Source organism: Klebsiella sp. RCJ4 (assembly GCF_009025755.1).
Lineage (GTDB): Bacteria > Pseudomonadota > Gammaproteobacteria > Enterobacterales > Enterobacteriaceae > Klebsiella > Klebsiella michiganensis.
In genome coordinates, this window is sequence record NZ_WCIN01000039.1 from 8,073 (window position 1) to 119,745 (window position 111,673).

The following is a 111,673-nucleotide window of genomic DNA, read 5'->3' on the forward strand; positions in this document are numbered from 1 at the left end:
TAAGGCGACAGCCGCCACCGGGGAATAAACCGCAGAATATCTTCCGGTCGGGCGCCATCCCGGGGGCGGCGCGCTGAGCCTGTCCCGCCTACCTGACCGCAGACGGCTGTGAACCTGTAGCCCGGGCAAGGCGCCTCAGGCGCCGCCCCCGGGAGAGATGTGGCAGCGGATTTCAGTGCGGAGAGATCGCCGCGCCTCAAAACAGCACCGGCAGCCCCAGGCCGCGTTTTACTTCATGCAGCGTCCGTTGCGTCAGTTCGTGCGCCCGTTCGCTTCCCCGGCGCAGCAGCGCCAGCAGCATGCCTTTATCCTGAATATAGGTCGCCCGGCGTTCGCGTATCGGCGCCAGCAGCTCCTGTAAGCAGGTCTCCAGCGCGTTTTTGCACTGCCTGTCTCCCAGCCCTCCGCGCCGATAGTGGGCTTTCATCTCGGCAACGAAGGTCTTATCAGCATGAAAGGCGTCGAGATAAGTAAAGACCACGTTGCCTTCTGTCTGACCCGGGTCGGCGACCCGTAGGTGATTCGGGTCGGTATACATGGCGCTGACCGCACGATGGATCTCCTCTTCGCTGGCCGAAAGGGTGAGCGTGTTCCCCAGCGATTTCGACATTTTGGCGTTGCCATCAATGCCCGGCAGGCGGCTGACGTCGCTGAGCAGCGCTTTGCAGTGCCGTAAGATCGGCGTCGTCGTCAGGCTATTCATTTTGTGCACGATCTCATTGGTCTGTTCAATCATCGGTAGCTGATCGTCGCCGACCGGCACCAGTTCGGCCTTAAAGGCGGTAATATCGGCGGCCTGGCTTATGGGATAGGCTAAAAATCCCACCGGCAGCGAGCGGGAAAATCCCTTCTGGGCGATTTCATTTTTCACCGTCGGATTGCGTTCAACCCGGGCGACGGTGACGATATTCATATACAGCGCGCTGAGTTCGGCCAGCGCCGGCAGGGCGGATTGCAGGCAAATGGTGGTCTTCTGCGGATCGATGCCGACGGCGAGATAATCGGCCATCACCTCAAGGATATTGCTGCTGATTTTTTGCGGGTTGCTGCCGTTGTCGGTCAGTCCCTGGAGATCCGCGACGAGGATAAACTGCTGGTGGTCGTGCTGGAGCAGCACGCGCTGGCGCAGGGAACCGACGTAGTGGCCGAGGTGCAGCTGGCCGGTAGGACGGTCGCCGGTCAGGATCGTTTGGCTGGTGTTCATAAGTGACTCCTTAGGATGCTATCAGGCCGAAGGGCGACACTCAGAAACAACAAAGCCGCCTTCCGGCGGCTTTGAATAGAGGAAACGTCAAATCTTGCCGCCTGTTATGCAGGCAGCCACCAACGGCGGAGGTGAGAGATGACAACGTTTCTGTTCATCTTTTTATCCTGCCACGAAAAGCCGCGGCAGTAAAAGCCCTTTTTTATTCAGCGATAAACTGGCAGCAGGTTAAAGCTGGATAAAATATGAATTATTGCGTTGGCGCCGCCGAAGCACAAAATCAGGATAATCATGGCATTGCCACCCCAGACCCGATAGTTCGGGCTGCCGAAACGCCTGCGCGAGGCGCGCGCCAGCAGGGCGGGGACGATAGCGGCCCAGACGGTGGCGGCGAGACCGGCGAAACCAATGGCGTAGATAAAACCGTCAGGCCACAGCAGCCCGCCGGCGATCGGCGGCAGAAAGGTCACCAGCGCGGTTTTAAACCGCCCCAGCCGGCTATCGTCAAACTTAAACAGATCCGCCAGATAATCAAACAGGCCAAGAGTCACGCCCAGGAACGAGCTGGCGACGGCGAAGTTGGAAAAGACCGTCAGCAGTAAGTCCAGGGTCGAACTGTTCAGCAGGCCGCTTAAGGTCTGCACCAGCACGTCGATGTTGCCGCCTTTTTCGGCGATAGCGATAAACGCCGGGCGCGGAATATTGCCCATTGTGCCGACCAGCCAGATGATATACAGCACCAGCGCCATCAGCGTGCCGAGCAGCAGGCAGCGGCGAATGATAAGCGGGTCTTTACCGTAGTACTTCATCAGGCTGGGGACGTTGCCGTGATAGCCAAAGGAGGCCAGGCAGAACGGCAGCGTCATCAGGACGTAGGGGAGATAGGACGCATTGACCTCCGCGCGGTTAAACAGAATCGCGGGCTCCACGTGCCACATCAGACCGCCGAAGGTCATAAAGAAGGTGAGGATTTTGGCACCCAGCACGATAGTCGTCATCCGGCTTACCGCTTTCGTACTTAGCCAGACGATAAAGGCGACCACCAGCGCGAACGCCAGCCCGCCCAGGCGTGCGGGAACCGCGAGGTTCATCTGCGCAAAAGTATGCTGAATAACTGAACCGCTGGCGGAAATATAGGCGTAGGTCAGGATATATAAAACAAAGGCGACGGTCAGGCCGTTAATAATATTCCAGCCGTTTCCCAGTAAATCCTTTGTAATCGTGTCGAAGCTGGCGCCAATATGATAATTGAGATTGGCTTCGAGGATCATTAACCCGGAATGCAGCATGCAAAACCAGGTAAAAATGAGCGCCAGCAGCGACCAGAAAAACCAGGCGCCGGACATCACCACCGGTAAAGAAAACATGCCTGCGCCAATAATCGTGCCGCCGATAATCATCGCTCCGCCAATCAGCGATGGCGTATTAGTTGAGACCGCTTTTGAGACTGATAGTGTAGCCATAAGGTGCATTCCTCACGTGGCTATATATTAAATAAGGGGCTGCGGGAAAACGGCTACCCGGCGCAACCCGAATAATTGAGCTTAAAGAGATGGAATTAAATTAATGGCGCTCTCATTGCGAGAGCGCCGTGATGCGGTTTATTTCACCGGTTTCAGTCTGGCGACGAAGTGGCGCAGTACCGGCGGTTCGTAGGTGAAGGTCAGGCCCTTAATCGTGGCGGCGCGCGCCTTAACGGCGATCAGCGCATCAGCGATATAGTCCATATGATCGTTGGTATAAACCCGGCGCGGAATGGTCAGGCGCAGCAGCTCCATCGGCGACGCCTTCTGTTTGCCGGTTTGCGGGTCGCGGCCCAGCAGCAGGGAGCCGATTTCCACGCTGCGGATTCCCGCTTCCAGATACAGCTCATTGTTTAGCGCGTGCGCCGGGAACTGCTCCGGTGGGATATGCGGCAGCAGCAGCTTAGCATCGACGAACACCGCATGGCCGCCGGTCGGATACTGAATCGGAATGCCGCCTTCGCGCAGGCGTTCACCGAGGTATTCCACCTGATTGATGCGATAAGCGAGGTAATCCTCGTTGGTCCCTTCTTCCAGGCCGATAGCCAGCGCCTCCATATCGCGTCCCGCCAGGCCGCCGTAGGTGACAAAGCCCTCCATCGGCACGCAGCGGATGCGCACTTCGTTGAACAGATCTTCGTCATCGCGGAAGCAGCACAGGCCGCCGATATTCACCATCGGGTCTTTCTTGGCGGACATGGTCAGCATATCGCCGTACTGGTACATCTCAAGAATAATCTCTTTCACCGATTTATCGGCGTAGCCCTCTTCGCGCTGTTTAATAAACCAGGCGTTTTCGCAGAAGCGGGCGGAGTCGATTACCACCGGAATATTGTTCTGGCGCGCAATTTGATACACCTCGCGCATATTCGCCAGCGATACCGGCTGGCCGCCGGAGCTGTTACAGGTGACGGTAGTAATAATCGCCGCCACGTTTTCCGCGCCGTGTTCGGCGATGGTCGCTTTCAGCAAATCAATATCAAAGTTGCCTTTCCAGTCGTACCACGAGGTGGTATCGAAGGCTTTCGGCGTCACCACGTTAATGGCTTTTGCGCCGTTGAGCTCCACGTGCGCGGCGGTGGTATCGAAGTGGAAGTTGGAAATAAACACCGGATGCGCCGACTTGCGGCGAGCAATCAGGCTCGGGAACAGAATCTGCTCCGCGCCGCGCCCCTGGTGGGTGGGAATGGTATACGGATAGCCGATAATCTCTTTGACCTTTTCACACAGATGCTGATAGTTACGCGACCCGGCGTAGGCTTCGTCGCCCATCATCAGCCCGGCCCATTGATGGTCGCTCATCGCGCCGGTGCCGGAGTCGGTCAGCAGGTCGATATACACGTCCTGGCTATTGAGCAAAAACGGGTTATAGCCCGCCTCTTCCAGCGCTTTGACGCGATCGTCAAAGGTGGTCATACGAATATTTTCGACCATTTTAATGCGGAACGGCTCGGGGATACGTTTCATTTATTTTCTCCATGGGGATGCTGTGCCGCGTTTGGCTATTTGGCGACAAATAAAAAGCGCAACAAATAGCGACTAAACGCAGTTTTGAATTAATTTTTAGGGAGTAAACAGCAGCGGAGAATTAACGAGGGAAGTCGTTGGAGATGCGGTGATCTAAATTATACCAGTCGTCCAGGCCGCCCTGGGCAATGAGGCGATAAATCGATTTTTGCGTCATGACATCGTCCTCTGTGGGTGAAGGGATGCCATAAAAATAAGGTAAAATGAGAAAATAACCACGATTAAAATCACAAAAAATTATTTATCGATAAGCGGAGTATAAAAATTTGACGCTCGTCGTCTTTTTAGCGTTATTGATTAGCAGGCGATGGTTTTTTGTTTTTTTATTACGCCAATAACGGCTTATTGAGTGAGGTTATTAGCGCCTTCACCGCAATCAATGAAGGCGCAGGCGGGACTTACATGCTGGAGAAGACGTTCATAATGATGCCGCCGGAGATGATCAGCACCATGGCGAGGATGGCCGGGATATCCGGTTTTTGCTTATAGAGGATCATTGAGCAAATCGTGACGCCGACGATACCAAAACCGCACCACAGCGAGTAGGCGACGCCGACCGGAATGGTGCTCATCGCGCGGGTGAGGGCGAAGTAGCACAGGCCGTAGGCGAAGACCACCAGCACCGACGGCGCCAGCTTGCTGAAGCCGTTGGTCTTTTTGATCATCGACGTGCCGGTGATTTCGGAGCCGATAGACAGCGCCAGCCATAAAAATCCGAGGTTAAACATAAGCGGTTCCTTTTCTGTTAGTTGGCGACTTTTTTGTCCAGAGATGCAGCGGCCGGCTGTGCGGGCGCTTCCTCGCTCTCTTCGCTACCCATTTTGGAAAACAGGTTCATGATCACGATCCCGCTGGCGATAACCGCCATACCGATAATGGCGGCGGTGTCCGGGTGCTGGCCGTAAAACGCCATTCCCAGGGTCGACACCACGAGGATGCCGGTACCGGACCAGGTGGCGTAGGCCAGACCGACGGGAATATCCTTCACCGCGCGGGACAGCGAGTAGTAGCAGGTGCAGTACAGCAGCACCAGCAGCCCGAGCAGCAGCATTTTGCTCATCCCTTCACTGCTGCCGAACATTTTGAGGGTGGAGGTGGCTGAGGTTTCGGAAACGATAACCAGCAGCATCCATAGCCAACACTTTGTTTTTGAAGACATAAGTTAAACTCCGGGTTTACTATTTAAGGTAAGGTTCTTTTTTTCTGTTTTTTAAAAAATCGATAGCGGCATCGGTCAACTGCGCTTCAGGGGCACAGGCCAGCGCCGGATTATTCACCACGTCTGTGACAGTGAGATAACGCCGCGGACCGCTCGCCGACGGCGCCGTCGCTCCGCGACCCGACGCCAGCTTCTCCAGCAATTCGTTCATGGTGCACAGCGCGATGCCGCATTCGGCCAGGCGGGCCAGCGTGGCCTGCATATGTCCGGCGTAAGCGCTATCAGGCTGCGCCCCGCGCAGCTGGTTAAGCTCGCTGGCGGGATCGCAGTGATAGCGCAGCGCCAGCACCGGCAGGCCGCTCAGCAGGGCATCGTGCACGCGGCGGGCAACGGGACCGTGCAGGGAACCCTTCACCAGATCCGCCGCCAGCGGGTAGTCGAGAAACGGCAGCAGCAGCGCCTTATACGAGGCCGAAGGCAGCCCCTGTTGCCAGTCGGCTGCCGGCAGCGTTTTACCGATAGCCCGCCACTGCTCGCCGTCGTCAATCCCGCTATCCAGCGCCAGGTGCAGGCTCTCGCCGCAGCCGGCCAGCCGCTGGCGAATAGCGTGCCGGTAGCCCGCCGCGGCGGTCACCATCACCAGTACAGGCGGCCGCAGACGCTGGATAATGCGTTCAACCAGGTCTTCCATCTGTTGGTCGGTCATGGCGAGCCTCCGTTAGCCGATGAGCGTGACCTGCGCGCCGTTTTTCAAGCCGGCGGCGTTGGCCTCTTCGGTATCAATATGAAACTCCAGCGCGAAGTCTTCGCGTACCCGCACCACCACTTCATCAAAGGTCAGCTGGCGTTCGCCGTCGCTGCGGACGCTAACCTTCTGGCCGTTGGCGACGTTCAGCTGGCGGGCATCCTGCGGCGACATATGGATATGCCGCCAGGCGCAGATCACCTGCGATCGCAGTTCAACGTGGCCTGCCGGGCCGATCAGCAGCGCGCTGCCCGCGTTCTCCAGCTGGCCGGATTCGCGAACCGGCGCTTTGATGCCGAGGGTAAAGCAGTCGGCGCGGGAGATTTCCAGCTGCGATACCGGGCGGGTTGGGCCGAGGACGCGCACCTGGGTGAGCGAGCCCTTCGGACCGACCACGGTGACGCACTCCTGGGCCGCGAACTGCCCCGGCTGGCGCAGCGGCTTAAAGGGCGTCAGGACGTAGCCCTTGCCAAACAGCGCTTCGACGTCCTGCTGCGCCAGATGGACGTGGCGGTTAGAGATGCCGACCGGGATAGCTGGAGCAACGTGGCTCAGGCGGGCGGCGATTTTTTCATGGAGCAGGGTGTCGATCATGCCTTCTTCCCTTTCCTCATCGCCGCGTTTTTATCTTCCGTCGGCGCAGGCGCGGCAGCGGGTTCAGTGGGTTCCCTTGTTTCTACAGCGGCGGGCGCGACGGCTTCAGCCTCAAGCGGCGCGGCAGCTTCCGCGCGCGGCGGACGGCCTTTCAGGGTGCTGAGGGCGTCCACGACGCTGCGCTCCGGACGGGCGATCGTCAGGGATTTGACCTGCGGGTCGATGAGCGCGGCGACGGCCACGCCGCGTTCGATAGCGGTGTGAATCGCGCTGATCTCCCCTTCAAAGCAGACGCTCACCAGCCCCGAACCGACTTTGCGGTAGCCAATGCAGGACACGCCTGCGCTTTTGCAGGCGGCATCCACGGCCTGAACGGCGGCAACTAACCCTCGCGTTTCAATTACGCCTAAACTTTTCATTGTCGGCTCCTGTTAATGGCGGACTAAGCGAATATCAAAATCAAACTGCGTGAAGAACGTTTCCAGCCGGTCTAACTCCTCGGCGGAATAAGTTGGGTCTCGGGTAATGGGGTAAGGCATATCGAGGCGCTCATATTTTTTGCGCCCGAGCTGGTGGTACGGCAGCATATCGATGCGGCGGATATTTCCTCGCTTCGCCAGCTTTTGTACGTAATCAATGGCCCCGGTAATGGCATCGAACGAGTCGTTATAGCCGCGAACCAGCGGCATGCGGATAATGACGTTAGCGCCGGAGTCCACCAGCCATTCCAGGTTGCGGCGAATGCCTTCGTTACCGATGCCAAATAACGCTTTATGGTGCTCGCTGTTAATTTGCTTAATATCGAATAAGAAGGTGTCGGTCACCGGCGCCAGCTTTTGATAATTGGCCAGCGGCGTGGTGCCCTGCGTTTCCACGGCGGTATTGAGCATCATCTTTTTGCATTCGCTAAAGAGCGCGACGGCAAAATCGGTCTGCAGGCTCATTTCCCCGCCGCCGATGGTGACGCCGCCGCCGGAGGAGATATAAAAGTCGTAGTCCTGCATGATGATCTCCATCAGTTCGCTGACGGTGACATCTTTGCCCATAATATCCAGCGCGTTCTGGGTGCAGATCTCTTCGCACTTGCGGCAGCCGATACAGTCTTTATTGCGGTTGACGAAATGCTTCATTTCGCCGTTTTCTTCCGCCCGATAATGAATTCCCGCCGGGCAGACGCTGACGCAGTCGCCGCAGTTAATGCATTTATCCTGTGAGAACATCACCTGAAACTGGCTATTCAGCCCTTCCGGGTTAGCGCACCACGGGCAGCGAATATTGCAGCCTTTGAAAAAAACCAGCGTGCGGATCCCATCGCCGTCATAGATCGAATATTTCTGAATATTGAATATTCGCCCGGTTAATTCTTGTTTTGCGCTCACACATACCTCCAGAAAAACGATCGGGACATCCGTGTCCAAAAACGTCCGTGTCTTTATCAGAACTTCTCGATGACCGTACGGCTGATAATCTCGTCCTGAACTTCTTTACACAGCTCAACGAAGTAGGCGCTGTAGCCCGCGACGCGGACGATCAGGTCGCGGTATTTTTCCGGCTCCTGCTGGGCTTTTTTCAGCACTTCGTTATCGACATAGCTGAACTGCATCTGGCCGTTGCCGAGAATCGACGCGGTGCGCAGCAGGGTAATCAGGCCGTGACGACCTTCCGGGGTATCCAGCAGCCCTTTGAGGAACTTGAAGTTGTGCACCATGCCGATGTTCATGGTTTCGACGTTCATCTTGCTCACCGACTTGATGATCGCCGTCGGACCCTGCTTATCCGCGCCCTGAGTCGGGCTGATGCCGTCGGAGAGCGGCATCCACGCCAGGCGACCGTTCGGCGTGGCGTTGGTCAGCTCGCCGATCGGCGTGTTGTTGGAGATGGACAGGGTGCCGTGGCTCAGGGTGGAGTAGAGCATCTTGTACTTACGGCACTCGCGCTCGGTCCACTCGGTGATATCCAGCGCATACCGATCGACGTAGTTATCGTCGTTGCCGTATTTCGGCGCGTTGAGGCAGTCGCGGCGCAGGCCTTCAAAGCCTTCGAAGTTCGCCAGCAGCGCGTCGCGCACCTGCTCGAGGGTGTATTTCTTCTCTTCAAACACCAGCTTACGAATCGCCGCCATGGAGTCGACGTAGGTCGCCAGACCGGAGAAGATCAGCCCCGGGCCGTGGTTGATCATCGCGCCGCCGGCGGCAACGTCTTTGCCTTTTTCCATGCAGCCTTCCACCAGCAGCGACATCAGCGGCTTCGGCGCCACGTCGCGGTGCACGCGCTGGCTGATGACCGTCCCGATCGCCGACAGGCGTACGATATGGGCGATCTGTTTTTTCACCGCCGCGTCGAAATCCTCGAAGGTGTGCAGATCGCGCAGGTCGCCGGTATCCAGCCCCTGATAGCTGTCAAACAGCACCATCCGGCCGCGGTTTAAAACGAACTCAATGGCGATGGGCCACTGGGTGTAGCCGGTGGAGGTCCACTGATAGATGCGGCCGGATTTCTGCGGCTCGACGCAGCCCATCAGGCAGTAGTCGCGGGCGTCTTCGAAATCGAAGCCTTTACGCAGCATCATTTTGATATGGGAGTCGTCGAAGTGGCAGGCCGGGAAGCCCATCCCCGCTTTGACGACGTCGACGATTTTTTCCATATACTTCTGCGGCGACTGGTTGTGAATACGGCAGGCCAGCGACGGCTGGTAAACCTTCACAAAGCGCACGGCGTCCATGATCAGGTAGGTCAGGTCGTTACAGGCATCGCCGCCGGAGCGCTTCTGACCGCCGACGGTCAGGTTGATAAACGGCTGATAGCCGGCGAAATATTTCGCCCCCAGCTCGCTGGACATCCACATCAGCTCGGCGCATTTGATGATAAACGCCTGCAGCAGCTCCAGCGCGGTGTCGTGAGTCAGACGGCCTTCGCGGATATCGGCTTCAAACATCGGGTAGCAGTACTGGTCTACGCGTCCCAGGGACAGTCCGGTCTGGTTCTCTTCAATTTCAAACAGCGACTCTACGGTCCAGATGCTCTGCAGCGCTTCCTGCAGGGTTTTCGGCGGATTCGCCGGCACGTTCTGGTTCACCTCGGCGATGGTCAGCAGCTCGGCGCGGCGCTGGGCGTTCTGCTCAATCGCGGCCAGTTCGCGGGCGCGGGCGGCGATGCGGTGCGCGTAGTTAATCACCCCTTCGCAGGTTTCAATGGCCGCTTTGTAGTAGTAGATGCGGTCGATATCTTCCGGGTTTTCCATGCTCAGGCTGGCGAGATGCGCCTCGGCGTCGGCTTTAATGCCGTTCATCCCTTTGGTAAACAGCAGCACATCGTAGCCCGGGCAGGTGTCGCCGCCGCCGTTGATCTGGTGGTAGGAGAGGTCGCTGACGAAGGTCTCGCCGCTGAACGCCCATACGCCCGCTTCGCGGTACTGGGCTTCGCAGATTTCATCCAGCGAGCGGCCTTCCCAGAACGGCACGATCTCTTCGCGGATGGTTTTTTTATCTGCTTCGCTGATCTCAAACGGATCCTGCGGACGGGTGCTCATGGTATCGAGTTCGTCGCGCACCCAGTGCCAGGCGATATCCGGCGAGAAGGCGCCCGCGCGCGGCTTGCCGCACGGATGACCGACGATCAGCTCATCGTCCTGAATCAGAATCGGCGCGGTTTCGCAGGCGTGACGGAAGGCTTTGGCGCGCAGCAGAATCGTCGGCATGCCGGGGTTGGCTTTGACCACTTCGGTAAAGGCCAGCGCGCGGTAGATAGAGACGCTCGGGCGCACGGTCAGGTAGTGGTTACGCAGGCGCTGCATGCGCGGGGTCAGCCCTTCTGCTGCCGGCGTCTCGCCGGCGGCGGCAAATGGGGCGGCGGAAACGTGCTGGACGCCCTTGAACAAACGCACCGGCAGATGCAGGGCGCTCAGGTTGTGCTGCGCGCTGAGGAACATGTCGGAGAGTTCGTTAATGCGCGCGTTCTCAAGGCTTGCGCCGTGGAGCAGGGCGTCGAACATCGGATAACCGTCGATCGCGCAGGCGGCGCGCACTTCGCACAGCTCCGCCAGCTTGAACCACAGCGATTCGACGATTTCATACGCCTGCTGCGGGGAGAGCGCGCCGTTGTTGATATCGTGCTGGTAGTAAGGCAGCAGGGCTTTGTCGGCGCCTTCCGGGTTGACGGCGTAGCTGCCGTTATCGAGCTGGAGCGCCAGCTGGAACAGATAAAAGGCCTGGCACGCCTCTTTGAAGCTGCGCGCCGGATGCGCCGGAACGTGGTGCAGAATGGCGGCGCTGTCCAGTAGTTCCGCCCGGCGGTAAGCGTTGGTTTCCGCGGCGGCCAGCTGTTCGGCGCTGTTGGCCAGGTTTTGCGCCAGCGCCAGCAGGGCATCGCAGGCGTAGATGGCCGCGCGGCAGCCGTTGACTTCATCCATGCCGCTGCGGCTGACGGCGCTGCCCAGCGCACGGGTTTTCTCTTCCAGCTGATGTTTTATCGCCAGCACGCCTTTTTCCATCACCAGCTTGTAATCCGGGGAGTCGAGATCGCTATTCAGGTTGAGGAACTGGAACGCGGACGGGCGACGGACGGCGCTCTCGTCGTGGAAAATCGCCCCGTGCGGTTTGCGGGTCTGGTTGCCGACGATCAGCTCGTCGGCGCTGATGCACAGCGGCAGCTGGCGCATCAGTTCATAGAAGCGGCGCGCCGGTTTGACGGCGGCGGGAACCCCGGCGATATCGCCATCAAGGGCGTTGAGCGTGGTGGCATGTTCGGTGCACAGGGTGCTTTTTTGTGAGAGTAAACGTTCTGCCAACACTTTGACGCGCGGCGTTAAGCTGTAGTGTGCCATAGGTAAGGTTCTCCAAATCTTGTTATCAGTGGCCCTGAACGGCGTTGCCGGTCCATGCCCGGCGATAGAGTTCGGTCAGTGCGTGAGCGTCCGGCGCGCGTGGGTTCGTCGGGGTACAGCTGTCGCGTAGCGCCTGGCCGACCATCTCCGCCAGCCGCTGTTCAAATTCGGCGGCAATGACGCCGGTATCACGAATGCCGGCCGGCATGCTCATTTCGTCTTTTAGCGCCTGAATGGCGACCAGCAGGCTGGCGACGCCCTGGCGGGTAGTGGCCGCGGGCAGATCCAGCAGATGGGCTAATCGGGCGTATTTGCGGGCGGCATCGGTATCGCACTGCCCGTGATAATCGGCGTTCCAGGCCACCACGTCCGCCATCAGCAGGGCGTTGGCGCGGCCGTGGGGGACGCGAAACACGCCGCCGAGCGCGTGGGCGAGGCTGTGGGTGATGCCCAGCGAGGCGTTGGTGAAAGCCATGCCCGCCATGCAGGAGGCGTTGTGCATCTTTTCCCGCGCCAGCAGGTCGCCACCGTTGCGCCAGCAGGTCGGCAGAAAGCGAAATACCTGCTGCACCACTTTCTCCGCCAGCGCATCGGAAAAGTCGCTGGCGGCGAGGGAGACATAGGCTTCCAGCGCGTGACACAGCACGTCCATTCCGGTATCGGCGGTGATCGCCGGCGGCACCGAGGCCACCAGCGCCGGGTCAAGAATGGCGATATCCGGCAGCAGCGACGGGTCCACCAGCACCAGCTTCTCGGCGTGGGCTTTCACCACAGAAAAGGCGGTGACCTCAGAGCCGGTGCCGCTGGTGGTGGGGATCGCCACAAAGCAGGGCGGCTCGCGGTGAGCGTCCGGACGGGTTTGCGCCAGGGCGAAAATAACCGCTTTGGCTGCATCAATCACCGAACCGCCGCCCAGCGCGATAACCAGATCCGGATAGCTGTTATCCATCCGCTTCATACCGCGCACTACGGTGGCGATATCCGGGTCGGCCACCACGTCGTCCCAGACCTGGAAAGCGATGCCGCGCGCATTGAGGATCTGCGTGACGCGATCGGCGAGGCCAAACTTAACCATCGCCTGGTCAGTGACCAGCAGTACGTTGCGGGCGGGCAGCTCGTTCAGGATGGCAAGCGCATCCTGACCAAAGCGAATCCGGGGTTTCAGCAAAAATTCACTCATTGGGTTATTGACTCCTTAAGCGTCCCGAAACACGTTCTCGACAATGGCGACCACCGACATGGCCTTGTAGCGCTCTTTGTTGAGCGCCAGGTACTCTTCGGCCAGCACGATGTCGTGCATACCGGCGCCGACGCTATCAACGGCAACCCAGGTCTGGTCTTTCATCGGCTGCTGGTCATCATCTAATTTGACGATCAGCAGCAGGTTGCTGCCCCTTAGCTCATCGCACTTCTGCGTGGCGACGACATGTCCGACTACCTTTGCGAGAATCATTGTTTTTATCGCCTTATATCAATGTGTTACTTACCAAGGCGTTCCAGCACCTGGCGGATGACGCGTTCCACGTTTTGCTCATTAATCTCGCTGTCCGCGCCGACGACGGCGGCAGCCGCAAAGCGATCGTCGGCGCTGGCCGGATGGGCTGCGGTGGCGGCGGTCGCCGGGGCGTTAAAACGTTCATCGTCGAAGATGCTGCGGTTCGGGCCGGACGCCGGGCTGACGATGGTCGGCTGCGGTTCCGGGCGGCTGCCCGGCGCGCGCAGTTCATCGATGGAGCGCACGCCGTAGCCCACTTTGCGGATGTTGAGCAGGTTCATCGGCCCGACGTTGTCTGAGCTGGAGCCGCCGCCGACCGCGCCGCAGCCGAGGGTCAGGGCCGGGGTGATATTGGTGGTCGCGCCGATGCCGCCCAGCGCCGCCGGGGTGTTGATCAGAATGCGGTTAACCGGTTTTTCCAGGCAGAACTGGCGGATGACGTCCTGGTTGCGGGTGTGGATCACCAGCGTGTGGCCGAGGCCTTCGTTGGTCAGCAGCTCCACGACGCGGTGGCAGGCAGCTTTCCAGTCCTCTTCGACGTACAGGCCGAGTACCGGGCACAGTTTTTCCCGCGAGTAGGGGTTGGAATGCGATACCGTGGCCTGCTCGGCAATCAGCACCCGGGTGCTGGCCGGGACGCAGAAGCCGGCCATCTGGCTCAGATAGAGCGCGGTTTTACCGACCACTTTAGGGTTGATGGTGCCGTTGGGGCGCAGCAGCAGGGCCGCCATTTTTGCCGCTTCGCTTTCGTTCATGAAGTACGCGCCCTGGGCTTCCAGTTCGCGGTGGACTTCGTCGTAGATACAGCGTTCGACGATAATCGACTGCTCGGAGGCGCAGATCACGCCGTTATCGAAGGTTTTACTGGTGATGATATCTTTCACCGCGTGGGGGATATCGGCGCTGCGTTCGATAAACGCCGGGCCGTTACCCGGGCCGCCGCTAATGGTCGGCGTGCCGGACGCGTAGGCGGCGCGCACCATGCCTTCGCCGCCGGTCGCCAGGATCAGCGACACGTCTTTGCTGTGCATTAGCTCTGAGGTGGCTTCGAGGGTCAGCTGGCTAATGGCGTCGACGCTACCGGCAGGTGCCCCTGCCGCTTCCGCCGCGCGCTTCACGATTTCAATCGCTTTCCAGCTGCACTGGCGGGCGCCGGGATGCGGGGAGAAGATAATCGCGTTGCCGGCCTTCAGGGCAATCAGCGTTTTGTAGATGACGGTGGAGGTCGGGTTGGTCGATGGCACCAGCGCACAAATCACCCCCAGCGGCACGCCCACGTCCATCACTTTTTGTAGCGGATCGTCATGAATGATGCCGACGGTCTTCATATCTTTGATGGCGTCGTAGACGCGCAGCGAGGCGAAGCGGTTCTTCAGCACTTTGTCCTGCCAGTTGCCAAAACCGGTTTCTTCCGCGGCCATTTTCGCCAGCGCTTCGGCATGATGCGCCGCTTCCTGGGCCACGTTCTTCACGATGGCGTCGATTTGCTGCTGCGAAAAGGTGGCCAGAATCGCCTGCGCCTTTTTGGCATTGCGCACCAGCTCCCGGGCGTTCTGCCGGGACTGCAAATCGTTATCCAGTTCAATCATGAGTCTATCCTTCATCAGACTAAAAGAGTGGAGACGGAGCGCGCCCTGTCAGGTCATGCTTTGTGCTGCGCCGCGATTTTTTCGATGTCGTTATGCGGACGCGCGATGACGCGAGAGGTGACGACTTCGCCGATGCGTTTTGCCGCTTCCACGCCGGAATCCACCGCGGCATTCACCGCGCCGACGTCGCCTTTCACCAGCGCGGTGACGAGGCCGGAGCCGACGTTTTCATAGCCAATCAGCTCCACGTTGGCGGCTTTACACATCGCATCCGCCGCTTCAATACAGGCCACCAGCCCTTTGGTTTCGATAAGCCCTAGCGCTTCTTTCATCAGGTTTTTCTCCGGTTAATCCATGATTTTGTAATGCGAGACGATTTTGTTGATGTCGTTATGCGGGCGGGCGATAACCAGCGAAGTCACCACTTCACCGATGCGCTGCGCGGATTCGACGCCGGAATCCACCGCCGCTTTCACCGCGCCGACGTCGCCTTTCACCATCGCGGTGACGAGGCCGGAGCCGACGTTTTCATAGCCAATCAGTTCCACGTTGGCGGCTTTACACATCGCATCCGCCGCTTCGATACAGGCCACCAGCCCTTTGGTTTCAATCAGACCTAATGCATCACCCATTTGCGTTCTCCTGGCCATCAGGCCTTGTGTTTAATGACGATTTTGTTGATGTCGTTATGCGGACGAGCGATAACCAGCGAGGTCACCACTTCACCGATGCGCTGCGCGGATTCGACGCCGGAATCCACCGCCGCTTTCACTGCGCCGACGTCGCCCTTCACCATCACGGTCACCAGCCCCGAGCCGATGTTTTCATAGCTAATCAGCTCGACGTTGGCGGCTTTACACATCGCATCCGCGGCTTCAATGCAGGCCACCAGACCTTTGGTTTCGATAAGCCCTAATGCATCACCCATGGTTTCTCCTCCAGAACAGTTTTGTGATTCGGAAAACCGACCGCGTAACGGCGTCAGGACGCGGATGCGGCGTTCGGGATTCACTATAGGGAATGGCGAGTGAAGTGAAATTTAAATCTGCTAGAGTGGTATTTTTAGTCTTTTGCTCTGTGATTTAGGTTGGTTAAGGCGCTGATTTATGCATTTGTGCTGCGATGGCGGGGCGAATTCAGTGACGATTGTGGCGCTTTTTTCACCATTTAACCGGAGGCGGATTGATGTTAATAAGTTGCTAATTTATTGCAGAACGGGGGTAATTTGACGATGTATGAAGTGTGGGGAGGATCGCGTTTTCTTCGGCAGGCTAAATGCAAAACGTGCGGTTTTACTCACGGGAAAGCGAGGAAGGAAAAGCGGGTGTGAGCTTAGTCAAGCTTGCTGCCGGACTTCAGCGTGCAGACGTAGAGCGGGGAGTTGATAGAACTGAGAAGAATGGCTTTCTCATTGAGCTTCTGCGCGTTGAGAAACAGGCCATCGTGGCTGTCGGACATCTCGCGCATAAAATAGTCGAAGATCACGTCCGGCGACTCATCGATGGACGAGGCGCTGGATTCCCACTTGCTGATGCGATAGTGGCGCTCGGTGGTGGAGATGCGTTTGCTGGTGTAGCTAAATTTGACGTAGCGCTGGAGATAAAGCCAGCCGGCGGCGGAATCGGTGTAGCCCTCGACGACCATCGACCCTTTGCCGTTGGCGGCAAAGTTGAAATGGATATTGCCGTTGACGTTCTCTTTCTCCATGTTCTCAAAGCGCATAATCGCTTTGGTCGAGCAGCTCATCACCCCGCCGTTCTCGACCGGCAGCAGCTTCCAGGCGCAGAACCCGGCGGCGGCAATAAATACCAGGCTGGAGAGGGCGAAAAAGGGGCGCGGGGCGAGTCTCATTGCGGCTTCCATGAATAGTAAAAATAGTTATCGCAGTAGCTGAACGGGTTATCTTCATGCATCGCGCAGTGGGCGAGGAATACCCGGCCCAGGCCGTTGGTTTCCAGCCGGTCGCCATAGAAGAAGACGAAGCGTTCGCCGGGCTTGCATTCCAGCTTCAGGCGCTGGCGCACGGCATCAAAATTCTTGCCGTAGGCGGTTCCGGCGACGGAGCGCAGCATCTCATCGCTGGCCAGCAGCTCGCACTGGCTGTGGCGCATTTGCGTCAGGGTGATGGGGTGCGATGTGCTGCCGCCGAGAAAACTGCAAACCACCAGCAGCAGGGCGATGGTGAGCAGGCAGCCGCCGGCGAGATACCAGCAGGTACCGCGCGCGTGGCGGCTGGAAACGGTCTTTTGTTCTTCCGGGACCGCGGCCGGGTCGGGCTCGGCTTCTGGCGCGGGCGGCGGCTCCGGCTCCGGGCTGGCGTCGAGCCTCTCGATGGTGAGATCCGGATTGAGCTGCAACAGTCCGCGCGACACGGTGACGATAATGTTGTCGATATCGTAGTGGCGAAAGGTTTTACGCAGCATGCTCAGGTACTGATTGAGATTGCTGTTGGATGAGGTTAACCCGTTGTCATCCCAGACTTTTTTAAGCACCTCATCGCGGCTGACCACCTCGGTGTGGCGCAGGAAGAACCACAGCAGCGCGTTGGCGGTGATGGACAGCTGGCTGTCCGCCTCATCGCTTCCCGGTAACGTTAGCGTGCCGTCCATTGCATCATAAATAAGACGGCCATGGATGTTATAGCGCATCGTGGCCTCAATCTATCACGTCATACTTCACGTTGCTGGTGCGTTGGCTGCGTTCGCTCACCTTGGTCACATAGTTATCTATGCTCCCAGGGATTCGCTCCCTTGCCGCCTTCCTGCAACGCGAATTATTTAGTGTATATATGCTTCACGCAGGAAGCGTCATCTTCGTCAGATCGCTGACCAGCGACTGCCGGTGCCCGGGGCTCATGGTGCGCCCCTCGGTTAATTCCGATAGCCAGATGCCGTCCGCCGCATAGCGCACCAGCGTGCCGGTATGGCTATTGTCCAGTTCATCGCCTTTCGCCAGATGGTCCAGCATCCAGTCGCGCCAGCATTTTCGCAGCACCGGTTCATCCGGCATGGCCAGCGACAGCACCATCAGCTGGCGGCTCTCCTGGGTATCCGTGAGTTCCGGCGCCGACAGATAGCGCAGATAGGCGCGGGTAAAGCGGCCATAAGAGACGTTATCCGCGGCCATAAGCTCTGCAATCGCCTCTTCCATAATCGCCAGCAGGCGGGCAAAGAGGGCGAAAATCAGCGCCTGCTTGTTGGGGAAATGGTGCAGTAAACCGCCTTTGCTGACGCCCGCTTCGCGCGCGACGGCGTTCAGCGACAGCGAGGCGATACCGTCCCGGCCGGCGATGGTGGCGGCGGATTCCAGCAGTTGCTTATGCAGGCGGACGGGATCTTTTTTACGATGTTGGGCTTCCATATTCATGGCCCGAATCATACCGACCAGACGGTATGATTATTCTTGATCGCTATCAATATGCGAAGGGGCGCAGCGGGACGGGATGACGTTATTGCGTGGAGGCTCACAGTTCACCTTATGAATTGTGGTGATATTCGCCGCGCCGCGAATATCACCCACCGAGATTCACACAGGCTTCACGTGGATAGCGAGGCCGTTTTCTCCCGGCGCCAGCTCCGGACGCAGGTTCAGAGAGGGGATCTGATAGTCGCCGTGATTCTGCCGACGGAAGGGAATGGGCGGCGTTTCGGAGAGGGTATCCAGCCGCCGGGCCAGCGCCTCGCGCAGCGTGGCGAAGCGCTGTGCATCGAGTTTGTCGGTGCGGTAGAACACCACCGGCGGCAGCACCTCAAAGCCGGGATAGAACAGCATCCCGTGCTGAATGGGGAACAGGATGTCGTCGATAGACCCGTTAATTCCGCGCGGCGCGTAGTGTTCCGCCCATCCGCCGGCGGTAACGACCAGCATCGCCCGTTTCCCCGCGAACGTGCCTTCGCCGTAGCGATCGCCCCAGTGGGTTTCGCTGTGCTCGCCGACGCCGTAGGCAAAGCCGTAAGCGTAGACCCGATCAATCCAGCCCTTCATGATGGCGGGCAGCGAAAACCACCACAGCGGGAACTGAAAAATCACCGTATCGGCCCACAGCAGCTTCTCCTGTTCGCCCGCGATATCCGCGCTTTGCGTGCCGTTAGCGAAGGCGTACTGCGAATCCCGCGTTGCCCGCCAGCTTTCACCGACCGGCGGGGCGCTGCTGTCATCGGCATCCAATCCCGCCTTCCAGCGCATGGCGTAGAGATCGGACACCTGTACGTCGTGGCCGGCGTTTTGCAGATGCTGCACGGTAAAATCTTTCAGCGCGCCGTTAAGCGAACGCGGTTCAGGATGGGCGTAAACCAGTAGTATTTTCATTGAAATCACCTCTGAGCAATGGAGAGCTGCAGAGTAGAGTCCGCGACGCTATAGTAGAAATGAATTACTTCAATGACAGGTATAGTGATGATTAATCTCCAGGGGCTGGATCTCAATTTGCTGCGCACGCTGAACGTTCTGCTCAGCGAAAATAACGTCACCCGCGCGGCGCAGCGCCTCAACCTGTCGCAGCCGTCGGTCAGCGTGCAGCTGGCGCGACTGCGGGAGATTTTCGCCGACCCGCTGCTGCTGCCGGGGCCGCGCGGTATGCAGCCCACCGCCCGCGCCGATGAACTACGCGGGCCGCTGCGCGATGCGCTGCTGGCGCTGGAGCTGGCGGTAGCGCCGGTTCAGCCTTTCGACCCGGCCACGGCGGCGCAGACCTGGCGGGTGGCGGCGACGGACTATATGGCGTCGGCGATTTTGCTGCCGGTGCTCAATACCCTGCGCATCGCCTCTCCGGCCAGCCGCCTGGCGCTGTTTGAGCTACAGCCCGCGCGGCTGGTACAGCAGGCGGATCGCGACGAAGTGGATCTGTTTTTTCACACGCGAGACGGCGCGCCGCCCGGGCTGCATCAGCGTTTGCTGTTCCGCGAACGCTACGTGCTGGCGGGCAGGGCCGGGCATCCGGCGCTGCGGTCGCCATTAAGCCTGGCGCAGTTCTGCCAGCTGGAGCAGGTGATTGTCTCCCCGGACGGCGGTGGATTCAGCGCCGCGACCGATAGCGCGCTGGCGAATCTCGGGCTGGCGCGGCGGGTTGTCCTTTCCGTGCCACATTTCCTGTTTATGCTGGAGACGCTGCGCAATAGCGAGCTGGTGGCGGTGCTGCCGGAGCGGCTGGTGCGTGGCGCTGGCGGCCTGACGGTGGTTGAACCGCCGCTGGCGGTCGCCGGGTTTGAGATGCTGATGCTGTGGCACGAGCGCTGGCACCGCGATCCGGCGCACCGGTGGCTGCGCCAGCAAATCGTAACGTCATTAGAGGAAAAGCCATGTTAAGCGGATTAAATCATCTGACCCTGGCGGTCAGCCAGCTGGCGCCGAGCGTGGCGTTTTATCAGCAGCTTCCGGGGATGACGCTGCGCGCGCGCTGGGATAACGGCGCATATTTTTCCTGCGGCGACCTCTGGCTGTGCCTGTCGCTGGACCCGCAGCGGCGCGTCATTTCGCCGGAGGAGAGCGACTACACCCACTACGCGTTCAGCATTGCGGAGGCGGATTTCGCGCTTTTTGCCGGGCGCCTGAATGCGGCTGGCGTCCCGGTATGGAAAACCAATAAAAGCGAAGGCGCGTCGCACTATTTTCTCGACCCGGACGGCCACAAGCTGGAGCTGCACGTTGGCAATCTCGCCCAGCGCCTGGCGGCGTGCCGGAAGCAGCCCTATAAAGGTATGGTGTTTTTTGGCGAGGACGAACAGGCGGCCGGGAACCCGTAGCCCGGTCAGCGCAGCGCCACCGGGAGAACAGTCTGAAGCTGCATTGCGCGCGGTTTCCCGGAGGCGGCGCTTGACGCGCCTTGTCCGGGCTACCGGCCCGCAGACGGCTGGGAACCTGTAGCCCGGCTAAGCGCAGCGTGAGCCGGGAACATCCTTTACAATTCCTGCTTTAAAAATGTGAAGTTTTTTCCAACGTTGAGAGTATTATCGCTGGATAATTGTCTATACTTTTTTGTATATACAATCAGGATGAATATGATGCCAATGGAGTTTGAATGGGATGCGAACAAGGCAAGAAGTAATCTAAGAAAACATGGAATCCGGTTTGAAGAAGCGGTGCTCGTCTTTGACGATCCCCGGCATCTTTCCCGACAGGATCGTTATGAGAATGGTGAATATCGCTGGCAAACTATCGGTCTCGTTCATGGGGTCATTGTTATCATGGTTGCGCATTCGGTCCGTTTTGAAAGTCGAACAGAGGTCATTCGTATTATCAGCGCCCGGAAGGCGGACAGCAAAGAGAGAAATCGTTATGAACATGGTTAAACATAAACGTGACAATCCGGATACGCTTACGGCTAAGCGAGACGATGAGCTTAAAGCGCTGGCCAACAAAACGGATGATGAAATCGATTATAGCGGTATTCCCGCCACAGACGACGCACAGTGGTCAGATGCCGTACGCGGTAAATTTTACCGACCGCTAAAAACTCAGGCTTCTGTCCGTATTGATGCCGATATTATGGAGTGGCTTAAACGTCCCGGGAAAGGTTATCAAACGCGACTGAATGCGATCTTAAGAGAAGCGATGATTCGCGATCTTAACAAGAAATAGCCTGCCTCATGATTACCCCGGAGGCGGCGCTTGACGCGCCTTCTCCGGGCTACCGGCCCGCAGACGGCTGGGAACCTGTAGCCCGGCTAAGCGCAGCGCGAGCCGGGGAGATAAATCGCGTTAGCCTTCCAGCTTCAGTTCCACATTGCGCTTGAGCACCAGGCGCATCAGCAGGTAATAGACCACGCCAACCGCCAGCCAGCTCAGCCCCAGCACCTTGGCCTGCGCGTCCATTTCATAAATAACAAAGCCGATAATGCACAGCCCCACCACCGGGAACAGCAGGTGTACCACCAGATTGCGCGATTTCTGACGAATGATGTAATGGTTTATCACGGCGATATGCAGCACCAGGAAGCCCATCAGCGCGCCGAAGTTCACCAGCCGGCTGAGGTTATCGATATCACCGTAGAACCAGAGGCCGGAAGCCAGCGAAATCAGCGCCACAAACAGGGTGCTGACGTAAGGCGTTTTCAGCCGCGGGTGCACTTTCGCCAGCAGCTGCGGCAGCTGCTTGTCGCGCGCCATCGCAAACAGAATGCGCGACACGGCGGCCTGCGCCACCAGGGCGTTAGCGATCCCCCAGGAGATCACCGTCGACCACATGGTGACATACTTCAGCCAGCCGCCGCCCGCCAGATTCGCGGTATCGTAGAAGGCGGTATCGAGGCTGCTGAACGTCATGCCCTGCGCCAGATCGGCGGCAATCCACGTCTGCAGGATAAACAGCGAACCGACCAGCATCAGCGCGCCCAGCGACGCCTTACCCACGGTATCTACGCCGCCTTTCGTTTCCTCCGACAGCGTGGAGATCCCGTCGAAGCCGAGGAACGAGAGCACGGCGATGGAGACCGCGCCCATCACCAGCGGCAGGCTGAACTTATCGGCGTTGTAGAGCGGGTCGAGGGTCAGATGGCCCGCCCCGGCGCCGGAGTAGAGCGCAATCAGCCCCAGCACGACGAACACTGACAGCACCACGATCTCCGCGATCAGAATCGTGTTATTGGCGCGTGCGGTAAAGGTAATGCCGCGCAGGTTAATCAGGCTGTTAATCGCGATAAAGCCGACAATCCACAGCCAGCCCGGCACGCCCGGCAGCATGGGCGCCAGCGCCGCCGCGCTGACGATATAGAGCAGCGACGGCACCAGAATATAGTCCAGCAGGATCAGCCAGCCGGCAAAAAAGCCGACAATGGGATGAATACCGCGCTGGGCATAGGCGTATACCGAGCCGGAAACCGGGAACGCGCGCGACATCGACCAGTAGCTCATGGCGGTAAAGAACATCGCCACCATACCGATAAGATAGGCCAGCGCCACCATGCCCTGCGCGCCGTCCCAGACGTAGCCAAAGACGCCAAACGGCGCGATGGGCACCATAAAAATCATGCCGTAGACCAGCAGGTCGCGGAACGTCAGCGCCCGGTGCAGCTCCTGCTTATAGCCAAACTGTTCGACGCTCATGCCTGCTCCCCTTCGATGCTCAGGGAGAGCTGTTCAGCCACTGATTTCGGTAAGGCATAACGACAGGTTTTCAGCGGGTCGACTACCTGACAGATTTGCAGGTCGCCGGCGATGCTCAGAATACTGATCGCTTCAGCCAGCGCCAGGGAGGTATTGTCGGCGATAAAGTGCGCCATATTGCGGGTGGCCAGGGCGGCGGCATCATCGAGGGTCAGCGCCGAGGCGAGGGTAAACAGGGTCTCGCTGTTTTCGAGCATCGGCAGCGGCAGCTTGCGGTTTTTGACCACCGTCAGTTCGACCAGCACTTCGCCGGGGATTTCCAGACCGCAGACCGAGACTTCACCATCGCCCATCGCGGCGTGTAAATCGCCAAGCCCGAACAGCGCACCGGGAACGTTGACCGGCAGCCATAGGGTGCTGCCGGCGGTAATCATTTTGCAGTCCATATTGCCGCCGTGGCTATCCGGCGTGCCGCAGGAGATGGCTTCCCCGGCAGGCGCGACGCCGATTACGCCGACCATCGGGTTGAGCGGCACGCGCACGTTGCCGGGCAGCACGGCATGGTCATTCTCAATGGGCACGATAGTGACCTTCGGGGCATCAAGCTCGTCGCCAATCACCCCCAGCTGCGGCGCGGTGACCATCACCGCCTGATTGCTGCTCAGGGTAATGCGTTTGATGGTGACCTTGAGCGCATCGCCCGGCTCGGCGCCCTCGACGTACACCGGCCCGGTCGCCGGGTTAATGCGCTGCCAGTCCAGTTCGTTAAACACGGCATCGGCGGAGGTGATTTGGTCGGAGAAGCAGTCGCAGGTTTCGAACAGCACTTCACTTCTGCTGCTGACGGTAGCGACAGGAGCGTTATCCCGTGACATGGCGTAAACCACCCGATCTTTGGTTATTTTCATGACATTCATCCCGGTTATATTGTTGTGTTTTTTATATTTAGAGTTTCCCGTATAGGGAATGAGTGAATGTATCGGGATTATTATGGGAAGGCAATCAGGTCAGTTTTTTCAAAAATAAATGGTATATATTTGCTGGTGAATCAGGCGGTTAGATATATTGGTGGGGTTTTCTTATATGCTGGTTATTTAGCAAAAAACTTTTTGTTATATTGTCTTTAGTTGTCATTCGCTAATTGTTTACTGTTATGGGGTTATTATCCAGCATATTACGCTGCAGCGTGCGGCAGTATGATTTTAAAATATGCGGTGATATAAGCGCATTATGGGGTTTTAGGTGCCGTGAGAAGAGAAATCCCGGAGGCGGCGCTTGACGCGCCTTGTCCGGGCTACCGGCCCGCAGACGGCCGGAACCCCGTAGCCCCGGTCAGCGCAGCGCCGCCGGGGAATTTAGCTTAGGCCAGCTTACGTTTCTGCCCGGCGATCGCGCCGATTAACGCTTGAACCTGTTTTTGCTTGCGCGCCGACAGCTTATGCAGCTGGCGCAGCGACTCTACCAGTTCCGGCTCCGGCTGCTTCGCGGTAATCACGATACAGCCTTCCATTACTTTGATATCGATTTTGGCACCGGTGGCAAAACCGGCAGCTTCCAGCCACTGGCCTTTCATGATAATCGCCGGGATATGCTGATGATCTTCAAAGCGGCTCGCGTAACTGACGGTGCCTTTACGGTTATTTTCCGGGGAGACTTCTGGATCGGTGAATTCTGCAATAGAATGCGGGGTAGTCATGGTCTCTATTCCTTTTCAATAGGGATTGTGATTAGCGATATGGCCGTGTTCCCGCACGGCTATATCGCGTTAAATACCTGTATATATCATCAGTAAATAAAGGAAAAGTCCAGCTGAAAATAGACTGTAATGGGAATGTACAGGAAAGGACAGGATATATTTTTGATGTTTATAGTTACGAAAAATAATATGCACAAAATCATTTTAACTGCATCAAGGCGGCAAAATAACGAGTCCCCTGGAGCGTATATAAGTACGTGACTGGGGTGAGCGAGCGCAGCTAACGCCGAGGCAACTTGAAGGATGAAGTGTATAAAAGCGCATCGGTCAGATGCGCTTAAAAATAACAGTTAGGCTTTTTTTCGCGTGGTTTTTTTACTGCCGCTGGCGGTGCGTTCGGCCTTGATTTTCTCCAGCAGGGCGGCGGCGCTGTTTTCACCGCTGATCAGATTAGGGTTTTCGGCACGCCACTGGGCGGTAAGCTCGCCGCGGAAGGCCTTCGCCAGGATCGACTGAGTAAGGCTGTTGACGCGGGTTAGGGCGCTGTTGACCTGCTTTTCAATGGTGTCGGCGTAGGCGAAGAGTTGTTCGACGCGGCGGACGATTTCGTGTTGTTCGTCTAATGGAGGAACTCTGATGGGATAATTTGCCAGTGCTTTTCCTGTGAGGTGCTTAATTGTAGTTCCTGTAAAAAGCTGAGATAAGCTAATGTTATTTGAATCATTTTTCAAATTATAAGCTAACCATTCTGGGATGATTTTTTCTTTTACACGAGCTCGATGTAATGCTTTTTGGAAAATAACAGGTGTATCCTGAGGTTCACTCCATATAGCACATCGACCAGGTTCACCACCTTCACATATTAGAACATCACCTGGCTCGAGTGATAATTCTCTTCGCTCTATATCTGAGATTAGTATATCTTGAAGGTTTTCTAAATTAAAACCAAACCAGCGAACATTTATATTCCCAAGATATTTTGTTGCAGAGCCAACATTTTTAGCTTTATCAAGCATTTTTCCTAGTCTACTATCAACAAGTTCAGAGTATTTGTGAACATCCCAGGTTGATGGTAAGTCTGCCCACTGCCATTCACTACACAATGGATGGTGTTTTCTTTTATTTGAATCAATCAGCAACCCACTTACGGCAGCAGAGAGCACCGCCTGACGAAAACGTTTCAGGATTTGTGGAATTTGCTCAAGACGTGCTTTGGTACTATCTACCTGTGCCAGCAGCGTATCGAGCTTTTCTGCGATGATTTTTTGTTCGGAGATCGGAGGGAGAGCCAATTGTATATTTTCTATATCTCCTTTCCTGATGGAAGGTACGGTAGTTGATCTAGCCTGTTCTGAAAGGTCTATAGTATTCATGAAATGGAATATAAATTTATCCATTTCATGTAGTACTGCACTGATAACCATTACATTGTTATCAGCTAAACCAGGTGATTGAATTATTGCCCGCCTATTTAATTTAACAGCCTCACCTATTTTTGCAAAAGCAGTGGAACCTAGACGGAATATTTTACCTTTAAGCTCTATGGCCTCTTCTTTAGATATAAAGTGCCCTGCGGTAATTAAATTTCCATTATTTTTAGTTACAGCCAATGATATATCACTTACTTTATATACAGGATAATCACCACTTTTTTTTCCTTGGAATTTTATCGGGAAACCTACTCCGCTATTAACATCAAGCACGTCTCCTAAACTAGAGCCAACCCACCCCTCCGGCAATTTCCCCTCACTCATGCCTTCACCTCACCAAACGCTTCACTCAGTAACTGGCGCTGTGCATCCGCTTCATCGCCCGCGCCCAGCTCGCGCATCAGCGCATCCAGCTCGCCCAGCGCCTGTACCAGCTCGCCCATCGCTTCTGCCGCCAGCACGTCCGGCTCCGGCAGGCTGTCGGTGTCGATGCTGTCCTTATCCTTCAGCCAGGAGATATCCAGCGAATCGGATTTCGCCGTGCGGATCCACTCGCGACTGAATGTGCGCCAGCGGCTGGTGGTCAGGTGCTGCTCGGTGTCCTGGTTCTCTGCGCTGTCGGCCACGTCAATCTCGCTGGCGTTAAAGCTCCACTCGCCTTCGCTGCGTGGACTATTGCCGTGAGGATCGTCGCCAAATACCTCTTCAAACGGCTTGAGATGCTGCTCGGTAAACGGCGTGCGCTTGCCGAAGCTCGGCATGTTGGTACGCAGATCATACACCCAGACATTTTCGGTACAGTTTTCTTCCTGGTATTTATCGGCGTCGGTGCCCTTGGTGAAAAACAGCACGTTAGTTTTCACGCCCTGCGCGTAGAAGATCCCGGTCGGCAAACGCAGAATAGTGTGCAGATTGCATTTGTTCATCAGGTCGCGACGCACGTCGGCACCGACCCCGGCTTCGAACAGCACGTTATCAGGCAGCACAACGGCGGCACGACCGCCCGGCTTCAGGTTGCGGTAAATATGCTGCAAAAAGGCCAGCTGTTTATTGCTGGTGTTATAGGTAAGGTCATCGCGGGTAATACTGGCTTCTCCGCCCTTGGAGGTACCAAACGGTGGGTTGGCTAAAATGATATCGGCTTTCGCCAGCGACTGTCCGGCCATGCCCAGCGCGTTGCCCTGATGCACCACGCCTTTTTCATCGCCTTCCATTCCGTGCAGCAAGCAGTTCATCAGCGCCAGACGGCGGGTAGATGGCACCAGCTCAACGCCGATAAAGGCTTTATTCTTCTGGAATACGCGCTCTTTGTCCGACAGATCGTACAGATCGTCGGTGTTGGCCTTGATGTACTGATCGGCGGCAATCAAAAAGCCCGCAGTACCGGCGGCAGGATCCTGAATCACTTCGCCCGGCCGCGGTTTGATGCAGCGCACCATGCTGTTGATCAGCGCACGCGGGGTAAAGTACTGCCCGGCACCGGACTTGGTTTCACCAGCGTTCTTTTCTAGCAGCCCTTCATACAGGTCGCCCAGACCGTCTTTCTGCGCGCTAAACCAGTCAATCTGATCCAGCGAGCGGATCAACTGCTCCAGGTGGCGCGGCTCGCGTAGGCGCGTTTGCGCGTCGGCATAAATTGCGGTGATCAGCGGGTCGGCGTGGACCAGTTTGCCTTCGGCGTCTTTACCGGTAGAGAGTTTCAGCAGAATTTGTTTGTAGTCGTTCAGCAGGTTAAGACCGGATTTGCTATTTAAATCGCTCCAGCGGCACCCTTCTGGCAGGATGTGTTTATCCAGCGTTTCCGCTTCGGTGTTCTCGTGCACCATCTTGATAAACAACAGTAATACCAGCTCGGTGACGTAATCACTGTAGTTGATGCCATCGTCACGCAGGACGTCACAAAGATTCCAGAGTTTCTGAACGATTTCGTTGTTACTCATAGCTATTCCGGTTGAGGCCGGTTACCCGGCCTGTCTGTCAAAAAATGATGGGGAAGGGTATCACGATCAGGCGGATTTTGGTGCCCACAATGCATCGCTCATCTGATCGAGAATGGTGTCCAGTTGGTTGTCCAGCAGGCTGTTGAGCTTCTTCGTTCCGCCGTCGGCGGAGAACAGATGATTTACGAAGTTTTTATCCAGCACCACTTCATGGACCAGCTGTTTTGCCAGCCGTTCCAGCCAGCGTTTCTGTAATTTACTCCAGCTATGCTGGGCATAGATTTTGTCCAGCGCTAGCTTCACGCGTTCCTCGAACGGAATAAGCGGTTCACCGAGCGCGGCCTGGCGGATATGCCCAATGATGGTGGCGGCGATATCCTGGCTGCTCTGGGTTCGCACCGCCGAGCGCAGGCTAGCCTCGCTGTAGCCCGCTTCATCCAGCAAAAGACGGATCTCTTTTAACTGCTCACGTGTCAGGTCGCGTGGACGGTTAATCACCACCGACAGCGCTGCGGATTGGTTGATTTGCGTGGAGATAAACTCATTAAAGCTTTGCAGGTAGTCGGCGGGTTTCTGGTAGCGCCCGTAGGTCTGCTCTTTACTGATGAGTTCATCATCATGGTCTGAAATCACCGGGCGGTACTCGCTGCCCAGCAGGGTACCGACATCGCTTAACTGACGAATCAGACTGCGATGCTGCTTGAGAAACGCCGAGGCTTGCTGCGGGCCAAGCTTATGCAGATGCTGATGCAATTGCTTTGGCTCCACGCCCCAGAGTTCCTCCAGTTCATTAAGCTTTTTGCGGACTTCCGGGCGTTTTTCGGCCTTTTTCTCCGCTTTACGCAGGACGCGCATAATTTTCTGGCTGAGCTGATTGAGCAAGCTATCCGCCTGCGTTTCCGTTGGGCTATCGCCCGGATTGTTCAGCGCCGTTTCCAGCACATCGTCATTCGATAGTTCTTCAACCAGTTGCTCGATGCTGACGCCCGCGTTTTTCACCAGCGGCTTCATGGTGTTCACATCCTGAAGCGTGGCGTAGATATCCACCGGATCGTGGATCCAGAAGACGGTTTTACCGATATCGTCGCAGCGCCGGGTGGCGCGGCCGATCATCTGCTCGTACAGAATGCGTGATTTTACCCGACGCAGGAACACCAGATGGGTGATCGCCGGAACGTCAATACCGGTGGTTAACAGATCCACGGTGATCCCAATGCTGGGGTAGCGTTCGTTTTTGAAACGCTTGATAAGCTTGCTGACCTGATCGCTCTTGCCGGTGATCTTCTCAATCGCGGCCTGATTAAAGTCTGGGTTGACCGCGCCCATGGCCTCATCGAGAAGGCGCTTAACCATATCGGCGTGGGCGTCCGTGGCGCAGAAAATCAGCGTTTTTTCATCGCCGGAAGGGTCTATCTCTTTCGCCAGCTCTTCGCAGATCACCCGGTTAAAATCTTCGGTGATGACTTTACGGTTGAAGGCATCGACGTCGAAATTCAGCTCGTCTTCCAGCTCGCTGGTATCGACTTCCCCCGTTTCTGCATCCACGGCACTGACGGTGTCGCCAATCTCAAAGTGAATACCGTATTTGCTGAGCTGGGTTTCATAGCGAACCGGGGGTTCGTGGTCAATCAGCCAGTCTTCCGCCACCGCTTCCCGGTAGGAATAAACATAAACGGGGTGACCAAAAATCTCGCTGGTGTGTTTGGCTGGGGTGGCGGTCAGACCGATTTTTACGGCGTCAAAATAGTCGAGCACCCGACGATAGCTGGAGAGATATTGGGCGTTATCGCGGATAGAGAGTTCGCCCTCGGTCATCTCCTGATCCAGCGTATAACCACGGTGCGCTTCGTCGATGATGATGCAGTCGTAGGTATCTACCGCAGGCGGCGTGCCGGAACGATAGATCCGGCTGACCATGGATTGCACTGTGGCGACCTGTACGCGGGTTTCTGCTTCTGCCGCCATATCACCCAGCTCGGCAACATTATAGATTTGTGAAAGCGTCTGGTTCTGTTCCAGCGAAGCCTCTTTAAAAGCATCCTGCGCCTGTTCACCGAGCGCAGAGCGGTCGACGAGAAAGAGTATCCGTTTAAAGCGTTCGGCCTTCAGAAAGCGGTAGATTAAGCCAATAATGGTACGTGTTTTGCCTGTCCCGGTCGCCATAGCCAGCAACACTTCACGCGAGCCCTGTTCCAGTGCGGACTCGACGGCCTTAACCGCGTTGACCTGGTAATCACGCAAGCCAAGATAGCTAAACGGCTCTTGATGCAATTTGGCTTCTGCTTCCACCCGGCTACGATGCAGGCGGTCCATCAGACCTTCTGGCGTGATAAAGCTTTCCAGTGGATAGCGGGTATTGTCAGGCGAGCGAACATCGCGGAACCACGTGCCGGAGTGTTCGGCGGACTGTTTGATATAAGGCCGACCGTTGCAAGAGAACACGAAAGGAATTTGATAAACGCTATTCACACCATCTTCCCAGCCTTTGATGCGCCCTTCTTCAGACCAGGCGGGGATCATGGATGCGTCAAACTGAAAACCTTTACTGTAGCGCTCGGCCTGGGGGATTTTCCCAGCCACATTTTCGTTTTTTCTTTTTGCTTCAACGGTTGCGACGGGGGTGAGCCCGCAGAAAAGAACGTAATCTGCTCTGCCATGTTCGTCATCGGCAAAGGTCGGCCATTCTGCAATGGCTTTGTTCACCCCTTTTTCAGGGCGGGAGCCTTTTTTCCAGGTGATTTCCTGAGTATCTGCCAGCCAGCCCCATTCATTTAGCTGCTGGTCAATCAGGATCCGCGTCAGCTCTTCGGTAATGATGTGCTTGCGGGCATAGCTGGACTTGCGGCCAAACTCTTTGCGCTGGGCCGTAATGGCTTGCTGTGTTTGCTGAGCAAGCTGCGCCTGCAAGGCGGTGAGCTTCGCTTCATAATTTTGCTGGAGCGTTTGCAGATCCTGCTGGCTCATTTCCAGCAATTGCTGTTGTTCTCTGGCCTCAATATCCATTTCGTGAGCCAGCTGCTCATATTCTTCTTTTTGCTGTTTAAGTAAATTCTGAAGCTGCTCGCTGGATTCTAGCTTTTGGTTCGCTGCCAATAAGGTTTGTTTGAGTTGTTCGATGGCAGATTGAGATTTATTGAGCTGTTCACTTGGGTCATGCGGCGGAACAAAAGGGCCCGGATTAAACTGACTACCGGCATCACCAAATGTCTGGTGGAACCAAATTGCCAGCGCACGGGCGACTTTCAGCGCATCCATCGCTTCACGGTGACGGGTCTGGAACTGATGCGTCGCTTTATTACCTTCAATTCTCAGCGTATGAAATAACTGACGGATGGCAGGATCAAACTGTAATTCTCTGTCCAACCTGTAGAGCAACTCTTGCTGGTTTGGATTATCTTCCCGGCTAATATTCAACCGGGCAGCAATATTTTGCGCCAGCGCTTCACCAAACTGGCGTAGCTTCATCAGCGTGGTATTGGGATCGCTGGAGAATAGCCGTTCTGCGGTGGCGGTGATTTGAACCAATAGCGGATCGTATTCTGCCAGGAAATCAAAGTTTGTTTGTTGAGTTGTCAAAGGTTGAACTCCTTGCAGCATTCACCCGCCGGATGTGGCTGGTGTAGCAGAGGATGAAAAGGTATTTTTGCGAGACGCCTTCCAAAATCATAACGCTGTACTTTTTTTTATCAAGCGTTATGACGAGAGGATGTAATGGCTAACACATTAAAAATACTCAAGAATGAGGTAAATAATGTGTTAATGATGGAATTACCATTTTCATCTTGCGATGCCTTATCACTCCGGCGCCCACTCCATCGCCACCTTCACCGCCATTCCCAGCTGCACCATCACCTCTTTATGTTTATCTGTCGGCGGCAGGGCGCAGTTGATCCTTAAGCAGTTGCGGTATTTCCCCGAAGCGGAGAACAGCGATCCCGGCGCGACCTGGATCTTCAGGCGGCACAGCTGCTTCGCGACGCAGACCATATCCACCTGCTCCGGCAGCTCGACCCACAGCATAAAGCCGCCTTTCGGGCGGGTAACGCAGATCCCGCAGGGGAAAAACTCCCGCAGCCAGCAGGTGTAAATCTCCATATTACGCTGGTAGATCTGCCGCATCCGCCGCACGTGGCGGTGATAGTGGCCTTCGCGAATAAAGTTACAGGCCGCCAGCTGGGTGGAGGGGACGTTGGTACCGCTGGCGGCATATTTCATCTGCAGCAGGCGATCGTAATAACGGCCGGGGGCAATCCAGCCGATGCGCAGGCCGGGAGCGATGGTTTTGGTAAACGAACTGCAGAGCATCACCCGGCCGTCGATATCCCAGGAATGGATGGTGCGCGGGCGCGGGTATTCGGTCGCCAGCTCGCCGTAGATATCATCCTCAAAGATAACGATATCGTGGCGCTGGGCGAGGCACAGCGCCGCCCGCTTGCGGGCATCCGGCATGATAAATCCCAGCGGATTATTGCAGTTGGGGACCAGGATCACCCCTTTGATCGGCCATTGATCGAGCGCCAGCTCTAACGCCTCGATGCTGATCCCGGTTTCCGGATCGGTGGGGATCTCGATGGTTTTTAGCCCTAATCCGCGCAGCATCTGCATGGTGCCGTAGTAGCAAGGGGATTCGACGGCGACGATATCGCCGGGCTGGCACACCGACAGCAGCGCCAGCGACAGCGCGCTGTGGCAGCCGCTGGTGAGCACCAGGTCGTTGGCGTTGACCACCGATCCGCCGTCGAGCATCAGGCGGGCGATCTGTTCACGCAGTTCGCGACGCCCGGCCAGCTCGTCGTAGTTCAGCACTTCGCTCAGGTTGTGCTGAATTGCCCGGCTCAGCTCGCGCCAGATAGGCTTCAGGCTCGGCTGAGTGACGTCCGGCGAGCCGCCGCCGAAGGGGATAATCGATTTATCGTGGCGGGCGTCGAGCATGGTCAGCACCTGATCCCACTGGGTGATCTCGACGGGACGCTGGACCGGACGCGACATCGGCGGTACCGGCGGCTGGGCTTTACGCGGGGCCACGAAATAGCCGGATCGCGGCTGCGGCACGATCAGCTGCTGCTGTTCCAGCGTCTGGTAGGCCTGCTGAACGGTGCTGATGCTGACGCCGTGTTCCTGGCTCAGGCTGCGTACCGACGGCAGCTTTTCGCCGGGACGATACAGCCCTTGTTCGATGCGTTCTGCCAGCAGGCTGGCGAGATGTTGATAGCGGGTCATGCTGTATCCTTGATCGTCGCCATACAGATCAATAAACCAGTACAGATTGGCGGTAAAAATGAGGTCTGCTGTACGTTTTAGCGAATCTGTATGTTAAAGAAAAGTATTTTGTGAATCTGTATTGTTTGGCCCCGGATCCGTGAAGATAAAGCCTCTGGCAAGGTGAGGAGGTAGAGGATGGAATTTCACGAGAATCGGGCAAGACAGCCGTTTATCGGCTTCGTATTTCTGGCGCGGATAATCAAAAAATGGTGGCTTCGCGAACAAACGCGCAGAACATTGCAGCGTATGAGCGACGAACAGCTAAAAGATGTCGGGCTGCGTCGGGATCAGATCAATTAAAAAGTGCGATTTGTTACCCGGCATTTCCCCGGAGGCGGCGCTTGCCGCGCCCGTCCGGGCTACCATACCGCGCAGAGCTGTAGCCCCGGTAAGCGTGAGCGCGACCGGGGATTTCCCCGGAGGCGGCGCTTGACGCGCCTGTCCGGGCTACCAGACCGTGCAGAGCCGTAGCCCCGGTAAGCGCAACCGGGGATTTCCCCGGAGGCGGCGCTTGACGCGCCTGTTCGGGCGACCAGACCGCGCAGAGCTGTAGCCCCGGTAAGCGTGAGCGCAACCGGGGATTTCCCCGGAGGCGGCGCTTGACGCACCTGGTCCGGGCGACCAGACCGCGCAGAACTGTAGCCCCGGTAAGCGTGAGCGCAACCGGGGATTTTCCCGGAGGCGGCGCTTGACGCGCCTGTCCGGGCGACCAGACCGCGCAGAGCCGTAGCCCAGGTAAGCGTGAGCGCGACCGGGGATAATACATTCACAGAATTTATCAATTCATGCTTATCCACTCTTCGTTTCTTGATACTTACCGTGATAAGTATTATTTTCCTCACCGTTAAGTGAGGAAAAAAAGATGACCGAAGACGACCTGTTTGCTCGCCGCCCGATGGGGATGCGCATGGCGATGGTGGTGCGCCAGTGGCGCGCGATTATTGATTCTGCCATTACCGACACCGGCCTGACCCAGTCAAGCTGGACGGTGCTGATGCAGCTGCACCAGCTGGGTGATAACGTCTCGGTCAGCGAGCTGGCGGAGGTGCAGGGCATTGAACTGCCGCCGCTGATGCGCACCCTCACGCAGCTGGAAAAGCAGGGCTATCTGCTGCGTTCTACATCGCCTTATGACAAACGCATACGCCTGCTGACGCTGACGGCGGAAGGCCGCGCTATTCTGGAGAAGCTGAACCGCGTGATTGAGACCTATCAACAGCGCGTCACCGAAACTATCCCTGAAGCGCAGCTCGCCGCCTTTAGCGCCACGTTAAATCAAATCGCCTGCAATCTGCGGACTATCCGCGAAGAAGATAACAAGATCTAAAACACTATGATGACCCCTGAACAGAAATTTGCCCGCTGGGTAAGGGTGAGTATTGCCGCCTTCCTGGCCATATTCGCCTGGTTTATCGTCGCCGATATCTGGATCCCGCTCACGCCGGACTCCACCGTGATGCGCGTGGTCACGCCGGTCTCGTCGCGCGTCTCCGGCTATGTCTCCCATGTCTATGTGCACAACAACAGCCAGGTGAAGAAGGGCGACCTGCTCTATGAACTGGATCCGACGCCGTTTATCAATAAAGTGGAAGCGGCGCAGATCGCTCTTGAACAGGCGAAGCTGAGCAACCAGCAGCTGGACGCGCAGATCGCCTCTGCCCGCGCCAACCTGCGCACCGCCCAGTACACCGCGCGCAACGATAAGGTGACCTTCGATCGCTACCAGCGCCTGAGCACCATGCAGAACGTCTCTCAGTCGGATCTGGATAAAGTGCGCACCACCTGGCAGACCAGCGAGCAGTCGGTCAGCGCGCTCAACGCCAGTATCCAGAATCTGCTGATTCAGCGCGGCGAGCGCGACGATGGGCGCAATGTCACGCTGCAGAAGTACCGCAACGCGCTGGAAGAGGCGCAGCTTAACCTCGGCTGGACGAAGGTCCGCGCGGAGACTGACGGGATGGTGAGCAACCTGCAGCTTAACCCCGGTCTGTACGCCACCGCCGCCACGCCGCTGCTGGCGCTGGTGAGCAACCAGACCGATATCGTCGCCGATTTCCGCGAGAAGAGCCTGCGCCACACCGGCGTCAACACCGATGCCGCGGTGGTGTTTGATGCGCTGCCGGGGAAAGTCTTCCCGGCGCACGTCACCAGCAGCGATGCCGGTATTCTGGCCGGGCAGGAAGAGGTCAATGGCCAGCTATCGCAGCCGGAGCAGTCCACCCGCTGGGTGCGCGACGCGCAGCGCATGCGCATTCACGTCGCCCTGGACGAGCCGCTGGATAAGCCGCTGCCCACCGGCGCCCGCGCGACGGTACAGCTTTATAACAGCGATGGCCCGTTCGCCCGCACCTTCGCCGGCGCGCAGATCCATCTGGTGAGCTTCCTGCACTATGTCTATTAATACCCTGGCGCGGGTCTTCACCCCGCACGGCAACATCGTCTACACGGCGAACGATTTTCGCCAGACGCTGCGCATCGCCGTGGCCGGCACTATCGCACTGAGCATTTCGACCTTCTACGACGTACAGTACGGCGTCTTTTTCGTGGTTTATCCGCTGATGCTGCTGTCGCTGGTGCCGGTATTTAACCGTCACGTGGCGCGGCAGTTTGTGTTCAGCGCAGCGGTGAACTGCGTCGAAATGGTGTTAATCGTCGGCTATCTGTCGCAGTGGCCGGTGATTATGACGCTGGTGGTGTTTGGCCTGTACGTGATGCGCTTTCGCTTTATGAGCCAGGGGCCGCTGTTTCTGCTGGGGTCGATGGGCGTGGTGTGTCAAAGCACGATGCTCAACTTTATGAGCTATCCCACCAGTAACTGGCACACCCTGATGTTCTCCAATATGGAGGCCTGCGTGATGGCGGTGGCGCTTAGCGCATTGCTTAATTACTTCATCCCGGACGTTGAACCGCGCAAGCCGCCGCCGCGCATTGAAAAAGATGCTGCCCGTATTCGCCACGAATCGCTGCTCTCCGGCAGCGTGGCGACAATGATCTTTGTGATCTTTCAGGTCTGCGACCTGAGCGACTCGCTGTCGGCGCTGATGGCGGGAATTTTAATTCTGTTCCCGATGCACTATCGCGGCGCGGTGATCAGCTCGATCTGGCGCGTGGTGGGGGTGGTGCTGGCCTGCCTTTATATCCTGGTGGTGCAGCTGATTATCTACGACTTCAGCAATCATATGGTGCTGATGATGCCGCTGATTGGTCTCGGCCTGGCGTTTAGCGCCCGCCTGCACGTGATGGAGAAGGTGGGGGCCGGCGTGGGCTTCGCCAGCATTACCACCATCGGCATCATGTTCGGCCAGAACCTGCATCCGGACCAGGACCTGGTGTTCAGCGATCTGTACCGCATCACTTCCGTCACCGTGGCGCTGATCGTTACGCTGACCATGGTCTTCCTTATGCATCGGCTGCTGAACTGCTTTGCGCCAACCCGATTCGTAGTGACCGAATAAGCTCAGGCCGCCAGCGCCCGCTGCGCGTCGCGAAAAGCGTTGTGCAGCAGCCGCCACATATGATGCGCCGCCGGGGAAAAGCGGCGGTCGGAGTTGCGTAGCAGGTGGCACTGGGCGCTGCTGGCGATGGGATGATCGATGGGGACCGCGGTCAGAATACCGTGGGCTATTGCTTCCCGGGCGGCGTATGCGGTCATAAAAGAGATCCCCAATCCCGCCTGGCTCAGGCTCATGGCGGTGGAAAAGAGGTTGCAGCGATAGGCCGGGTGAAACTGCCGTCCGGCGGTTTTAAACATGGCGTTCATATGGCGCTGCAGGCCAAAGCTGTCGGTGAGCGCGATCAGGCGATATTGCGTGAGCTCATCGATGGTGACGGCGGGCAGGGCAGCGATGGGATGCTGTGGCGAGACCACGGCGCAGATAGGGCCCCACTGAAAGCTGTGGCGTTTAAGCTCCGGGTTGCCGATGGGGCCGAAGGCGACCGCCATATCCGCTTCACCGCTGGCGATATCGTTGAGCATCTCCTGCATGCTGCCGACAATAATATCCACGAATACGTTAGGCCAGGACTGCGCAAAGGTGCTCATCACCGATTCAATAAAGGTGGTGACCAGCCCGCCGCCAATCCTCACCGAGATAGTCCCGCCGCGCATATGGCGTAAATCCTTCAGGTGACTTTCCAGCTTTTCCCGGCGCTGACGGCTTTCGAAGTAGTCCTCCGCCAGCAGACGTCCGGCTTCGGTCAGCACCACGTTTCGTCCCTGGCGTTCCAGCAGCGGCAGCTCCAGCGCCCGTTCCAGCTGCGCTATCTGGCGGCTGATGACTGACGGGTTGATGCCCAGCATATCGGCGGCCCGGCGAATGCCTCCCTGAATCCCGACTTCATACAGATAGCTCATCGGCCTCTCATGCAACATCGTTTCTCGCTCCTTTGTTGACCTGTGGTCAACAATAACACCCTTTCACAGGTATTTATCATCCCGGCAAGTTATAGATAATCGTAATTCGGACAAAAACTGACAGGGAGGAAAATTCTCATCGCTTATTCCCGGTGCGCTATTAAGGCGGCAAGGCTCGGGGAGTTGAAGAATAAGAAATGGTGATGATGCTGATTAAGGGAATATGGAAAAGCTTATCAGTGAAAATAATAAATTCGAATAACAATAAATTGACATAATTTCAAATTGCAAACAATCGCACTAACATTTCATTATGTGAGAGGACAGGGTATGAGTGAAAATAAAACGTTGGAATGTTCCTCCGACGAAACGACAAATGAGTGGAAAGTCGGGCCCGGAGCCTGGATTTCACTGATCGTCGTATTGTTAGTTTTCTCCGGGTTGCTGTTTAAGGTTGAAGGCATGGCCTGGCTGGGGGCGTTTGACTTTACCACCCTCGGCGGCGCGTTCGGCACCATGAAAACGCCGGAAACCAACACCTTTATCGGCAGCGGCGGCATCAGCGCCAAGGCCGGCTTCCTGTTTGCCCTGTCGCTGGTGCCGACGGTGATGCTGGCGCTGGGGCTGCTGGAGATATTTACCCACTACGGCGCGATCCGCGCGGCGCATAAGCTGCTGACCCCGCTGCTTCGCCCGCTGCTCGGGATCCCGGGTTATACCGGCCTGGCGCTGATTACCGACTTACAGAGTACCGATGCCGGCGCGGCGCTGACCAAAGAGCTATATGATAGCGACAAAATAAACCGTAAGGATCTGGTTATTATGGGGGCCTGGCAATATTCCGGCGCCGGTCTGATTAATAACTACTTCTCGATTGGCTCAGCGCTTTTCGCTTCGTTAACCATTCCTATCATTATTCCGCTGCTTTTAATGTTTGTGCTGAAATTTGTCGGCGCGGCAATCACGCGTCTGGTTCTGAATACCGCTTATAAAAGGGATTTTGAAAATGAATAATTCGGCAAAAGTCGGCAGTAACCCGTTCGATATTTTCGTTATCGGCGCGCGCAAAGGATTTAATATCGCCATCAACAATCTGATGCCGAATGTATTAATGGCCTACGTGATCGCTGAAATGCTGAATTTGCTCGGCGTGATGCAGATCATCGGCCACGTCTGCGCGCCGCTGATGGGCCTGTTTGGCCTGCCGGGTGAAGCCATTACCGTATTGCTGACCTCCTGGCTTTCCGCCTCTGCGGGAACCGGCGTGGCGGTGAGCCTGTTGAGCAAAGGCACCCTCAACGTGGCGGATATCACGATTCTCATCCCGGCGATTTTCCTCATGGGTTCGCAGCTTCAGTACATGGGGCGCCTGCTCGGCGTGGCGGATGTCCCGAAAAAATATTGGCCGCTGCTGATGGCGGTGAGCATTATCAATGCCGTTATCGCCATGCTGGTCATGCGCGTGATTGCATAATAGAAGGCAAGGAGTAAGACGTGTCGCGAACTTTAGAGCATTTCAACTATCTGCATCAAATCCCTGAACTGGGCTTTGAGGAGCACAAAACGTCGGCATACATCGGCGATGCATTAGAAGCCGCGGGGTTTCAGGTTCAGCGCAACGTCGGCGGCACCACCGGCATTGTTGCGCTGCTGGATAGCGGTAAGCCGGGGCCGGTCGTGGCGCTGCGGGCGGATATGGATGCGCTGGGCCATATCATCGATGGCCGCTTAGAGGCTCGCCATACCTGTGGTCATGACGGTCACTCTTCGGTGGTGTTGACCGCCGCGGAAGAGATCCTCGCCGAAGGGCTGGTGAAGCGCGGGAAGCTGAAAATACTCTTTCAGCCCGCCGAAGAGCTGGGCACCGGGGCGATCGCGCTGACGGACGCGGGCGTGCTGGACGACGTGGAGATGCTGTTCGGCTTCCACCTCAGGCCGCTGGAGGAGTGTCCGAAGGGTAAGGCGGTGCCGGCGATGTACTACTCCGCCTCGGCGACGGTGATGGTCGATTTCCACGGCAAAGCCGCGCATGCCGCCCGGCCTCACCTGGGCGTTAACGCGCTGGATGCCGCGTCGCACGCGGTGCAGGCGGTAAACGGGATTCATCTGGCGCCTTCGCTGACCTGGAGCGCTAAAGCGACGCGCTTTCTGTGCGATGCAGGGGTAACCAACTCGGTGCCGGCGAAAGCGCACGTGTGCTGGGATCTGCGCAGCGCGGAAAATGACGGCATGGCGACGCTGAAAGAGCGGGTGGTGCGGGCGATAGAGAGCAGCGCGGCGGCTTATGGCGCCACCGTCGATATCCAGATCGTCAAGGAGATGCCCGCCGCGATTATCGACGAACAGGCTACGGCTATCGTCAGCCAGGCGATTCGGGAAACGTTTGGCGAAGCCGGCTTAACGGCGGCGAAGAGTACGCCGGGCAGCGAGGACTTTTTTCACTACCTGCGCCTGCGTCCACAGGTGAAAGGCGGGTTCTGGGGGCTGGGCTGCGACCTGCTGCCGGGGCTGCATCATCCGGAGATGCGGTTCGACCGCGCCGCGCTGGCGGATGGCGTGCGGGTGTTTAAATCCTGCGTTCGCCAGCTGCTGGGCTGAGGGAACAAACCCGGATATTGTGCTCGCTGTACGCCGCCGGGCGATGATTCGCGCGCTGGTTACGCCTGCGGCGGAAACTGAGCCAGCAGCTGATAATCATCCCCGGCGACGCGAAACAGGGCTTCCGTTTGGCCGGGGAGAATCCACTTCTGTTCTTCGCCCGGCTCACAGCTCAGATAAATGCAAAGCCCGCAGCCGCCGCGCAGCTGGCGCGGAATGTCCTTCACCCGGAAGGACGCTCCCGCCGCCTGCAGGGCTTTGCGCATCCGCACTACCCCCACCGTTGAGTGAAATAAAAACAGATATTCCGTCACCGGCGGCTCCTCTGACGTAAGCCGATCAGCGCTGCGCCGATCGCCCCGGCAAACTGCGCGTCGGGATGCGTCTGCACCGCCATACCCACGTGCCCCTCCAGCCTCCGCGCGAAGGCCGCGCAGTGGCTGACGCCGCCGGTAAACAGCAGCGGCCCCTGCGCCGACAGACGGCCGATAAAATTGGCGCTGCGTCGGGCCATGGCGTTGATCACCCCGGCGAGGATCGCCTCCGGCGGCACCCCGGCCGAACGCAGGCTGATGACCTCGGATTCGGCGAATACCGTGCACATGCTGGTAATCGCATGGGGTTCAATACCGTCGGTGATGCTGTCGAGCTGCTCGACGCTGGCCCCCAGCGTACGCGAGATCACCTCCAGAAAGCGCCCGGTGCCCGCCGCGCATTTATCATTCATCAGAAAATCGGTGAGATTACCTGCCTCGTCCAGCTGGATAACCTTGCTGTCCTGGCCGCCGATATCGATGACCGTGCGGGTCTGCGGGGCCAGCAGGCGCGCGCCGAGCCCGTGGCACGAGATCTCGGTGACCTGCTTATCGGCGAAATCCACCAGTTGGCGACCGTAGCCGGTTAAGGTTAAAAAGGGGCGCTCGCTCAGGCCTGCGCGGAGCGTTTCCCACGCCTCAACGATGGCGTCGGCGGGGCGAAACGGCGTCGGGCAGAGAAAGCGGCGCTGAATCACGCCGTCTTCAAGCAGGATGCCTTTGGTGGCGGTCGATCCGGAATCAATCCCTACGGTAATGGTCACGCGCGCTCCTAAAGCATCTCGATAAAGGCCGCCACGCGGGTGCTGAGCTGGCCGATATCCGCCGTCGAATAGTCGGTCTCAATGGCGATATAGGGGATGTCGTGCTGCTGGCGCACGTGGCGTTTTATCGCCAGCGATTCCACCGCGTAGGTGTGGCAGGCCTGCAAAATGACATCCACCACGCCGTCCGCCTGATATTCACCCACCATCTGGCTGAGCAGGGACAGGCGCTGGTCGTTCGGCGAAATACAGGAGCAGCCGATGGCGAGATATTTATCGGTCAGGGCGTCGTAAACGTCACCCGTCTCCTCCACGCAGCGCTCGGTGGCTTTCGCGCCGGTGCAGTTTTCAAAACCGACCACCCAGCCGCCGTTGTCCTCAATGGCCTTCACCACTTTTTCCGCCGCGCCGCCGATCGGGCAGCCGGTGATCAGAATACGCGGCCGCGCCTCCAGCCGTTTGCCCTCTTGCCACTGCTGGCGTACCCGATCGGCCATGTCGTTGAGCTCATCGATCAGCGCCGCTTTATCGAAGCGGAAGGTCGCGCCGTAAACCACTTTTAAAATATCGCTGCCGCTGAGCGCGGGCGGGTTGAGCTGCCCGACGCGATAAAAGTTCGCCAGCGCCCGCCGTTCGCGGTTCTTGAGGATAATCGCCTCGCGCAGGGCGGCTTCGGTAATCGGCGTACCAAAGCGATCTTCCACCACCTTCTGCAGGCGCAAAATTTCCGCTTTCCACAGCGCTCGCGAGGCATCATCGCTGGCGCTGTTCGGCAGCTGCATCACGTGCACGGCTTTGAATTCGGCCATGTATTCGTACATTTTCTTTTTGCCGTCGCAGGTGGTTTCGCCCACCACGAGGTCGGAAAAGTAGAAGTAGGGGCATTTGTCGGTCTTGCCAAAACCGTAGCTGCTTTTTATCAGCGGACAGAGGTTGCGCGGCAGATCCTTTTCCGCCTCTTCAATCGTCTCGTCGGAGGTGGAGCACAGCGACACCACCACCGCGCCGGCGGCCAGCGGAATTTCCTGCGGCATAAAGGTGCAGTAGGTGCCAACCAGCGGTATGTTTTGCTCTTTAAGCTCCATGACCGTGAGGAAACCCTGCTGGCGGGCTGCGGAGAAGTGGTCAAAAATGGCGGGTAGATCGGTGATAAGCGGCATGGTTTTCCTTCCCCGTACACGGGAGATGATGAAAGAGGTCGCATTATAACCCTGTTTAATGTGGGTATTTATTGATCTTCCGCTAGTAGACTTTTTTCAGATCCATCTCTTCCTGAATCCGATCGCCCCACGCAAGGTGGGTGGCGATGGCCGCATCAATCCCGGCGTTATAAAACATTGGACCCAGCTCTTTCGCAATAAAGTCGACAAAGAATTCCGCGTCAAATTGCTCCAGTTCCAGCTCAAAATTCTCTTCGCAGTATTTAGACAGCTTCTCGCGCAGCAGATCGCGTTGCGGCGGGCTGAGATCGATATCGCTCATGGCGCTCCTTAATCAATATTGTTACGGTGGATCGGGGCTGCTGATTATATCCGATTGCGGAGAGTCAGTTGCGATATGGCGTGATGTTTTTGGCCGCAATAAAGGATATTGATGACCTCGCTCGGCGGAGAATTGTGACTGAGATCACAGTACTCCCGAGAAAACGAAGATAATAGGAGTTATTCTCGTAACTTTATGAATTTAAATGAGATAATATGATTTTTATGGTGTGAATAACATTTAGTCGCGCTCGCCTTTTTTCAGCATGTTCGGTATCTGGATGAATAATCTATGAACCTGATTTCAGGTTATCTGGCTTACGGAATTTTTCTATAAGTACATTCTGACGGCGATTCATTTATCAGGGGTGAAGGATGAAACGCGTAAAACTGAATATGAATGTTTTTGACGCTGCTCTGATGCGCCTGGATTGGGTATTTGATACTTTCGAGCAGGTCTGTTTATCTTTTTCGGGTGGTAAAGACTCGACGGTATTATTTCATCTGGCGGCAGCCGTTGCGCGTAAAAAAGGGAAAAAGTTTGCGGTATTGTTCGTGGACTGGGAAGCGCAGTATTTATTAACCATCCAGCACGTACAAAATATGAAAGAGCGCTATCAGGATGTGGTAAGCCGCTTTTACTGGGTGGCGCTGCCGATGACCACGGTGAGCGGCGTATCGCAGCATGAGCCGGAATGGGTCGCCTGGCGGGCCGGGGAAGAATGGGTGAGGCAACCGCCGGATGACGCCATCACCGATGCCGGTTTTTTCCCTTTTTATCAGCCGGAAATGACCTTTGAAGCGTTTATACCGGCCTTTTCCCACTGGCTGGCTGCGGGGCGCAGCCTCGCTTCGCTGATCGGCATCCGCACCGACGAGTCACTGCATCGCTATATGGCGCTCACCTCGCCGACCAAACTGCGCTTTGAGGAAGATAAACCCTGGACCACCGCCTCGCCGGAAGGGTTCAGCTATACCTGCTATCCCCTCTATGACTGGCGGACCCGCGATATCTGGATCTTTAATCATAAGTCGCGCCTCCCCTACAACCCGCTCTATGACCTGATGCACCGCGCCGGCGTACCGCTGAAAAATATGCGCGTCTGCGAGCCCTTCGGCCCCGAGCAGCGGCGCGGGCTGTGGCTCTATCACATTCTTGAGCCGGAGACCTGGGAGCGGATGTGCCGTCGGGTATGCGGCGCGCACAGCGGCGCGATTTACGCCAACGCCAGCGGCGACTACTTTGCGCTGAAGACCAAAATCCGCAAACCGGCGCATTTTAGCTGGCGCGAGTATGCGCTCTTTCTGCTCGACAGCATGCCGGAAAAAACCGCCGAGCATTACCGTAATAAAATCGCTATTTATCTGCACTGGTACCAGACCCGCGGTTTCCCTGTCGATATTCCCGACGAGCAGGAAAAAGATCTCGGCTATCGCGACGTTCCCTCATGGCGCCGCATCTGCAAGACGCTGCTGAAAAACGATTTCTGGTGCCGGATGCTGTCGTTCAGCCCGACGCAGCCAAAGCACTATGAGCGCTACTGTCGGCTGGTGAGTAACAAACGTAAAGAGTGGAGGACGCTTTGATGTCGCCGGATGTGGCTAAGACAGTGATTGAATATCTCGAATCGTTTGACGATGTTGACCTGAAAATCAAAGCGATTAACGAGCTGAAGAGCCTGATCCACCAGCACAGTCCCTTCTGCCGCGAGCCGGTGGACTGCGTGCTGTGGGTCGAGGCCAAAACGGTTGAGGCGAATGACTACAACCCCAACGTGATGGCGACGGTGGAAAAAAAGCTGCTGGAACGCTCTATCGAACTGGATGGTTTTACCCAACCGGTAGTGGTGGCTCGCCAGCAGCGACGGCACCTGGTCGTGGACGGTTTTCATCGCCACCTGATTGGTAAGAGTCGCCCGGAGCTGAACCGGCGCCTGCATGGTTATCTTCCGGTGACGCTCATCAATGCCGAACGCGAAGGGCAGAAAGAGCGCATCGCCGCCACCATTCGCCATAATCGCGCCAGGGGCAAACATCAGATCGCGGCGATGTCCGATATCGTCCGCGATTTACATCGCCAGGGCTGGGACGATCGGCGCATCGGCGAAGAGCTCGGTATGGATGCAGACGAGGTGCTGCGCCTGAAACAGATCAGCGGCCTGACGGAGCTGTTCGCCGACGAGAGCTTTAGTGAAGCCTGGACCGTGGAGTAGCGCCTTTCGCTACTCCTGCGCCAGCGCGGCTTCCGGCTGCTGGCGTATCCGGCTTAATAAACCCGCCAGACAGCACGCGGCCGCGATCCCCGCCGCCACCCCCAGCAGATGAAAAGGCAGCCTGCCGCCGTTAAACCACAGCCAGCGCGCCGCTTCGATAGAGAGCGCGCTGACGCTGAGGATCACGATATTCAGCGAAGCGGAAACGGTGCCCTTTGGCAGATCGTTTGAAAACAGGGTAAAGCGGAACAGCGTCGGGAAGATCAGCCCGATGCCGAAGGCGTAGAAGCAGGTGCCGAGCACCGACCACAGCCAGATGTGCGGCCACAGCAGGTTGCCGAGGATCAGGATCGCCAGCCCGGTCATCTGGATGGGCACCGCGCGCCAGATAAAGCGCGGACGCGTCGGGTCTTTTACCCAGCGCGCCACCGACAGGTTGGCAATAATCACCGCGCTGAAGACCGGCACCTGGGTCCAGGCGAACTCGGCGGTGGTCAGCCCGCCGTCGTCAATCAGGATAACCGGCGAGACCGCAACCCAGCTCATCAGTGGAATATAGCTGAGCGAGAGCGTGGCGGCGCCGAACAGAAAAACGCGGTTGCGGAAAACATCGCGGAAATCGCGCAGCACGCCGCTGGCGCTGAAGGGGACGTCGCCGCGCCGGACGGTCTCCGGCATGTTCAGCAGCAGCCCCAGCCAGGCGATAAACCCCATGACGGCAATAATCCCGAACAGCACTTTCCAGTGCACGAAGTGCATCAGCGCCGCGCCGGAGAGCGGGCCAATTATTGGCGCGATCAGCACGATCGAGGTAATAATCGCCATCAGCTTAATGGCTTTTGTCTGGCCGAACGCCTCCTGCACGGTGACGTAGCCGACCGTAGCGATAAAGCAGATGCTGGTGCCCTGAACAAAGCGCGCCGCGAGGAACTGCTCCATTGAGGTGGTGAACAGGGTCGCGAAGCAGGCCAGGGTAAAGATCAGCGCGCCGGTGAGCAGCACCGGACGGCGGCTGATACGATCGGAGAGCGGCCCGAGCAGCCACTGTAGCGCCATGCCGCCGGCCATATACAGGCTGACCGATGCGGGAGCCAGCGCCACGTCGGCGTCAAAGTCGCGCACCACGTGAATAATCCCCGGCTGGATAAGATCGGTGGTCAGATAGGCGGCAAAGTCATACAGGATCAGCGCCGCCGGGAAGAAAAGCGTGGCGGAATGGCGGGCGAAAAAACGGGTCATCCATTGCAACATCGGTGGGCTCCTTGTTGAGTCTCTACGCCATAAATAGCCGTTTATGCGCGCACTATTTCAGCACTTCACACTGCAATAAATTTAGGGTCAACCTAAATATCCATGTGTTTTTAACGGTTAATATGTATTCATGTAAGAAATACATTAAAAACAAAAAGTTGAATTAAATATGTAAATGCAACAGCGACGGAATCTGTGAAAACAGCCACAGCAGCAGACCGATAGTGCCGCCAACCAGCGTGCCGTTGATGCGGATAAACTGCAGATCCTTACCAATGTTCAGCTCTATTTGTCGCGACATATCGCGGGAGTCCCAGCTTTTGACCGTATCGCTGATATGGCGCGTCAGGAAGGCGGCAAACTCCGGGGCCACCCGGTGCGCCGCCTGCTCAAGATGTTCGTTCAGGGATTCGCGCAGCGCCTCATCGTGGAGCAGCGTTTCGCCAAACCACTGACCGGCTTCGGCAATGCGCTGCTTAATGCGTGAATCGTCGCTATTAACATCGTTTTTAACCCAGCCGCGCAGATCGGCCCATACCTCGCCCAGATAGCGGTTAAAGGTCTCATCGTTTTTCAGATACGCTTTGATATTGTCCGCTTTTTCCGCCATCAGCGGATCGGACTTCAGGTTGTCGATCAGCTTCAGCGCCGCGCGATCGAAGGCCTGGCGGATCTGATGGGCGCGATCCTGACTCACTTCGTCGAGCAGCGTGTTAACCGCATCGGTAACCATTTCAGCGCTGTGCTCGCCGAGCCATTCGGTAGGCAGCAGCCTGGCTTTAAGCGGATGCTCGGTCTCCAGCCAGTGCACGATACCGCGGGCAATAAACGCCCGCGAGCTGTCGCGCTGGAGCAGAGCGATAAGCTGGCTAATCAGCGAATCGAGCAGCTTCTGGTGGCGGTTATCGCGCGTTAACCCTTCCAGCATCATAGCGCTGGTTTGGGTTAGATCGACCTTATCAATCGCTTTATGTACTGCCCGACGCAGCAGGCGCTGAATGCGCGCATCGTCGGTTAGCTCCAGAAAGCCGCTCATCACCTGCAGCAGATGCTGGCCGACCCGACGCGCGTTTTCCGGCTGGCTGAACCAGTTACCGAGCATCAGGGCCGGTTCGTAGCGGCGGATCAGCGCGACCAGAGAGGGCGTATCGAGAAATTTTTCCTGCACGAAATAGCCGAGATTATCGGCAATTCGGTCCTTATTACGCGGAATAATCGCCGTATGCCGCGCAACGAACGGCAGCGGAATACGGCGAAACAGCGCCACGACCGCAAACCAGTCCGCCAGCGCGCCGACCATTGCCGCTTCGGAAATAGCCTTTAGCGCACCGACCCATGGCGTTGGCGGCAGCACGAGGGTAGTGATAAAAATGGCGGCTGCAATCAGCAGCAGCGAGAGCGCCAGCAGCTTGGCGCGTTTCAGTTCAGCGAGTTTTTCCATAAGCTTAAGCATATAGCCTGACGGCGAACTCGTGCAAAAACTGCCACACAATCCAACAACCAAAAGCCATCAATACGCCGCCGGCCGTGCGCTCGACTCGCCAGACGACGGCGGAAAGGCGGCGCTGCACCGACGGTAGCGCAATCAGCGTGATCAGCAACAGATCCCATATCAACACCACGCTGGTCATCCAGGCTCCGCTGACGGCCTGCTGCACCAGCGTGACGTTCGGGCCCAGCAGGGAGGTCATCAGCGCGAGGTAGAACAGCGCGTTTTTCGGATTGAGCAGCGAAGAACCCAGCCCGAGAAAAAGCTGTTTCACCAGCGGCGGGCGCGAAGCCGAGGCGCCGTGCAGCGCCAGCGTGGTCGGACGGCTTCTGAGCAGCAGGCTGCCAATCCACAGTAAATACGCCGCGCCCAGCAGCTCAATCACCGTAAACAGCAGCGGCGCCTGGCGCAGGATCCCCCAGCCGATAATGGCCAGAAGAATATACAGACCGTTTCCGGCGGCAATGCCGATACACAGGCCGACGCTGCCGCGCAGGCGATAGCGGATGGCGTAGCCCACCAGCAGAAAAAAATCCGGCCCGGGGCTCAGCAGGGCGACAAAATGGGAGAGCGCCAGTGCGGGGAAGGCGGAGGGAAAGAGCGTAGCGAGTATGTCCATAGCAACCTCAGTATTAATCTGAGGTCACCTTACGCCAGCGTAAACGCTAATTATTGTCTGTTATTGATCGGGACTGCGCATACTGGCGCGGCGTGGCGGCGGTATAGCTGACAAAGGTTTTATGAAAGTGGCTCTGGTCGGCAAACCCGGCCTGGTAGCCCACATCGGCGATATTATCCCCGGCCCGCAGGCGCGTTTTGGCGAACTCAATCCGCGCGATATTGATAAAGCTGGCGGGCGTCAGGCCGGTATCCTGCTTGAAGGCGCGGATCAGCGTCTCTTTGCGCAGCGCAAACTCATCGGCGAGGCTATCCAGCGTCGGCGGCGCCTGCAGATTGGTTGCCAGACGACTGAACAAACGTGCGCTGGTCTGGCTAAGCGCCACAGGCGCGAGCGGGCGCAGCGGCAGGTCGCGCAGGAACCGGGCGACGCTGACGGGTAACGCGGCGGTGTTTTGCTGAGTCATCAACGCCACGATCTGCAGATACCGGGCAAAGAGCCCGGCATCGCGAATCACCGGCCGGGAGGTTATCAGCCGCTCGTGATGCGCATCGTTTGCCAGCTGTCGCAAGCACCAGCTTAGCTCGAGATAGAGCATATGGTAGCTGCGCGGCTGGCCGTCGCGCGGATTGCAGCTGTGGGGCGCCTGGGCGGGGATAATAATCAGATCGCCCGGCCGCAGCAGATACTCCTGCCCGTTGCAGATACAGCGCGTTTCCCCCTCGATAATCGCCCCCACGGAGAGCTGCGGATGGCGGTGACGTTTATAGGCCTGACGGCTTTGCCAGGTGCTGCGCAGCTCCAGCCAGGGCAGCTGTTCGTCGCGCCAGAAGGTTTGCTGAATATCGCGCGTATGGCTCACGGTGGGCTCCTTAGCTGAGGGGGATAGCTGTTTATACCATGCCGTTTCCGCTGGTGGATATTACCGTCGTACCTGATGACGAAATTGTCCAGCATCGAAGAGTCGCCTTACTGGAGCTGATGCAAAAACATATTCGTCAGCGCGATTTGCTGGGCATTGTGGAACATCTGACGGCCATTTTGCTTAGCGGATACGCTAATGACAGGCAGCTAAAAACGCTGTTTAATTACCTGATTCACTCGGGCAAAGCGCTTCGGTTGGGGAAATTTATCCGCGAAGTGGCTCAGCGTGTTCCGCAGCATAAGGAGAAGCTCATGACTATCGCCGAAAGGTTACGTGAAGTGGGGCGCAGGCAGGGGAAGCGGGAAGGTCGCCAGGAAGGTCTCGAAAAGGGACGACTTGAGGGCGTTGAGGAGGGGCAGCGCGCCGAAGCGCAGCGTATTGCTCAAACGATGCTCGCCGAAGGTATGGCCCTGGAAACGGTGCTGAGAATTACCGGTTTGTCGGAGGCGGATATCCGGGCGGTTACTCACTAAGTTATTGATATTACGGTGTTGTTTATGGGCGATTTATGCCGATAGCGCGCTCCGTTCCATTTCGGGAAAATTCCGTATCTCTCTGAGTCTGGACGCATACTCAGCTATCTCGACTACCCTTAATATCCTGTGCGGTATTTATGACTGCGTTAACAGCGATAACAAGGAGACATGCGATATGGCTTATCAGACGGTGAATCCTGCAAACAATCAGCTTATCAAAGCGTACCCGGCACACAGCGACGCGGACGTGGAAGCGGCTCTGCAGAAGGCGGATGCGCTATATCATTCGTCGTGGTCGAAGGGCGATATAGCGCAGCGGCTATCGGTGCTGTACAAGCTGGCGGATCTGATCGACGGCCGGGTTGACGAGCTGGCGAAAATCGCCAGCCAGGAAATGGGCAAACTCATTGAGCAAAGCCGCGGTGAAGTGAAGCTGTGCGCGCAAATTGCCCGCTACTACGCCGATAACGCAAAACAGTTTTTGGCGCCGGTAAAGTATCCGTCCGAGTTGGGTGAAGCCTGGGTTGAACACCATCCCATCGGCGTACTGATGGCGGTAGAACCGTGGAACTTCCCTTATTATCAGCTTATGCGCGTGCTGGCACCGAACCTGGCGGCGGGGAACCCGGTTATCGCCAAACATGCCAGCATCGTCCCACACTGCGCGGAAACCTTCGCCCACCTGGTACGCGAAGCCGGTGCGCCGGAGGGGGCGTGGACAAACCTGTTTATTTCTCAGGATCAGGTGGCGAAGATTATCGCCGACGATCGCGTACAGGGTGCGGCCCTGACCGGCTCGGAAAAAGCCGGTAGCGTGGTGGCGGCGCAGGCGGCTAAACACATCAAGAAAGCGACGCTTGAACTGGGCGGCAACGATGTCTTTGTGGTCCTGGACGACGCCGATCTGGAGAAGGCGGTGAAGATCGGCGTGCAGGCGCGGCTCAACAACGCAGGCCAGGTGTGCACCGCGGCGAAACGTTTTATCCTGCATGAAAAAATTGCCGACGCTTTCCTCAGCCAGTTTACCCAAGCCTTCCGCGAGGTGAAAATTGGCGATCCGCTGGACGAAAGTACCACGCTGGGCCCGCTCTCCTCAAAAGACGCGCTGGAAACGTTGACCAAACAGGTTGACGAGGCGGTGAAAAACGGCGCGAAGCTGCATCTGGGCGGCAAACCCGCGCAGCGGGAAGGCAGCTTTTTCGAGCCCACCATACTCACCGGCATTACCCGCGATAACCCGGCCTACTTCGAAGAGTTCTTCGGCCCGGTCGCGCAAATCTACGTGGTGAAAGATGACGATGAGGCGGTGAAGCTGGCCAACGATTCGCACTATGGCCTCGGCGGAGCCGTATTCAGCCAGGATATCGAAAGGGCGAAACGCATGGCGTCGCGGATTGAAACCGGTATGGTCTATATCAACTGGCTAACCGATACCGCTCCGGAGCTGCCGTTTGGCGGCGTTAAGCGCTCCGGGTTCGGCCGCGAGCTTTCCGATCTCGGGATTAAAGAGTTTGTGAATCAGAAGCTGGTGGTCGTGCATAAATAACGGCGTGAAGACAAAAACCTGCCATCTGGCAGGTTTTTTTGGCGTTCACTGAACTTCAATCTTATCCCAGCCGCTCTTAAACATGCAGCTGTCGACGAGCGTATCCCTGCGCCCCTCATTGGCGTCCTCAACCGTATAGCTGGTGGAAATATCCTTTTTCTTGTTCTTTTTGTCCGTTTTTTCCGAGCTTGAACCGGTGACGACGTTATCCGGGGGGAGATCGATCAGCGCCTGCGCTTCGCACTCCGTGAGCTTTTTATTCATCTCCGTATCGCTGACTCCCGGCTTTACCCATTTGTACTGGACGCAGCCTGACAGCAGCACGGTGAAGCTCAGAACGCAAAGCGCGGCGAAGCGGCCGTTCATCAGAAGGTAACCCCGCCGCCGACATAGGCGCCGTCAATCAGCGTGTGGCCCGGACGGCCATCTTTGCCGTCGACGCTGACATGGCGATAGCCCACTTTCAGCGTGACCGGGGTGATTGGCGTCCAGCTTACGCCGCCGTTGGCTTCAACGTAGTTTTTGACGCTATTGTTCAGGCCCTCCGGTGCGGCATAGCCCTCACCATAGAGATGGATGCTGTCGGTCAGGGCCACGTTGACGCCGCCGCCGATGGGGAAGGCCACGCCGTTATCGCCTTTTTTAGGGCCGAGGTAGATGGCTTTCGCGCCGGCATTGAACATCACCGGGCCGAGTTCCAGGTTATAACCCGCGCCTACGCCGCCTGTCTGGGTACCGTCATCGGTATTTTTGAGCCAGTTGCTTTCCACATACAGGCCAGAAGAGGATTTCCCCATTTCCAGATTCAGGTTGGTGAAGTTCTTGCCCTGCTCAACGGTGCCGCCCATCGCGAGTGCGGATCCCGAGACGGCAGCCAACGCCGAGAGAAGAAGGATATTCAGCTTTTTCATGTTTTATGCCTCATCATTACATTACGCGGAGGGCACCTTAACAATCGATTTTTATGACTGCAAATCAGCGAGGGATGACTGTTTTATGCTAATTTTGTTATTAGATATATTTATTTGTGTTGTTTGTTAGTTGTTTTTACTGCGGAGTCAATGGGTAATCTTTAGCTGTTGAGCGTGAGTTGAATCTTTTGGCTAAATATTCGCTGAACAGGCGCGAAAAAGCGGTTGTGGACGCAATAATTGGCTTTCTAATTATTTTCAAAAACATTTCTGTTGTTACATATAAGAACAGAGTTTTACATTTAATCCGCGCATTCCCCCTCCAGAAGAGGGGGAATGCGACATGACTACTTGCGCAGGCTCGCAAATGCGGTGCGAATCTCATCTTCCGGAAGCTGTATCCCAATAAACACCAGGGTACTGTGCGGTTGCTCATCGCCCCACGGCCGGTCCCAGTCGGCGCTGTATAGCCGTTGAACGCCCTGGAACAGCAGGCGGTTGGGCTCGCCGTCGATCCACAGCATCCCTTTATAGCGCATCAGCTGTTCAGCAAAGGTGAGCAGCAGGTTTTCCATCACCCGCGACACGTCGCTAATATCCACCGGATAATCCAGCTCCACCACGATAGACGACACGTCGTTCTGCTTATCGGCCATAAAGTGGAAGCGCGGTTTGCTGCTGACCACGTTCTCTTCCAGCATAAAGCCGCTGGTGTTAAACAGCAGATTCAGGTCGATATCGCCGTGGGTGACGTTGTAAATCGGCGCGCGGGCGTTAATACGCATCAGCCGTTCGCGGAGCTTGTCGCTGTCGCCCGCCACGTCAGTTTTGGTGAGCAGGATACGATCGGCGTAGCCCACCTGCGACTGGGCAATGGTGAACTGATTCATCTGCTGGTCGGCATGCACCGCGTCAACCAGCGCAATCACGCCATCCAGCAGATAGCGTTCACACAGCACATCGTGAGAGAAAAAGGTCTGGATAATCGGGCCGGGGTCGGCCATGCCGGTACATTCGATCACCAGCCGGTCAAAATCAATTTCTCCGCGATCGCAGCTGTCAAGCAGATCGAGCAGGGCGTCTTCCAGTTCGTTGGAACGGGTACAGCAGATGCAGCCGTTGGTCAGGGTTTTAATCTGCGTGGCGCGATCGCCGATAAGCTGGTCATCGACGGCGACTTCGCCAAATTCGTTTTCTATAACGGCAATTTTAAAGCCGTGCCGTTCGTTCAGGATATGGCGCAGCAGGGTGGTTTTACCCGCGCCAAGAAAACCGGTGAGCAGGGTGACTGCAATCGGTGCCATGTTTGCCTCCATTAGCAGCAGCGTACGCCGCCTTTGCCGTCGCCGCCGTAGCGGGCCTGCTGGCGTTCGCGAAAGAATTCATCGTAGGTCATGTACGGCTTGTCCGGATGGTTAGTCTGCATATGCTCGACGTAATTATCGTAATCCGGAATGCCAATCAGCATTTTCGCTGCCTGACCGAGGTATTTTTTTGCCTGACCTAAGTTACCAAACATTGTGAGTCCCAGAGAACGAATAAAGCCGGATGGCGGCTAGCGCCTCATCCGGCCTACAAACATTCGTTTGTGTAGACCGGATAAGCGTAGCGCCATCCGGCATTAAGGTTTAGTGATGCGAAGAGGTCTTCACACCGCCTTCCGGTACCGGCACGTACGGGGTCTCTTTGTCGGTACGCACTTTATTGTTACGCACGTTGAGCCAGGTTTTGATGCCGTAGAAGATGATGCTGTAAACCACCACCAGGAACAGAATGCTCAGACCCGCGTTGGTGTAGTTGTTCACCACGATATGGTTCATGTTGGCAATCTGCTGCGCGGTCAGTTCGCCGCCGGCGGCGATCTTCTCTTTATACTGCTGCGCCATGAAGAAGAAGCCTTCCATCTGCGGGTTGGTGCTGAACAGTTTCAGGCCCAGCGCCCAGGTGGTGCACAGCAGCAGCCATGCGGCCGGGATCACGGTGACCCAGATATATTTGGTGCGCTGCATTTTGACCAGCACCACGGTGCCGAGCACCAGCGCTACGGCGGCCAGCATCTGGTTAGAGATACCGAACAGCGGCCACAGGCTCTTCACGCCGCCCAGCGGGTCGACCACGCCCTGATACAGCAGGTAGCCCCACAGGCCGACGCAGCCCGCGGTACCGATAACACCGGCCACCAGCGAGTCGGTTTTCTTGAGGAACGGTACGAAGTTGCCCAGCAGATCCTGCAGCATAAAGCGGCCTGCACGGGTACCGGCATCCAGCGCGGTGAGGATAAACAGCGCTTCAAACAGAATACCGAAGTGGTACCAGAAGCCCATATCCGCCATCGGGATGATTTTGTGGAACACGTGAGCGATACCCACGGCCAGCGTCGGCGCGCCGCCCGCGCGGTTCAGTACCGACGGTTCGCCGATATCTTTCGCGGTTTGCAGGATTTGCTCAGGTGAGATCACGAAGCCCCAGGAGCTGACGGTCGCCGCCGCGTGTGCGGTGACATCCCTCAGCTGGGCGGCAATCAGCGCGGCGTTTTCACCGCCCATTTCGTGCAGGTTCGGCATGGTGATGCCCAGACCCGCCGGCGGAGTGTTCATCGCGAAGTAGAGGCCCGGTTCGATAATTGAGGCCGCTACCAGCGCCATCACCGCCACGAAGGATTCCATCAGCATCGCGCCGTAGCCGATAAAGCGGGCGTCGGTTTCGTTAGCCAGCAGCTTCGGCGTGGTGCCGGAGGCGATCAGGGCGTGGAAGCCGGAGACCGCGCCGCAGGCGATAGTGATAAACAGGAACGGGAACAGCGCGCCTTTCCACAGCGGACCGGTACCGTCAATGTACTGGGTTACCGCCGGCATTTTCAGGTCCGGGTTGAGGATAACAATGCCCAGCGCCAGGCCGACGATAACGCCAATTTTCAGGAAGGTCGCCAGGTAGTCGCGCGGCGCCAGAATCAGCCAGACCGGCAGCAGCGCCGAGATAAACGCGTAGCCAATCAGGGTAAAGGTAATGGTGGTGTCTTTAAAGGTCAGCGCCGGGCCCCAGTACGGGTCGTGGGCAATCACGCCGCCGAAGTAAATCGACGCTACCAGCAGGACGATACCAATCACCGATACTTCGCCTACGCGGCCCGGGCGCAGGAAGCGCATGTAGATCCCCATAAACAGGGCGATCGGCACGGTCGAGCAGACGGTGAAGACGCCCCACGGGCTTTCCGCCAGCGCTTTCACCACGATTAACGCCAGCACCGCAAGGATGATGATCATTATCAGGAAGCAGCCAAACAGCGCGATGGAGCCCGGCACCGGACCCATCTCCTGCTTGATCATTTCCCCCAGCGAGGCACCGTTACGGCGCGAGGAGATAAACAGCACCATAAAGTCCTGCACCGCCCCTGCCAGCACGACGCCCGCCAGCAGCCACAGGGTACCCGGCAGGTAGCCCATCTGCGCGGCGAGCACCGGGCCCACCAGCGGACCGGCGCCGGCAATCGCGGCAAAGTGGTGGCCAAACAGCACGTAGCGGTTGGTCGGAACGTAGTTCAGGCCATCGTTATTAATCACCGCAGGCGTGGAGCGCGTAGGATCGAGCTTCATGACCTTTTGCGCGATATACAGGCTGTAATAACGGTAGGCGACGAGGTAGACGGAAACCGACGCCACCACGATCCACAGCGCACTGACGTGCTCGCCGCGGCGCAGAGCGACGACCGAGAGGCAAAATGCCCCGATGATTCCAAGAATCACCCAGGGTATGTGCTTGAATAACTTTTTAGTATCCATAGTAAAACCTGGCTTAATAAGATGAATAATGGGCCGAAGCCGTCTGGGTTTAGTTAGGGTTTGAGGAGGCATTGATTAGCTATGCTGGGGACCATCTTGCCAGAACGTCGCGCGCGTAAAGTTGGGTAAATCTGTGAGTGGTTATATCCGGGGTTAAGCGGTCACTTGCGAGGGTAAGCGGTTGGGCAGGAATCCCGGTAGGCTTAAATATGTGATTGAGATCACAGGGATATTCCCGCCGTGACGATGGGGGGAAGCGAGGTAATCCCCTCTCCCGCGAGAGAGGGGAAGGCAAAACTACGCCACGACGTCCATCTCCATCATCACCGGATGGAAGCGGCGCTTAAAGTAGATCAGCCCGTGGCCCTGCTGGCTCAGGGTTATATTCCTGATTTCCACCAGATAGACCAGGTGGCTACCGATGGTCTGCACCTGGCTAATCTCGCCCTCGAGGCTCGCCAGCGCGCCTTTCAGCACCGGCTGGCCCAGCGCGCCTTTTTGCCAGCCGATGAGGCCGAAACGGTCATCCATCGTCATCCCGGTCATGCCGGCGAAGTGGCGGGCCATCTCCTCTTGCTCGTGGTTCAGTACGTTGATGCACAGCTTGCCGTTGCCCTGGAACACCGGATTCATCGCGCTGTTAGCGTTGATGCAGACCATTACCGACGGCGGCGTATCGGTCACCGAACAGACCGCGGTGGCGGTGATACCGCAGCGGCCCGCCTCGCCTTCGGTGGTGATGACGTTAACGGCGGCCGACAGACTGGCCATGGCATCGCGAAAACGCAGACGTTGTTCATCTAATTGCATTGTGACCTCCCGCTGCCGGTTACTTCAGCAGCTTATCCAGCATGTTGATATCGGTATTGTTGTGCAGATGCGGCACCGTCCAGCCGTTCTGGTCGTACTCGGACAGGCAGCGATCCACCATCGCCATCATTTTGTCCATGTTGCCGGAGCTCTGCGCCTGACGCAGGCACTGCAGGCGAATCTCATCCTGGCTACCGGAGTAGTTGATTTCGTACAGCTCATGACGGCCGCCAAACTCGCTGCCGATGGCGTCCCACATCAGTTTGAGGATCTTGATGCGCTCGACGTGATCCATACCGTTCGATCCGCGCACGTATTTCGCCAGGTATTCGTTGATCTGCGGATTATTGAGATCGCGGGCGCTGGACGGCAGATAGATCAGGCCGCTGGTGACGTTGCGTTCAATAATGTTTTTGATTTTGGCGTAGGCCATCGGCGCCATCACGCGATAGGTTTGCAGCGCGGCATGATCCGGCAGATACGCGCCGTTAACCCACGGCGTGGCTTCGGCGCACATCGAATCGCTCAGCGCCCAGAACATATTGCGCCAGGCCACCACTTCGCCGAGATCCGCCTGCACGCCGCGGAATTCAAGGGTGCCGGTGCACTCCAGCGAGCGCTTGAGAAGGGCGGTGATAAAGTCGAGCTTCACGGCCAGACGCACGCAGGCCTGCAGCGGATACATGCGGGCGAAGCCGCCCTCCATCGTCCAGCGGCGGCAGCGATCGAAGTCGCGATAGATCAGCACGTTTTCCCATGGGATCAGCACATTATCCATCACCAGGATCGCATCGTTTTCGTCGAAGCGGCTGGAGAGCGGATAATCGTAGGGCGATCCGGTTGCTCCGGCGACCAGCTCATAGGAGGCGCGGGAGATAAGCTTGACCCCTTCGGCGTCCATCGGCGCGACGAACATCAGCGCGAAGTCCGGGTTTTCGCCCATCACCTGCGCCGAGCCGAAGCCAATCATGTTGTAGTGGGTGAGCGCCGAGTTGGTGGCTACCACTTTCGCGCCGCTGACGATGATCCCGGCATCGGTCTCTTTCTCCAGCTTGATATAGACATCTTTCACTTCGTCGGCCGGCTTATGGCGGTCGATGGGCGGGTTGACGATGGCGTGGTTAAAGTAGAGGCCTGTTTCCTGGATGCGGGTGTACCAGTTACGGGCGTTCTGTTCAAACTGACCATAAAACGCCGGGTTTGCGCCGAGCGCGCAGCCGAACGCGGCTTTGTAGTCCGGGGTACGTCCCATCCAGCCGTAGCTCAGGCGCGACCATTCGGCGATAGCGTCGCGCTGCTGACGCAGATCGTCGGCGCTTTTCGCGACGCGGAAGAACTTGTGGGTATAGCCGCCGCTGCCGGTATCGGTGCCCCAGCACAGGGTATCCTGCAGCTCGGGTTTATGCAGCGCGTCGTACATCTGGGCGACGGAGGCGGCGGCGTTGCGGAACGCCGGGTGGGTGGTCACGTCCTTAACGCGTTCGCCGTAGATATAGATTTCGCGGCCGTCCTGCAGGCTCTTCAGATACTCTTCACCGGTTAACGGGCGTTTAGCGTCGGCACGGAAATTTTCAGGTTTCATAGGTGACCTCTTCAGTATTAATCGGAATGCGATGTTAAATTTATGTTTTTTTTTTGTTGTTCAATTGAAGCGGTTAACGCGGCTTTCGTGAAGAGACTTTTAGGTCAACGGTCGGTACTTTTCAGGCGGGGTTGGGTTATGTGATCGGGGGTTGGTTTTTCTATTTTCCGGCCTGGCTCCCCGGTGATCCGACGACAAGCCAGGGTGGGTTTTGAATGTGTAGGCCGGACAGATGCGCAGCATCGCCTCCGGGAAATGCAGCGATTCTGCGCTCTGCTCCGGGGGGGCGGCGCTTGATGCGCCTTGCCCGGGATACCGCCTCTCAGACGGCTGCGAACTCGCCGCGCCGTCCCCGGGAAGCTCTTATGATACCGGTACTTTTTGCGTTCTGAACGCGCTCGGCGAGCAGCCGACTAAGCGGTTAAAAAAGCGGGCAAAATAGGCCGGATCCTTAAAGCCCAACTGCCAGGCTATCTCGTTGACCGCGCTGTCGGAAAAGAGCAGTAGCCTCTTGGCTTCGCGCAGCTGCCTGTCGAAAATCAGCCGTTTGGGCGGCCGGTTGGCGAAGCGGCGGCAGATATCGGTTAACCGGGATTCGGTCAGATGCAGCTCGCTGGCGTAATCCGGCACCGTCCAGTGCTGATGGTAGTGGCCGTCGATCAGCTGGTTAAACCGCTGGAACAGCTTGAGCTCGCCGCGTATCCCGCTGGCCGCGTGATCGTCAAGCTTCGCGTTGCGCAGCAACAGGGTGAACACCGCCTGCGCCAGCAGCGTCAGGGTATGTTCCCGCCCCGGCAGCTGCGACGTCGATTCCCGTTCAATCAGCCGCCAGTAGTGCGCCAGCGCCGCCAGCTCCTCGGGCCTGTCGGCCAGCGACAGGCAGATGCCCGGCAGACCGAAAGCCTCCCGCGTGCCGGGATAGAGCACCTCCAGCAGCGGCCAGACCAGATCCTCGCGCACCGTCAGCACGTGACCGTCGCTATCGGACTCGGTGATAAAAGCGTGCGGCACCGAGGGCGGCGTCAGGACAAACAGCGGCGCCTGCACCGAATAGCGATGATCGTCGAGCTGCAGCTCAATCTGCCCGGTATCGAGAAAGTGCATCTGAAAATACTGGTCGTGACGGTGCGCCTGCATATCGCGGCCAAAGAACTCCGCCATCCTGGCAAACGATTGATAATGCACATCTTCCGTCCCCAGGCTCTCATCGTACTCTTTATTAATATCGATATTGGCTATCGGGCTCTGGCACATGGCGGCTCCTTACGGCGTCGCGCGCGGACGCGTTCCTTTCATCGGAATCACCCAGATAATCATCGCGCCGATGACCAGCAGGGCGGCGACGAACCACAGGCCGCTGCTGAAGCTGCCGGTAATATCCTTCAGCCAGCCGATCATAAAGGGGCTGAGCGCCGATCCGATATTACCCGTCGCGTTGATCACCGCGATACCGATCGCTCTGGCGCGCAGGCTGATCGACTGATCCGGCGTGGTCCAGAAAATGGCCATTGCGCTAAACGATCCGGTGGAGGCCATCACGATCCCGAGCAGCTGGATCAGGTTGTGATCGGTGGCCGACGCCAGCAGCCAGCCCGCGGCGGCGAACAGGAACGGCAGGGCGGTGTGGTGCTTACGCTCCTGATGTTTATCGGAGTGGCGGCTCCAGTAGATCATCCCCAGAATGGTACAAATCTGCGGGATCGCCGCCAGCAGGCCGATGGTGATATTGCTGCTGCTTTCGTTAAAGCTTTTGAGGATCTGCGGCGTCCAGATGCTGATCGCGCTGAGCGTATTGGTCAGGCAGAAGTAGGCCAGGGTGTACATCAGCACGATCGGCGTGAACACTTCCCGCCACAGGCTGCGCTGCTGCATGGCGTGATGGCTGATCGCCCCTTCCGGCTGGACCAGCGTCAGGCGGTCGTTATCCATCATCTCCTGCAGGCATTTTTTATCGTCCGCGGTCAGCCATTTCTCCTTCGACGGCGAATCATCAAGCCAGAACCAGACCATAATACCGAGCAGCACCGACGGGAAGCCTTCCAGCAGGAACAGCCACTGCCAGCCGTGCAGGTTCAGCAGGCCGTCCATCGACAGGATATAGCCGGAGACGATCGACCCCAGCGCGGTGGTCACCGGCATCGCGATCATAAACAGCGCGTTGGCGCGGGCGCGGAAAAAGGCCGGGAACCAGTAGGTCAGATAGAGCAGAATGCCGGGCAGAAAACCGGCCTCGGTGATGCCCACCAGCATGCGCAGGATATAAAGACTGTTCGGTCCGGTCGCGAACATGGTGGCGGTGGAGGCGATGCCCCACAGCACCATGATGGTGGCGATCCAGCGGCGAGCGCCAACGATGCTGAGCATCACGTTGCTGGGAATGCCGAATATCACGTAGGTGGCGTAAAACAGGGTGGTGGCAAGACCGAACATGGTGGCGTTAAGGCCCAGATCCTGGCCCATGGTCAGCCCGGCAAAGCCGATATTGATACGATCTAAAAACGAAAAGATAAACAGCACGAACAAAAAGACGATCAGGCGGCGAAAGAGCTTGTTGATAACCGACTGCTGCTGCGCCGTCAGCTGCTTGTGCTGATTAGCCGGATCGAACTTTTCCGGGATGGCAGATGATGTATCGCTCATTATCATTTTCCTCTAATGGGAATTTTGTAGGGTACTGCGGGTATTAATAGACGCCTGACGAACCCTGGGCGGTTTTTTCCGCGCCAAATCGCGCCGCCAGCGCTTCCGCGCCGCGGGCCAGCAGGGTGGTATCGACGCCGACGGCGACAAACAGCGCGCCGAGTTCCAGGTAGCGCTTCGCCAGCGGCTCGCTGGCCATCAGGATCCCCGGCGCTTTGCCCGCCGCGCGAATTTGCCCGATGGCGCGCTCAATGGCGGCCTGCACTTCCGGATGCTGCGGGTTGCCGCTGAAGCCCATATCGGCGCTCAGATCCGCCGGGCCAATAAACACGCCGTCCACGCCCTCGACATCGAGGATCTGCGGCAGATTGTTGAGCGCTTCACGGGTTTCGATCTGCACCAGCACGCACATCGCGTCATTGGCCTGATGGAGATAATCCGGGACGCGGTTCCAGCGCGAGGCGCGGGCCAGCGCGCTGCCGACGCCGCGAATGCCTGCGGGCGGGTAGCGGGTGGCTTTCACCGCCAGCCGCGCTTCGTCGGCGTTCTGCACCATCGGCACCAGCAGGGTTTGCGCGCCGATATCCAGCAGCTGTTTAATCTGCACCGGGTCGTTCCACGACGGCCGCACCACCGGCTGGCTGGGGTAGGGAGCGATCGCCTGTAGCTGGGTCAGGATCGTCTGCACGCTGTTTGGCGCATGCTCGCCGTCGATCAGCAGCCAGTCGAACCCGGCCCCGGCCAGCAGCTCGGCGCTGTAGCTGCTGGTCAGCCCCAGCCACAGGCCAATCTGCGGACGACCCGCTTTTAAGGCGTCTTTAAAGGCGTTATGCATCATGTTTCTCCTAGACAAAGCGGCAGCTAATCGCGCCCATGTTGCCGTAGTCGACGTGGAAGGTGTCGCCCTTGCGCGCCGGTACCGGACGGGTAAAGGAGCCGCCGAGAATAATCTGCCCGGCTTCCAGCTGGACGTCGTACGGCGCCAGCTTGTTCGCCAGCCAGGCCACGCCGTTGGCCGGGTGATTCAGCACCCCCGCGGCGACGCCGGTCTCTTCAATCACGCCGTTGCGATAGAGCAGGGCGGCGATCCAGCGCAGATCCAGCTCGTCGGGTTTAATCGGGCGGCCGCCGAGGATCACCCCGGCGTTGGCGGCGTTATCGGAGATGGTGTCGAAGACTTTGCGCGGGCGCTGGGTTTCCGGGTCGATGTTGTGGCAGCGGGCGTCAATCAGCTCCAGCGCCGGGATCACGTAGTCGGTGGCGTTGTAGACGTCGAACAGGGTGCAGTGGGGGCCGCGCAGCGGTTTGGCCAACACGAAGGCCAGCTCCACTTCGATACGCGGGACGATAAAGCGGTCGGTAGGAATATCGCCGCCGTCGTGGAAAAACATATCGTCCAGCAGCGCGCCGTAATCCGGTTCGCTGATTTGCGAACTGGCCTGCATTGCTTTTGAGGTCAGGCCGATTTTATGTCCTTTCAGCACGCGGCCTTCGGCGATTTTCATATTTACCCATTCGCGCTGTACCGCGTAGGCGTCTTCGATAGTGATCGTCGGGTGATCCAGCGAAATAGCGCGGATCTGTTCACGCTGTTTTTCCGCCTGGTTTAGCCGCTGGGCGATCAGGGTATGGGTATGTTTATCGAGCATAGTTGCTTCCTGTTACGTCATTCGGTGCTGCTGCGCCGGAAATAAAAGTCGGCGTCGTTTTCGCCCTCTCCCGGCGGGAGAGGGCCTGACCGGCCGCACGCTATTTAAACAAGGCGTGCACGTTGTTCTGCTTGTAGTTCAGCGTCGGGTGCAGTTCATCAATCTCAAACGACAGCGCCAGATAGCGGCTCTCCATCAGCGCGGCGAAATGGGCTTTGATCAGCGTGAACAGCATATCGCCCACGTCATGGCGGCTCTCCTGGCTGCGTCCGGCGCCAATTTTCAGCGTCATATGCACAAAGGCGTAATCGTGCTGGCCGTCGGCCATCTGCCAGGTATCCAGCCAGATGGCGCGGCTGCGAATGCCGCCGATGGGGAAGATGCCGGTGGCCGCCAGCGCGGCGTTCACTTTGCCGAACAGGCCCGGTAAATCAGCCTGTTCGCGGATGTTGTCGGTACATTCAGCGATAAAATGCGGCATTCTGCGTGCTCCTTACGCCGTTTCCGGCAGCGGGAAGACGGCGTTGACCTGTCCTGTGCCGGAGCTGGCGAACAGCTCGGTAATAAACTCTACTTTGCCGTCGTATTTGTCCCAGCCCAGCAGGCCCAGCAGCATCACCGTGTCGTGCATATTGCCTTCGCCGAAGCAGTAGTCGGCATATTCCGGCAGCATGGTGCAGAACTCTTTGAATTTGCCTTCGCGCCACAGCTTCACGACCCGTTCGTCCATCTGGTGATCGAACTCGCGGGTATAGCTGTTCATCCCCTCTTCGGCGCGCTGGTCGTCGATAAAACGGTGCGACAGCGAGCCGCTGGCAAAGACCGCCACGGTGCCGTCATATTTCTCAATCGCTTTAAGAATGGCTTCGCCCAGCCTGCGGCTGTCGGCAAAATCATGGACGGTACAGAACGCCGAGATAGAGACCACTTTGAAATGCTTATCGCTGTTCATGTAGCGCATCGGCACCAGGGTGCCGTACTCCAGCTTCAGGCTTGGAATGTTGTGCGCTTTGGCGCGGACCCCGAGCTTGACCGCTTCGTCGGCGATCAGGTGGCCGAGCGCCGGGTTACCGTCGTAGTCGTAGGTCATGTCGCGAATAAAATGCGGCAGCTCGTTGCTGGTGTAGACGCCCTGGAAATGGTCGGCACAGTTGATGTGGTAGGCGCTGTTAACCAGCCAGTGGGTATCAAAGACGATGATGGTATCCACGCCCAGCTCGCGGCACCGCTTGCCGATTTCTTTATGCCCATCGATGGCTCCCTGGCGGCAGCCGTGGTTTTTACCCGGCAGTTCAGAAAGATACATCGACGGTACGTGAGTAATTTTTGCTGCTAACGCTAACTTTCCCATATCAGACTCCCCATTTTGGGATCGGATGGTCGCCCATCGAGATGCAGACGTTTTTCATTTCAGCGAACACTTCAAAGCTGTATTCGCCGCCTTCGCGGCCGGTACCGGAGGCCTTCACGCCGCCGAACGGCTGACGCAGGTCGCGGACGTTCTGGGTGTTGACGAACACCATTCCGGCTTCGATGCCGCGCGCCAGGCGCAGCACTTTGCTGACGTCCTGGGTCCAGATATAAGAGGCGAGGCCGTACTCCACGTCGTTGGCCAGGCGCAGACCTTCCGCCTCGTCTTTAAACGGCAGCAGACAGGCTACCGGGCCAAAAATCTCTTCCTGCGCCACGCGCATGCGGTTATCGACGTCCGCCAGCACCGTTGGCCGCAGGAAGTTGCCGTTTCTCAGATGGGCGGGCAGATCGGCGGGCTTATCCGCGCCGCCGGCCAGCAGGGTCGCTCCTTCTTCAATGCCGAGGCGGATATAGCCGGAGACTTTCTCCCAGTGCTGCTGGCTAATCAGCGCGCCCACCTGGGTATTCGGGTCGGTGGGGTCGCCGACGCGCAGGCGGTTAGCCCGCTCGGCGAAGCGTTTAATGAACTCGGGGTAGATGCTCTGCTGAATGAAAATGCGCGAGCCGGCGGTGCAGCGTTCGCCGTTGATCGAGAAAATGGTGAACAGCGCGGCGTCGAGGGCGCGCTCAATATCGGCGTCTTCGAAAATCAGCACCGGCGATTTGCCGCCCAGCTCCATGGAGTACTTTTTCAGCCCGGCGTTTTTCATGATGTTGCGCCCGGTGGCGGTACCGCCGGTGAACGAGACCGCGCGTACGTCATGGTGGCGGACCAGCGCATCGCCCGCCGTCGCGCCGTAGCCCTGAACCACGTTCAGCACCCCCGCCGGAATACCCGCTTCCAGCGCCAGCTCGCCAAGACGGTCGGCGGTTAGCGGCGATAGCTCGGACATCTTCAGCACCGCGGTATTGCCCAGCGCGAGGCACGGCGCCACCTTCCAGGTGGCGGTCATAAACGGCACGTTCCACGGCGACACCAGCGCGCAGACGCCCACCGGCTGCACGAGGGTGTAGTTGAGCATCTTGTCGTCAACCGGGTAGGTCTTGCCGTTCATCTGCTGGCACACTTCGGCGAAGAATTCGAAGTTGTGCGAGGCGCGCGGGATCAGCACGTTTTTGGTCTGGTGGATCGGCAGGCCGGTATCAGCGGTCTCCATGGCGGCGATCTCCGGGACGTTCTGGTCGATCAGATCCCCCAGCCTGCGCATCAGACGCGCGCGCTCTTTCATCGGCAGATTGGCCCATTTCGGGAACGCCTCTTTCGCCGCCGCCACCGCCTGATTCACCTCGTCGGCGCCGCCGGAGGCGACCTCTGCCAGCACTTCGCCGGTGGCCGGGTTAGTGGTATGGAAATACTCCGCGGCGGCGACGTTTTTGCCGTTGATCCAGTGGTTAATTTTTTTCATGACAGCTTCTCCTCATATGCCTGCTGGCTAATGATGTGGTTGACCAGACGGCCGACGCCTTCCACTTCGACGATCACTTCATCGCCCGGCACCACGTCCGACAGCCCCTTCGGCGTGCCGGTGGCGATCATGTCGCCCGGCTGCAGGGTCATAAATTCGCTGAGGTAAGCGATCAGGAACGGAATGCTGAAGATCAGATCGGCGGTAGTGCCCTGCTGGCGCAGCTCGCCGTTGACCCAGGTGCACAGCGCCAGATTGTGCGGATCGGGGATCGCCTCTTTGCTGACGATCCACGGGCCTATCGGCGTCAGGGTGTCGCGGCTTTTGACCCGCAGGTTGGGACGATAGTAGTTTTCCAGGTAGTCGCGGATGGCGTAGTCGTTGCAGACGGTGTATCCGGCCACGTACGCCATGGCGTCGGCTTCGGCGACCTTACGCGCGGTTTTGCCGATCACCACCACCAGTTCAGCCTCGTAGTGCATGTACTCGACGTTATCCGGGCGCACCGACTCTTGCCTATGGCCGATAAAGGTGTTGGGCGCTTTGATAAACACCAGCGGCTCGGTTGGCGGCGTAAACGCCAGCTCGCTGGCGTGATCGGCGTAGTTCAGGCCCAGCGCGAACAGGGTGCCGTCGGCGGGCGGCAGCCAGCGAAACTCGCCTTCCTGAAGTAACCTGCCGTTGGCGAGCTGGACCTGACCGCGTTCATCAACCTGGACATCGTGCCGCTGTCCCTGCCACTCAATACGTGCTTGCCTCATGCCAGCTCTCCTTCATCAATCACCGGGTTTTCCAGCGCCGGGAAGCCCTCGGCGAGAATGCGTACGCGATCGCCGGGGCGCAGCGTAACGCGGGAGTGGGGCGTACCGATCAGAATCGCATCGCCGGGATTGAGGGTGGCGAATTCACTCAGGGCGCTCAGCAGCTCGGCGGCGGAGCGCTGGAGATCGGCGGTATTCCAGCTGTCCGCCTCGCGACCGTTGATTTCGGTGATGATGGTCAGGTTATCGACGTTGCTGAGCGGCGCGAGCGCGCCAAGCGGGCAGAAGCCGTCGCGGCATTTGGCTTTGATGGCCGGACGATAGAAGCTCTCTTCCGGCAGGCTGACGTCATTCGCCAGCGCGTAGCCGGCAATATAAGCCGCGGCGTCTTCCGCGGCGATTTTGCGTGCGGTTTTACCGACGATCAGCGCCACGGTGGCGCCGCTCTGCACGGTTTCGCCTTGTGGATAGGGAATGCTCTCGCCGTCGCCGATAACGGTGTTGCGCGGTTTGATAAACCAGACCGCGGTCTTCGGCGGGGTTTTATACGGGGCCTGCTGGAACGCTTCGCGCCAGGCGTCGAGCTGGCTGCGGTGGTTAAGCGCCACGGCGAAGATGGTGCCTTTCATTGACCACTCCTCTGCTACGGAATTAGGAAGTTAGTTAATTCATTAATATGTTAATGATCATCTTTTATGCTTTGCGGAAAGGTTTGGCAAACAGAAGTGAATGTTTTGTGATCTGATTAACAATAAATTTACAGTTATGTTTTTTATTTGTTGTTAATCAATTAGATAATTAATTTTATTGTACCTTCTGGTACTTTTCAGAGGCAGAAACCGGTTGCCTTCATAAGGAATTAGCGCTAATTATTAACTTATTAACAGATTGGGGATTTATTTCAGAGGTATGTGATGCATGATTCGTTAACTATCGCGCTGCTGCAGGCGCGGGAAGCGGCGATGGCCCACTTTCGGCCCATCGTTAAACGCCACAATCTGACCGAGCAGCAGTGGCGTATCGTGCGTATCCTCGCCGAAAATCCGTCGATGGATTTTCACGATCTGGCCTTTCGCGCCTGTATTTTACGTCCGAGCCTGACCGGTATTCTGACCCGCATGGAGCGCGACGGCCTGGTGCTGCGTTTAAAACCGGTTAACGATCAGCGCAAGCTGTACGTTTCGCTGACGCCTGCGGGCCTGAAGCTGTATGAAAGCGCCCAGGCCCAGGTCGAAGAAGCCTATCGCCAGATAGAAGCCCAATTTACCGTCGAAAAAATGCGTCAGCTTACCGCGCTGCTGGAGGAGTTTATCGCCCTGGGGAATGGGGTGGGTGGAGAGGAAGAGGCGTAATTTTCCTTCCGTGAAGCTAGAAATATTTCCCCGGTCGCGCTGTGCTTACCGGGGCTACGGGCCGGTGCCATCCCGTAGCCCGGATAAGGCGCCAGCCGCCATCCGGGGAATTCCCGGCCGGTCAGAACAGGGTATCGAGCTCTTCCAGCACGTTATACTGCTCGTCCACCAGCAGCAGGGTTTTCCATTTATCAAACGTCAGGCACGGATGCGAGGTGCCGAACACCAGAATATCGCCAACCTGCACGTCGCTGCCCGGCGCGAGGCGCAGCATACAGTGCTGATCCATAATCCCCACGCTCTCGATCCCCGCCGCAGACAGCTGCGCGCCGTTGCGATAGCGAGCGATCGGCTGCGGCAGTCCGGCGTCGAAGGCGCAGTCGCGTTTGCCGAAGTTGACCACCGCGCGATCCGCTTCCGGCACCGACTGGACCATCGCCATCAGCTCCAGCGCCGAGGTTAAATCACCGCCCAGATCGCAGGCGATCGGATCGCGCGCCGCCAGCGCTTTCTGCGCGATATCGTAGATCCCCCGATCGTGGGTGATATAGCAGCCGGGGCGGATAACGATCCGGCACCGCGCCGGTTTCTTCGCCGCCAGCCAGATATTGCACACCACGTCATACCAGACGGTACCGGCGCCGGTCAGCACAAACTCCCCCTCAACCAGATGCGCCATCCGGCAGGCCAAATCGGCGGCCTGGTGCAGCAGAGCTTCCACCTGCGGCTGCGGATCGTCGCCGTGCAACACCCCTTCATACAGCTCAAGTCCGCGCAGCTTAAGGCCAGGAAGGTCCGCGACGGCCTCCGCCAGGGCCTGCGCATCCTCAACGCTGCGGCAGCCGCAGCGCCCGCCGGCCACGCCCAGTTCAATCAGCACGTCCAGCGTTTGCCGCCGTTCGCTGAAAAAGGCCGACAGCGCGCGGGCGTTGGCGAGGCTATCGATGCAGCAGATAAACTCCGCCGCCCGGTAATGCGCCTTCAGGCGCGATACCGCCTGCATATTCGCCCTGCCGACCAGCTGATTGACCATCAGAACGCGCTCAACGCCGCTGGCCATCGCCGCGCTGGCCTGCCAGGCGCTGCCCACGCCGATTCCCCATGCGCCCGCCCGCTGCTGGGCCTGAAAAATCCACGGCGTCATCGTTGTTTTACCGTGCGGCGCCAGCGAGACGCCGCGCGCGTCGGCGTAGCGCTGCATCCAGGCGATGTTATTTTCCAGCGCCGTTTTTTTCAGCAGCGCGGCGGGGAGGCAGACCTCCTCCGCCAGCAGATTTGCCGGAGCGGCCATCACGGCGGCTTTGTGCGGAATAAGCGTATCGGAGTGGTATTTCATAACACTATCCTTTTAGGGTTTATGCTCGGAATAAAGCTGAGTATCAATTTTAATTAATTGAAAAATATAAATTTAATATGTGATTTTTATTGTTTGTGAATAAAAGTATCACAATTTGATCTGGTTTTTGCGTAGTTTTCCACTGTTTTTCCGCCTTGTAAATGGTTAACTTGTCGATAGAGTTGAAAGGGAGTCATTGCGATGAAAGTTAACTGGCTTTTCAAAAACGTCACGGTCATTGACGGCAGCGGCGGACCGCAGTTTCGCGGCGACGTGGCGGTGAAGGGCGATCGGATTGTAGATATGGCCCCGGCGCTGAACCTGCCGGCGGAGCAGGTGATTGACGGGCAGGGGCGCGTGCTGGCGCCCGGGTTTATCGATGTGCATACCCATGACGACATCAACGTCATTCGTATGCCGGCCTATTTGCCCAAGCTGAGTCAGGGGGTGACGACGGTGATTGTCGGCAACTGCGGGATCAGCGCGGCGACGGCGACCCTGCGCGACGGCGTGCCTGACCCGATGAACCTGCTGGGCGAGCAGGAGCACTTTGTTTACCCCACCGTTGACGCTTACGCCCAGGCGGTGGAGGCGGCGAAGCCGTCATTGAACGTCGGCACGCTGATTGGCCATACCGCGCTGCGTAATAACCATATGGACGATCTGTTCCGCCCGGCGACGGAAACCGAGATTGCCGGAATGCGGGTGCAGCTGCGCGACGCGCTGCGTCAGGGCGCGCTGGGGCTGAGCAGCGGGCTGGCCTACGCCAGCGCGTTTCAGTCCACCACTGAAGAAGTGATGGCGCTGGCCGAGGAGCTGGCGGCGGAGGGGGGAATTTATACCACCCACCTGCGTTCGGAGTTCGAACCGATTCTGGATGCGCTCGACGAGGCGTTCCGCATTGGCCGCCACGGTAACGTACCGGTGGTGGTATCGCACCATAAGTGCGCCGGCGCGAAAAACTGGGGTCGCACGAAGGAGACGCTGGCTTTCTTCGATGAGATGCGCCAGCGCCAGGAGATCGCCTGCGACTGCTACCCCTATTCTGCCAGCTCGTCGACGCTGGATATGAAGCAGGTCACCGATGAGTTCGATATCGTCATTACCTGGTCGGAAGCGCAGCCCGAGCAGGCCGGAAAAACCCTGCGGCAGATTGCCGACGGCTGGCAGGTTAGCCTGCACGAGGCGGCGGCGCGGCTGATGCCCGCAGGCGCCATCTACTACAACATGGACGAGCAGGACGTGCGGCGGGTGCTGCGTTACCCGGTGACCATGATCGGCTCCGACGGTCTGCCGAACGACCCGATGCCGCATCCGCGGCTGTGGGGCGCGTTCCCGCGGGTCCTGGGCCACTACAGCCGCGATGAACGGCTGTTTCCGCTGACCACCGCTATCCACAAAATGACCGGGCTGTCGGCGGCGCGTTTCCAGCTGGCGGATCGTGGGTTGGTGAAAGTGGGCTACTTTGCCGATCTGGTGCTGTTCGATCCGCTGACGGTGCGCGATGTCGCCAGCTTCTCCGACCCGAAACAACCGGCGGAGGGGATCGAGGCGGTGATGGTCAACGGCGTGATGAGCTACGGCAGCGACAAAAAGATTATCGGGCGCGCGGGGCGTTTCCTGCGCCGCCAAATGAACTAAGGAGTGCAAAATGAGTATTAAACGTTATGGCGTAGAAGGTGGTACCGGGACCGGTGGGCAGCATCTGCCGTTCGCGCGCGCGGTGGAGGCGGGGGGCTGGCTGTACGTTTCCGGCCAGACGCCGATGAAGGACGGTGAAGTGGTGGAAGGCGGGATTGTCGACCAGGCGCGTCTGGCGATTCAGAACTGCGTGGATATCATGACCGAAGCGGGCTACACCCTGGCCGACGTGGTGCACGTCAAGGTGATTCTCACCGATGCGCGCTATTTCCAGTCTTTCAATAAAGTGTTCCGCGAGTTCTTTGGCGACAACCCGCCTGCCCGTATCTGCTGCGTCGCGGACCTGGTGGTGGATTGTAAAGTCGAAGTAGATGTGACCTGTTATAACGCGGCTCGCGTATAAAAATTTATTAACCAGAAATATAAACAGGATTTTTGAGCGCTGAATTCATTCAGCGCTTCGTAGCCTTTTACCTTTTACATACTCAACTGGCAGGATGTGAATAATGAATAGTCATATCTTTTTAGTCGGCTTTATTATTTACGCGCTGGCCATGATTTGGCTTGGCTGGTACGTGTCGCGTAATCAAAAAAGCGGTGAAGATTTTTTACTCGGCGGCCGTTCCTTACCGCTGTTCCTGACGCTGGGCTCCACCGTGGCGACCATGGTGGGGACCGGTTCAAGCATGGGCGCCGTAGGCTTCGGCTACAGCAACGGCTGGGCCGGAATGCTCTACGGCGTGGGCGGGGCCATCGGTATTTTGCTGGTCGCCTGGCTGTTCGCCCCGGTGCGTAAACTGCGCTTTATGACCATGAGCGAAGAGCTCTCTTATTATACTGGCGGCAGCCATTTAATTAAAAATATCGTCGGCATAATGATATTTGTGGCCTCTATTGGCTGGCTGGGGGCGCATATTCTTGGCGGCAGCATGTATTTATCCTGGGCGACGGGGATAAATCTGACGCTAGCGAAAATTATTATCGCTCTGGCCTTTGCGATTTACGTCATCATCGGCGGTTATTCTGCGGTGGTATGGACGGATACCATTCAGGCATTAATTCTCTTTTTCGGCTTTATCCTGATGGCGATTCTGGCGGTGGTTCACGTCGGCGGATGGGATGCCATCGTACAGGCGATGGATCCCAGGGCGATGAGCCTGTTCGCGGTCGATAAGCTGGGCGTCATTCCGGCGCTATCGCTGGCGATGGTCATCGGCGTCGGCGTGCTGGCGACCCCTTCCTATCGCCAGCGTATTTATTCGGGGAAAGATGTCTCTTCGGTGCGCCGCTCGTTTGTCTATACCGGCGTGCTGTATCTGTTTTTCTCGGTGCTGCCGGCGATTATCGGCATGGCGGCATGGACAATGAACCCCCATCTTGAGAACAGCAACTACGCCTTCCTGTTCGCCACCAGCTTCCTGCCGGCGATACTGGGTCTGGTGGTGCTGATTGCCGGGCTTTCCGCCACTATGTCTTCGGCCAGCTCCGATGCGATAGCCGCCGTGGCCATCATGATGCGCGATGTCTACACCCTTGTTACCGGAAAAATGCCGCCGGCGCATAAGGCGATAACGCTCTCCCGCTGGATGCTGGCGTTCGTTATCGGCCTGGCGATGATCTTCGCCCTGACCTCGAACGATATCATCAGCTATATCACCAAAATGATCTCCATGCTGATGTCCGGGCTGTTCGTCTGTTCAATTCTGGGCCGCTTCTGGCTGCGCTTTAACTGGCAGGGCGCGCTCACCGCGCTGCTGAGCGGCATGCTGGTGTCGATTGTGGTTCTGGTTAAGGCAGACTGGCTGGCTTACTGGGGGAACCCGTGCATTCCGTCGGTCGTCGGCAGCTTCGTTTCCGCCATTTTTGTCACCGTCATGACGCCAGCCAGCAAAATCAGCCGTCAGCAGGCGCTGGAAATGATTACGCAAGAGCGGGAAGGGCAGGCGATTCCGGCGAAGACGGCGGTGCAGGCCTCGGGAGAAGCACCATGAAGGACTATATTGCCGTCGACTGGGGCTCTACCCAGCTGCGCGGCTGGCTGATTCGCAACGGCCAGTGCATCGGGACGAAGCAGCTGCCGCTGGGCATCACCCGCCTGAACGGACGATCGCCCGCCGACGTATTCGCGGAGCATGTGGCCCCCTGGCGCGGCGCCGAAATGCTGCCGGTGCTGATGGCCGGGATGATCGGCAGCGATGCGGGCTGGCAAGCGGTGCCGTATCTGGCCTGTCCGGCGGCGATCGACGCGCCGGGGCAGCAGCGATGCGCCGTGGCTGAAGGCGTGTGGATTATTCCCGGGCTCAAGATTGCCCAGGACGGGGAGTTCAACGTGATGCGCGGCGAAGAGACGCAGCTGCTGGGGGCTATAGAGCTGGCGCCGGCGGAGTGCTACGTGCTGCCGGGCACCCACTGCAAATGGGTACAAGTGACGGACGGCATGGTGCGTCATTTTGCCACGGCGATGACCGGCGAACTGCATCATCTGCTGATGACGCAATCGCTGATCGGCAAAGGGCTGCCGGCCCAGCAGGCGGACGAGGCGGCCTTTGAACAGGGGCTGGAAAAAGGGTTGGCGCAGCCGTCGCTGATTAGCGAACTGTTTGTCGCCAGAGCTGCCCGGGTGCTCGGGGCGCTGGCGGCAACCTCGGTCAGCGACTATCTCTCCGGGCTGCTGATTGGCGCGGAGGTGGCGACCCTCGGGCAGCGTTACCGTACCTCTGGCGTCACGCTGGTTGGCGACCCGGCGCTGAATGCCCGCTACAGTCGGGCGATGAAGGCGCGCGGAATGACGGTTAACAGCTGCAGCGGCGATGAGGCGCTGCTGAGCGGCATGGCGAGGATAATGCATGGACAAGATTAAACTGGTGGCGATTTTACGCGGTATTCGCCCCGCTGAGGCGGCGGAGCATATTGAGACGCTGATAAAGGCAGGATTTCGCTATATCGAAATTCCGCTCAACTCACCGGACTGGCAGCAGAGCATTCCGCAGATGGCCGCGCGCTTTGGCGAGCAGGCGGTGATTGGCGCGGGAACGGTGCTTAAGGTGGAGCAGGTCGATTTTCTGGCCGATGCCGGGGCGAAGCTTATCGTGACGCCGAATACTCAGCCGGCGACCATCCGCCGGGCGGTGGCGCGCGGAATGCGGGTCTGCGCAGGATGCGCTACCGCGACCGAGGCGTTTAGCGCGCTGGACGCCGGGGCGCAGTGGCTGAAGATTTTCCCGTCTTCCACCTTCGGCCCGGACTATATTCGGGCGCTGAAAGCGGTGCTGCCGCCGGAGGTGCCGGTGCTGGCGGTCGGCGGCGTGACGCCGGAGAATCTGGCGAGCTGGGTCGAGGCGGGATGCGCCGGCGCCGGTCTGGGAAGCGATCTGTATCGCGCCGGGCAGGCCGTGGAGCGTACCCGTCAGCAGGCGGAGAGGTTTATCGCCGCCGCCCGCTGCGGTTAATCGCCCAGCGGCTGCCTGTCGACGCCGCCGCGATGGCTGTCGAGCGCCAGCTTAATCCGGCGCAGCCTGCCCTTTGCCTGGGTTTTGTTGGCCATCGCCAGTTCGGTGGCCAGCACGTCAACCATCGCCAGCATCGCATAGCGTGAAGTGCTGGGCTTGAAGATATAGTCGTTTTCGCGCACCAGCAGCGGCAGCACCAGATCCGCCTGCTCCGCCAGCGGCGTTCCGGCGGGAGTGATGGCAATGACCTTTGCGCCGTACTGCCTGGCAATCGCCGCGCTCTCAATAATTTCCTGGGTATAGCCGCCCAGCGACAGCACGATAACCACATCCTTTGGCGTCACCGCCGAGCTCATCATGCGCACCAGCAGGCCGTCGTTCTGGCTGACCACCGGCAGGCCGAGGCGAAACAGACGGTACTGGATCTCCTGGGCGCAGATGGTGGAGCCGCCGCCCATCCCGAGGGCCAGGATCTGCCGCGCGTCGCTCAGCCAGCTCACCGCGCGCTTCAGCGCCTCAATATCCAGCGCCCGGCGGTTGGTCTCCAGCACGCCGATGATCGACTCGTAGATCCCCTGCACGCCCTCAAGGTCCGGCACATCGAGGATAAATCGCTGCCCGACCGCCAGGGATTGCGCGAGCTTCATCTTCAGCTCGCGGACGTCTTTGCAGCCGAGCGCCCGGGCAAAGCGGGTGACCGAGGCCTGGCTGGTGTGGGTCAGGCGCGCCATCTCCGCGATGGGCAGCTCCGCCGCCGCCGCGACATCATCGAGAATAAACTGCGCGATGCGTTTTTCGGTCGCCGTGAGTTCCACAAAGCGATCGGTAATGCAGGAAATGATATCGATTGACCAGGACATACGGGTATCAACGGGTAAGTTTTGAATGGTACTTTGTACCATATTCCGCCGCTGAAATCAGCGCCGGAGGCTACAGCGCTAAGCGCATGGCGCAGCGCGTTTCCGGCGGCAGGCCGTGTTCCGTTTCCAGCTCCCTTTTCGCCGCCAGTCCCGCCGGTAGCCTTAGCTCGCTTAACATTGAAAACCCCAGGCGCGTGTAAAACGGCGCGTTCCACGGCACGTCGCGGAAGGTGGTGAGCGTGACCGCCGGATACGCCGCCTGGCGGGCTGTCTCTATAACCTGCTCCAGCATCATGCGGCCAACGCCTCGCCCCTGCCACGCCTGATGAACGGCGATCTCCACGATAAACAGCGCATCGTCCAGCGGTTCGCTCAGCAGGAAGCCTATCGGTTGGTCATCGGTCACGGCCAGCAGGCTGTGGTCAGTTTCAAGAAACAGCCGGTGGCGCTCGGGGCTTATCACTTCGCTTTCCGCCAGCCAGGCCAGCGCCGGGATCTGGCGAAAAGCCTGGGCCGCCGAGCGCTCAATGGCGGGCAGAAGAGGGATGTCTCGCTCCTCAGTCAGGCGTAACGTCGCGGCGGCGGTTATAGTGTTAGTTTTCATCACCTCAGCATAGCAGCCTCCGGGAGAAATGTATGGAGCTTACCGCCGTTTCCGCCACCCAGTTCAGCGTCGCGCAGCTGACGACGATCCTTTGCGACTGTTTCGAAGATTACCTGGTTCCCGTCACGCTGTCGGTAGAGGTTTTTGTCCAGCGTTTTAGCGCCGAAGGGCTGAGCCTGCTGGATTCCTGCGTCTGGCTGGATGGAGATGTCCCCGCGGCGATGGCGGTCGTCGCCCGCCGCGGCGATGAAGCCAGGCTGGCGGCGTTCGCGGTGCGGCCTGCGTATCGCGGAAAGGGCGTTGGCCGCCGGCTGATGTCGCCGCTTATCGACGCGCTGCGCGAGCAGGGCGTACGGCGGATGTGGCTGGAGGTTATCCGCGACAACCACGCCGCGGTGGCGCTGTATCAATCGCTGGGCTTCGAGGTGCGGCACGGGCTGTGCGGCTATTTAAGCGCGCAGGCCGGAAGTGACGGGCCCTCCGTATTAGAGGATGTTGACGTGCTGGCGCTGACGCGCAGGGCAGGCGCCGAGATTAACGGCCAGCTGCCGTGGCTGATGGACCCGCTCACCTTCAGCACCCTGCCGTGCCGGGCGCTGAGCCTCCATCAGCAGGCTTTCGCCGTGCTGGCGACCTTATCCAGCAGGCCGCAGCTGCAGTTTTTATGGGTCGATCCCGCCGCCCGCGGGCGCGGGCTGGGACGGGAAATGCTGATGGCGCTCGCCCAACGCTTTCCGGGGCTCGGGACCTCGGTGACCATCCCGGAGCGCTTTACGCCGCTGTTTCACGCCGCCGGCTATACGCCCATGGCATTAAAACAGTATGAAATGAGCGCAACGTTGAGCGCCCCGCCGCCAGCAGGGCGTTGAGATTCAGCCGTTACGCGGGTCGCTAATCGGCTGACGAACCAGGAAAATATAGGCCAGCGCGCCGAGGGCGGTCACGCAGCCGCAGATAATCAGCGCCAGCTGGAATGAGTGGGTGGTATCGACGATAAACCCGGTCACCACCGGCGCGAAGGAGGCGCAGATAAAGCTAGCGAAGTTCTGGATGCTGCCGACGGACGCGGTCATTCTCGAGGCCACCGCGACGTGAATCAACCCCCAGCAGGAGGTGCCGGCAAAGTGGATGCAGAACAGCGCCATACCGATTAACAGCACCGCGGCGATAGAGGTAGTGGCCTGCGGCACAATTAACGTAAACGCGGCGGAGCAGAACATCCCGGCAATAATGCAAATTTTACGGCTTTTGATCGGCGCCATGCCGCCTTTAACCAGCCAGTCGGTGACGTAGCCGTTGATAAGCATACCGGCGGCGCCGAACAGGAAAGGAATGGCGGCCATAAAACCGGTACTTTTCAGATCGAGGCTATACGCCGTTTGCAGGTAACCCGGCAGCCAGGCCAGATACAGCCACGCGGTATAGTTGATGCCGCTGAAGCCCAGCATCATTCCCCACATGGTTTTGTTTTTAAACAGGCTGCGCCATTCGGCAAAGCTCAGCGGGTCGCGGCGAACGTTGACGCTTCCGGCGTTAAGGTAGGCCTGTTCGTCGGCGGTGAGAGAGATATCTTCCCGGTTGCGATAGAGCATATACCAGCCGATAGCGACGAAGATCCCCAGCACGCCGATGGTGATAAACATCCCGCGCCAGCCCATCATCAGCATCATGGCGGCAAGGATCGGCGGGCTGATCGCGACGCCAATCGTCGAGGCGGCGTTAAAGAAACCCATCGGGCGGCCGCGCTCTTTGATATTAAACCAGTCGTTGATCACCTTGACGCCGCAGGGGTTCATCGGCGCTTCGCCGATCCCCATGCCGATACGCACCAGCACGAACTGGGTAAAGCTGTGCACCATCCCCGAGACCGCCTGAAACAGCGACCAGAAAAACATCCCCAGCCCCAGCATGATGCGCGGACCTTTACGGTCCAGCAGCGGCCCGCAGGGGAGCTGGGCGATGCCGTAGGCCAGCGAGAAAACGGACAGCAGCGCCCCGATTTCGGTGGCGCTGAGCCCCAAATCCTCGCGAATCGTTAAGTTCGCGACGGACAATGAACTTCTGTCGAGGTAATTAATCACCGCCGCCAGAAATAACAGGATCATTGCCGTTGTCTGAATTTTTTTAATGCGAGTACTACGCGTTAACGTATTATCTAACGGAACAGTCATCGTCTCCGTCTTTCCTTTATCAAAGGTTGTCTGCGGGTCGATAGTGATATTTCGTGATTCCACGCCTGACTCCTGGTTATTCTATTTGAACGACAAGTGACATCGAATGGTTTAAACCCCACCCACCTATTTCACAGTAAAGTAAGTCGACTTGTTTTCAGCATAAATAACCTTTTTTCTGGCGCTGGTTTATGTTTTGAGATCTGTGCTGCTGATTATCATTTTCTGTTTTTAATCGGTACTTAATAAGCCTGGGATTCGCTCTGCCTGAGCGAGTTAATCATTGATTGCTTCGCCGAGTTCAGGTGGTTACGCAGCGCCAGGTTGGCGTCCAGATCGCTGCGGCAGATAAGCGCGCTCAGGATAGTCATATGTTCATCAATGGCGATGATATTGCGCTGTTTAAGGTCGCTCTCATCCCACTGATAGTGAAAGTGAAAAATTACGGAAATAATCTCAAGTGATTGATTAAAAAATATATTCTCAGCCGCGGACAGGAGCAGAGAATGAAAGTCGCGATCGAGCTGGGAAAACATACGAAAGCTGTCGCCGATGCTGTCACGCAGGGAGCGATGGCGCTCAAGCAGGGTTTTCGCCTGCAGCCAGCGGGCGTCGTTGTCCGGGAGGTTGAGGAAGTGCTGTAGCGCGTGGGTTTCCAGCATTTCCCGCAGTTCGAACAGCTGCTCGGCCCAGGATTGCTCAAACTTCTTCATATTCCACTGGCCGCGCTTTTCGCTTTCAATCAGGTTGTAGCGGCTGAATTTTAACAAAAATTCTCTGACCACCACCGGGCTGACGCCGGCAGCACGCGCCAGCTGTAGCTCGGAAAATATCTCTCCGGCGCGCAGCTGGCGCTGGTTAATCATGGTGTAAAACGCCTGCTCGAAGAGACGGTTCTGTTCGGCCAGCGAGGCGCTGGAGCCATCGAAGCCGTCCTGCATCTCCGGCTGGCGAAGGATCTGGTAGTCCTGACCGCGCTGGCGCAGCACGCCGCGCTCGCACAGGTGGCTGAGGATATGGCGCACGGTGGTGCGGCTGATGTTGTACATCTCCGCCAGCGCGCTTTGTGAGGGCAGCGGCGACGGAAGAAAGCCGCGCGCCATATCGTTTATGACCTGGTTAATGACGTTGTGACGAAGGTTTTGCGAGCGGCTCATTATGCATCTCCATTTTTTAGCTATTAAAGCCGGATTTAAAACAGTTTTGTGCGCGAGATTTCACAATTTTTGCAATGAATTTATTCTCACCTCTGTTTTTCATCGATATCTAAACCAACAAATACGGAGGAAATTATTATGACGTCGATGAATACATTAGTGTGTCAGGAACCCAAAATATTGCGCTGGGAAAAACGCCAGATTCCCATTCCCGGCGATGATGAAGTGCTTATTAAAATAAAAACGGTGGGGATTTGTGGTACGGATATTCATGCCTGGGGAGGGCATCAACCTTTTTTTAGCTATCCGCGCGTGCTCGGTCATGAAATATGCGGTGAGATTATCGGTCTGGGTAAAAATATTCTTAATCTGAAAAGCGGACAGCAGGTTGCCGTCATACCCTACGTCGCCTGCGGTCAGTGTCCGGCCTGCCTGAGCGGCCGGACAAACTGCTGCGAGAAAATTTCCGTGATCGGCGTACATCGGGACGGCGGGTTTAGCGAGTACCTCTGCGTGCCGGTAAAAAATCTGCTGGTGGTGGATGACGTCGAGCCGGAAGCCGCGGCGCTGATTGAGCCTTTTGCCATCAGCGCCCACGCGGTGCGCCGCGCCGCTATCCAGCCGGGAGAGCAGGTGCTGGTGGTCGGCGCGGGCCCCATTGGTCTCGGGGCGGCGGCGATCGCCAAAGCCGACGGGGCGCAGGTGGTGGTGGCGGATACCAGCCCGGCGCGGCGCGACCACGTGGCGCAGCACCTTGGTCTGGCCACGCTCGACCCTTCCGACCCGCAGTTCACCGAACGGCTGTGTGCCGCGTTTGGTGGTTCGCTGGCGCAGAAGGTGATCGACGCCACGGGGAATCAGCAGGCGATGAACAATACGGTGAATTTAATCCGCCACGGCGGCAGCATCATCTTTGTTGGCCTGTTTAAAGGTGAGCTGCAGATCCCGGACCCGGAGTTTCATAAGAAAGAGACGACCATGATGGGCAGCCGTAATGCGACGGAAGAGGATTTTGCCAAAGTCGGGCGGCTGATGGCCGAGGGGAAAGTGACCGCCGGGATGATGCTGACCCACCGCTACGATTTCAGGTCGCTGGCTGAGATTTACGAAAACGACGTGATTAACAATCGCCAGCTTATCAAAGGCGTCATTCATTTTTAGCAGGTAAGGCTATGAAATCGTTAAACAGAAAAGATTTTCCCGGGCCGCAGTACCCGACGCGCGTGATTCAGTTCGGCGAAGGCAACTTCCTGCGGGCGTTTATCGACTGGCAGCTGGACCTGCTGAATGAGCAAACCGATCTGGCGGCAGGCGTGACCATCATTCGCCCGATCAACACCGAGTTTCCGCCGTCGCTTAATATCCAGGACGGACTCTACACCACGGCGATCCGCGGGCTGGACGAACGCGGCGAGGCGGTGAGCGAGGCGCGGATTATTCGATCGGTGAATAACGAGATCAACCCGTGGCAGGATTTTGCCGGCTATCTGGCGCTGGCTCGTAATCCGGCGATCGCGTTCGTATTTTCAAATACCACCGAAGCGGGCATCAGCTATCACGCCGGAGACCGGCCTGACGATAAGCCGCCGGTCAGCTTTCCGGCGAAGCTGACCCAGCTGCTGTTCGAACGGTTCCGCCATTTCAACGGCGCAGCGGATAAGGGGTGGACGATTATCCCCTGTGAGCTGATCGACTACAACGGCGAAGCGCTGAAGGCGCTGGTGCTGCGCTATGCCGAAGAGTGGCAATTGCCCGCGGCTTTTCGCGACTGGGTTGAGACCGCCAATACGTTTTGTTCAACGCTGGTTGATCGCATCGTCACCGGCTACCCGCGCGAGGAAGCGGAAAAGCTCGAAGCGGAGCTGGGCTACCATGATGCTTTCCTGGATACCGCCGAATATTTCTGGCTGTTCGTTATCCAGGGGCCGCAGGCGCTGGCGAAGACGCTGCGGCTCGAACGTTACCCGCTCAATATCCGTCTCGTAGAGGATATCCGACCCTATAAAGAGCGCAAAGTCGCCATTCTTAACGGCGCGCACACCGCGCTGGTGCCGGTGGCGTGGCTGTGCGGCGTCGATACCGTTGGCGAAGCGATGCAGGACGAAGCCATTCGCCATTATGTGCAGCAAACTATCGACGAGGAGATTATTCCGGCGCTGGATTTACCAGCCGATGAGCTGAGGCAGTTTGCCGATGCCGTGACCGGGCGCTTTCTTAATCCCTGGATTCGCCATCAGCTGCTCTCTATCGCCCTGAACGGCATGACCAAATTTCGCACCCGGATCCTGCCGCAGCTGCTGACGCATATCCGCCAGCACGGCGAAATCCCGCCGCGGCTAACGTTCGCCCTGGCGGCGCTCATCGCCTTCTATCGCGGGCAGCGCGACGGGCAGGCGTATCCGCTGCAGGATGATGACGTCTGGCTAAGCCGTTTTGCCGCAGGATGGGCGCAGGTGGCGCAAGGCCGCCCGCTGCATGAACTGGTCACCGAAGTCCTGCAGGATACCGGGCACTGGGGTGAAGATCTGACGGCAATACCGGGTCTTGCCGAACAGGTCACGCGGTATCTGGAAGTCATTTTGAGCGCGGGGATGCGGGAGGCCCTGTCGCGGCTGTAATCGGTTTGTTGTGCGGCGCCCGCGGATTTGGGCGTCGTTTTTTTTGTGCTCTGAACCGCAAAAAATAAATTAAGCGCCAATGGTTGGTGGATTTCCCGCATCATAAGAGCCTATCCCATTAGGGCTATTTTGCTTGCCATTTTGAACCTGGGCAGTGCTCAGACAAAACTCGCAGAGTTTTGAACGCCCTCAGGGCGGCCTGGAGGGGGAGCGTAGCGAATAATCCTCACGTACTACGTGTACGCTCCGGTTCTTCCGCGCTGGCCGTGTTCAAACTGCCTGCGCCAATAACGCCTACTGGAAGAGGCTCTAAGTACCTATGATGGCATTGATGGGGGATGCGATGCGTAAAACGGAACTGTTGGCTTTTCTGCAAAATCAGACCGATTTTTTTGATCCGGATAACCTGAGCGAGGTCTTCACCGCCGGCTACCTGGCCCGGCGTTTTGCGATGCAAAGAAACACCGCCAGCCACTATCTGAATCAGCTGGTGGCCCAGGATGTGCTGGTGAAGATTAATACCCGTCCGGTCTATTTCCTGCATAAGGCCGCTTTCTGCCAGCAGTTTTTCCCCCTTTCCCGCAGCGAGTACGCCAGCATGGCGGAGCTGCTCGCGGAGAGCGACCGGCAGCCGGAACAGGCAGATCATTTTTCATTGCTTACCGGCCATGACGGTAGCCTGCGCAAGCCTATCGAACAGATGAAAACCGCGCTGTTTTATCCCAACGGCGGGCTGCCGCTGCTGATCGTCGGCGACAGCGGAACCGGCAAAAGCTATATGGCGGAGCTGATGCACGAGTTTGCCATCGCCCAGGGACTGCTGCCGCCCGATGCGCCCTTTGTCAGCTTCAACTGCGCCCAGTACGCCAGCAACCCGGAGCTGCTGGCCGCCAACCTGTTTGGCTACGTCAAAGGCGCGTTTACCGGCGCGCAGGGCGATAAAGCCGGGGCGTTTGAGGCGGCAAACGGCGGCGTGCTGTTTCTCGATGAGGTCCACCGCCTCGATGCGCAGGGCCAGGAGAAGCTCTTCACCTGGCTGGACCGCAAAGAGATCTATCGGGTGGGAGAGACGGCGCAGGGGATGCCGATTTCGCTGCGGCTGGTGTTTGCCACCACCGAAGATATTCACAGCACGTTTCTGACCACCTTTATTCGTCGTATTCCGATCCTCATTAGCCTGCCTGATTTACAAAATCGCAGCCGCGGCGAGAAAGAAGCGTTAACGCTGCAGTTTTTCTGGCAGGAGGCCCGCACGCTGTCCGCCCGACTGCAGCTGACGCCCCGGCTTTTACAGGTGCTGACGCACTACGTTTATCGCGGCAACGTCGGTGAGCTGAAGAATGTCGTCAAGTACGCCGTCGCGTCGGCGTGGGCCAGGTCTCCGGGCAGCGAGAGGCTAAACGTCACGCTGCACGATCTGCCGGAAAATATCATGGCCGCGACGCCGGCGCTTAGCGAACCGATGGGCCAGCAGGAACCGCTGCTTATTGAACCGCAGACCAGCCTGGTCTGGCTGCTGCGCGCGCGCGACCCGGTTCAGGGGCTGATCTATGATGCTCAGTGCCGCGTTCTCGCGCTGTATGAGGCGGTGCTGAGTAAAAAAACGGTCTGGGAAGAGGCGCAAAAAAGCATGGGCGAGGAGATGGAAACCCTCTTCGATCGGCTGATTTTCGATAATCATGATGCCAACAGCTCGCATCTGCTGCTGCTGATAACCCATCAGGTGCGGGAGGAGTTTTATCGCCTTGAAAAGCGCTTCAATATTCAGTTTAACGGCAACTGTATCTACGCCCTGAGCCACTACCTGATTCATCGTTCTCGCCAGGCGCAGTCGACGATGAGCAATGAGAAAAGCCGCCAGCTGGAGGATTTCCTGGCGCAGAAATACCCGCTGCTGTATCGCTTTTGTGAAGAGATCCTCGCCGCGCTGGCGCTGAAGCTGGATATTGAACCCCGACGCATTGACCTGCTGCTGCTGGTGCTGTGGTTACAGAAAAACGGCGCTATCAGTCAGCAGCAGGTGACCCGGGCAGTTATCCTCGCCCACGGTTACGCCACCGCCAGCAGCATCGCCAACGTGGCGAATCGGTTGCTGAAAAGCCAGCTGTTTGAGTCATTCGATATGCCGCTCGACGTGACGCCGGAGGCTATCGCCGATCAGGTGATGGCCTGGATCGAGAGCCACGCGCTGGCCTCCGGACTGGTCATCCTGGTCGATATGGGATCGCTGAACGCCATTCACAGCCACTTCAACCGCCGGCTGTCCACGCCGATGGCGATTATTAATAACGTCTCGACCGGGATGGCGATGTACGTCGGGGAGCGGGTTTTGCAGGGCGATATGCTGGAAGATATCGTCCGGGAGATAGGCAATGACCTCGCGGTTGAGCATCAGCTCTATTACCCGCAAACGGACAAACCGCGGGCGATTCTTACAACCTGCGCCACCGGTCTGGGGGCGGCGGCGAATCTGTCGGCGCTGTTAAAAGCCAGCATTCCTGAGACGCTCGGCATCGATATTGTGGCATGCGATGTGGAAACCCTCGCCGATCCCGCGCGCCGGGCACCGATGCTCAGCCGCTATGAGGTGCTGGCGATTGTCGGCACCCTCGATCCGCATCTCCCCGATCTGCCGTGGATCTCGCTGGATTCGCTGATTTCCGGCGAAGGAAGCCGCCCGCTGATGCGTATCTTCGGCGAACTGGCCTCCGCTGAGCAGGTCAGCGAGATCAATAACCTGATCCTGAAAAATTTCTCGCTGCGCCGGGTGATCGAGTCGGTGACGATCCTCGATACCGGTAAAGTGATCAATCAGGTTGAGCAGTTTTTACTGCGCTATGAGCATCTGGCCGGCTGCGATGTGCCTAACGATCGCAAGGTGGCGCTGTACGTGCATATCAGCTGTCTGATAGAGCGCCTGATCCGCAACGCCTCGCCATCCCATTATTCCGGCAAACAGTGTCCGCAGAGCGAGCTGGCGACGCTCCGCGAGGCTTTTAGTGTCATAGAGAGTGGATATAGTGTCAAAATCCCCGCCGTAGAGCTGTACTACATTCACGATATTCTGACGCGGGAAACTGAATTTATTCAGGAAGATCAAGAGTTTTAATCCCCTTCATTAGTTGATCCTTGCGCTAGCCGGCGCGCCACTGTTTCTGGCACGCCGGTTGCAATCAAGAAAGCAGTGGAATGCGCTTTCGAGGTAAGGATGAAACGACACTATATTTTTGCCAGCCATGGCACCTTTGCTAACGGTCTGCTGAACTCCGTGGAGCTGATCCTCGGTAAGCAGCCGGATATTTATACTCTCTGCGCCTATGTCGAAGAGGAGGCCGATCTGACGCAGCAGGTGGAGACGCTGCTGGCGCGTTTCCCCGCCCAGGATGAGCTGATTGTCATTACGGATATTTTCGCCGGTAGCGTCAATAATGAGTTTGTGCGTTTTTTATCGCGCCCTAATTTTCATTTATTGTCCGGTTTAAACCTGCCGCTGATTATTGATTTACTTATTTCCGCAGGCGAAGAAAATACCGAGAAATTAATTTCTGAAGCATTAACAAGCGCCAAAGAGAGCATTCAGTACTGCAATCAGATGATTGCCAGTGCGATGACTATTGATAAAGACTTCTGAAATGAGGGAACACCATGATTACGCTATTAAGGGTTGACCATCGATTACTTCACGGCCAGGTGGCCTTTTCCTGGACCCAGTATGTCGGCGCCGATTGCATTTTAATCGCCAACGATAATGTCCCTGAAGATGAACTGCGGAAAACCACAATTAAGCTCGCTAAACCGCCTTCGGTAAAACTGGTGATTAAAAATATTAACGACGCTATCGAATCGATAAAAAGCGGCGTGACCGACAAATATCATCTTTTTATCGTCGTGGAATCGGTCAATGACGCCTGGCGTATTGCCAGCGCCGTTGAGGGGATAAAAAGTATTAATCTCGGCGGAATAAAAGCCAAAGCGGGCAGTAAAAATATTTCTAAGGCGATCAATTTACTGCCGGAAGAAATTGAACAACTGCAGCAGCTGGTCGGGAAAGGCGTCGAAGTTGAGATCCGCCAGGTCCCTAACGATCGCAAACAGCTTTTTGCGCAATGCGTTTAACTCCGCGGAGGACAGATTATGGTAGAGGCTCTCTTACTGGGTCTGGTGGCGTTTATCGCGCAATCGGAATATGCCCTGGGGACGTCGCTGATTTCGCGGCCAATCGTCACCGGGCTGCTGACCGGGCTGGTGCTGGGGGATGTACAGACCGGCGTCATCATGGGCGCGACGCTTGAGCTGGCGTTTATCGGCTCTTTCTCCGTCGGCGCATCGATCCCGCCTGATGTAGTAACCGGCGGTATTCTCGGCGTGGCGTTCGCCATTACCTCCGGCGCGGGAACGGAAACGGCGCTGCTGCTTGGCCTGCCCATCGCCACCCTGACGCTGATCCTGAAAAACGTCTATCTGGGGATGTTTATCCCGATGCTCAGCCAGAAGGCTGACGGCTACGCGGAGCGGGCGGATACGGTCGGCATTGAGCGCATGCATCTGATTGCCGGCTTCGGGCTGTCGCTGATGCTCGCCACGGTGGTGACCATCTCATTCCTGGTCGGCAGCAATGCGGTGAAATCCCTGCTCGATACCATCCCGGAATTTATCAAACACGGGCTCAGCGTCGCTACCGGCATTATTCCGGCACTCGGCTTCGCAATGCTCGCCAGACTGCTGATTAATAAGAAAGTCGCGCCGTACTTTTTCCTCGGCTTTGTGCTGATGGCCTACCTGAAAATCCCGGTGACCGGCATCGCTATTCTCGGCGCTATCGTGGCGGTGGTGATGGTTAACGTCACCGCGCTGAGCTCACCTCGTACGACGACAGAACAAGGAGTCAGCGATGACGACGAAGATGATTTCTGAAGAAACTCTGCAACCGCAGGCGCAGGAAGAGGCCCGTATCACGCCGCGCGATCTACGCCGGGTATTCTGGCGCTCCTTCCAGATGGAGTTTTCGTGGAACTATGAGCGGCAGATGAATCTCGCCTTTGTTTACGCGCTGATTCCGGTGCTGAAAAAGCTCTATCCGCGCAAAGAGGAGCTGGCCGGGGCGTTGAAACGGCATCTGGTGTTCTTCAATACCACGCCGCATATCGTCACCCTGCTGCTGGGGATCACCACGGCGATGGAGGAGAAGAATAGCCAGCAGAAGAACATGGACGCCAACGCGATTGATAACGTCAAAGCGTCGCTGATGGGGCCGCTGGCCGGGCTGGGGGACTCCTTTTTCTGGGGCACGCTGCGCCTGATCGCTACCGGCATCGGCACCAGCCTGGCGCTAAAGGGCAACATTCTCGGCCCCATTCTGTTTCTGCTGGTGTTCAACGTGCCGCACATCCTGGTGCGCTGGTTCTTTACCCGCTGGGGCTATGTGCTGGGCACCGGGGTTCTGCAGCGGATCCAGAAGAGCGGAATGATGGAGAGCCTGACCTACGGCGCGTCGATTATCGGCCTGATGGTGGTCGGGGCGATGACCGCCTCAATGATTGATATCACCATCCCCCTCTCATTCGGCGCCGGAGAGGCGAAAACCCAGGTGCAGGACATTATCAACGACATCCTGCCCTGCATGCTGCCGCTGGTGAGTTTTGGCATCGTTTACTGGCTGCTGGGGCGCAAGGTTAAACCGCTTTCTATTATCGGCGGAATGGCGCTGGTGGGCATTCTGGGGTCGTGGATAGGTTTATTTTAACGGGAGTCGAAAATGGTACCAACGATGATGACCTATATCAGCGAAGAGTCGGCCTGTCTGACGCAGATCCTGCGCGACTACCGGCAAAAGCTGGCGGCGATTGAGACCTTTGCCCGCCAGCACCCGGTGCGCCGCATTCTGCTGTTGGCGACCGGCTCGTCGCTGAACGCCGCCCTGTGCACGCGCTATTTCTTTGAGCAGCGCTTCGGCGTCCTGGTTGAGATTAAAGAGCCGTACAACTTTACGCACTACGAGGCGGTCGATCCGCATACCGATCTGGTGGTGGCGATTTCGCAGAGCGGTAAAAGCGCCTCGACGCTGGCGGCGATGCGTAAGGTACAGGCATTGAGCCTGCCGGTTTTTGCGCTGACCTCCGATCCGCAAAGTCCGATCGCCCGGGCCTGCGATGGGATACTGGATATCAATACCGGTATCGAGAGCGTGGGGTTTGTCACCCGCGGGTTTAGCGCGACGGTGCTGAATTTGCTGCTGATGGCGCTGATGATTGCCCGTGCCCAGGGGAAAGCCAGCGAGGCCGAGGAGCAGCGCTATCTTGCCGAACTGCAGCGGCTGGCGGCGGCGATCCCGGATGTCATTGACCGCACCTCGCGGTTTATCGACAGGCATGGCGAAGCGCTGCGGGGCGGCGAGCGCTTTGTCGCCACCGGCTATGGCGCGCTGGTGGGCGTCGCGAAGGAGTTCGAAACCAAATTTACCGAAACGGTACGCGTGCCTTCCAGCGGTTTTGAACTTGAGGCCTATATGCACGGCCCCTATCTGGAAGCCAATGCCCGCCATGTGATGCTGTTTATTGAAGATGCGCCGGATGCGCGGACCCGGGCGCTGCGGGACTATATGGCGCCGTCCATTGCCCGCGCCTTTACGCTGACGCTGAGCGACGAAGAGGATGCGCAGACGCTGGCGCTAAGCTGCCCGTGTGAACATCACCTGGCGCCGCTGCTGCTGATTGTTCCCGTCCAGATGCTGGCCTGGCATACCGCCGGCCTGAAAGGCATCGATCTGGCTAAACGTATTTTTGACGATTTTGATCGCGTCTTAAAAAGTAAAATCTGATTATTCAGGAGAAAACTATGTTGGGTTTTAATCAGGACGAGTACCTGACCAGTGCTCGCGAGATCATCGCTGCGCGCAAACAGGCGGAAACCGTTGCCGATGATATTTATCAGAGCGGCTGTAGCGCCTTATTTTTCGCCTCGGTGGGCGGTTCTTTGGCGCCGATGATGGCAATAAATGAGTTTGCAAAAGAATTAACCAGCGTGCCGGTTTACCTTGAGCAGGCGGCGGAATTAATTCATCGCGGACATAAAAAATTAAATAAAGATGCGGTGGTGGTGACGTTATCCAAGTCCGGCGATACCAAAGAGTCGGTAGCCATTGCCGAATGGTGCAAAGCGCAGGGGATTCGCGTGGTGGCCATTACCCGTAATGCCGATTCGCCATTAGCCGAGGCGGCGAGCTGGCATATTCCGATGTGCCACAAGAACGGCGTGGAATATGAATATATGCTGCTCTTCTGGTTATTCTTCCGCATCATTTATCGTCACGGTGATTTCGCCAATTACGATCGTTTTGCCAGCCAGCTGGAGTTGCTGCCGGAAAATCTTCTGCAGGCCAAACGCCAGTTCGATCCGCAGGCGGATAAAATCGCCGCTCAGTATCACGGCTGCGACTATATGATGTGGATCGGCGGGGCGGAAATGTGGGGTGAGGTCTATCTGTTCTCAATGTGTATTCTCGAAGAGATGCAGTGGAAGCGGACCAAATCGGTGAGTTCAGCCGAGTTTTTCCACGGCACCCTGGAGCTGCTGGAAAAAGAGGTCCCGCTGTTCCTGGTCAAAGGCGAGGGTAAATGCCGGGCGCTGGATGAGCGCGTCGAACGCTTCGCTGAGAAGATCACCGACCATCTGGTGGTGATTGACCCGCGCGACTATCCGCTGAACGGCATTGATGAGGCTTTCCGCTGGATTATGGCGCCGTGCGTGGTTTCCACCCTGCTGGTGGACAGGCTGGCGGCCCATTTTGAACACCATACCGGGCATGATCTTAATATCCGCCGTTATTACCGTCAGTTTGATTACTAAGCTTTGCTGATGGCGGCCAGCCGGGCTGGCCGCTGCGCGATTCTCCGAGGCGCTTCCCATAAAATCATCGCCAAAACCAACGAAGTAAAAACCGATGGTAGAGTCCGGCTCTCCTTCTCTTTCAGGCAAGCGGACGGCCATGAAAAAACGGATGACCTCGACGCCGCATGATGCGGTTTTTAAGCGATTTCTTCGCCACCCGGAGACGGCGAATGATTTTCTCACGCTGCACCTGCCGGAAGCGATCCGCCAGCGGTGTGATTTTTCTACCCTACGGCTGGAGCCGGCGAACTTTATTGATGAAGATCTGCGCGCCTGGTACTCGGACGTACTGTGGTCGGTACAAACCCCCTGCGGCCTGGGATATGTGTATGTGGTGATAGAGCACCAGAGTTCGCCGGATAACCATATGGCTTTTCGCCTGATGCGCTATGCCATTGCCGCGATGCAGCGGCACCTCGACGCCGGGCACAAAACGCTGCCGCTGGTGGTACCGATGCTTTTTTATCACGGCGCGACCAGTCCTTATCCCTTTTCCCTGAACTGGCTGGATGAATTTGCCGACCCGCAGATGGCGAGGACGCTGTACGCCTGCCCGTTTCCGCTGGTTGACGTAACGGTGATGCCGGATGATGAAATCGTTCAGCACCGGCGGGTCGCTCTGCTGGAGCTGATGCAAAAGCATATTCGTCAGCGCGATCTCAGCGGGATTACGGAGTCGTTGGCGACCCTTGTGATGCTGGGATACACTAACCGCAGGCAGTTAAGAGTGCTGTTTCATTATATGCTGCAGTACGGCAATAGCGCCGATCCGAGCGTGTTTCTCCGCCGATTGGCCCGCCGTCTGCCACACTATGAGGAGAGGTTGATGTCTATCGCTCAAAAGCTCAAGCAGGAAGGTCGGCAAGAGGGAAGGCAGGAAGGGATACAGGAAGGCCGACAGGAAGGGATACAGGAAGGCCGACAAGAAGGGCGCCTGGAAGGCCTGCAGGAAGGGAGCCGGCGGGAAGCGCTGCGCATTGCCGGCAGTATGCTGCAGAACGGTTTAGATACCGAGACGGTACAGCGGATTACCGGACTGTCGGCGGATGAGCTAAAGCCGCTGCATAGCTAATTTCCACCCACCGTCACCACGGCCCGGCGCAAAAAGCCGCCGGGCACGATGGCTTATCCTTCGCTTTTCACCACTTTGATTTCAACCATGCCGATGCCCAGCTGACGCGGAGAGTGGCCGAGAATATTGCCCTCGTTCGTGGACTGCGGGTCCGGCGGCGCAATCGTCAACGTACTGCTGCGCGACGGATTATCGAAATGCAGGGTGGTGGTGGTGACATCATTGGCCAGCGTTAGCGTTTGTTCGCTGTTGCCCACCCGTACCGGAATCGGCTTATTGGCATTCGGCCCGTAGGCTTTGGCGGTAATCACCAGATCGAATTTCTCCGGCAGCGGCTCTTTATATTCAATTTTCACTTCACTGCCGAGCTGGGCATTAGACCAGCGCCCCCAGGTTTCCGGTCGGGAGATGCCGCTGAACTGCTTCACCTCTTCCGGCGCGCCGGCGACGTTAAACAGGAAGCTGTCGGCTTTATAGCGAATATCGTTATCGACGATCTTCAGCGTATCGACGTTGCCTTTATAACGCTCCATATCGATAAGGGTATCTTTGAACGCGGTTTTACCTTGCCACTGGGCTTTGTCGACGCGCTGGACTTTCTGTTCGCCCCCCAGCTGGCCCTGCGAGACGCACCAGTCGGTGGAGAGCGCCACTTCCGGCGACCACAGCTGACCCATCTTGTAGCAGCGGTCGACCCAGACGAAGTTATCGCGCGGCGCGAAATCGGCCAGCTGGAAGCGCAGCGGCGCGGAGTATTCGCTTTCCGGCAGCGGCTCAACGCGCTTATCGGAGATACGCAGCAGCAGAGGCAGGCGGAAATGGCTGCCGGAGAAGGAGATCATATTCTTCTGTGAATCCACGGTGAAATTCTTCATCTCTTTGGGGAAATTCCACAGGCGTATGATATCCGGCTTCCACGCCAGCACCTTCTCTTTCATATTGAGGAACACGGCGGAGAGCGACTCGCCGGAAAGGCTGCTGCGGCCAAGGCCAATAAAGTTATCGCCGCCGAGGATATCGAGCACCGTCGCGCCGTTATCCATGGTATTACGCTTGATGGCCAGCGTATCCTGCCGGGGCTCATCGCCGCGCAGAACGAAAAACAGGTTGCTGCGATCCTGCTTATTCAGATAGTCCCAGGCGCTGTTTTTCATTGCCAGGTGATCGGATGACACCACGATGACCGTATTTTTGAACCACGGCGAAGCTTTAATCTTCTCGATTAACGCCGCGATATGCTCCTGACTACAGGAGACGGCGCTGAACGAAAGATTCTTTTTACCGTCCATATCGTAGCTTTTACGCTGGCAGGTGCGGGAGATAAAACCATCCGGATGATGGGTGTCGACCGTCAGCGCAAACAGCGAAAAGCGTTTTCCGGACTGCGAAAGCGCTTCGAATTTTTTCCAGGTTTCATCAAGAACCGTATCATCGTAGAACCCCCAGTCGTTACGATAGGCCGGATCGGCGACCGTGGTTTTTAGCTCTTCCGCGCCGTACAGATGATCGAAGCCGTGAGATTTCAGGAAAACGTCTTTTCCGGCGAAGCGCAGATTAGCGCCCTGCACAAAGTAGTTCTCATAACCCGAGTTTTTCAGGATATCTCCAAGGCAGATATTCTGCGGGAAAAAGCTGGAAACCGAGGCCGAGGCGTTGCCTTCAAACGGCGCAAACAGCGGGATCCCGCACTGGGAGGCGACCATTCCGGCAATCGTGTAGTCGGTACCGGGGAGCTGGGCGGTGTTGCTGAAGTCCAGCCCCTCGCTTTTCAGTTTGCCGAGCTCTGGGGTCAGGTTCGGGAACGCATCGTTATCAAAATAAGTGCGCTCAAGGCTTTCGCCGTAAATGTACACCAGGTTCAGTTTCGGGTTGGCGATGCTTTTTGACGGCTCTTTGTAGTAAGCCACAAAGTCAGGATCGCCATCGCGGGACTGGGATTTAACCAACTCGCTAATCTGGCGGAAGGCGGGGCTGGCATCCACTGACGCCAGCGCCAGAACCAGCGCCACCAGGCTGTAACCAAAGTGATGAGGATGATGCCGGCGACGGCGGAGCACCCAGCCGAGTGCGCCAAATACCGCGACCAGCGCGACGACCAGCCCCACGCCCGGCAGAATATATTTGCCCACGCCGGCGCCCGTCAGGCTGTTGGTCAACGTATAAAGTACCGCGTCATTGATACCGTCGCCGGTGAAGTAATTGCTGGCGTAGAGGGTAATATTCAGAACAACGAACAGGCCCAGCACCGTGAGGGTGGCGGCGAACCACCAGGTATTACGACCGGCTTTTAATGCGTAAATCATCACCGAAGCAAGAAACAGGGCGATGGATAACAACTCTGACACAGCTCATCCTCATTCACGCCAGCTGTCGGCTGGCCAGATAGATCTTTTTTCACGCTACACTGTAATTGCAGCGCAATATTGCCGCAATTGTATCGTCATGAATTTGTGCTGTGGTTCAGAATTGGTTTAGAAATCGCCGTTTTTGAACTGCCTCACATCCAGTCAGCCAGGGGATTTGGGGGAAAGATGTTAAAAAACAGACGTTGCCGCCGCGCAGGCCAGGGTAACGCGCCAAACGCGGCATTAAGAGGATAAAATCAGGAGAGGAAGCTCACGCCCTGTTTTAAGACCAGATCGCAGGCTTTGGTTTTCACTTTTTCCGCCAGCGGGCTGCTGCCAAGGGTGTTCAGATTCAGCTGCTGGCCGTCTTTACTGGTCAGCAAGCCCTGAAGGCCCTCAAGATAGCTGGTGTCCTCTTTTTGTTTTTCCGGCGTGCTGAGACCCAGCTTATCCAGAACCTGATTTTTAACGTTTTCGGTATTGGTAACCGAAGCCAGCTTCTGTTTCGCGCAGTAAGACATAATCCCGGCGGCATTATTCATGCTGCTGGAAGTCAACGACTGGCTGCCGCCGTTGAGCAAACCGGTCAGCGAAGAGAGGGACATACCGCCGCTTTGCTGGCTTCCGCTCTGACTGCTGAGCTGGTTAGCGGCGCTGGAGAGCGAATCCTGCCAGGAGGTGGCGTGCGCGGCAAAGGTCAATAAAGCGCCGGCCACCATTGCCGTGCGGAACAACGTTTTTGCAGATTTCATAGACGTACTCTTCGCCGTGACTGAATAATCCCCTGATTATAACGCCGGCGGGGTTCAGAAATATCTTAATACTCTTTTCCGGTTACGCGATCGCGGTAGCTGTCCCAGTTGAAGTTAACCCACAGGCTATTGCCCAGCCGCATCCGGTCCATCACGCGCTCGCCGAGCAGCTTGTTCATCTCGTCCATGGTGCTGTTGGTTAACATACCGGTAGGGCGCTTTGACGAAGAGCGGCGATCGACGATCTGGTTAATAATCACTTTTTCGTAGCGTGATTCCGTTTGCATGCCGATTTCGTCAATCACCAGCAGGTCCACCTTGCTCAGGTCGGTGAGCAGCTGCTCTTCGCTGGTTTCCCGGTTGCCAAAGGTATCTTTCATCGCTGACATGATATCGGCGACGGTGATAATCAACACCGACTTACCCCGAAGCAGCAGTTCGTTGCAGATAGCGGCGGCGAGGTGGTTTTTTCCGGTACCCGGTTTGCCGGAGAAGATAAAGCTGGCGATATTGCCGTCGAACTCCTCGACGTACTGGCGCGCCCGGGACAGCGCAATCATCTGGCCTTCACACTCCACCCGGTAGTTATCCAGCGAGCAGTTTTGATGCAGCGGGCGGATGCCGGAGCGGTTAAAGGTTCGCTGCATTTTCATGGCCCGGTTTTCGCGTTCCAGCGCCTCAGAACGCAGCTTGCCCTGTTCTTTTTGCCATGCCAGCAGCTCCTCACCTGTCTTAAACGCGGGTTCGACATGGGCTGGCATCATCTTTTGCAGGCGCTTCATTAAATCGCCGACATTTTTCATGCTCATCCTCGGAATCCTCGTGGAATGTGATTATCAGGTTCGCTAATCGCGTTGACGTCCCGGCGCGGCTGGCCGCCGTTGCTGGCCCGGCCAATCTGTACGCTGCGCGCCAGCTTCTGCTGCCACTGGACATGATGAAAGACTTTACCTTCCGCCTGCCAGTAAGCGACAAATGCCGCCAGCTCTTCCGGCGTCACGGGCTGGCTCAGGGCGATGCCCCACAGCGCGGCCAGGCGCTGAAAATCCGCATCCGGCTGCCAGTCGGCGTACATCGGAAATTTCCCCATCGGAACCGCAACGGGGGTCGCCGTCGGCTCGTCAAAAAACTGCGCGTCCAGCGCAATATCGCTGTTAGGACGCGCGAGTTTTGCTTCCAGCTCCAGCAGCTGCGCCAGACGCTCCGGCGTCAGCGCATAGAATGCGGGGGCGTTGTTGGCAAATACGGCGACGGCGCCGCTGGCCGATTTTGCCAGTACCGCTGCGTGATCCTGCATGAAGTCATCCAGACCGCTAAAATCGGTAGTTAATATTCGTGAAGACATAAATCAATCTCAACTCTGAACAACTAAAAAGAGAGGGGTAGCTGCACACATAGTAGCATAGAGGTCGCTCAGGAAGGAGCGCCGCGGGCGACCCGGCGGCGCGATTAGCTAGACGCGCGGACGCTTGCGATACAGCCAAAGCCCGGGGATAGACAAGCCAATGGATAATGCGCCAACGATCGATGAAGCCTTAAGAAAGTTGCTCAGCAGCATAATCATCATCTCTTCCGAGTAGCCGAAATGGCTGATTTTCACCGCTGAAATCATCGCGGTATAGGCGGAGATACCGGGGAACATCGGGATCACCGCCGCTACGGTAAAAATCTTCGGGTGCGCCAGATACCAGCGGGACCACTGGATACCGATGCTGCCAACCAGCAGTGCCGCCATAAACGTCGCCCACTCAATATTAAAACCCGCCGTCATCATGACCATGCGCGAGCCGTGGCCGATAGCGCCCAGCAGCGCGCACCAGCGCAGCGCCCGCTGCGGGACGTTGAACACCATGGCGAACCCGACGGCGGGAATGGCTGCCAGCATCATATCCAGCGCCAGTTCGTAGAGATAGAAAATTATGCCCATCCGCGTAGCCCCCACATCGTCATCGCCATCACCACGCCGATACAGGTGGCGAGCGTCAGTAGGCTGGCAATGGCCCAGCGCGCCAGACCGGTGTTGATATGCCCCTTAAACATGTCGGCAACGGCGTTGATCAGCGGAAAACCGGGTACCAGCAGCAGCACGCTGGCGGCCATCGCGATCGTCGGCGTGCTGGTGAAAGCCGGCAGGCGCAGCATCAGCCCGGAGATAGTCGTTGCGACGAAGGCGGTGAGGCAAAAGTTGATTTGCGGATGCATTGAACGATGGGTGAGTACCTGGCGAATATACATGGCTACCGTACTGGCGCAGAAGGTGACCAGCGCACCGTCCCAGCCGCCGTTGTTAAGTTTGCAAAAGCAGGCGCAGGAGAGGCCGACCATGAAAACCAGCAGCCAGCGCGGATAGCGCAGCGGCTTGATTTGCGCGAATCGCTTTTCGACATCCTTATAATCCAGCAGCTTATGCTCTGCCATAATCACAATATGTTGAACCTCCGTGACGACGTGCATGTTGATGCCGCGATCGGTGTTTTTTCGCGTTGAGGTCAGACACTCCCCGTCCTTAATAGTGGTGAGAACAATCGCATTCGAAGAGATGGCGCTTTCCACGCTATCCATCCCTAAGGCCAGACCCAGACGGGTTGAGAGCTCCTCAACCAGCGCGCTTTCCGCGCCGTGTTGTAATAAGAAAAGACCACATTGAATACACAATCGCGTGATAGCGCGCTGAGTTGCCCGATCTGCTTGCATAAATACCTGCTGTCCGTGATGCCCGTTGCCGTAGTGTCTGGCGATACTTTTACCTGAAGTCTTGTTTTAGCTGAGCGGTCAGGATCAAACAATGTGTAAAAAACCACCCGCTCTACGGGAACCCTGAAATTTGAACTCTGCCACACTTCCGCAAGATTGGTGAAAAGTCCAATTTTTGCACCCGTTTCTCCCTTCTTTTTCCCATCAGAGTTATCAAAAATGCAAATTCAAACTTTTAATAAACAAAAAACAAACAAATAATTAACCGTGCTGAGGCGATGCGATGAAAACACAGGTGGCGATTATCGGAGCGGGTCCGTCGGGACTCCTGCTGGGGCAGTTATTACATCACGCCGGGATTCAGACCGTCATCCTTGAGCGACAGACGCCTGAGTATGTGCTGGGGAGGATCCGCGCGGGAATTCTGGAAAGCGGAACGGTAGAACTGCTGCGCGAAGCCGGGGCGGGGCGGCGAATGGATGCGGAAGGGCTGGTCCATCACGGCGTCGAATTCTTGTTTGAGGGCAAGCGCGTACCGGTTCCGCTGACGGAACTGACGGCAGGCAAAAGCGTGATGGTGTATGGCCAGACCGAAGTGACGCGGGATTTGATGGCGGCGCGGGAGGCATGCGGGGCAGCGACGATTTATGGCGTCAGCGATGTCACCATTAATGAGGCAAAAAGCGATCGACCGTCGGTCTCTTTTATCAACAATGGCGAAAACTGCCGCCTTGAGTGCGACTTTATCGCCGGCTGCGACGGCTTTCACGGCGTGTCCCGCCAGAGCATCCCGGCAGGGGTGCTGAAAGAGTACGAGAGCGTCTGGCCGTTTGGCTGGCTCGGGCTGCTGGCCGATACGCCACCGGTGAACCCGGAGCTGATTTACGCCCACCACGAGCGGGGGTTTGTACTCTGTAGTCAGCGCTCACTAACTCGAAGCCGCTATTATCTGCAGGTACCGCTTAGCGAAAAGGTGGAGGAGTGGTCTGATGAACGTTTCTGGACTGAACTCAAGCGGCGTCTCCCTGATGAGCTGACCAATAAGTTAGTAATCGGTCACTCTCTTGAGAAGAGTATCGCGCCGCTGCGCAGCTATGTAGTGGAGCCGATGCAGTACGGGAGGCTATTTCTGCTGGGGGATGCGGCGCATATCGTACCGCCTACCGGGGCGAAGGGGCTGAATCTCGCGGCGTCCGATGTGAACTATCTTTGGCGGATCCTGCGTGAGTATTATCACCATGGCCGTATTGACCTCTTAGCCAGCTACTCGCGTTTGGCGCTGGATAGAGTGTGGAAAGGTGAGCGATTCAGCTGGTTTATGACGCGTCTGCTGCATGATTTTCCGCAACAAAGCGAGTTCGACAGAAAAATGCAGGCGGCGGATCGTCGCTACTATCTTGAATCACGCGCCGGGTTAACCACTATCGCTGAAAACTATGTGGGTCTGCCGATGGAACGCGTGGCGTAATAGAAAAGGCTCTGGAGTCGTGATGCAGGCAGCGAGTACCATTCCCGTTTTCAAACTGTATGGCGAAGATCAGGGCTGGCCAACGCCCGATCTTCTGCACTGTGAGTCTATACTCCAGCGCAGCCATCTTTATGAATGGCATATCCGCGTGCATCAGCACGCAGAGCTGGTGCAGCTACTGTATCTGCATAAAGGGCGGGCGGAGATTGAAATCGAAGGCGCGACGACCGTGATGACGGAGTCCTGTATTCAGGTGGTTCCGGCGCTATGTATTCATGGATTTCGCTTTTCGCCGGGTACGGAGGGCTACGTTTTGTCGCTGGCGCTGCCGCTGCTCGGAAGCCTTGAAAATCAGTTTGGCAGTCAGCTGGATGTGCTCGGCCACCCGCGTTGCGTGCCGGTGAAGAGCTCCCGGGGCCATATCCGGGCGCTGTTTACCGCTTTGCAAGAGGAGTACCGCGAAGATTACGATGCGCGCGAAATGATGCTTCATTCACTGCTGGGAGCGCTGTTGGTCTGGCTGAATCGGCAATATCAACCGCAGCTCATAACGGAGGACAAAGCGGAACGTAAGCGGAGCGTCATGCGTCATTTCTCGCGCCTTATCGAAAGCCACTATCGTGAACATATGCCATTAGCCGGGTATGCCAGGGAGGTGGGGGTGTCTGCGACTCATTTGAATTATTTGTGTCATGAATTTTATGGCTGCAGCGCACTGGGGGTTTTACATCAAAGGTTGATGCTTGAGGCGCGTCGCAACCTGCAGTACACCAGCATGACTATCGCTCAACTTTCTGATTACTTAGGGTTTACTGATGCGGCCTATTTTTCTCGCTTCTTTCGCCGCTGTAGCGGTGAATCACCAAAAGTATTTAGGAAAAAAATAAAATAAATAAATCTTTATTTAATATATCTTAAGTTAGCGTATCTAACGACGATGTTAACCATTTCTAATTTATTGATGACAACTACCTGTGTTAATGTTAATCATTGGTATGGATAACAGCAATATGTTACTCCTCATTATTAAGTTGGCTTTAGGGTGCGATATCGCGCACCCGCCAGGGATGATAAAGATTCATTTGGGCAAAATAATTACGATGACTATTAAATTATGCATCCAATTGTTTTTCCGCCGGCGGTGAGTCTTCGACAGGAAGCGGAGGGTTTATGTTACCAGGACAAGGTAAGTTCGGCATTATTATCAGCAGAATACCGGTTATGCAGTCCGGCTTAAAAGCCATCGTTGGGGAGCATCTCCCTGATTATGAATTGAGTTTTTGTCGTTCTCAGGATGAGCTAACCCTGCTGCAGCTGCGTCGTGCAGTGTTAGTCATTGCTGACTTGTCCGGTGAAATAGAGCATCCAAGAAATATTTGCGAACATTACTACTCTTTAATGACTCAATACAGGGATATACACTGGGTCTTTATGGTAGGCAACGCCTGTTTTCCGTTAGCTGTTCAATTATTAATGCGTCCTGAAAGTACATTAATTTCGGACAGCGAGCCGGTAAAACGTCTCATTGAGGTTGTGCGCGCGGGTGGACTTGCCGCTGAACGAATTAGCCAGACGTTGTTCTCTCCTGAGGTAGAACGCATCGATGAAGAACCGCAAAAGCTGGTTATTCTGACTCTTTCTGAGCGTAAAGTGTTGAGACTTCTTGCAAAAGGATGGGGAATTAATCAAATTGCTGCTTTATTGAAGAAGAGCAATAAAACCATAAGTGCGCAGAAAAATAGTGCTATGCGCCGCTTATCTTTGCGTAGTAATGCAGAGATGTATGCCTGGATTAATAGTGCACAGGGAATGAAGGAGCTGAATATTTATTCAGCCTATGGAGATCAAACAGAATGGAAAAAGACCTCACAACAAGATATGTCGCTATCGTAGAGAAATGTGCGATGACAGAAGTGGCGCTTCGCCACATATTAATTAATGAAAGTGGTAAGAATTATCGTATTCAGTTCTTTAAAGATACGATGGCGTTAAAACGGGAGTTTCAGGCGAGAGATTTTTCTGCGATTATTTTTTCACTTTCAGGTAACCGCAGATCCCGACTTGAAAGCTTGCTCTTTCTTCATGAGATCGCGCGTTATTGTCCCGACACGCAAAGAATTATCTTAGCTAATGATGAAGCGGAAATGCGTTTGGTCAGCCATCTGACGCCTTCTCGCTTACACGGTATTTTGAATAAATCGGCCTGTCGGCTACAGCTGCAGGAGTGCTTGCTTCAGCTTCTCGAGCGTAGCTATCCGGCGAATGAGAGCTCGTTAAGCCAAAAGCAGAGTATCTATAGCCAACTTTTGAGCCCAACGGAACATACCATCCTGCGATATATGTCTTATGGCTACTCGTTGCCGGAAATAGCGACGCAGCTGGAACGCAATATCAAAACGATTCGGGCCCATAAGTTTAACGCCATGACCAAGCTCGGCGTGAGTTCTGATATGGGACTACTGAGCGCGGCAGACATTCTTATGCGCCTGTCGGCGAATAATGATGATGCCACGGTGATGCGCCTTGCTCAGTAGCCTCAGCGGTCTGTTAAAGACACACGTCAATCCACTTAGCATCAGTCAGCTGCGCCAACCGTTCAGGTGAAATACGAACGGCGCTATATATTGAACCTGCTGCTGGCAGCACTTCCGGGTACTGCCTCAGTGAGATATCGCAGTACACAGCCAGCGGAACTTCCAGGCCAAATGGGCAGACGCCGCCAATGGGGTGTCCCGTCAGCGTAATGACCTCATCGCTGCTTAGCATACGGGCTTTGGCGCCAAAGGCTTCCTTTAGCTTTTTATTATCCAGGCGTGCATCGCCTTTCGCGACAACGAGAACAACCCTTTCTTTTATTTTTAAAGACAGGGTTTTGGCGATTTGCCCGGGTTCAACGTTATGCGCCGCTGCGGCTAACGCTACCGTGGCCGTGCTCTGAGTAAGTTCGATGATTTCGATATCGGGGGCGTGGTCAGTAAAAAACTGCCGCACGGACTGCAGACTCATTGGAATCTCCTGATTAAGGCTTGTTAAAAATCTGTCACAAGCTTCGCAAAGTGTAAATATCCATGGTAGAGAATCAAGATTCTTTTTAATTTCTGGATCTCCTTCACATTCACCGCAACCGGTTACTGTAACCGGTTGCGGTTATTCACGGAGACAGGAATACTGACAAGGTAACTTCCCTGCGTCACCTATAACAAAGAGCCGAAGATGAATCGAACCTGGTTGAGCAGTCGGGCCAGCAGGCTACCCGATTGGGTAACCCTCTCGCCGAAGCGGGTTCATCATAACGGCAAGATAATCGTTGTTGGGCCTGTTCATCTAGCCTGTCAGGAGGGCTGCTATGTCTGCTAACCATGCTGCATTTAATCTGATATTTCGCTTCGTAGAAAATTACATCAGCCCTGTCGCCGGACGCATCTCGTCTCAGCGCCACGTTATGGCAATCCGCGACGGTTTTATCTCCGCCATGCCGTTTATGATTGTCGGCTCTTTTCTGCTGGTATTTGCGTATCCGCCGTTTTCACCGGATACCACATGGGGATTTGCCCGCGCCTGGCTGGATCTGGCAAAAGAGTTTGAAGGGCGAATTCTGACGCCGTTCGATATGACGATGGGCATTATGTCGATCTATATTTGTGCCGCGATCGCCTATAACCTCGGCAAGCATTACGAAAAAACCAATCAGCTCGACCCCTTTATGTGCGCCATGCTGTCGATTATGGCCTTCCTGCTGGTGGCGGCGCCAAAAACGAACGGCAGCCTGCCGGTAGATAGCCTGGGAGGAACGGGCATATTTACGGCGATTCTGGTGGCGGTCTACTGCGTTGAAATGATGCGCTTCCTGAAGGCGCATAATATCGGTATTCGCCTGCCGGATCAGGTGCCGCCGATGATCAAAAACTCGTTTGATCTGTTGATCCCGGTACTGGTTGTCGTCCTGACGCTCTATCCCCTGAGCCTGCTTATTCAGCATCATTTTGATATGCTGATCCCTCAGGCGATTATGGCTATCTTTAAGCCGCTGGTTTCCGCAGCGGACTCCTTACCCGCAATTTTGTTGGCGGTTCTGGTGGGCCACCTGCTGTGGTTTGCGGGGATCCACGGTGCGGCCATTGTTTCCGGCATGCTGCAAATGTTCTGGCTCACTAACCTCGGCATGAACCAGCAGGCCCTGGCTCAGGGGGCTCCGCTGCCGCATATCTTTATGGAAGCGTTCTGGACATTCTTTATTGTGATTGGCGGTTCAGGGGCGACGATGGGGCTGGTATTCTGCTATCTGCGCAGCCGCTCCGCGCATCTGCGTTCGATTGGCCGTCTGAGCGTGGTGCCAAGCCTGTTTAACATCAACGAGCCGGTTATTTTTGGCACCCCTATCGTGATGAACCCGGTATTCTTTATTCCCTTCCTGCTGGCGCCGATGGTTAACGCCGTACTGGCCTGGGCGGCAATGAAGCTGGATCTTATCGGCCGGGTGATTTCGGTTGTACCGTGGACTGCTCCGGCGCCGATTGGCGGCGCGTGGGCGCTGGGGTGGGATTTCCGGGCGGCGATTCTGGTGGTCGTCCTGGCCTGCGTTTCGGCGATTATCTACTTCCCATTCTTCAAGGTGTACGAGAAACAGCTGCTCGCGCAGGAGGCCGAAGAGGCGCAGCGCATGGCGGAAGAGAGTCAGCAAACGGCATAAAAACAAACGGGCGGCTGAATAGCCGCCCGTTTGTTTTCACCATCGATTATTTCAGCGTACAGTCCCCGCACTGCTGTACGTCCGGCAGGCGATAGCGCTGGCAGCAGGTGCGGCGCACGAGCTGCCCTTCACGTAAAACCACCGTACGCCACAGCGGGTTATCCTCACCGCCTGATAGCTGTTTGTTGAAGAAGAAGAGCTGACGCAGCGCGGCCACTTTTTCATCTCCGACCAGGGTTCTCATTTCCCCGAGATACCAGTTAATCAAATAACCCGTATTGCTCCAGATAAGTTTGCCATTGATATCGCCAGTGGCTTCAAGCGCCTGCACCACGGGTTGCAAAGCGGTGGTGACCAGCTTTTCCATCCGGGACTGCGCGGATTCTGCCGGGGAAGTACCTGCTGAATGGATATCAATCCAGAAACAGGCGGCACGGCCTGTTTCATGAAACTCGACGCGAAAATGCTCCGGCGCCAGGCTAACGGCGCGTTCTTCACTCAACAGCGCCAGCATTAAAGGGGGCACCAATAAACCGATGTACCATTGTGCCCAGAGGGATAGCAGCGGTTTTTGCTCACGGGCTTGCCCGGGCTGGTTGCGATAAATATGGTCAGAATACGTCGCGATTAACGAACTCAGCGTCGCGGGCTGCGACCACTCAGCCAGGGTGAGGGCATGATGAGGGGCTTCTTCATTCAGACGGATAAAATCCAGCAAATGCGGACGTAACGCGGTAATTTTGTCCCGTATTGCGTTCGCCAGTTCACGCTCAGCCGAAGGGAGCGGAGCCCGCCAGATGATCTCATTGTTGAATGCGAGTGAACGGTAAGCCATCGGGTGCCAGATACAAATCTAAATGATAATGATTTCTGATACTAATGCCGCGGCACCGGCTTGGCAAGAGATTTGTCCGCGCGGCGACGCCTGCCGCGCGGTAAAGGCCTAGCTGGTGAGAATAATGTTACGTCCCATATTTTTGGCTTCGTAGAGCGCGTTGTCCGCCCGTTTCAGCGCGCTGTCGATATCCGCATCCATCAGCGGCGTCATGCCGATACTGATGGTCACGTTGGTCGCGACGCTTTCATTAAACATATGCGGGATTTTCAGATCGTAGACCCGCTGGCGGATGCGCTCTGCGGCCTGAAGAGCGTTTTCCGCACTGCTGCTGGTCAACAGTACCATAAACTCCTCGCCGCCAAAGCGGGCAACGATGTCACGCGAGCGCACGGCGTTACGAATGGCGGCGGAGACCTGAATCAAAGCCTGGTCGCCCATCATATGCCCGTAGTGGTCGTTGTAGGCTTTGAAATGATCAATGTCCAGCAGCAGAACGTAATGCCCGGCGCCGTCGAGAGAAAGAATGGTGTCCAGCCGGTTTTGTAAGCCCCGGCGATTATACAAACCGGTAAGCGGATCCAACATACTGAGATCGTTAAGGGTATTGCGTTCCTTCAGCAGCTTATCCATGAGCCCCTGCGTGAATACATCGCTGCGTTTCTGAATAAGGCTTTGCAGGGTGATACCGGCAATAGGCAACAGAAAGCACCAGGACATGCGCAGCCATTGTTCTCCTCCGCCAAGAATCAGGCAGATAAGGTATGTGGGTAAAGAGTGCAAAGTAAAGCCAATGATATTGCTGGAAAAAGCAATGGTGCCAATAAATAACACGCTTAATAAGGCGATCACCAGGTAGTTAAAATGCGGCGGCCCCATCACCATTGCTTTTAGCGCAACGTGCCACGCCCAAAGCAGGCCAAATAGCAGAGAAATAACCGGAATATTTATTTTGTGCTGAGAGAATTTACAGTGCCATAGCAGCAGGACCGTGCTGCAGGCAACTATCAGAAAACAGGGTAATGTAAAAGTGATGACGGTAAAGAGCGGGCTGACAAGGGATAAGACGGATGAAACTAAATTAAGCAGTAAAAATAGCCGTAAGGAATACTGATATTTCTGTTCGTAATGGGAGCGCCAGGATTGTGCAGTCATGTCGGAGTTGTCATTATTAATCGTTAAAATTCAATGTGATGTTAGTTTGAAGTGAATAATAAAAAACAGTGCGCAAAATAAGGTTTTTACGAAATAATCAGATAATTTAATATATTATTTTTTTGCCGCTTAATTTATCACCTTCATGAATGTATGTCATTACCACAAACGTAAAGAATAAGGACGCGCTATTTTCCTGGGATGACAAATGATAAAAATTATCATATGATATTGGTTATCATTATCGTTGTAAGAGGCGAAAACATGTTGCAGCGAACTTTAGGGAGTGGGTGGGGCGTGTTGATCCCTGGCGTACTGATTGCCGTCCTCGGGTTTGCCGATTTGTCGGTAGATGCCTGGCGCGGATTGGTGACGCTGGGAATGCTCATGTCAGCGGTGATGATTTGGCACCGTCAGCTAAGGCACTTTGTTCTGCTGCCATCATGCGTGGCGCTGGTCAGTGGGATGATGCTGGTAATAATGAATTTGAAGCTGATGGGATAAAACGGAAGGGTAAGAATATTGGTGCGAGGGGGGGGACTTGAACCCCCACGTCCGTAAGGACACTAACACCTGAAGCTAGCGCGTCTACCAATTCCGCCACCTTCGCATACCATCGACACTATGAAAGTATCGTTACCACGGAGGCGCATTCTAGTGGTTTTCAGCTATTCGTCAATAGTTAATTGTATCAGTTGGATTGATTGTTGCAAAAATGGACGGTCAGAGAGGAAAAACATCGGCGACCAGCGTCTGCTGGCGCCGAAAAAACGCGGGATTATTTCTTCGCCTGACGGGTCATCACCGTCCGGTAGACCTTAAAGCGGCCCGTTTGGGCAATCACTTCATGGAAGCCGAAGATCTCATCCAGCACGTTCGGATAGGGCAGGAAGGCGTTAGCGACGATGCGCAGCTCGCCGCCGCTGTTCAAATGACGAACGGCGCCGCGAATCAGCGTTTGCGCGGCCTCCAGGCTGGTCTGTAGACCATCGTGGAAAGGCGGGTTGGAGATAATCATGTCGAAGCGGCCGTTCACTTCAGAGAACACGTTGCTGGCGAACACTTCCCCTTCGATGCCGTTAGCGGCCAGTGTGGCGCGACTGGCTTCAACTGCCGGGGCGCTGACGTCGCACAACGAGAGGCGGACTTTAGGCGAGTGGCTGGCCAGCACGGTTGCCAGCACGCCAGCGCCGCAGCCGACATCAAGCACTTTACCTTTGGTATGCGGCGTCAGCGTGGAAAGCAGCAGCTGGCTACCGACATCCAGGCCATCGCGGCTGAAGACGCCCGGCAGCGTTTTAATCGTCAGATTATCCAGCGAATACTCGCCCCAGTACTGTTCTGCATTGAACGCGGGCTGTTTTTCCAGGCGACCGTGATACAGCCCACAGCGGCGCGCGCTGTCGACTTTGCTCAGCGGCGCATATTCCGCCAGCATCTGCTCGGCGCTGCGTACGCCGCTGCGGTTCTCGCCAACCACGAAAATATCAATACCGGTCGGCAGCAGCGAAAGCAGGTTCATCAGCTGAAACTGCGCTTCCGGTTTGTTCTTTGGCCAGTAGTAAATCAGCGTATCGCAATCGGCGACATCGCCGGCCTCTGCGACCAGGCTATAGCGGGCATTTTCGCCCATCTGGCGGCTCAGTACCTGCCAGTGGTGGAACTGCTGGGTATGGGCGCGGCTGGCGGCCGTGTCCAGACGTGCGGGCAGGTCATCCTGCAGGTCACCGGCAAACAGAACGCGGGCGGACTCGAAATCATCACTGTGGCGCAGCAAGACTTCACTTGCCGGGGTAAAAGCGGACATGAAACACTCCTTCATTAAGACTGGCGCCGATTATACACGTTATCTTTCGGCCTGCCTCTTTGTTGGCGGCGGGATGCGCTCCGACCGCCGCGTAGTTTGTTGGCGCAGATACGACGGATTTGCTATATTGCGCGCTTAATTAACAGGAGTGTTTCGCTATGACATCCCGACGAGACTGGCAATTACAGCAGCTGGGCATCACCCAGTGGTCGCTACGTCGTCCTGGGGCGTTACAGGGTGAAATCGCTATCTCGCTTCCTGGACACATTCGTCTGGTGATGGTGGCGGAAGAACCGCCATCGCTGACCGAACCGCTTATCAGCGATATTCTGCGCGCGCTGGCCCTGATGCCGGAGCAGGTGATGCAGCTGACGCCTGAACGCGTTGCGATGCTGCCTCAGGACGCACGCTGTAATAGCTGGCGGCTGGGCACCGACGCGCCGCTGCTGCTGGCGGGCGCACAGCTTTCCACGCCCGCTTTCGATGAACTTCAGACCAGCACGCCTGCTCGCATGGCGCTCTGGCAACAGATTTGCGCACATGAACACGATTTCTACCCTCAACCCGGCTGATTTGCCCCGCGCCTGGCAAATTGAAACGCGCGCCCACGCTTTTCCGTGGAGCGAACAGACGTTTGCCAGTAATCAGGGCGAGCGCTATCTGAATCTTCAACTGTCCGTGGACGGCGTGATGGCGGCCTTTGCCATTACGCAAATCGTGCTCGACGAAGCGACGCTGTTCAATATTGCCGTCGACCCCGCTTTTCAGCGTCGCGGTCTGGGCAGGGCGCTGCTGGAACGGGTGATTGATGAAGTTGAAAAACGCGGCGTCGTCACGCTGTGGCTGGAGGTGCGCGCGTCTAACGTCGCCGCCATCGCGCTCTATGAAAGCTTAGGCTTTAACGAGGCGACGATTCGCCGCAACTATTACCCCACGGTCGACGGACGTGAGGACGCCATCATAATGGCACTGCCAATCAGTATGTAAGACAAGGTGATACGATGAAGTGGGACTGGATTTTCTTTGATGCCGACGAAACGTTATTTACGTTTGACTCATTTAGCGGCCTACAGCGGATGTTTCTCGACTATAGCGTGACGTTCTCCGCAGAGGATTTTCAGGACTACCAGGCCGTGAATAAGCCGCTATGGGTGGATTATCAAAACGGCGCCATTACCTCTCTTCAGCTGCAGCATCAGCGCTTTGACGGTTGGGCGGAACGCCTGAACGTCCCTCCCGGCGAGCTGAACGCCGCGTTTATGAACGCGATGGCGGAGATCTGCTCGCCGCTGCCGGGAGCGGTATCGCTGCTTGATTCGCTGCAGGGGAAGGTAAAAATGGGCATCATCACCAACGGTTTTACCTCACTGCAGCAGACGCGTCTTGAACGTACCGGACTGCGCGATCACTTTGATTTGCTCATTATTTCCGAAGAGGTTGGGGTGGCTAAGCCGGATGCGCGTATTTTCGACTATGCGCTGGCGCAGGCGGGCAATCCCGATCGTTCGCGGGTGCTGATGGTTGGCGATACGGCGGAATCGGATATTCGCGGCGGCGTGAATGCCGGGCTGGCGACCTGCTGGTTCAACCCCCATCAGCGCGAACTGCCCGCGGACCTCCGCGCGGACTGGACGGTCACCTCTTTAAGCGAACTGGAGCAACTCCTGTGTAAACACTGATTGCCTCCCCCCCATTGATGGGTAAAATAGCCGCAATTTTTTCGTATTCAACATGCGCGGCGCGTTGCCGCGTTTACTAAGAAGATTGAATTATGACGTTGTCTCCTTATTTGCAGGAGGTGGCCAAGCGCCGCACTTTTGCCATTATTTCTCACCCGGATGCCGGTAAAACGACCATTACTGAAAAGGTACTGTTATTCGGACAGGCTATTCAGACCGCCGGAACGGTGAAAGGTCGCGGCTCCAGCCAGCATGCGAAATCTGACTGGATGGAGATGGAGAAGCAGCGCGGTATCTCCATCACCACGTCCGTGATGCAGTTCCCGTATCACGACTGCCTGGTTAACCTGCTGGATACCCCGGGCCACGAAGACTTCTCCGAGGATACCTACCGTACCCTGACGGCGGTGGACTGCTGCCTGATGGTTATCGATGCCGCGAAAGGCGTCGAGGATCGTACCCGTAAGCTGATGGAAGTCACCCGTCTGCGCGATACGCCGATCCTGACGTTCATGAACAAACTCGACCGCGACATCCGCGATCCGATGGAGCTGCTGGATGAAGTGGAAAACGAGCTGAAAATCGGCTGCGCGCCGATCACCTGGCCGATTGGCTGCGGCAAACTGTTCAAGGGCGTTTACCATCTTTATAAAGATGAAACCTACCTGTATCAGACCGGTAAAGGCCACACCATCCAGGAAGTGCGCATCGTGAAGGGGCTGGATAACCCGGAGCTTGATGCCGCGGTGGGTGAAGACCTGGCGCAGCAGCTGCGCGATGAGCTGGAGCTGGTGCAGGGCGCGTCTAACGAATTCGATAAAGAGCTGTTCCTGGCGGGCGAAATTACGCCGGTATTCTTCGGCACCGCGCTGGGTAACTTTGGCGTCGATCATATGCTGGACGGTTTAGTGGAGTGGGCGCCCGCGCCGATGCCGCGCAAAACCGACACCCGCACCGTGGAGGCCGCGGAGGAGAAGTTCACCGGCTTCGTCTTTAAAATTCAGGCCAACATGGACCCGAAACACCGCGACCGCGTGGCCTTTATGCGCGTGGTTTCCGGTAAGTACGAGAAGGGTATGAAGATGCGCCAGGTGCGTATCGGCAAGGACGTGGTGATCTCCGACGCGCTGACCTTTATGGCCGGCGACCGTTCGCATGTGGAAGAGGCGTATCCGGGCGATATCCTGGGTCTGCATAACCACGGCACCATTCAGATTGGCGATACCTTCACCCAGGGTGAAATGATGAAGTTCACCGGTATCCCGAACTTCGCCCCGGAACTGTTCCGCCGCATTCGCCTGAAAGATCCGCTCAAGCAGAAACAGCTGCTGAAAGGGCTGGTTCAGCTCTCTGAAGAGGGGGCGGTGCAGGTGTTCCGTCCGATCGCCAATAACGATCTGATCGTTGGCGCGGTGGGTGTGCTGCAGTTTGATGTGGTTGTGGCTCGCCTGAAGAGCGAATACAACGTTGAGGCGATTTACGAGTCCGTCAACGTCGCGACCGCACGCTGGGTGGAATGCAGCGACGCGAAGAAATTCGAAGAGTTTAAGCGTAAGAACGAAATTCAGCTGGCGCTGGATGGCGGCGATAACCTGACTTATATCGCCCCGACCATGGTTAACCTGAACCTGACGCAGGAACGTTACCCTGACGTCCAGTTCCGTAAAACCCGCGAGCACTAATCCTCTCCGGAGCGCGGTTTTCGCCGCGCTCCACGCCATTTTCCCCTCAGATTGCCCTTTCTGGAAAGTTCTTAATTCTTACCGTTTTGCGCGCTTTTTTACCCGTTCATGCCGCACTCTTCCGCGTATCTACTACATTTAATAAGTAATTTTTGGAATCCTGGCTTAATAGACTACTTATTTTGCTTTACCTGCTTAGATATAACGAGGAACAACGATGACAAAACTTAAGAGCGGCAAGACACTCCTGGCCCTCTTCCTGGGCTCAGCAATAATCAGCGCTTCGGCGTATGCGGAAAACTCGACCGCAGATAGCGCAAAATCTGCAGCAAGCAATGCCGGGCAAGCCGTCGATAATTCGATGAACAAAGTCGGGAATTTTATGGACGACAGCACCATCACCGCCAGGGTGAAAGCGGCGCTGATCGATCATAAAGATATTCGCAGCACCGATATCTCTGTGAAAACTGAAAACAAAGTCGTCACGTTAAGCGGTACGGTTGACAGTTCAGAGCAGCATAAGCAGGCGCTTAGCGTAGCGAAAGCGGTTGAAGGCGTGACCTCCGTTAACGACAAGCTTAGCGTACAGAACGAAAAATCTGCTTCGCTGAAGGGCTACGCCGGCGACACGGCGGTGACCAGCGAGATCAAAGCGAAATTACTGGCTGACGATATCGTTCCGTCGCGTAACGTGAAGGTGGAGACCACCGATGGCGTTGTACATTTATCCGGTACGGTAGAGTCCAGTAAGCAGTCGGAGCGGGCGGAAGGTATTGCGAAAGCCGTTTCCGGCGTCAAAAGCGTGAAGAATGACCTTAGCGTCAAATAAATCTATTCACTAAAAAAATTTATTCTGCGGTCTTTCCGCAGGATGTGTAGCACCACAGGGTTGTGTATGCGCGGCCTGAGTGCGCAGAAAATCGACCGTCATTAACTATGGTAAGGAGAGACGTATGTTTAGATGGGGCATTATTTTTCTGGTGATCGCGTTAATTGCCGCCGCTCTGGGCTTTGGTGGCCTGGCGGGTACCGCTGCCTGGGCTGCGAAAATTGTCTTCGTTGTCGGTATTATCCTGTTCCTGGTCAGCCTGTTCACCGGCCGTCGGCGTCCCTAGACGTTAACGCGTGAAATACCGTCTTACATAAAGCCAGTCAATGTGACTGGCTTTCTCAGTTTCAGGGCGTTAAAAATTGCGTTACCTTTGTTTTTATAATAAGCCAGACAGGAAAGCAGGGTGGGGCAGCGAATTCCCGTTACGTTGGGCAACATTACGCCGTTATCTGTTAAACCCTTCCAGCCGGGCAGGCTCGCACTGGTGTGCGAAGGCGGGGGGCAGAGAGGGATTTTTACCGCCGGGGTACTGGACGAATTTATGCGCGCGGGATTCAACCCGTTCGACATGATGTTCGGTACCTCTGCCGGGGCGCAAAATCTCTCGGCCTATCTGTGCAACCAGCCCGGCTATGCCCGCAAAGTGATCACCCGCTACACCACCGCCCGCGAGTTTTTCGACCCGATGCGTTTTGTGCGCGGCGGGAATCTTATCGATCTTGACTGGCTGGTCGACACCACCTCGAAAAAGATGCCGCTGGCGATGGCCTATGCTGAAGATTGTTTTGCTCAGGGAAAAGAGTTCTGGATGTGCGCCTGTCGCGGCGATGATTACACGCCAAACTACTTTTCCCCCACTCAGCAGACCTGGCTTGACCTGATTCGCGCCTCCAGCGCCATTCCCGGTTTTTACCGCAGCGGCGTGCTGCTGGATGGCGTGAGCTATCTTGACGGCGGCGTCAGCGATGCGATCCCCGTACAGGAAGCGGCCCGTCGAGGGGCGCAAACCATCGTGGTGATCCGCACCGTTCCGTCCCAGATGTACTACACGCCGCAGTGGTTTAAACGGATGGAGCGCTGGCTTGGCGAAAGTAGTCTGCAGCCGTTTGTGAATCTGGTGCAGCATCACGAAACCACCTATCGCTCCACGCAAGAGTTCATTGAAAAACCGCCGGGTAAGCTGAGAATTCTGGAAATTTATCCGCAGAAACCGTTGAAGAGTATGGCGTTAGGCAGCCGTCTTCCGGCGTTGCTGGAGGACTACAAGACCGGACGCCAGTGCGGGCGCTACTTTCTCGCTACCGTCGGTAAACTGCTGGCCGACAGACCGCCGCTGCTGCGCCATGCGCCGCGTATTGCGGTACCGAAAACGGTCGTTATTCCGCCAGCGCCGGTGGCCAATGAGATCCCTCAGGCGCCGGTCATCGCGGCGGTGCAGGCCAATGATGCCAGCTTTGAAAATGAGGACCTGGCGTGACCCTACGATTTATTGATACCCACTGCCATTTCGATTTTCCCCCTTTCACCGGCGACGAAAGCGCCAGCATTGCCCGGGCGGCGGAGGCTGGCGTGACGCAGAT

Annotated in this window: 113 protein-coding genes, 1 tRNA gene and 1 pseudogene (1 of these 115 running past the window's edge); 46 read left to right on the forward strand and 69 right to left on the reverse strand. The window is 57.0% G+C overall.

The annotated features are described in order from the left end of the window. Window positions 1-196: 196 nt before the first annotated feature. The 21 genes from trpS to F8562_RS16440 all read right to left on the reverse strand — a co-directional run bounded on the left by trpS (window position 197) and on the right by F8562_RS16440 (window position 18,966). Window positions 197-1,204, reverse strand: a complete 1,008-nt coding sequence (gene trpS / locus F8562_RS16340) for a tryptophan--tRNA ligase (RefSeq protein WP_014227742.1) — start codon at window positions 1,202-1,204, stop codon at window positions 197-199. Window positions 1,205-1,410: 206 nt separating this feature from the next. After that, on the reverse strand, window positions 1,411-2,667 hold the full coding sequence (mtr, locus tag F8562_RS16345) for a tryptophan permease (protein WP_014227743.1): 1,257 nt from the start codon (window positions 2,665-2,667) through the stop codon (window positions 1,411-1,413). A gap of 138 nt (window positions 2,668-2,805) precedes the next feature. Beyond that, window positions 2,806-4,194: a tryptophanase gene (gene tnaA, locus F8562_RS16350; protein WP_004128455.1), complete on the reverse strand. Its 1,389-nt coding sequence runs from the start codon at window positions 4,192-4,194 to the stop codon at window positions 2,806-2,808. 121 nt (window positions 4,195-4,315) lie between these two features. Next, window positions 4,316-4,411, reverse strand: coding sequence for a tryptophanase leader peptide (gene tnaC / locus F8562_RS16355; RefSeq protein WP_004098218.1), 96 nt, complete (start codon window positions 4,409-4,411; stop codon window positions 4,316-4,318). Between the two features lie 241 nt (window positions 4,412-4,652). Continuing rightward, a complete protein-coding gene (locus tag F8562_RS16360) occupies window positions 4,653-4,982 on the reverse strand; it encodes a DMT family transporter (RefSeq protein ID WP_004098219.1) in 330 nt (109 codons plus the stop codon). A gap of 17 nt (window positions 4,983-4,999) precedes the next feature. Continuing rightward, complete coding sequence (locus F8562_RS16365) at window positions 5,000-5,413, reverse strand: DMT family transporter (RefSeq protein WP_014227744.1); 414 nt, start codon at window positions 5,411-5,413, stop codon at window positions 5,000-5,002. Window positions 5,414-5,432: 19 nt separating this feature from the next. After that, window positions 5,433-6,119 (reverse strand): hypothetical protein, encoded by a 687-nt coding sequence (locus F8562_RS16370; RefSeq protein WP_014837301.1) that lies wholly within the window; start codon window positions 6,117-6,119, stop codon window positions 5,433-5,435. Window positions 6,120-6,131: 12 nt separating this feature from the next. Continuing rightward, window positions 6,132-6,752: a phosphate propanoyltransferase gene (locus F8562_RS16375; protein WP_014837302.1), complete on the reverse strand. Its 621-nt coding sequence runs from the start codon at window positions 6,750-6,752 to the stop codon at window positions 6,132-6,134. Continuing rightward, window positions 6,749-7,171 (reverse strand): BMC domain-containing protein, encoded by a 423-nt coding sequence (locus F8562_RS16380; RefSeq protein WP_004098223.1) that lies wholly within the window; start codon window positions 7,169-7,171, stop codon window positions 6,749-6,751. Before F8562_RS16380 ends, F8562_RS16375 begins: the two co-directional genes overlap by 4 nt. Window positions 7,172-7,183: 12 nt before the next feature. Continuing rightward, window positions 7,184-8,131, reverse strand: coding sequence for a choline TMA-lyase-activating enzyme (cutD, locus tag F8562_RS16385; RefSeq protein WP_025108470.1), 948 nt, complete (start codon window positions 8,129-8,131; stop codon window positions 7,184-7,186). A gap of 56 nt (window positions 8,132-8,187) precedes the next feature. Next, window positions 8,188-11,574, reverse strand: coding sequence for a choline trimethylamine-lyase (gene cutC, locus F8562_RS16390; protein WP_089046409.1), 3,387 nt, complete (start codon window positions 11,572-11,574; stop codon window positions 8,188-8,190). 25 nt (window positions 11,575-11,599) lie between these two features. Further along, on the reverse strand, window positions 11,600-12,754 hold the full coding sequence (locus F8562_RS16395) for a 1-propanol dehydrogenase PduQ (protein ID WP_014837305.1): 1,155 nt from the start codon (window positions 12,752-12,754) through the stop codon (window positions 11,600-11,602). A 15-nt stretch (window positions 12,755-12,769) separates the two neighbouring features. Beyond that, complete coding sequence (locus F8562_RS16400) at window positions 12,770-13,027, reverse strand: EutN/CcmL family microcompartment protein (protein WP_004098229.1); 258 nt, start codon at window positions 13,025-13,027, stop codon at window positions 12,770-12,772. Window positions 13,028-13,053: 26 nt separating this feature from the next. After that, window positions 13,054-14,658 (reverse strand): acetaldehyde dehydrogenase (acetylating), encoded by a 1,605-nt coding sequence (locus tag F8562_RS16405; protein ID WP_014837306.1) that lies wholly within the window; start codon window positions 14,656-14,658, stop codon window positions 13,054-13,056. 53 nt (window positions 14,659-14,711) lie between these two features. Beyond that, the gene (locus F8562_RS16410) at window positions 14,712-14,990 is read right to left on the reverse strand and encodes a BMC domain-containing protein (protein WP_094909483.1); all 279 of its coding nucleotides are present in this window, start codon (window positions 14,988-14,990) and stop codon (window positions 14,712-14,714) included. A gap of 15 nt (window positions 14,991-15,005) precedes the next feature. Continuing rightward, complete coding sequence (locus F8562_RS16415; protein WP_004098238.1) at window positions 15,006-15,290, reverse strand: BMC domain-containing protein; 285 nt, start codon at window positions 15,288-15,290, stop codon at window positions 15,006-15,008. Window positions 15,291-15,307: 17 nt separating this feature from the next. After that, the gene (locus F8562_RS16420) at window positions 15,308-15,586 is read right to left on the reverse strand and encodes a BMC domain-containing protein (RefSeq protein ID WP_004098239.1); all 279 of its coding nucleotides are present in this window, start codon (window positions 15,584-15,586) and stop codon (window positions 15,308-15,310) included. 404 nt (window positions 15,587-15,990) lie between these two features. Then, a complete protein-coding gene (locus F8562_RS16425) occupies window positions 15,991-16,509 on the reverse strand; it encodes a FidL-like protein (protein ID WP_004098240.1) in 519 nt (172 codons plus the stop codon). Next, window positions 16,506-17,306 carry a winged helix-turn-helix domain-containing protein gene (locus F8562_RS16430; protein ID WP_014837308.1) on the reverse strand — a complete coding sequence of 267 codons (801 nt, stop codon included), beginning with the start codon at window positions 17,304-17,306 and terminating at the stop codon, window positions 16,506-16,508. Before F8562_RS16430 ends, F8562_RS16425 begins: the two co-directional genes overlap by 4 nt. A 145-nt stretch (window positions 17,307-17,451) precedes the next feature. After that, complete coding sequence (locus F8562_RS16435) at window positions 17,452-18,036, reverse strand: TetR/AcrR family transcriptional regulator (protein WP_004098242.1); 585 nt, start codon at window positions 18,034-18,036, stop codon at window positions 17,452-17,454. Between the two features lie 147 nt (window positions 18,037-18,183). Further along, window positions 18,184-18,966: an NAD(P)H-dependent oxidoreductase gene (locus tag F8562_RS16440; RefSeq protein ID WP_014837310.1), complete on the reverse strand. Its 783-nt coding sequence runs from the start codon at window positions 18,964-18,966 to the stop codon at window positions 18,184-18,186. 87 nt (window positions 18,967-19,053) lie between these two features. Between F8562_RS16440 and F8562_RS16445 the strand changes: the two genes are divergently transcribed. From F8562_RS16445 to F8562_RS16460, 4 genes are all read left to right on the forward strand, one after another. After that, window positions 19,054-19,962 (forward strand): LysR family transcriptional regulator, encoded by a 909-nt coding sequence (locus tag F8562_RS16445; RefSeq protein ID WP_014837311.1) that lies wholly within the window; start codon window positions 19,054-19,056, stop codon window positions 19,960-19,962. Further along, the gene (locus tag F8562_RS16450; protein ID WP_014837312.1) at window positions 19,956-20,399 is read left to right on the forward strand and encodes a FosA family fosfomycin resistance glutathione transferase; all 444 of its coding nucleotides are present in this window, start codon (window positions 19,956-19,958) and stop codon (window positions 20,397-20,399) included. The genes F8562_RS16445 and F8562_RS16450 overlap by 7 nt, the downstream gene beginning before the upstream one ends. Window positions 20,400-20,657: 258 nt before the next feature. Further along, window positions 20,658-20,945 (forward strand): BrnT family toxin, encoded by a 288-nt coding sequence (locus F8562_RS16455; protein WP_094909487.1) that lies wholly within the window; start codon window positions 20,658-20,660, stop codon window positions 20,943-20,945. Continuing rightward, window positions 20,932-21,234: a BrnA antitoxin family protein gene (locus F8562_RS16460; RefSeq protein ID WP_014837314.1), complete on the forward strand. Its 303-nt coding sequence runs from the start codon at window positions 20,932-20,934 to the stop codon at window positions 21,232-21,234. Before F8562_RS16455 ends, F8562_RS16460 begins: the two co-directional genes overlap by 14 nt. Window positions 21,235-21,354: 120 nt before the next feature. Here the strand turns inward: F8562_RS16460 and F8562_RS16465 are convergent, their stop codons facing one another. The 7 genes from F8562_RS16465 to F8562_RS16495 form a co-directional block, all read right to left on the reverse strand. Beyond that, window positions 21,355-22,698 carry an APC family permease gene (locus tag F8562_RS16465; protein ID WP_004128506.1) on the reverse strand — a complete coding sequence of 448 codons (1,344 nt, stop codon included), beginning with the start codon at window positions 22,696-22,698 and terminating at the stop codon, window positions 21,355-21,357. Then, window positions 22,695-23,606 (reverse strand): acetamidase/formamidase family protein, encoded by a 912-nt coding sequence (locus F8562_RS16470; protein ID WP_014837315.1) that lies wholly within the window; start codon window positions 23,604-23,606, stop codon window positions 22,695-22,697. The genes F8562_RS16465 and F8562_RS16470 overlap by 4 nt, the downstream gene beginning before the upstream one ends. Window positions 23,607-24,058: 452 nt before the next feature. Then, complete coding sequence (symE, locus tag F8562_RS16475) at window positions 24,059-24,394, reverse strand: endoribonuclease SymE (RefSeq protein ID WP_014837316.1); 336 nt, start codon at window positions 24,392-24,394, stop codon at window positions 24,059-24,061. Between the two features lie 350 nt (window positions 24,395-24,744). Next, entirely contained in the window at window positions 24,745-26,148 is a 1,404-nt protein-coding gene (locus F8562_RS16480) for a restriction endonuclease subunit S (RefSeq protein ID WP_089046410.1), read from the reverse strand. Then, a complete protein-coding gene (locus F8562_RS16485) occupies window positions 26,145-27,764 on the reverse strand; it encodes an N-6 DNA methylase (RefSeq protein ID WP_014837318.1) in 1,620 nt (539 codons plus the stop codon). The genes F8562_RS16480 and F8562_RS16485 overlap by 4 nt, the downstream gene beginning before the upstream one ends. Window positions 27,765-27,830: 66 nt before the next feature. Continuing rightward, window positions 27,831-31,340, reverse strand: a complete 3,510-nt coding sequence (gene hsdR, locus F8562_RS16490; protein WP_014837319.1) for a type I restriction-modification system endonuclease — start codon at window positions 31,338-31,340, stop codon at window positions 27,831-27,833. 219 nt (window positions 31,341-31,559) lie between these two features. Then, window positions 31,560-32,984, reverse strand: coding sequence for a PLP-dependent aminotransferase family protein (locus tag F8562_RS16495; RefSeq protein ID WP_014837320.1), 1,425 nt, complete (start codon window positions 32,982-32,984; stop codon window positions 31,560-31,562). Window positions 32,985-33,161: 177 nt separating this feature from the next. On the opposite strand from F8562_RS16495, the gene F8562_RS16500 reads away from it, so the two are divergent. From F8562_RS16500 to F8562_RS16515, 4 genes are all read left to right on the forward strand, one after another. Next, window positions 33,162-33,326, forward strand: a complete 165-nt coding sequence (locus tag F8562_RS16500) for a DUF1127 domain-containing protein (RefSeq protein WP_004098259.1) — start codon at window positions 33,162-33,164, stop codon at window positions 33,324-33,326. 562 nt (window positions 33,327-33,888) lie between these two features. Beyond that, window positions 33,889-34,353, forward strand: coding sequence for a MarR family winged helix-turn-helix transcriptional regulator (locus F8562_RS16505; RefSeq protein ID WP_014227766.1), 465 nt, complete (start codon window positions 33,889-33,891; stop codon window positions 34,351-34,353). A 6-nt stretch (window positions 34,354-34,359) separates the two neighbouring features. Continuing rightward, the gene (locus tag F8562_RS16510) at window positions 34,360-35,427 is read left to right on the forward strand and encodes an HlyD family secretion protein (protein WP_004098264.1); all 1,068 of its coding nucleotides are present in this window, start codon (window positions 34,360-34,362) and stop codon (window positions 35,425-35,427) included. Next, window positions 35,417-36,481, forward strand: coding sequence for a DUF2955 domain-containing protein (locus F8562_RS16515; RefSeq protein WP_004098265.1), 1,065 nt, complete (start codon window positions 35,417-35,419; stop codon window positions 36,479-36,481). Before F8562_RS16510 ends, F8562_RS16515 begins: the two co-directional genes overlap by 11 nt. 2 nt (window positions 36,482-36,483) lie before the next feature. Here the strand turns inward: F8562_RS16515 and F8562_RS16520 are convergent, their stop codons facing one another. Next, window positions 36,484-37,398: a LysR substrate-binding domain-containing protein gene (locus F8562_RS16520; RefSeq protein WP_004098266.1), complete on the reverse strand. Its 915-nt coding sequence runs from the start codon at window positions 37,396-37,398 to the stop codon at window positions 36,484-36,486. Between the two features lie 312 nt (window positions 37,399-37,710). Here F8562_RS16520 and F8562_RS16525 point away from each other — a divergent pair, with 312 nt between their 5' ends. From F8562_RS16525 to F8562_RS16535, 3 genes are read left to right on the forward strand one after another with little or no spacing between them, the layout of a single operon-like run. Next, window positions 37,711-38,394, forward strand: coding sequence for a nucleoside recognition domain-containing protein (locus F8562_RS16525; RefSeq protein WP_014227768.1), 684 nt, complete (start codon window positions 37,711-37,713; stop codon window positions 38,392-38,394). Then, window positions 38,387-38,854 carry a YjiG family protein gene (locus F8562_RS16530; protein WP_004128539.1) on the forward strand — a complete coding sequence of 156 codons (468 nt, stop codon included), beginning with the start codon at window positions 38,387-38,389 and terminating at the stop codon, window positions 38,852-38,854. The genes F8562_RS16525 and F8562_RS16530 overlap by 8 nt, the downstream gene beginning before the upstream one ends. Window positions 38,855-38,874: 20 nt before the next feature. Then, a complete protein-coding gene (locus F8562_RS16535; RefSeq protein ID WP_014837322.1) occupies window positions 38,875-39,978 on the forward strand; it encodes a M20 peptidase aminoacylase family protein in 1,104 nt (367 codons plus the stop codon). A 59-nt stretch (window positions 39,979-40,037) separates the two neighbouring features. On the opposite strand, the gene F8562_RS16540 is transcribed toward F8562_RS16535, so the two are convergent. From F8562_RS16540 to F8562_RS16555, 4 genes are all read right to left on the reverse strand, one after another. Then, window positions 40,038-40,292: a DUF3343 domain-containing protein gene (locus F8562_RS16540; RefSeq protein WP_014227770.1), complete on the reverse strand. Its 255-nt coding sequence runs from the start codon at window positions 40,290-40,292 to the stop codon at window positions 40,038-40,040. Beyond that, window positions 40,289-41,056, reverse strand: a complete 768-nt coding sequence (gene yjiL, locus F8562_RS16545; RefSeq protein WP_014837323.1) for a putative 2-hydroxyacyl-CoA dehydratase activator YjiL — start codon at window positions 41,054-41,056, stop codon at window positions 40,289-40,291. Before yjiL ends, F8562_RS16540 begins: the two co-directional genes overlap by 4 nt. Before the next feature lie 8 nt (window positions 41,057-41,064). Further along, a complete protein-coding gene (locus F8562_RS16550; protein WP_089046411.1) occupies window positions 41,065-42,216 on the reverse strand; it encodes a double-cubane-cluster-containing anaerobic reductase in 1,152 nt (383 codons plus the stop codon). Window positions 42,217-42,298: 82 nt separating this feature from the next. After that, window positions 42,299-42,538, reverse strand: coding sequence for a DUF2164 domain-containing protein (locus F8562_RS16555; RefSeq protein WP_009652824.1), 240 nt, complete (start codon window positions 42,536-42,538; stop codon window positions 42,299-42,301). 374 nt (window positions 42,539-42,912) lie between these two features. Between F8562_RS16555 and F8562_RS16560 the strand changes: the two genes are divergently transcribed. Both F8562_RS16560 and F8562_RS16565 read left to right on the forward strand, forming a co-directional pair. Further along, window positions 42,913-44,124 carry a phosphoadenosine phosphosulfate reductase gene (locus F8562_RS16560; protein WP_014837325.1) on the forward strand — a complete coding sequence of 404 codons (1,212 nt, stop codon included), beginning with the start codon at window positions 42,913-42,915 and terminating at the stop codon, window positions 44,122-44,124. Further along, on the forward strand, window positions 44,124-44,750 hold the full coding sequence (locus F8562_RS16565) for an IbrB-like domain-containing protein (protein WP_014227775.1): 627 nt from the start codon (window positions 44,124-44,126) through the stop codon (window positions 44,748-44,750). Before F8562_RS16560 ends, F8562_RS16565 begins: the two co-directional genes overlap by 1 nt. A 9-nt stretch (window positions 44,751-44,759) precedes the next feature. Here F8562_RS16565 and mdtM read toward each other — a convergent pair whose 3' ends face one another. From mdtM to F8562_RS16585, 4 genes are all read right to left on the reverse strand, one after another. Next, the gene (gene mdtM / locus F8562_RS16570) at window positions 44,760-46,001 is read right to left on the reverse strand and encodes a multidrug efflux MFS transporter MdtM (RefSeq protein ID WP_179294854.1); all 1,242 of its coding nucleotides are present in this window, start codon (window positions 45,999-46,001) and stop codon (window positions 44,760-44,762) included. Between the two features lie 163 nt (window positions 46,002-46,164). Next, on the reverse strand, window positions 46,165-47,454 hold the full coding sequence (locus F8562_RS16575) for a DUF445 domain-containing protein (RefSeq protein WP_014227777.1): 1,290 nt from the start codon (window positions 47,452-47,454) through the stop codon (window positions 46,165-46,167). Next, window positions 47,447-48,109, reverse strand: a complete 663-nt coding sequence (locus F8562_RS16580; RefSeq protein WP_014837328.1) for a LysE family translocator — start codon at window positions 48,107-48,109, stop codon at window positions 47,447-47,449. The genes F8562_RS16575 and F8562_RS16580 overlap by 8 nt, the downstream gene beginning before the upstream one ends. A 46-nt stretch (window positions 48,110-48,155) precedes the next feature. Next, a complete protein-coding gene (locus F8562_RS16585) occupies window positions 48,156-48,971 on the reverse strand; it encodes an AraC family transcriptional regulator (protein ID WP_014837329.1) in 816 nt (271 codons plus the stop codon). Between the two features lie 29 nt (window positions 48,972-49,000). On the opposite strand from F8562_RS16585, the pseudogene F8562_RS16590 reads away from it, so the two are divergent. Then, window positions 49,001-49,507, forward strand: a pseudogene (locus tag F8562_RS16590) (Rpn family recombination-promoting nuclease/putative transposase); the annotation flags it as partial. 178 nt (window positions 49,508-49,685) lie between these two features. Then, the gene (locus F8562_RS16595; RefSeq protein WP_014837331.1) at window positions 49,686-51,056 is read left to right on the forward strand and encodes an NAD-dependent succinate-semialdehyde dehydrogenase; all 1,371 of its coding nucleotides are present in this window, start codon (window positions 49,686-49,688) and stop codon (window positions 51,054-51,056) included. A 45-nt stretch (window positions 51,057-51,101) separates the two neighbouring features. On the opposite strand, the gene F8562_RS16600 is transcribed toward F8562_RS16595, so the two are convergent. The 16 genes from F8562_RS16600 to F8562_RS16675 all read right to left on the reverse strand — a co-directional run bounded on the left by F8562_RS16600 (window position 51,102) and on the right by F8562_RS16675 (window position 66,636). Continuing rightward, window positions 51,102-51,422, reverse strand: a complete 321-nt coding sequence (locus F8562_RS16600) for a hypothetical protein (protein WP_004098289.1) — start codon at window positions 51,420-51,422, stop codon at window positions 51,102-51,104. Continuing rightward, window positions 51,422-51,967 (reverse strand): YfaZ family outer membrane protein, encoded by a 546-nt coding sequence (locus F8562_RS16605; RefSeq protein WP_014227782.1) that lies wholly within the window; start codon window positions 51,965-51,967, stop codon window positions 51,422-51,424. Before F8562_RS16605 ends, F8562_RS16600 begins: the two co-directional genes overlap by 1 nt. A 347-nt stretch (window positions 51,968-52,314) precedes the next feature. Then, complete coding sequence (gene yjiA / locus F8562_RS16610) at window positions 52,315-53,271, reverse strand: GTPase (RefSeq protein ID WP_014837332.1); 957 nt, start codon at window positions 53,269-53,271, stop codon at window positions 52,315-52,317. Window positions 53,272-53,282: 11 nt separating this feature from the next. Beyond that, a complete protein-coding gene (locus F8562_RS16615) occupies window positions 53,283-53,486 on the reverse strand; it encodes a YbdD/YjiX family protein (RefSeq protein ID WP_004098292.1) in 204 nt (67 codons plus the stop codon). A gap of 109 nt (window positions 53,487-53,595) precedes the next feature. Next, the gene (gene btsT / locus F8562_RS16620) at window positions 53,596-55,746 is read right to left on the reverse strand and encodes a pyruvate/proton symporter BtsT (protein WP_014227784.1); all 2,151 of its coding nucleotides are present in this window, start codon (window positions 55,744-55,746) and stop codon (window positions 53,596-53,598) included. A 297-nt stretch (window positions 55,747-56,043) separates the two neighbouring features. Continuing rightward, a complete protein-coding gene (locus F8562_RS16625) occupies window positions 56,044-56,556 on the reverse strand; it encodes a 4-hydroxyphenylacetate 3-monooxygenase reductase subunit (RefSeq protein ID WP_014837333.1) in 513 nt (170 codons plus the stop codon). A gap of 19 nt (window positions 56,557-56,575) precedes the next feature. Further along, entirely contained in the window at window positions 56,576-58,138 is a 1,563-nt protein-coding gene (gene hpaB / locus F8562_RS16630) for a 4-hydroxyphenylacetate 3-monooxygenase, oxygenase component (protein WP_004128599.1), read from the reverse strand. Between the two features lie 363 nt (window positions 58,139-58,501). Next, a complete protein-coding gene (gene hpaA, locus F8562_RS16635) occupies window positions 58,502-59,392 on the reverse strand; it encodes a 4-hydroxyphenylacetate catabolism regulatory protein HpaA (RefSeq protein WP_009652862.1) in 891 nt (296 codons plus the stop codon). 9 nt (window positions 59,393-59,401) lie between these two features. Next, a complete protein-coding gene (gene hpaX, locus F8562_RS16640) occupies window positions 59,402-60,778 on the reverse strand; it encodes a 4-hydroxyphenylacetate permease (RefSeq protein WP_094909485.1) in 1,377 nt (458 codons plus the stop codon). A 43-nt stretch (window positions 60,779-60,821) separates the two neighbouring features. Next, a complete protein-coding gene (gene hpaI, locus F8562_RS16645; protein WP_004098302.1) occupies window positions 60,822-61,613 on the reverse strand; it encodes a 4-hydroxy-2-oxoheptanedioate aldolase in 792 nt (263 codons plus the stop codon). Window positions 61,614-61,623: 10 nt separating this feature from the next. After that, window positions 61,624-62,427, reverse strand: coding sequence for a 2-oxo-hept-4-ene-1,7-dioate hydratase (gene hpaH / locus F8562_RS16650; RefSeq protein ID WP_004098303.1), 804 nt, complete (start codon window positions 62,425-62,427; stop codon window positions 61,624-61,626). A gap of 100 nt (window positions 62,428-62,527) precedes the next feature. Further along, window positions 62,528-62,908, reverse strand: coding sequence for a 5-carboxymethyl-2-hydroxymuconate Delta-isomerase (locus tag F8562_RS16655; RefSeq protein ID WP_014837335.1), 381 nt, complete (start codon window positions 62,906-62,908; stop codon window positions 62,528-62,530). 12 nt (window positions 62,909-62,920) lie between these two features. Next, complete coding sequence (gene hpaD / locus F8562_RS16660; protein ID WP_004098307.1) at window positions 62,921-63,778, reverse strand: 3,4-dihydroxyphenylacetate 2,3-dioxygenase; 858 nt, start codon at window positions 63,776-63,778, stop codon at window positions 62,921-62,923. A gap of 1 nt (window position 63,779) precedes the next feature. Further along, entirely contained in the window at window positions 63,780-65,246 is a 1,467-nt protein-coding gene (hpaE, locus tag F8562_RS16665; RefSeq protein ID WP_014837336.1) for a 5-carboxymethyl-2-hydroxymuconate semialdehyde dehydrogenase, read from the reverse strand. Further along, window positions 65,243-66,007: a fumarylacetoacetate hydrolase family protein gene (locus F8562_RS16670; protein WP_014837337.1), complete on the reverse strand. Its 765-nt coding sequence runs from the start codon at window positions 66,005-66,007 to the stop codon at window positions 65,243-65,245. The genes hpaE and F8562_RS16670 overlap by 4 nt, the downstream gene beginning before the upstream one ends. Next, complete coding sequence (locus F8562_RS16675) at window positions 66,004-66,636, reverse strand: fumarylacetoacetate hydrolase family protein (RefSeq protein ID WP_014227789.1); 633 nt, start codon at window positions 66,634-66,636, stop codon at window positions 66,004-66,006. Before F8562_RS16675 ends, F8562_RS16670 begins: the two co-directional genes overlap by 4 nt. A 285-nt stretch (window positions 66,637-66,921) precedes the next feature. Here F8562_RS16675 and hpaR point away from each other — a divergent pair, with 285 nt between their 5' ends. Beyond that, complete coding sequence (gene hpaR / locus F8562_RS16680) at window positions 66,922-67,359, forward strand: homoprotocatechuate degradation operon regulator HpaR (protein WP_014227790.1); 438 nt, start codon at window positions 66,922-66,924, stop codon at window positions 67,357-67,359. A gap of 121 nt (window positions 67,360-67,480) precedes the next feature. Here hpaR and F8562_RS16685 read toward each other — a convergent pair whose 3' ends face one another. Continuing rightward, window positions 67,481-68,695: an amino acid deaminase gene (locus F8562_RS16685; RefSeq protein WP_014227791.1), complete on the reverse strand. Its 1,215-nt coding sequence runs from the start codon at window positions 68,693-68,695 to the stop codon at window positions 67,481-67,483. 201 nt (window positions 68,696-68,896) lie between these two features. On the opposite strand from F8562_RS16685, the gene F8562_RS16690 reads away from it, so the two are divergent. The 5 genes from F8562_RS16690 (at window position 68,897) to F8562_RS16710 (ending at window position 73,785) form a co-directional block, all read left to right on the forward strand. Beyond that, window positions 68,897-70,336 (forward strand): N-acyl-D-amino-acid deacylase family protein, encoded by a 1,440-nt coding sequence (locus F8562_RS16690; protein ID WP_014227792.1) that lies wholly within the window; start codon window positions 68,897-68,899, stop codon window positions 70,334-70,336. 10 nt (window positions 70,337-70,346) lie between these two features. Then, window positions 70,347-70,739, forward strand: a complete 393-nt coding sequence (locus F8562_RS16695) for a RidA family protein (RefSeq protein WP_004098320.1) — start codon at window positions 70,347-70,349, stop codon at window positions 70,737-70,739. Between the two features lie 103 nt (window positions 70,740-70,842). After that, the gene (locus F8562_RS16700) at window positions 70,843-72,327 is read left to right on the forward strand and encodes a sodium:solute symporter family protein (protein ID WP_014227793.1); all 1,485 of its coding nucleotides are present in this window, start codon (window positions 70,843-70,845) and stop codon (window positions 72,325-72,327) included. Next, on the forward strand, window positions 72,324-73,196 hold the full coding sequence (locus F8562_RS16705) for a 2-dehydro-3-deoxygalactonokinase (RefSeq protein WP_014227794.1): 873 nt from the start codon (window positions 72,324-72,326) through the stop codon (window positions 73,194-73,196). Before F8562_RS16700 ends, F8562_RS16705 begins: the two co-directional genes overlap by 4 nt. Then, a complete protein-coding gene (locus F8562_RS16710; RefSeq protein ID WP_014227795.1) occupies window positions 73,183-73,785 on the forward strand; it encodes a 2-dehydro-3-deoxy-6-phosphogalactonate aldolase in 603 nt (200 codons plus the stop codon). The genes F8562_RS16705 and F8562_RS16710 overlap by 14 nt, the downstream gene beginning before the upstream one ends. Here F8562_RS16710 and F8562_RS16715 read toward each other — a convergent pair. Both F8562_RS16715 and F8562_RS16720 read right to left on the reverse strand, forming a co-directional pair. Continuing rightward, a complete protein-coding gene (locus F8562_RS16715; RefSeq protein ID WP_014227796.1) occupies window positions 73,782-74,645 on the reverse strand; it encodes a MurR/RpiR family transcriptional regulator in 864 nt (287 codons plus the stop codon). The two genes, F8562_RS16710 and F8562_RS16715, sit on opposite strands and share 4 nt — an antisense overlap. Window positions 74,646-74,715: 70 nt before the next feature. Next, window positions 74,716-75,249 (reverse strand): GNAT family N-acetyltransferase, encoded by a 534-nt coding sequence (locus F8562_RS16720; RefSeq protein WP_014227797.1) that lies wholly within the window; start codon window positions 75,247-75,249, stop codon window positions 74,716-74,718. A 32-nt stretch (window positions 75,250-75,281) separates the two neighbouring features. Between F8562_RS16720 and F8562_RS16725 the strand changes: the two genes are divergently transcribed. Further along, a complete protein-coding gene (locus F8562_RS16725) occupies window positions 75,282-76,118 on the forward strand; it encodes a GNAT family N-acetyltransferase (protein ID WP_014837339.1) in 837 nt (278 codons plus the stop codon). Window positions 76,119-76,121: 3 nt separating this feature from the next. Here F8562_RS16725 and F8562_RS16730 read toward each other — a convergent pair whose 3' ends face one another. Then, a complete protein-coding gene (locus tag F8562_RS16730; protein ID WP_014837340.1) occupies window positions 76,122-77,483 on the reverse strand; it encodes an MFS transporter in 1,362 nt (453 codons plus the stop codon). Between the two features lie 179 nt (window positions 77,484-77,662). Continuing rightward, on the reverse strand, window positions 77,663-78,577 hold the full coding sequence (locus tag F8562_RS16735; protein ID WP_089046412.1) for a GntR family transcriptional regulator: 915 nt from the start codon (window positions 78,575-78,577) through the stop codon (window positions 77,663-77,665). Between the two features lie 138 nt (window positions 78,578-78,715). Here F8562_RS16735 and F8562_RS16740 point away from each other — a divergent pair, with 138 nt between their 5' ends. The 10 genes from F8562_RS16740 (at window position 78,716) to F8562_RS16785 (ending at window position 90,154) form a co-directional block, all read left to right on the forward strand. Continuing rightward, window positions 78,716-79,738, forward strand: a complete 1,023-nt coding sequence (locus F8562_RS16740; protein WP_014227801.1) for a zinc-binding alcohol dehydrogenase family protein — start codon at window positions 78,716-78,718, stop codon at window positions 79,736-79,738. A gap of 11 nt (window positions 79,739-79,749) precedes the next feature. Then, complete coding sequence (locus F8562_RS16745) at window positions 79,750-81,195, forward strand: tagaturonate reductase (protein WP_014837342.1); 1,446 nt, start codon at window positions 79,750-79,752, stop codon at window positions 81,193-81,195. Window positions 81,196-81,538: 343 nt separating this feature from the next. Next, entirely contained in the window at window positions 81,539-84,304 is a 2,766-nt protein-coding gene (locus tag F8562_RS16750; protein WP_014227803.1) for a sigma 54-interacting transcriptional regulator, read from the forward strand. Window positions 84,305-84,403: 99 nt separating this feature from the next. Beyond that, the gene (locus F8562_RS16755; RefSeq protein ID WP_014837344.1) at window positions 84,404-84,826 is read left to right on the forward strand and encodes a PTS sugar transporter subunit IIA; all 423 of its coding nucleotides are present in this window, start codon (window positions 84,404-84,406) and stop codon (window positions 84,824-84,826) included. A 14-nt stretch (window positions 84,827-84,840) separates the two neighbouring features. Further along, window positions 84,841-85,311 carry a PTS sugar transporter subunit IIB gene (locus F8562_RS16760; RefSeq protein ID WP_014837345.1) on the forward strand — a complete coding sequence of 157 codons (471 nt, stop codon included), beginning with the start codon at window positions 84,841-84,843 and terminating at the stop codon, window positions 85,309-85,311. 18 nt (window positions 85,312-85,329) lie between these two features. Beyond that, window positions 85,330-86,109 carry a PTS mannose/fructose/sorbose/N-acetylgalactosamine transporter subunit IIC gene (locus F8562_RS16765; protein ID WP_014227806.1) on the forward strand — a complete coding sequence of 260 codons (780 nt, stop codon included), beginning with the start codon at window positions 85,330-85,332 and terminating at the stop codon, window positions 86,107-86,109. Then, window positions 86,087-86,938, forward strand: coding sequence for a PTS system mannose/fructose/sorbose family transporter subunit IID (locus F8562_RS16770; protein ID WP_014227807.1), 852 nt, complete (start codon window positions 86,087-86,089; stop codon window positions 86,936-86,938). The genes F8562_RS16765 and F8562_RS16770 overlap by 23 nt, the downstream gene beginning before the upstream one ends. A 12-nt stretch (window positions 86,939-86,950) precedes the next feature. Further along, complete coding sequence (locus tag F8562_RS16775; protein ID WP_014227808.1) at window positions 86,951-88,012, forward strand: SIS domain-containing protein; 1,062 nt, start codon at window positions 86,951-86,953, stop codon at window positions 88,010-88,012. A 17-nt stretch (window positions 88,013-88,029) separates the two neighbouring features. Continuing rightward, window positions 88,030-89,040: an SIS domain-containing protein gene (locus tag F8562_RS16780; RefSeq protein ID WP_014227809.1), complete on the forward strand. Its 1,011-nt coding sequence runs from the start codon at window positions 88,030-88,032 to the stop codon at window positions 89,038-89,040. 139 nt (window positions 89,041-89,179) lie between these two features. Further along, on the forward strand, window positions 89,180-90,154 hold the full coding sequence (locus F8562_RS16785; protein WP_094909486.1) for an Rpn family recombination-promoting nuclease/putative transposase: 975 nt from the start codon (window positions 89,180-89,182) through the stop codon (window positions 90,152-90,154). Between the two features lie 53 nt (window positions 90,155-90,207). On the opposite strand, the gene opgB is transcribed toward F8562_RS16785, so the two are convergent. The 6 genes from opgB to F8562_RS16815 form a co-directional block, all read right to left on the reverse strand. Beyond that, window positions 90,208-92,499, reverse strand: a complete 2,292-nt coding sequence (gene opgB / locus F8562_RS16790; RefSeq protein WP_014227811.1) for a phosphatidylglycerol--membrane-oligosaccharide glycerophosphotransferase — start codon at window positions 92,497-92,499, stop codon at window positions 90,208-90,210. Window positions 92,500-92,756: 257 nt separating this feature from the next. Further along, the gene (locus tag F8562_RS16795) at window positions 92,757-93,251 is read right to left on the reverse strand and encodes a DUF2501 domain-containing protein (RefSeq protein ID WP_151891926.1); all 495 of its coding nucleotides are present in this window, start codon (window positions 93,249-93,251) and stop codon (window positions 92,757-92,759) included. Window positions 93,252-93,316: 65 nt separating this feature from the next. Further along, window positions 93,317-94,054, reverse strand: coding sequence for a DNA replication protein DnaC (dnaC, locus tag F8562_RS16800; RefSeq protein WP_014227813.1), 738 nt, complete (start codon window positions 94,052-94,054; stop codon window positions 93,317-93,319). Window positions 94,055-94,056: 2 nt separating this feature from the next. Further along, entirely contained in the window at window positions 94,057-94,596 is a 540-nt protein-coding gene (dnaT, locus tag F8562_RS16805; protein ID WP_009652817.1) for a primosomal protein DnaT, read from the reverse strand. 108 nt (window positions 94,597-94,704) lie between these two features. Beyond that, on the reverse strand, window positions 94,705-95,178 hold the full coding sequence (locus F8562_RS16810; RefSeq protein ID WP_004098364.1) for a threonine/serine exporter: 474 nt from the start codon (window positions 95,176-95,178) through the stop codon (window positions 94,705-94,707). After that, on the reverse strand, window positions 95,169-95,945 hold the full coding sequence (locus F8562_RS16815) for a threonine/serine ThrE exporter family protein (RefSeq protein ID WP_014227815.1): 777 nt from the start codon (window positions 95,943-95,945) through the stop codon (window positions 95,169-95,171). Before F8562_RS16815 ends, F8562_RS16810 begins: the two co-directional genes overlap by 10 nt. Window positions 95,946-96,228: 283 nt before the next feature. On the opposite strand from F8562_RS16815, the gene pobA reads away from it, so the two are divergent. The 4 genes from pobA (at window position 96,229) to bglJ (ending at window position 99,947) form a co-directional block, all read left to right on the forward strand. Then, entirely contained in the window at window positions 96,229-97,413 is a 1,185-nt protein-coding gene (gene pobA / locus F8562_RS16820; protein ID WP_014227816.1) for a 4-hydroxybenzoate 3-monooxygenase, read from the forward strand. Window positions 97,414-97,435: 22 nt separating this feature from the next. Continuing rightward, on the forward strand, window positions 97,436-98,305 hold the full coding sequence (locus F8562_RS16825; RefSeq protein WP_089046414.1) for a helix-turn-helix domain-containing protein: 870 nt from the start codon (window positions 97,436-97,438) through the stop codon (window positions 98,303-98,305). A gap of 278 nt (window positions 98,306-98,583) precedes the next feature. Then, window positions 98,584-99,306, forward strand: coding sequence for a helix-turn-helix transcriptional regulator (locus F8562_RS16830; protein WP_014227819.1), 723 nt, complete (start codon window positions 98,584-98,586; stop codon window positions 99,304-99,306). Continuing rightward, a complete protein-coding gene (gene bglJ, locus F8562_RS16835; RefSeq protein ID WP_032692987.1) occupies window positions 99,267-99,947 on the forward strand; it encodes a DNA-binding transcriptional activator BglJ in 681 nt (226 codons plus the stop codon). Before F8562_RS16830 ends, bglJ begins: the two co-directional genes overlap by 40 nt. 13 nt (window positions 99,948-99,960) lie before the next feature. Here bglJ and F8562_RS16840 read toward each other — a convergent pair whose 3' ends face one another. Continuing rightward, complete coding sequence (locus F8562_RS16840; protein WP_014227821.1) at window positions 99,961-100,419, reverse strand: YbaK/EbsC family protein; 459 nt, start codon at window positions 100,417-100,419, stop codon at window positions 99,961-99,963. Window positions 100,420-100,759: 340 nt separating this feature from the next. Here F8562_RS16840 and F8562_RS16845 point away from each other — a divergent pair, with 340 nt between their 5' ends. After that, entirely contained in the window at window positions 100,760-102,103 is a 1,344-nt protein-coding gene (locus F8562_RS16845; protein ID WP_014227822.1) for a PTS sugar transporter subunit IIC, read from the forward strand. 46 nt (window positions 102,104-102,149) lie between these two features. Here the strand turns inward: F8562_RS16845 and fhuF are convergent, their stop codons facing one another. Next, window positions 102,150-102,938, reverse strand: coding sequence for a siderophore-iron reductase FhuF (gene fhuF / locus F8562_RS16850; protein ID WP_014227823.1), 789 nt, complete (start codon window positions 102,936-102,938; stop codon window positions 102,150-102,152). Between the two features lie 108 nt (window positions 102,939-103,046). Beyond that, on the reverse strand, window positions 103,047-104,093 hold the full coding sequence (locus F8562_RS16855) for a GGDEF domain-containing protein (RefSeq protein WP_014227824.1): 1,047 nt from the start codon (window positions 104,091-104,093) through the stop codon (window positions 103,047-103,049). 264 nt (window positions 104,094-104,357) lie between these two features. Here F8562_RS16855 and F8562_RS16860 point away from each other — a divergent pair, with 264 nt between their 5' ends. After that, complete coding sequence (locus F8562_RS16860; RefSeq protein WP_014227825.1) at window positions 104,358-104,597, forward strand: DUF1435 domain-containing protein; 240 nt, start codon at window positions 104,358-104,360, stop codon at window positions 104,595-104,597. Window positions 104,598-104,616: 19 nt separating this feature from the next. On the opposite strand, the gene F8562_RS16865 is transcribed toward F8562_RS16860, so the two are convergent. Then, window positions 104,617-104,703, reverse strand: a tRNA-Leu gene (locus F8562_RS16865). A gap of 168 nt (window positions 104,704-104,871) precedes the next feature. Then, window positions 104,872-105,900: a 16S rRNA (guanine(1207)-N(2))-methyltransferase RsmC gene (rsmC, locus tag F8562_RS16870; RefSeq protein WP_014227826.1), complete on the reverse strand. Its 1,029-nt coding sequence runs from the start codon at window positions 105,898-105,900 to the stop codon at window positions 104,872-104,874. Between the two features lie 158 nt (window positions 105,901-106,058). Here rsmC and F8562_RS16875 point away from each other — a divergent pair, with 158 nt between their 5' ends. From F8562_RS16875 to F8562_RS16910, 8 genes are all read left to right on the forward strand, one after another. Beyond that, on the forward strand, window positions 106,059-106,472 hold the full coding sequence (locus tag F8562_RS16875) for a DNA polymerase III subunit psi (RefSeq protein ID WP_014837349.1): 414 nt from the start codon (window positions 106,059-106,061) through the stop codon (window positions 106,470-106,472). After that, window positions 106,441-106,887, forward strand: coding sequence for a ribosomal protein S18-alanine N-acetyltransferase (gene rimI / locus F8562_RS16880; protein ID WP_004098383.1), 447 nt, complete (start codon window positions 106,441-106,443; stop codon window positions 106,885-106,887). Before F8562_RS16875 ends, rimI begins: the two co-directional genes overlap by 32 nt. 14 nt (window positions 106,888-106,901) lie before the next feature. After that, the gene (gene yjjG, locus F8562_RS16885) at window positions 106,902-107,579 is read left to right on the forward strand and encodes a pyrimidine 5'-nucleotidase (RefSeq protein WP_004098385.1); all 678 of its coding nucleotides are present in this window, start codon (window positions 106,902-106,904) and stop codon (window positions 107,577-107,579) included. 92 nt (window positions 107,580-107,671) lie between these two features. Further along, entirely contained in the window at window positions 107,672-109,261 is a 1,590-nt protein-coding gene (gene prfC, locus F8562_RS16890; protein ID WP_004098388.1) for a peptide chain release factor 3, read from the forward strand. Between the two features lie 217 nt (window positions 109,262-109,478). Then, window positions 109,479-110,090 carry a molecular chaperone OsmY gene (osmY, locus tag F8562_RS16895; protein WP_014227828.1) on the forward strand — a complete coding sequence of 204 codons (612 nt, stop codon included), beginning with the start codon at window positions 109,479-109,481 and terminating at the stop codon, window positions 110,088-110,090. Between the two features lie 124 nt (window positions 110,091-110,214). Continuing rightward, entirely contained in the window at window positions 110,215-110,376 is a 162-nt protein-coding gene (locus F8562_RS16900) for a DUF1328 domain-containing protein (RefSeq protein ID WP_003856556.1), read from the forward strand. Between the two features lie 120 nt (window positions 110,377-110,496). Continuing rightward, window positions 110,497-111,570 carry a patatin family protein gene (locus F8562_RS16905; protein ID WP_004128693.1) on the forward strand — a complete coding sequence of 358 codons (1,074 nt, stop codon included), beginning with the start codon at window positions 110,497-110,499 and terminating at the stop codon, window positions 111,568-111,570. Beyond that, window positions 111,567-111,673 carry the beginning of a metal-dependent hydrolase gene (locus F8562_RS16910; protein WP_014227829.1) on the forward strand. 673 nt of this gene lie beyond the right edge of the window, so only the first 107 of its 780 coding nucleotides appear in the window; it begins with the start codon at window positions 111,567-111,569; the stop codon falls past the right edge of the window. Before F8562_RS16905 ends, F8562_RS16910 begins: the two co-directional genes overlap by 4 nt.

What these genes read in the sequence shown, in the direction of transcription:
- F8562_RS16520 (WP_004098266.1), bottom strand. Translation starts at nt 37,398, where the DNA reads ATGTTGCATGAGAGGCCGATGAGCTATCTGTATGAAGTCGGGATTCAG.
- rimI (WP_004098383.1), top strand. Translation starts at nt 106,441, where the DNA reads ATGAACACGATTTCTACCCTCAACCCGGCTGATTTGCCCCGCGCCTGG.
- hpaB (WP_004128599.1), bottom strand. Translation starts at nt 58,138, where the DNA reads ATGAAACCTGAAAATTTCCGTGCCGACGCTAAACGCCCGTTAACCGGT.
- F8562_RS16605 (WP_014227782.1), bottom strand. Translation starts at nt 51,967, where the DNA reads ATGAAAAAGCTGAATATCCTTCTTCTCTCGGCGTTGGCTGCCGTCTCG.
- F8562_RS16705 (WP_014227794.1), top strand. Translation starts at nt 72,324, where the DNA reads ATGAAGGACTATATTGCCGTCGACTGGGGCTCTACCCAGCTGCGCGGC.
- trpS (WP_014227742.1), bottom strand. Translation starts at nt 1,204, where the DNA reads ATGAACACCAGCCAAACGATCCTGACCGGCGACCGTCCTACCGGCCAG.
- hpaX (WP_094909485.1), bottom strand. Translation starts at nt 60,778, where the DNA reads ATGAGCGATACATCATCTGCCATCCCGGAAAAGTTCGATCCGGCTAAT.
- F8562_RS16675 (WP_014227789.1), bottom strand. Translation starts at nt 66,636, where the DNA reads ATGAAAGGCACCATCTTCGCCGTGGCGCTTAACCACCGCAGCCAGCTC.
- F8562_RS16465 (WP_004128506.1), bottom strand. Translation starts at nt 22,698, where the DNA reads ATGAGCGTCGAACAGTTTGGCTATAAGCAGGAGCTGCACCGGGCGCTG.
- F8562_RS16775 (WP_014227808.1), top strand. Translation starts at nt 86,951, where the DNA reads ATGGTACCAACGATGATGACCTATATCAGCGAAGAGTCGGCCTGTCTG.
- F8562_RS16560 (WP_014837325.1), top strand. Translation starts at nt 42,913, where the DNA reads ATGAAACGCGTAAAACTGAATATGAATGTTTTTGACGCTGCTCTGATG.
- F8562_RS16685 (WP_014227791.1), bottom strand. Translation starts at nt 68,695, where the DNA reads ATGAAATACCACTCCGATACGCTTATTCCGCACAAAGCCGCCGTGATG.
- F8562_RS16460 (WP_014837314.1), top strand. Translation starts at nt 20,932, where the DNA reads ATGAACATGGTTAAACATAAACGTGACAATCCGGATACGCTTACGGCT.
- F8562_RS16425 (WP_004098240.1), bottom strand. Translation starts at nt 16,509, where the DNA reads ATGAGACTCGCCCCGCGCCCCTTTTTCGCCCTCTCCAGCCTGGTATTT.
- F8562_RS16810 (WP_004098364.1), bottom strand. Translation starts at nt 95,178, where the DNA reads ATGGGCATAATTTTCTATCTCTACGAACTGGCGCTGGATATGATGCTG.
- F8562_RS16470 (WP_014837315.1), bottom strand. Translation starts at nt 23,606, where the DNA reads ATGAAAATAACCAAAGATCGGGTGGTTTACGCCATGTCACGGGATAAC.
- F8562_RS16795 (WP_151891926.1), bottom strand. Translation starts at nt 93,251, where the DNA reads ATGAAATCTGCAAAAACGTTGTTCCGCACGGCAATGGTGGCCGGCGCT.
- F8562_RS16455 (WP_094909487.1), top strand. Translation starts at nt 20,658, where the DNA reads ATGCCAATGGAGTTTGAATGGGATGCGAACAAGGCAAGAAGTAATCTA.
- F8562_RS16600 (WP_004098289.1), bottom strand. Translation starts at nt 51,422, where the DNA reads ATGAACGGCCGCTTCGCCGCGCTTTGCGTTCTGAGCTTCACCGTGCTG.
- hpaA (WP_009652862.1), bottom strand. Translation starts at nt 59,392, where the DNA reads ATGTGCCAGAGCCCGATAGCCAATATCGATATTAATAAAGAGTACGAT.
- F8562_RS16760 (WP_014837345.1), top strand. Translation starts at nt 84,841, where the DNA reads ATGATTACGCTATTAAGGGTTGACCATCGATTACTTCACGGCCAGGTG.
- F8562_RS16530 (WP_004128539.1), top strand. Translation starts at nt 38,387, where the DNA reads ATGAATAATTCGGCAAAAGTCGGCAGTAACCCGTTCGATATTTTCGTT.
- F8562_RS16615 (WP_004098292.1), bottom strand. Translation starts at nt 53,486, where the DNA reads ATGTTTGGTAACTTAGGTCAGGCAAAAAAATACCTCGGTCAGGCAGCG.
- F8562_RS16765 (WP_014227806.1), top strand. Translation starts at nt 85,330, where the DNA reads ATGGTAGAGGCTCTCTTACTGGGTCTGGTGGCGTTTATCGCGCAATCG.
- dnaT (WP_009652817.1), bottom strand. Translation starts at nt 94,596, where the DNA reads ATGTCTTCACGAATATTAACTACCGATTTTAGCGGTCTGGATGACTTC.
- F8562_RS16500 (WP_004098259.1), top strand. Translation starts at nt 33,162, where the DNA reads ATGGAATTTCACGAGAATCGGGCAAGACAGCCGTTTATCGGCTTCGTA.
- F8562_RS16440 (WP_014837310.1), bottom strand. Translation starts at nt 18,966, where the DNA reads ATGAAAATACTACTGGTTTACGCCCATCCTGAACCGCGTTCGCTTAAC.
- F8562_RS16445 (WP_014837311.1), top strand. Translation starts at nt 19,054, where the DNA reads ATGATTAATCTCCAGGGGCTGGATCTCAATTTGCTGCGCACGCTGAAC.
- F8562_RS16595 (WP_014837331.1), top strand. Translation starts at nt 49,686, where the DNA reads ATGGCTTATCAGACGGTGAATCCTGCAAACAATCAGCTTATCAAAGCG.
- F8562_RS16755 (WP_014837344.1), top strand. Translation starts at nt 84,404, where the DNA reads ATGAAACGACACTATATTTTTGCCAGCCATGGCACCTTTGCTAACGGT.
- F8562_RS16410 (WP_094909483.1), bottom strand. Translation starts at nt 14,990, where the DNA reads ATGAAAGAAGCGCTAGGGCTTATCGAAACCAAAGGGCTGGTGGCCTGT.
- mdtM (WP_179294854.1), bottom strand. Translation starts at nt 46,001, where the DNA reads ATGTTGCAATGGATGACCCGTTTTTTCGCCCGCCATTCCGCCACGCTT.
- F8562_RS16735 (WP_089046412.1), bottom strand. Translation starts at nt 78,577, where the DNA reads ATGAGCCGCTCGCAAAACCTTCGTCACAACGTCATTAACCAGGTCATA.
- hpaH (WP_004098303.1), bottom strand. Translation starts at nt 62,427, where the DNA reads ATGCTCGATAAACATACCCATACCCTGATCGCCCAGCGGCTAAACCAG.
- F8562_RS16825 (WP_089046414.1), top strand. Translation starts at nt 97,436, where the DNA reads ATGCAGGCAGCGAGTACCATTCCCGTTTTCAAACTGTATGGCGAAGAT.
- cutC (WP_089046409.1), bottom strand. Translation starts at nt 11,574, where the DNA reads ATGGCACACTACAGCTTAACGCCGCGCGTCAAAGTGTTGGCAGAACGT.
- F8562_RS16360 (WP_004098219.1), bottom strand. Translation starts at nt 4,982, where the DNA reads ATGTTTAACCTCGGATTTTTATGGCTGGCGCTGTCTATCGGCTCCGAA.
- yjiA (WP_014837332.1), bottom strand. Translation starts at nt 53,271, where the DNA reads ATGGCACCGATTGCAGTCACCCTGCTCACCGGTTTTCTTGGCGCGGGT.
- F8562_RS16690 (WP_014227792.1), top strand. Translation starts at nt 68,897, where the DNA reads ATGAAAGTTAACTGGCTTTTCAAAAACGTCACGGTCATTGACGGCAGC.
- F8562_RS16700 (WP_014227793.1), top strand. Translation starts at nt 70,843, where the DNA reads ATGAATAGTCATATCTTTTTAGTCGGCTTTATTATTTACGCGCTGGCC.
- F8562_RS16405 (WP_014837306.1), bottom strand. Translation starts at nt 14,658, where the DNA reads ATGATTGAACTGGATAACGATTTGCAGTCCCGGCAGAACGCCCGGGAG.
- F8562_RS16580 (WP_014837328.1), bottom strand. Translation starts at nt 48,109, where the DNA reads ATGGACATACTCGCTACGCTCTTTCCCTCCGCCTTCCCCGCACTGGCG.
- F8562_RS16510 (WP_004098264.1), top strand. Translation starts at nt 34,360, where the DNA reads ATGATGACCCCTGAACAGAAATTTGCCCGCTGGGTAAGGGTGAGTATT.
- tnaA (WP_004128455.1), bottom strand. Translation starts at nt 4,194, where the DNA reads ATGAAACGTATCCCCGAGCCGTTCCGCATTAAAATGGTCGAAAATATT.
- F8562_RS16745 (WP_014837342.1), top strand. Translation starts at nt 79,750, where the DNA reads ATGAAATCGTTAAACAGAAAAGATTTTCCCGGGCCGCAGTACCCGACG.
- hpaI (WP_004098302.1), bottom strand. Translation starts at nt 61,613, where the DNA reads ATGCATAACGCCTTTAAAGACGCCTTAAAAGCGGGTCGTCCGCAGATT.
- F8562_RS16495 (WP_014837320.1), bottom strand. Translation starts at nt 32,984, where the DNA reads ATGACCCGCTATCAACATCTCGCCAGCCTGCTGGCAGAACGCATCGAA.
- hpaE (WP_014837336.1), bottom strand. Translation starts at nt 65,246, where the DNA reads ATGAAAAAAATTAACCACTGGATCAACGGCAAAAACGTCGCCGCCGCG.
- F8562_RS16740 (WP_014227801.1), top strand. Translation starts at nt 78,716, where the DNA reads ATGACGTCGATGAATACATTAGTGTGTCAGGAACCCAAAATATTGCGC.
- symE (WP_014837316.1), bottom strand. Translation starts at nt 24,394, where the DNA reads ATGACTACCCCGCATTCTATTGCAGAATTCACCGATCCAGAAGTCTCC.
- F8562_RS16785 (WP_094909486.1), top strand. Translation starts at nt 89,180, where the DNA reads ATGAAAAAACGGATGACCTCGACGCCGCATGATGCGGTTTTTAAGCGA.
- F8562_RS16875 (WP_014837349.1), top strand. Translation starts at nt 106,059, where the DNA reads ATGACATCCCGACGAGACTGGCAATTACAGCAGCTGGGCATCACCCAG.
- F8562_RS16430 (WP_014837308.1), bottom strand. Translation starts at nt 17,306, where the DNA reads ATGCGCTATAACATCCATGGCCGTCTTATTTATGATGCAATGGACGGC.
- F8562_RS16370 (WP_014837301.1), bottom strand. Translation starts at nt 6,119, where the DNA reads ATGACCGACCAACAGATGGAAGACCTGGTTGAACGCATTATCCAGCGT.
- F8562_RS16815 (WP_014227815.1), bottom strand. Translation starts at nt 95,945, where the DNA reads ATGCAAGCAGATCGGGCAACTCAGCGCGCTATCACGCGATTGTGTATT.
- tnaC (WP_004098218.1), bottom strand. Translation starts at nt 4,411, where the DNA reads ATGACGCAAAAATCGATTTATCGCCTCATTGCCCAGGGCGGCCTGGAC.
- F8562_RS16505 (WP_014227766.1), top strand. Translation starts at nt 33,889, where the DNA reads ATGACCGAAGACGACCTGTTTGCTCGCCGCCCGATGGGGATGCGCATG.
- F8562_RS16855 (WP_014227824.1), bottom strand. Translation starts at nt 104,093, where the DNA reads ATGACTGCACAATCCTGGCGCTCCCATTACGAACAGAAATATCAGTAT.
- hpaR (WP_014227790.1), top strand. Translation starts at nt 66,922, where the DNA reads ATGCATGATTCGTTAACTATCGCGCTGCTGCAGGCGCGGGAAGCGGCG.
- bglJ (WP_032692987.1), top strand. Translation starts at nt 99,267, where the DNA reads ATGGAAAAAGACCTCACAACAAGATATGTCGCTATCGTAGAGAAATGT.
- F8562_RS16900 (WP_003856556.1), top strand. Translation starts at nt 110,215, where the DNA reads ATGTTTAGATGGGGCATTATTTTTCTGGTGATCGCGTTAATTGCCGCC.
- mtr (WP_014227743.1), bottom strand. Translation starts at nt 2,667, where the DNA reads ATGGCTACACTATCAGTCTCAAAAGCGGTCTCAACTAATACGCCATCG.
- fhuF (WP_014227823.1), bottom strand. Translation starts at nt 102,938, where the DNA reads ATGGCTTACCGTTCACTCGCATTCAACAATGAGATCATCTGGCGGGCT.
- prfC (WP_004098388.1), top strand. Translation starts at nt 107,672, where the DNA reads ATGACGTTGTCTCCTTATTTGCAGGAGGTGGCCAAGCGCCGCACTTTT.
- F8562_RS16480 (WP_089046410.1), bottom strand. Translation starts at nt 26,148, where the DNA reads ATGAGTGAGGGGAAATTGCCGGAGGGGTGGGTTGGCTCTAGTTTAGGA.
- hpaD (WP_004098307.1), bottom strand. Translation starts at nt 63,778, where the DNA reads ATGGGAAAGTTAGCGTTAGCAGCAAAAATTACTCACGTACCGTCGATG.
- rsmC (WP_014227826.1), bottom strand. Translation starts at nt 105,900, where the DNA reads ATGTCCGCTTTTACCCCGGCAAGTGAAGTCTTGCTGCGCCACAGTGAT.
- F8562_RS16415 (WP_004098238.1), bottom strand. Translation starts at nt 15,290, where the DNA reads ATGGGTGATGCATTAGGTCTGATTGAAACCAAAGGGCTGGTGGCCTGT.
- F8562_RS16515 (WP_004098265.1), top strand. Translation starts at nt 35,417, where the DNA reads ATGTCTATTAATACCCTGGCGCGGGTCTTCACCCCGCACGGCAACATC.
- F8562_RS16550 (WP_089046411.1), bottom strand. Translation starts at nt 42,216, where the DNA reads ATGCCGCTTATCACCGATCTACCCGCCATTTTTGACCACTTCTCCGCA.
- F8562_RS16555 (WP_009652824.1), bottom strand. Translation starts at nt 42,538, where the DNA reads ATGAGCGATATCGATCTCAGCCCGCCGCAACGCGATCTGCTGCGCGAG.
- btsT (WP_014227784.1), bottom strand. Translation starts at nt 55,746, where the DNA reads ATGGATACTAAAAAGTTATTCAAGCACATACCCTGGGTGATTCTTGGA.
- F8562_RS16830 (WP_014227819.1), top strand. Translation starts at nt 98,584, where the DNA reads ATGTTACCAGGACAAGGTAAGTTCGGCATTATTATCAGCAGAATACCG.
- F8562_RS16625 (WP_014837333.1), bottom strand. Translation starts at nt 56,556, where the DNA reads ATGCAATTAGATGAACAACGTCTGCGTTTTCGCGATGCCATGGCCAGT.
- F8562_RS16725 (WP_014837339.1), top strand. Translation starts at nt 75,282, where the DNA reads ATGGAGCTTACCGCCGTTTCCGCCACCCAGTTCAGCGTCGCGCAGCTG.
- F8562_RS16485 (WP_014837318.1), bottom strand. Translation starts at nt 27,764, where the DNA reads ATGAGTAACAACGAAATCGTTCAGAAACTCTGGAATCTTTGTGACGTC.
- F8562_RS16780 (WP_014227809.1), top strand. Translation starts at nt 88,030, where the DNA reads ATGTTGGGTTTTAATCAGGACGAGTACCTGACCAGTGCTCGCGAGATC.
- osmY (WP_014227828.1), top strand. Translation starts at nt 109,479, where the DNA reads ATGACAAAACTTAAGAGCGGCAAGACACTCCTGGCCCTCTTCCTGGGC.
- dnaC (WP_014227813.1), bottom strand. Translation starts at nt 94,054, where the DNA reads ATGAAAAATGTCGGCGATTTAATGAAGCGCCTGCAAAAGATGATGCCA.
- F8562_RS16710 (WP_014227795.1), top strand. Translation starts at nt 73,183, where the DNA reads ATGGACAAGATTAAACTGGTGGCGATTTTACGCGGTATTCGCCCCGCT.
- F8562_RS16420 (WP_004098239.1), bottom strand. Translation starts at nt 15,586, where the DNA reads ATGGGTGATGCATTAGGGCTTATCGAAACCAAAGGTCTGGTGGCCTGC.
- pobA (WP_014227816.1), top strand. Translation starts at nt 96,229, where the DNA reads ATGAAAACACAGGTGGCGATTATCGGAGCGGGTCCGTCGGGACTCCTG.
- F8562_RS16720 (WP_014227797.1), bottom strand. Translation starts at nt 75,249, where the DNA reads ATGAAAACTAACACTATAACCGCCGCCGCGACGTTACGCCTGACTGAG.
- F8562_RS16395 (WP_014837305.1), bottom strand. Translation starts at nt 12,754, where the DNA reads ATGAGTGAATTTTTGCTGAAACCCCGGATTCGCTTTGGTCAGGATGCG.
- F8562_RS16575 (WP_014227777.1), bottom strand. Translation starts at nt 47,454, where the DNA reads ATGCTTAAGCTTATGGAAAAACTCGCTGAACTGAAACGCGCCAAGCTG.
- F8562_RS16655 (WP_014837335.1), bottom strand. Translation starts at nt 62,908, where the DNA reads ATGCCGCATTTTATCGCTGAATGTACCGACAACATCCGCGAACAGGCT.
- yjjG (WP_004098385.1), top strand. Translation starts at nt 106,902, where the DNA reads ATGAAGTGGGACTGGATTTTCTTTGATGCCGACGAAACGTTATTTACG.
- F8562_RS16750 (WP_014227803.1), top strand. Translation starts at nt 81,539, where the DNA reads ATGCGTAAAACGGAACTGTTGGCTTTTCTGCAAAATCAGACCGATTTT.
- F8562_RS16375 (WP_014837302.1), bottom strand. Translation starts at nt 6,752, where the DNA reads ATGATCGACACCCTGCTCCATGAAAAAATCGCCGCCCGCCTGAGCCAC.
- F8562_RS16840 (WP_014227821.1), bottom strand. Translation starts at nt 100,419, where the DNA reads ATGAGTCTGCAGTCCGTGCGGCAGTTTTTTACTGACCACGCCCCCGAT.
- F8562_RS16435 (WP_004098242.1), bottom strand. Translation starts at nt 18,036, where the DNA reads ATGATTCGGGCCATGAATATGGAAGCCCAACATCGTAAAAAAGATCCC.
- F8562_RS16450 (WP_014837312.1), top strand. Translation starts at nt 19,956, where the DNA reads ATGTTAAGCGGATTAAATCATCTGACCCTGGCGGTCAGCCAGCTGGCG.
- F8562_RS16670 (WP_014837337.1), bottom strand. Translation starts at nt 66,007, where the DNA reads ATGAGGCAAGCACGTATTGAGTGGCAGGGACAGCGGCACGATGTCCAG.
- F8562_RS16380 (WP_004098223.1), bottom strand. Translation starts at nt 7,171, where the DNA reads ATGAAAAGTTTAGGCGTAATTGAAACGCGAGGGTTAGTTGCCGCCGTT.
- F8562_RS16525 (WP_014227768.1), top strand. Translation starts at nt 37,711, where the DNA reads ATGAGTGAAAATAAAACGTTGGAATGTTCCTCCGACGAAACGACAAAT.
- F8562_RS16695 (WP_004098320.1), top strand. Translation starts at nt 70,347, where the DNA reads ATGAGTATTAAACGTTATGGCGTAGAAGGTGGTACCGGGACCGGTGGG.
- F8562_RS16715 (WP_014227796.1), bottom strand. Translation starts at nt 74,645, where the DNA reads ATGTCCTGGTCAATCGATATCATTTCCTGCATTACCGATCGCTTTGTG.
- F8562_RS16565 (WP_014227775.1), top strand. Translation starts at nt 44,124, where the DNA reads ATGTCGCCGGATGTGGCTAAGACAGTGATTGAATATCTCGAATCGTTT.
- F8562_RS16365 (WP_014227744.1), bottom strand. Translation starts at nt 5,413, where the DNA reads ATGTCTTCAAAAACAAAGTGTTGGCTATGGATGCTGCTGGTTATCGTT.
- F8562_RS16860 (WP_014227825.1), top strand. Translation starts at nt 104,358, where the DNA reads ATGTTGCAGCGAACTTTAGGGAGTGGGTGGGGCGTGTTGATCCCTGGC.
- F8562_RS16400 (WP_004098229.1), bottom strand. Translation starts at nt 13,027, where the DNA reads ATGATTCTCGCAAAGGTAGTCGGACATGTCGTCGCCACGCAGAAGTGC.
- F8562_RS16770 (WP_014227807.1), top strand. Translation starts at nt 86,087, where the DNA reads ATGACGACGAAGATGATTTCTGAAGAAACTCTGCAACCGCAGGCGCAG.
- F8562_RS16845 (WP_014227822.1), top strand. Translation starts at nt 100,760, where the DNA reads ATGTCTGCTAACCATGCTGCATTTAATCTGATATTTCGCTTCGTAGAA.